Raw genomic sequence first — 115,343 nt, forward strand, 5'->3', positions numbered from 1 at the left:
GGGGTCAGAAAAATAGATTTCTTCTTATTTAGATTATCTAATCTTTTTGCTTAATCCCCAACTTTTGCAACTGATCCGGAAGAATGCTGTAAAAGTTAGGTGTAGGGTAATAAATTGTTGTTTTGTCTGTGATAGTCCGCATGAGGGATGGAAATGACATCCTTTTCTTTTGCTTCTTTAGCAAAAGAAAAGATATAATGTACAGCCCGACCCAGAGGGACATGCCATAATTTGAATCGTAGATTGTTTATTGTAAATTTCGATTGTAGATGCTTCAGAGATCTATCTTAATCTAAAAGGAATGAGCTCGATACAATATCGAGCTCATTATTATCAAATTTAATTATAAATTCGTCTAAACTTTTGGGTGCAGTTTAAGTTAGGATTTTTTTTCTTTTGTTTCCATCTCAATTATATGAGCCATATTTCGAATGAGGTTATCGTGTTTCTTGACAAAAGGATTTTCTTCATCCCAAACATAACCAGCTAATACTGCACAAATTTTTCTTTTTACATCGGCATTTTCAGGTTGATGAAAAAATAAGGTTTGAAGATTTCCAGTGTACCATTCTTTTACATAAGTTGTAAATACAGATATCCCTTTCTTCATATAAGTTGTGAATTCTTCTTCCCAATCAACTTTCGTGCCTTGAGATTCTTTTAGGTATAATTTTGCAGCTAACATTCCTGATTCTGTTGCAAATGCTACTCCTGATGAGAACACAGGATCTAAAAATTCTGAACTGTTGCCAGTAAGTGCAAATCCATCACCATACATTTTTTTCACTGCGCGCGAATAATTTTCTAGTTTAATTGGTTCGAAAAGAAAATCTACACCAGCAAATCTTTTTATGTAATAATCTGAAAGCTGAATGGCATTTTTTAAAGCCTCGGCATTGTCTTTATTTTTGGATAATGAATTGATAAAATCCGTTGGTCCAACTACACCTAAACTTGTGTTGCCATTTGAAAATGGAATAACCCACAGCCAAACTTCTGTTTCTAATATATCAAATGATATTAATGTTCCTTCTTCGCCTTCGGGGCGATTTTTGTCAACGACATGTGTGAAAATTGATGAATGAGGATCTAATTTTGAAGGAGTGTCTAAATCTAATAGTCTAGGTAAAACACGTCCGTAACCACTGGAATCTATTATAAATTTGGCATGAATTTCTTTTAGGTTTCCGTCTTTGTCTTTAACAATAGTTGTTGAATTTTTGCCTTCAAAAGTAACAGATATTACTTCAGATTCGAATTCTAAATCAATTCCTTTGCGTATGACTTCTTGCGCCATGGTATTGTCAAAATCTGCTCTTGGAACTTGCCAGGTCCAATCCCATCCTTTTGAAAATTTGTTGCTAAAATCAAACACACAAATGTCTTGACCTTTAATAAATCGAGCTCCTAATTTTTTTTCAAAGTTCATTGCGTCTAAACTTTCAAATAAATCAGCTTCGGCAAAATGATCCATAACTCTTGGTATAAGACTTTCGCCTACTACTATTCGTGGAAATTTTGTTTTTTCTACGACTTTAATTTTAACCCCATTTTTATGAAGGTAGGAAGCTGAAACGCAACCAGATGGGCCAGCTCCTATGATTAAAACATCTACAAATTCTTGTGTCATTTGGAATACAGATTTGAATTATATTCTTTTTTTACATTTAATTAAGGTATGACTCATTCCTATCATATCATACATTTCATCAACGACAAAACCAACTTTTCCAATAATTTTTAAAATATCATTAGAATGAAACATTTGGCTATTTCCGTTTGCTACAGCTGTAAAATATAAGGATGTTGCATGTAAACTGTATGTTGAAGATTGAAATTGTTGTAAATCCCAAAAAGTTTCCAGAATGTAAAAACTTGCATCTTCGGTCATTGCATCATAGGCTCTTTTAAAAAGGCCGTGTATTTCTTCTAAAGAAAAACAATCAATAAATTGACTCATCCAAATGGCATCATGATTTTTTGGAAAAGGAATACTGTTGTCTAATAAATTAGTATCTATAGCTGAAATCCTATTTTGTAGTCCTGCATCAGCAATGTTTTTGCGCGCTACATTGGCTTGTCCAGGCAAATCTAAAATTGTAACTTTTACATTTGGATCGTGTTTAGCGCATAATAAAGCAAACTTTCCTGTATTTCCACCAACATCTAAAATCGATTTTGGTTCGGATTTGAAAACGATTGGGAGTATATCTGGGAAGGTGAAATCAGAATAAAAATGATCAAAATCGAACCAACTTTTTTTGATTTTTTCAGGCAGTTCAGAAAGACCAATATAAATAGTATCCCAATTTCCTAATTCTTTTAATCCTTCGGGTTTACCATTTTTGATGGATTCTTCAAGGTGATTTATAGCAAGATAGTTGACATCTTGAGTAAAATCCATATTCACATTGGTTGGTTTGTCCCTCAAAATAAAATACCCCGTTTTGGTAAGTATAAATTGATTGTCTCTTAGATATACCATTTCTAAACTTAAACCAGCTTCTAATAAAACTTTTACACCATAAATTGATAAGTTTAATGCAGATGCTATTGTTTCGATACTTCCTTTTTTGTGTTGGAATAAATAGTCTAAAATTCCAAGGTTTCGCAATGATTTTGCAGCTTGAAACATAATTGGGGCAAAAGCAATTTTTTGAGCGTCTAAGTTTGCTTGATGTACACTTTTTTTATCAGAACCAAAATCTTTCATTTTTATTTTGATGGTTTTAGGGGTGTTTAGTATGTTTTTGAAAACGTGATAGTTAAGTTTTTGTTAAAATAATATTGCAAAAAAAAATATTGATTTATTGATTTTAGCTATATTGTATTACATTTGTTTATTCAAATTAACCACATTTAAATTCAAAATAAAAATTAAATTGTAATATATTTAGTTTAAAATAAAACTAATTGAATGAATACTATAAAAGAATATTTAACCCTTAAGGAGTTTGAGTCAGTAATTTTTGATAAAAACAATATAGAAATTAGCCAAGTTGTTATTGATAGAGTAAATACAAGTTTTGATTTTTTAAAAGAATTTTCGGTTAATAAAATTATTTATGGTGTAAATACTGGGTTTGGACCAATGGCTCAATACCGCATCAAAGATGAAGATCGCATACAGTTACAATATAATTTAATCCGTAGTCACGCTTCTGGGACAGGTAAACCATTGAATCCTATTTGTGTAAAGGCAGCAATTTTGGCTAGATTAAACACACTTTCTTTAGGGAATTCGGGTGTGCATCCTTCATTAATTCATTTAATGAAAGAATTGATAAATAGAGATATTACACCTTTAATTTTCGAACACGGAGGAGTCGGAGCTAGTGGAGATTTGGTGCAATTGGCTCATTTGGCATTAGTACTTATCGGGGAAGGCGAAGTTTTTTATAAAGGAGAAAGAAAACCAACAAAAGAGGTATTTGAAATTGAAAAATTAGAACCTATTCAAGTTGAAATTAGAGAAGGTTTGGCTTTGATGAATGGAACTTCTGTAATGACTGGTGTTGGAGTTGTAAATGTTCATTATGCAAATAAATTATTAGATTGGTCTATTAAATTCTCTTGTGCCATTAATGAAATTGTTCAAGCTTATGACGATCATTTTTCGGAAGAGTTAAACAATACTAAGCGTCATAAAGGGCAAAGAGAAGTGGCCTCTAGAATGAGAACTAATCTTAATGATAGTTCATTGATTCGAAAAAGAGAAGATCATTTGTACTCTGGAGACAATAAAGAAGAAGTTTTTAAAGAGAAAGTTCAAGAGTATTACTCACTGCGTTGCGTTCCGCAAATATTAGGGCCCGTTTTAGAAACCATTACTAATGTAGAATCTATATTAGAGGAAGAGTTTAATTCAGCAAACGATAATCCAATTATTGATGTAAAAAATCAGCATGTTTATCATGGAGGAAATTTTCATGGTGATTACATTTCGTTAGAAATGGACAAATTAAAAATTGTAGTGACCAAATTGACTATGCTTGCCGAAAGACAATTGAATTATTTGTTGAATTCGAAAATAAATGAAATTTTACCTCCTTTTGTAAATTTAGGAACTTTAGGTTTTAATTTTGGTATGCAAGGAGTTCAATTTACAGCTACTTCAACTACTGCTGAAAATCAAATGTTATCTAATCCGATGTACGTGCATAGTATTCCGAATAATAATGATAATCAGGATATTGTGAGTATGGGAACCAATGCTGCAGTGATTGCTTCTAAAGTCATCGAAAATGCTTTCGAAGTATTGGCGATCGAATTGATTACTATTGTTCAGGCGATTGATTGTTTAGAACAAAAAGATAAGATTTCATCGGTTACCCGAAAAATTTACGACGATATTCGAGTTATTATACCACGATTTGAAAAAGATCAAGTTATGTATCCTTTTGTACAAAAAGTAAAGGATTATTTGATGAATAACTAAAAGACCAACATATTTCTATTTAATAATTATAAAGTTAAATTTATGAAAAGGATAGTTTTGTTATTGTTATTGTTTATCCAGAATATTAGTGCCCAAGAATTAGCATTGGTGAAAAACGGGAAAAAATTTGGATACATTTCGAAGTCTGGAGATTTTGTTATTCAGCCAAAATATAGTACTGCTAAGAATTTTTCGGATGGATTGGCAGCTTTCGAATTAAATAAAAAATGGGGTTTTATAAATAACAAAGGAGAGGTTGTAATCCCAGCAACATTTGAAGATGCAAAATATTTTCATAACGGGATTTGCCTTGTTCAAAAAGATAAGAAGTGGGTTTATATCAATAAACAAGGCGAAGTTCAAACCCCTCCTGCTAATGATAAACTCTATGATTTTGAGGAAAATATTGCTTTTTTCAAGAAAGATGATAAAATTGGGCTAATTAATACTAAAATGGCAGTAGTTTTAGAGCCAACATACGAAGTTATAAAGCCATTTGAGAACGGTTATGCCAGAGTTAAACAAAATAATCACTGGGGATTAATAGATAAATCTGGTAAAGTTGTTGTAGAAATTATTTATGACGAAATTGGAAATTATTTTAAAAATGTAACTTGGGCAAAAAAAGGAGAAGCATTTGGTCTAATCACTAAAGGTAAATTTGTTGCCATAGAGGGAGTTGACAAAATTTGGGATTTTACTGTACAGGATCTTACATATGCAAGGAAAAATGATAAAATAGGTTTTATTGATTTAAATGGAAAATGGGTCATTGAACCAAAATTTGATAAAGCAAAAGCATTTTATAAAAATTTAGCTCCTGTTTATGATGGTAAAAAATGGGGTTTTATAGATTTAAAAGGAACAATTGTCATCAATCCTGTTTATGAAGATGCCGAAATTTTTAGCGCAGATGGTTTAGCACCAATCAAAGAAAATAAATGGGGATTTATTGATATTACTGGTAAAATAGTTATACCTACTCAATATGAAATAACTTTTGGAGGTATTCTTTCAATTTTTAATGGAGATGAAAAAGGTTTTGTCAAAGGTTTGGCAAGAGTCAAATACGGGAATAAAAGTGGTTTTTTAAAAACAAATGGAGAAGTGTTAGGAAACCAATGGTTTGAAAATGCAGAGCTTTTTCATAATTAATCATAATCTTCATTATTTAATATCAAATTCAAATTATAAATATGAAATGTGCATTAGTAACAGGAGGTTCGAGAGGAATCGGAAGGGCTATTTGTGAAAAATTAGCTATTGACTCGGATTATCATATTTTGATTAATTATCATTATAATAAAAAAGCGGCCGAAGAAACTTTAGAAAAAGTGTTAGCAAACGGCGCTACTGGCGAAATAATACAGTTTGATGTAGCCAATTTTGATGAAGTTAAGTCCGTATTGACAAAATGGCAAGAAGAAAATCCAAAAGCAGTTGTTGAGGCAATTGTGAATAATGCCGGAATAACCAAAGACGGTTTGTTTATGTGGATGAGTCAAGACGATTGGTCTAGTGTTCTAAACACCAGTTTGAACGGTTTTTTTAATGTGACTAATTTTTTAATGCAGAAAATGTTGCGCAATAAATATGGCCGAATTGTAAATATGGTTTCAGTTTCAGGAGTAAAAGGTACTGCGGGGCAAGTAAATTATTCAGCTGCAAAAGGAGCCATTGTTGCAGCAACAAAAGCTTTAGCTCAGGAAATTGCTAAAAGAAATATTACGGTAAATGCCGTTGCACCCGGATTTATCAAAACTGATATGACGAGTGAGCTGGATGAAGCAGAATTGATTAAGATGGTACCCGTAAATCGTTTTGGTGAAGCCGAAGAAGTGGCCGATTTGGTTAGTTTTTTAGTATCTAAAAAAGCGAGTTATATTACCGGTGAAGTGATTAATATAAACGGTGGAATTTATTCATAATTATAAAAGTTGAAAATGAATAATAGAGTTGTCATAACAGGAATGGGAATTTATTCCTGTATAGGAACATCACTTGACGAAGTAAAAGATTCTTTATTTGAAGGCAAATCAGGAATTGTTTTCGATCAAGAAAGGAAAGAATTTGGTTTTAGATCAGCCTTGACAGGTATTGTTCCTAAGCCAGATTTGAAAGATTTATTGACAAGAAGACAACGAATTAGTCTTGGAGAGGAAACGGAATATGCCTATATGGCAACAATAGAAGCATTAAAAAATGCCAATATTGACGAAGCTTTTTTTGATACCAACGAAGTAGGAATTATGTATGGTAACGATAGCGTTTCTAAAGCTGTCATAGATGCTACCGATATAATTCGAGAAAAAAAAGATACAACATTAATAGGTTCAGGGGCTATATTTAAGTCGATGAATTCTACTGTTACGATGAATCTTTCAACAATTTTCAAAATAAGAGGAGTAAATATGACTATTAGTGCGGCTTGTGCTAGTGGTTCACATTCAATAGGAATGGCTTATTTTTTAATTAAAAGTGGTTTTCAAGACATTGTTATCTGTGGTGGAGCTCAGGAAATTAACAAATACGCTATGGGGAGTTTTGATGGTTTAGGTGTTTTTTCGGCAAGAGAAAACGAGCCTACCAAAGCATCTCGACCATTCGATAGTAATCGAGATGGTTTGATACCAAGTGGGGGTGCAGCCACTCTGATATTAGAGTCGTATGAGTCGGCTATAAAGAGAGGAGCTACAATTTTGGCAGAAGTAACAGGTTATGGATTTTCGTCTAATGGAGGTCATATTTCGACTCCGAATGTTGATGGTCCTTCTATTGCAATGAAACGAGCCTTAGACGAAGCGGGGATAAAACCTCAAGATGTTGATTATATAAATGCACACGCTACATCAACTCCAGTAGGGGATGCCAATGAAGCCAAAGCAATATTTGATGTTTTTGGAGAAAGTAATCCTTATGTAAGTTCAACTAAATCAATGACTGGACACGAATGCTGGATGGCTGGGGCAAGTGAAATTATTTATTCTATTTTGATGATGCAAAATGATTTTATTGCACCAAACATCAATTTGGAAACTCCAGATGAAGATGCTGCAAAATTAAATTTGGTTAAAACTACTTTAAATAAAAAAATTGACATATTTTTGTCGAATTCTTTCGGATTTGGAGGTACAAATTCCGCATTAGTTGTTAAAAAGTATAAAGAGAATAATGAATAAAGGAGTAATCATAGAACGAATAAATGGTTTTTTAATTGATGAATTTGAAGTAGATGGAGATGATATTCAATCTGATGCAAATTTAAAAGATACTCTAGGACTTGATAGTTTAGATTATGTTGATCTTGTCGTGTCTATAGAAGCAAATTTTGGAGTGAAATTAGTTGAAAAAGATTTCGTTGGAATCGATACATTTCAAAATTTTTATGATTTGATCGAGAACAAACTAAAAGTAAAAATATAATTTAGTTTCTATATTTAATAGTGTCTCTCGGAAGCATTCGGGGGACTTTTTATATTTATAAAATTATAGTAACATTCACTAATTACTACATTAATGAGCAAATGGGACGGTAAATCCAAAGGCACTGTTCTAGGATACAAAATCTTTGTTTTTTTTATAAAAAACCTTGGAGTTAGAGTTGCTTACTTGATACTTAACTTTGTTGCTTCCTATTATTTTCTTTTTCTAAAAAAAAGCAATACCGCAATATTTTATTATTTTAGACAAAGACTAGGATATTCCTATTTGAAATCTAAACGTATGATCTTTAAGAGTTATTATACTTTTGGTCAAACAATCATCGATAAAATTGCTATAAGCGCTGGTCTAAAAGATAAATTTACGTATGAACATGATGGTAAAGAGTTTATTGTCAATATGCTAAAAGAAAAAAAAGGAGGTGTTCTTATCAGTGCTCATGTTGGTAATTTTGAGATAGCCGAATATTTCTTTAGTGAACTCGATCTTAATTTTCAAATAAATCTTGTAACGACCGATTTAGAACATTCTTCTATCAAGGAATACCTTGAAAGTGTGACTCAAAAACCAAAAATAAAGCTCATTCTAATCAATGATGATATGTCGCATATTTTCGAGATTAATTCAGCTTTAGCCAATAATGAATTAGTTTGTTTTACCGGTGATAGATACTTTGAAGGAGTGAAATCACTCCAAGAAAAACTACTGAGTAAAGACGCACTTTTTCCTGCAGGTCCTTTTCTTATAGCTTCTAGACTTAGAGTTCCCGTTGCATTTGTTTATGTAATGAAAGAGCCAAACTTGCATTATCATCTTTACACAAGACTTGCCAAAGTAAAACATCGAGACGAGAAAGCTTTACTTAAAGAATATACCCAAAGTGTAGAAGGAATGATTAAAAATTACCCTTTGCAATGGTTTAATTATTTTGATTTTTGGAATAATCTAGAAAAAAATTAAGGTAATTAACATAAATAAATACCAATTTTACATTTTACTTTTTTTTCGATTTTTTAAAGTATTGATTTTAAAATATTTGCTGACTAGTTTTTTTTGAAAAGAAAAAATCAGTTATTTTGTTTGGAAACAAGTCGTTGGCGATTAGTTTTAATTAGAATTTTAATTTAATTTCGTTTTGAAAAACTAAAGCCTAAAATGAAAAATGTCTTAGTAATTTATTATTCCCAATCTGGACAATTAGAATCGATTGCTAAGACAATTGCAAAGCCTTTTTTAAATTCAGATAGTGTAAATTTACTGTTTCATGAAATCAAATTAGAGAGGCCTTTCCCTTTTCCTTGGAATAATGATACATTCTTTGGTGCTTTTCCAGAATCATTTCAACAAATACCGACTCAATTAAAACCAGTGTCAAAAGAAATTTTGGAAACCCAATTTGATTTAATTCTTTTGAATTATCAAGTTTGGTATTTAACACCATCGATTCCAGTGAATTCATTTTTGAAAAGTCCAGATGCCCAAAAAATATTTCATAACACAGCAGTCGTAACCATAAACGGTTCAAGAAATATGTGGTTTATGGCTCAAGAAAAAGTAAAGCATTTATTAAAGCAAAATAACGCTTTATTGAAAGGAAATATTGCTTTGGTAGATAGAGTAGGGAATTTAATTAGCGTGATTACCATTGTAAAATGGATGTTTTCGGGTGTGAAACGAAAATATCTTGGGATTTTTCCCTTACCGGGAGTTTCGGATAAAGATATAATAGAATCATCAAAATTTGGTGAAGAAATTTATGATAGTTTACAAAACAATGATTTGGATAATTTACAGCCTAAGTTAATTGCAATTGATGCAGTAAGGGTTAGTTCGTACTTAGTTAGAGTTGATAAAACGGCCAATAAAATTTTTTCAAAGTGGTCTAAGTTTATTCTTGCCAAAGACAACTCTCGAAAATTTTGGACAAAAGTATTTAAAGTGTATTTAATAATTGCAATTTGGTTAATATCACCAATAGTTTATATATTACACATTCTTACGTATCCATTCAAAATAAAAAAAATAAGAAAAGAAATTCAATATTATAAAGGAATAAAATAGATTATATGTTTGATGTTTATATTACAAAAGCAGCCAAATGTTTGCCTAATAGTGCTGTTTCTAATGACGAAATGGAAAATTATTTGGGTTTGATAAACGAAACTGCTTCCAAAGCTAGAAGGCTAATATTAAGAAATAATAAAATTGTAAATAGATATTATGCTCTAGATAAAAACGGAAAACCAACTCACAATAATGCAGATTTGGCTCATGCAGCTATTCAAGGTTTATTTGATGAAAGTTTTACAGCTCAAGATATGGAATTGTTATCTTGTGGGACTACAACTCCAGATGTTATTGTTCCTTCACACGCATCAATGGTACATGGATTGCTAAAAAATAAAAATCTTGAACTTAATTCATCTTCAGGAGTTTGTTGTTCGGGTATGAATGCGTTAAAATTTGGTTTTCTTTCTGTAAAGTCAGGAAATACAAGTAATGCAGTTTGTGTTGGTTCTGAAAAAGCTTCTTCGTGGTTATCTTCAAATAAATATGAAAAGGAAGTAGTTAATTTGCAAAATCTAAAAGAACAACCAATATTAGCCTTTAAAAAGGATTTTTTACGATGGATGTTGTCTGATGGAGCTGGTGCATTTTTATTAGAAAACAAACCCAAAGGCAGAAACTCCCTCAAAATAGAATGGATGGAAGCGTATTCGTATGCATATGAATTAGAAACTTGTATGTATGCCGGTGGTGATAAATTAGAAAACGGTGATATCAAACCTTGGAATGATTATGCTCCAACCGAATGGCTAGATAAATCTTTATTAGCTGTAAAACAGGATGTTAAGCTGTTAGACGAATTTATTTTGAGCAAAGGTGCCGAAAGCATGAACAATGCCTTATCTAAAAATAAAGTTTCGGCAGATCAGATTGATTTCTTTTTACCTCACGTTTCTTCCTATTTTTTTGTCGAAGGTTTAAGAAAATCTCTAGCCGAAAAAGGGATGGATATCCCAATGGAAAAATGGTTTATGAATCTTGCCAACGTTGGAAACGTAGGTTCGGCATCAATCTATTTGGCACTCGAAGAGTTGATGAATTCTGGGCAATTAAAAAAAGGAGATAAAATTTTATTATCAGTTCCCGAAAGTGCTCGTTTTTCGTATGCTTATGCTTATTTAACAGTTTGCTAATGAAAAATGAAACAAATAACTCAATAGGAGACAAAGCATTTGTAGAGTCATTGATTCCACAAAAAAACCCTTTTGTTATGGTAGATACTTTGTATTCTTATTCGGAAACCGAATTGGTTTCGGGATTCAAAGTTCCAGATAATGCTATTTTTTTGGACAACGAATCATTTGTAGAATCTGGGATAATCGAACACATGGCGCAATCTGTAGCTTTGCATACCGGTTATCAATATTTTTTGAGAAACGAACAAGCTCCCACTGGTTATATAGGATCTGTAAACAAATTGGAGATTAAAAAACTTCCAAAACTGCATGACGAAATAACAACAATAGTAACAATTTTGCAAGAATTTGCAGGGATTACAATGGTTGATGTTGTTAGTAGATTGCATAATATAGAAATTGCTAAGGGACAAATGAAAACTGTTTTAGCCAAATAATTTAAAAAACTGTGAATCCTAAAGAAACATCAAATTCCGTAGAAATTATAAACCATTATTTACCTCACCGTGTACCAATGTTGATGGTAGATTCTGTTTTAGAAATTGATGATGAAAAGGTTATAACCGTTTTTGAAATAAAAACTGGTAATATATTTCTTCAAAAAAAATTTTTTATTGAAGCAGGTTTGATAGAAAATATGGCTCAAACTTGTTCTATGATTGTTGCCAAAGATTATTTTATTGATGAAAATAAAGAAGACAAACCTGATGTAGATGTAATAGGTTTTATTAGTGCTATTAAGACTTTAAAAATCCATAGTCTTCCTCAGGTAGATTCTGTAATTAATACCAGAGCCCAATTAGTTTCAAAATTTATATCAGAATCGTATAGTTTGTGTACCATAAAATGCAAGACTTTTAACGCTGATGAATTATTGGTAGAAGGAGAAATGACCTTGTTTATTCAAAATAATAACTCCTAGTTTTAGAAAATGAAAAAAGAAGATGTTCCTCAAGATCAAGGCAATCTTTCAAGAAAAGATTTGAAAGAATTAGTCTATGCTACAGATGAAAATGGTAATTACACTACCGCATTGAGTACTGGCTGGGAACCCAAAAGTATTGCGCTTTCTAATGCTATCGAAGAGATTAGCGAACGAGTTGCTATTGCCAAAGCCAAAGTCGAAAATAACGAACTAAGCCCGATTAATTATTATATGGAATTGTGCAGAATGGATGTAAGCGTGCTTTCTGGTTATGTAGGAATGTGGCAATGGCGTGTAAAAAGGCACTTCAAGCCCAAAGTATTTGCAGGATTAAGTGATCGAATTTTGAGAAAATATGCAGATGCCTTTAATATAACGATAGAAGAATTAAAAAATTTTAAAACAAATTAATGGAAACAAATTTCACACATCATCAATCAGCACATTGTGAGAATGGCGTTGCATCCAATTTGTTAAAACACAATGGACTCAATCTTAGTGAACCCATGATTTTTGGGATTGGTTCTGGATTGTTTTTTGTGTATTTGCCTTTTTTAAAAGTAAATCATGCTCCAGCCATTAGTTATAGACCGATGCCAGGAATGATTTTTAATAAAGCAGCCAAAAGATTAGGACTAAAAATTAAAAGACAAAAATTTTCAAATGAAGCTAACGCCATTAAAGCATTAGACGAAAATTTAAAAAATAACATTCCCTCAGGATTACAAGTTGGAGTTTATAACCTGACTTATTTTCCGGATGAATATCGATTTCATTTTAATGCCCATAATTTGGTTGTTTACGGAAAAACCGATACAGATTATTTAATTAGCGATCCTGTTATGGAAAAAGTGACAACTTTGACTCATGACGAATTAAAAAAAGTACGTTTTGCCAAAGGGGCTTTCGCTCCTAGAGGTCAGATGTATTACCCAATTGAGATTCCCAACAATGTCGATTTAAAAGGAGCTATAATCAAAGGAATCAAAAATACTTGTCGTGATATGCTAGCGCCTATGCCTATTATTGGTGTGCGAGGCATCCGAATGGTAGCTCGTTTAATCAAAAAATGGCCTATAAAGCATGGTACCAAAAAAGCCAATCATTATTTGGCGCAACTGGTTAGAATGCAGGAGGAAATTGGAACTGGCGGAGGAGGTTTTAGATTTATATATGCTGCATTTTTGCAAGAAGCTGCTGTAGAATTACAAAATGATGAATTAAAAACATTATCACAAGAAATGACAACAATTGGGGATTTGTGGAGAGATTTTGCTCTTGAAGCTTCTCGAGTGTATAAAAACAGAAGTACCCAAATAGATGTTTATACAAAACTTTCAGAGGAACTATTGTTAATAGCAGAAAAAGAAGAAGTGTTTTTTAAGAAATTAAAGAAAGCTATTAGCTAATAATGAAGCCAATTATTCAAATATCAAACCTAACAAAATTATACAAAGATGCCGATGCGTTTTCTTTGAATGATTTTTCTATGGAGGTTCAAGAAGGTGATATTTTTGGGTTACTTGGTCCTAATGGAGCAGGAAAAACCACTTTGATTTCCATCCTTTGTGGCTTGATAAAATCTACTTCGGGTTCTTTTATAATTGATGGGTTGAATTATTCGGATAATGCACATTTGATAAAAAAAATTATTGGTGTAGTTCCTCAAGAATATGCTTTGTATCCTACTTTAACAGCCAAAGAAAATCTAATGTATTTTGGAAGTATGTATGGTCTAAAAGGAAATATTCTGAAAGAAAAAGTAATAGATAGTCTTGATTTATTAGGGTTATTGAAGTTTGCTGATAAACGTATCGAAACTTTTTCTGGAGGTATGAAACGTCGTGTCAATTTGATTGCTGGTATTTTGCATGATCCCAAAGTACTTTTTCTGGATGAACCTACTGTTGGAGTAGATGTACATTCTAAAAATGTAATTATCGATTATCTAAAAGAACTTAACCAAAGAGGAACTACCATAATTTACACATCGCATCATTTATCCGAAGCTCAAGATTTTTGTAATAATATAGCAATCGTTGATGGTGGTATAATTCATGCCAAAGGCACTCCAAAAGATTTAATTTTGGCTACTCCCAATGCCCGTAATCTAGAGGATGTGTTTATTTCAGTAACAGGAAAAGAATTGAGAGATGCTATATAAACTCTGGATGTCTGTTTATAAAGAATTCTTGTTGTTAAAGCGAGATATTGGAGGTGTGGTAACGCTTTTTTTGATGCCACTGGTTTTGATTATTACTGTAACCCTTATACAAGATAGTACCTATAAAAAAGGGGAGGAGGTCAAAATTCCGATTCTTTTGGTCGATAATGATAAAGGAAATGTGTCTAAAACACTTTTTGATAATTTAAAAAAGAGTGATGTTTTTAGTGTAGTTACAGCTTTCGATAACAAACCAATAACAGAGACTGAGGCAAAAGAAGCTGTTTTTAAAGGAAAATATCAAATGGCAATTATTATTCCTTCTCATTTAAGTAGCGACTTGCAAGCCAAGATTGACCAAAATGTTCAAAACATAGTTAGCAGTTTAGGATTTTCAGATTCATTGGCAACAAAACCATCTGCAAAAATTGTCGATCAAAAAGAAGTAAAATTGTACTTTGATCCAGCACTACAGTTGAGTTTCAAAAGAGGTGTAATGAGCGGAATCGATAAGATGATTTCCCAAATAGAAACCAAGTCGATTTATACTGCTTTTCAAGATCAATTGGGTGGCGAAAACGCTAATTTTGAACAAAAAAGTTTTATTACTTTCAATGAAATTGTACCCAAGGTCAATAACAAAGAAATATTGCCAAATTCGGTGCAGCATAATGTTCCAGCCTGGACACTCTTTGCCATTTTCTTCATTGTGATTCCGTTGTCTATTAATTTAGTTAAAGAAAAATCACAAGGCACTTTTGTACGATTGCTAACCAATCCAGTTTCGAACAAAATTGTTTTGGCAGGAAAAACGGTGATGTATTTAATCATTTGTCAGATTCAGTTTTACATGATGGTTGCTGTGGCGGTATTTTTATTTCCGCATTTAGGATTGCCACCGTTGAATGTTGAAGGAAATTTAGTTTTGATGAGTGTCGTAGCACTATTTTCAGGATTGGCCGCTATAGGTTTCGGAATATTATTAGGAACCATTGCCAAAACTCAAGAACAATCGGCTCCATTTGGAGCAACAGCTGTAATTATTTTGGCTGCTATTGGAGGTGTTTGGGTTCCTGTTTTTGCGATGCCCAAAATAATGCAACTCATCGCACAATCATCACCTATGAATTGGGGATTAGAGGCCTTTTATGATGTACTTTTGCGTAACGGATCTTTAGTAGATTTGTTACCCGAATTATTGTTGTTATTTTTATTTTTTATAGTTACCACAACTTTAGCTTTACTGTATGATAAGAAGAAAAGAGCTGTATAAAGAAGCAACTGCATTGACCGTTTCCCATGATTTTCGAGTTCGATTTAGCGAAGTAGATTCACTAGGAATTGTCTGGCATGGGCATTATATTACTTATTTTGAAGAAGGGAGAGAAGCTTTTGGACGCAAGCATGGATTGGCCTATTTAGATGTTTTTGCAAATGAATTTACAACTCCAATTGTAAAAACCACTCTAGAACATAAATTATCATTACGCTATGGGGATGTTGCAAGGATAGAGACTACTATTGTAGATACTCCAGCTGCCAAAATGATTTTTAGGTTTACCATTTATAACAAAAAAAATGAGATAGTTTGTACCGGCGAAACGGTTCAAGTTTTTATTGATAAAAAAGGAGAGCTAATGTTGACAAATCCTTCTTTTTATTCAGATTGGAAAAGAAAAGTAGGTTTAGAAAAATAGATGATTAAAGAAGTATATATTACCGAAACAAATTGCATTACACCTCTTGGGTTTGATGTAGATTCTAATGTGGAGAATATTAGTAATGAGGTTTCGGGTATTCAATTGCATAATAACCCAAATTGGCTCAATACATCGTTTTATGGGGCAATTGTTGAGGACGAAATTTTAAATTCGGCTTTCGCCAAAGTTTCTTCGGATACTCACTATTCGAGATTGGAGAAAATGATGATTTTGGCTTTAAATCCTATTTTAAAAACAAACAAAGTCGATTTGAATCCTCGAACAGGTTTTATTCTTTCTACTACCAAAGGGAATGTAACAGCTTTAGAAAATCAACAGCATATAGAATCGGCTTATTTAAATGTTTTGGCTCAAAAAGTTGCTGACTTTTTTGGGTTTAAGACAGCCCCTATTGTGGTATCAAATGCTTGTGTATCTGGAATTCTTGCTGTTTCAGTGGCCAAAAGATTGATTCAAGCAGATCTGTACGATAACGTATTTGTAGTTGCTGGAGACGAGGTTTCGAAGTTTGTGTTGTCTGGGTTCAATTCCTTTCAAGCGATGAGTGATTTGCCTTGCAAACCGTATTCTATAAATAGAAATGGAGTGACATTGGGGGAAGCGGCGGCAGCTGTTTTGGTTTCATCGAGCAATATGAATGCAAAAGCAAAAGTCATTGGCGATGGATCTATCAATGACGCCAATCATATATCGGGACCATCACGAACAGGCGAAGGACTTTTTAGAAGTATTCAAAGCGCATTGACTGAAGCTAAAATTGACAAAAATCAAATAGATTACATTTCGGCTCACGGGACAGCAACACCTTATAATGACGAAATGGAAGCTATTGCCATCAATAGATTAGGATTGGAAAATGTTCCTGTTAATAGTTTCAAAGGATATTACGGACATACTTTAGGAGCATCAGGTTTGTTGGAAACGATTATCGGAATAGAATCTCTAAACAAGAATATGTTGTTTACATCATTGGGTTTTGATGCAATCGGAGTGAGTCAGCCCATTCGTGTTATCGAAAAAAAAGAAACTAAAGAAATGTGTTATTTTCTCAAGACTGCTTCGGGTTTTGGAGGTTGTAATACAGCGGTTATATTTGAAAAAGTAGTATAAATGACAAATAATAAAAGCCATATTCATTCTTTTTGTACCATTCAAAATAATCGAATTTTTTTGAATGGAGATGTTGTTTTTACTGCCGAAAGTGAATCATTTGCTGGATTTTCTAAGAAAGTTTATCAGCATTTTGAAATGAATTATGCAAAGTTTTTTAAAATGGATAATCTAAGCAAATTAGCATTTATTGGAGCTGAACTACTTTTGCATAATGTAATTTCTGATGAAAAAGAAAATAATATTGCATTGGTTTTTGCCAATAAATCATCGAGTTTGGATACCGATGTAAAACATCAAAGTACCATATCTGATTCGGAGAATTATTATCCAAGTCCAGCCGTATTTGTTTATACTTTGCCTAATATTTGTTTAGGCGAAATAAGTATCAAACATCAATTGAAAAGCGAAAATTCTTTCTTTATATTTGCTGAATATGATTCGGTTTTTATGGAAAAGTATTGCAATATTCTTTTGCAAACCCAAAAAGCGGATAAAGTTTTGTGCGCTTGGGTAGAATATTTCAATGAAGAATATAAAGCATTCCTATATCTTGTAGATAAGGAAAGCAAACTAGAACACAATCAAGAACAATTAAATAAACTATATAAGTAATAACTATGGAAGCGTTAAAACAAGAATTGAAAAGTAAAATAATAGAAGTTTTAAACCTTGAAGATATTTCTGTTGAAGATATAAACGATGATGACGCATTATTTGGAGATGGTTTAGGACTAGATTCTATTGATGCACTAGAACTTATAGTAATGCTTGACAAAGATTACGGAATTAAATTAGTTGACCCCAAAGAAGGAAAAACTATTTTTAAATCTATCGAAGTGATGGCAGCTTATATTGATAAAAATAGAGTTAGATAATTTCTATTGTAAACATAGATTTTAATTTAATTGAAGGCTTAAATCCAATTGTTGAAAAATGCATAATAGGAAAACAGTTCTGTGTTTTTTGATATTCGAGAGGTTACAATTTTAAAGTAAATACAATGAATAAAGGAGTTGCTATTACAGGAATGGGAATTATTTCTTCAATCGGAAATACGGTTGAAGAAAATTATAATGCATTGCTAAATAGTCAAGCTGGCATTTCTACAATTGAGAATATCGAAACGGCTCATGTCGATGTAATAAAAGTTGGAGAAATTAAAAAAACCAACCAAGAGTTGTTAATCGAATTGCGGTTAGGCGATGATAATAATTTTTCTAGAACAGCAATTCTAGGAACAATTGCAGCTAAGCAAGCTGTACAAAATGCTGGAATAACTTCTATAAATGAATACAGAACGGGACTAATTTCGGCTACGAGTGTAGGCGGTATGGATATGACGGAGCGGTATTACCATGAGTATTTTGAAAATCCTGATGTCGTAAAATATATTAGCAGCCACAATGCAGGAGACAATACCGATAAAATTGCGAATGAATTGGGATTAAAGGGTCTAGTTACCACAATTAGTACCGCTTGTTCCTCGGCAGCAAACGCTATTATGCTTGGAGCTCGTTTGATAAAATCAGGGAAGCTAGATCGTGTAATTGTTGGTGGAACAGATGCTTTATCCAAGTTTACTATCAACGGATTCAAAACCTTGATGATTTTATCAGATGATTATAATAAACCATTTGATAATAATAGAAAAGGTCTGAATCTTGGCGAAGCAGCCGCTTTCTTAGTTTTAGAATCTGAAGAATTGGTTCAAAAAGAGAACAAAAAAGTCTTGGCAAGGGTTTCGGGATATGCGAATGCAAACGATGCTTTTCATCAAACTGCCTCTTCAGAAAATGGTGATGGAGCTTTTTTGGCAATGGAAAAAGCATTTAAAATTGCTGGATTGCGACCAGAACAAATCGATTATGTAAATGTGCACGGAACAGCAACTCCCAATAATGATTTATCCGAAGGGAGAGCTTTGGTACGATTGTTTAGCGAGGGAAATGTACCTGATTTTAGTTCAACAAAAGCATTCACAGGGCATACTTTAGCGGCGGCGGCGGCTATTGAAGCGGTTTATAGTGTATTGGCTATTCAAAATAATGTGGTTTTCCCAAATTTGAATTTCGAAACTCAAATGGCCGAGTTTGATTTGGTGCCACAAACCACTTTAAAACATAAAAATATAGAACATGTACTTTCAAATTCGTTTGGATTTGGTGGTAATTGTTCGACTTTGATATTTTCTAAAAGCGAATAATACATTCATAATGAGTAAAATTTATATAAATGGTTTAGGTTGTATTTCGACTCAAAAGACCTTTGATACTGTTTTTTTGGAAGAAGCAGTGATTAATGAGGTAGATACAATTATGCCCATTCATCAGCCTGTTTATAAAGATTTTATTTCGCCTATTGCCAGTAGAAGAATGGCAAAAGGAGTCAAAAACGGAATTGTTGCTTCTGCCTTAGCGTTGAAAGAAGCCAATTTAGAAACTGTAGATGCTATTATCACTGGAACTGGAATGGGATGCATCGAAGATTCAGAGAAATTTTTGAAATCTATTTTAGAGAATAACGAAGAGTTTTTAACGCCAACTTCTTTTATTCAATCAACACATAATACTGTTGGTGGTCAAATTGCCTTGGGAATGCAATGCAAAGCGTATAATTTGACTTATGTAAATGGTGCTGTTTCTTTTGAATCGGCTCTTATTGACGCCAAAATGATGATTGAAGAGGAGGAAGCTTCTTCAATTTTAGTGGGAGGGATTGAAGAAACGGCCGATTATACCATGTCACTTTTTCGATTAGCTGGCTTTATCAAAGATGAAAATCAAAACGGGAAATCGTTTTTAGGTTCTACTACCAAAGGCGCTGTTCTTGGCGAAGGAGCTATCTTTTTTGCTGTTGAAAAGGAGGCTTCAAAATCAACTATCGCTTCGGTTTTGGATGTTGAAATTAGCAATATTTTAGAAATCGATGAGGTCGAAAATAAAGTCATTTCGTTTCTAGCTACCAATAATTTTGGGGTAAAAGACTTAGATGCTGTAATTTTGGGGTATAACGGTGATGTTGATTCGGATTTGTATTATAAAAAACTGCATGAAGTTACTTTTGCAAACACCCCTCAGATATATTATAAACATTTAAGTGGGGAATTTGATACCGCTTCGGCGTTTGGGTTATGGGTGGGTACGAAAATCTTTCAAACGCAAGACATTCCTGAAATTGTACAATTAAATAGAATAACTAAAGATTCTTATAAAACGATTTTGTTGTACAATCAGCGCAACGGAAAAGACCATAGTTTTACTTTAATTTCAAGATGTTGAAGCATAAAATAGTCAATATTTTTTTCATTTCTGTACTAATGCTACTTGCTTTGGCAAGTTTTTTTATGCCTATCGGAATCAAATATTTTATTGGAGTGGGTTTGATTTGGTTTTTAATAGTTTTTGTTGGTTCTTCATTCATTGCTTCAAATTATCACGTAAAAGCCTATTGTAGTAAACCATCAATTTCAGAAAAAAAAATTGCAATTACTTTTGATGATGGACCGAATGAAATGACAATTCCTGTTTTGGAAATTCTAAAAAGAAACAACGTAAAAGCAACATTTTTCTGTATTGGAAAAAATGTCGAAACTCTTCCAGAAATTTTTCAAAAAGTAATAAGCGAAGGACATATTATAGGGAATCACACGTATAGTCATTCGTCTTTTTTTGATTTTTACAGTAAAAGGCAAGTTGTCGAAGAAATCGAAAAAACAGATGCAATAATCACTTCTTTTTTAGGAAAGAAAACAACACTTTTCAGACCTCCTTATGGCGTAACAAATCCGTCTATTCGTCGAGCTTTGAAAACGACAAAACATAAAACTATTGGTTGGAATATCCGATCTTTGGATGGGATTTTTAAAAATGAAAAATTTTTAATCAATAGGGTTTTTAAAAGTATAAAACCTGGAGGAATTGTACTTTTGCATGACACTTCTGCGGTTACCGTAAGTGTATTAGAGCAATTGCTCCTTTTTTTAGATCGAAATAATTATACTGTAGTTTCTTTGGAAGAACTTCTGAATATAAAAGCGTATGAAGATTAAAAATTATTTAGCATTGATTTTTATTACCGTTTGTTGTTTTCTGTCTTGGGGACAAGAACAAAAAATGAGTGAAAGTGAAATCTCAACTTTCAAGCAATCTGTTGGGGTAATGGCAAAGAAAATAAAGACTTTGACTACCGATTTTGTGCAATACAAACACCTTGACTTTTTGTCAAAAGATATCGAAACTTCTGGTAAAATGATTTTCAAAGAGCCCAATATGTTGCTTTGGCAATACAAAAAACCGTATAATTATTCTATTGTTTTCAAAAACGGAAAGATAGCAATTAACGACGAAGGGAAGAAAAGCGCTGTAGATATCGGTAACAGTAAGTTATTTGGAAAAATAAACAAACTGATTGTTGGGAGTGTAAGTGGTAATTTATTTGACGACAAAGAATTTTCGATTTCTTATTTTAAAAATAAAGACCAAAATGTTGCTAAGTTTATTCCGAAAGATGCAACATTAAAAAAGTACATCAAGCAAATCGAATTGACTTTTGACAAAGAAGATGCAACAGTGGTTCAGGTTAAATTATTAGAATCTTCTGCCGATTATACTCGAATTGTGCTAAAAAATAAAATAATCAATGCCAAAGTAGATGAAGCTTCTTTTTCGAATTAGTTTTTTTTTATTGCTTTTCCTGTCTTCCTGTGGAACTAATCAGGTGGTAAAGGATTATAATTCTATTCCGATAGATGTAAGTACTTTGGATGTTCCTTATTTTTCAAATTCAGAAACAGATTATGTTTATAAGGCAAATATTTCGGTTTATGGGAATGAGCTTTCGGGAATTTTTATCGCCAAAAAAATAAATGAAACCACACATAGAGTTGTTTTTACTACCGAATTTGGAAATAAACTTCTTGATTTTGAAATTTCAGAAATCGATTATAAAGTCAATTTCATTTTAGAAGAGTTAGATAAGAAAATACTAATTAAGACTTTGGTAAATGATTTTCGATTATTATTGCGACACCATTACAACGTGTACTATAAATTTGAAAATGATGCAGATATAGTTTATCAAGCCCCAGAAGGGGACAAAATGAATTATCTATTTATTTCAAAAGACACAAAAAAATTAAGTAAAATTGTACATAGTTCTAAAAGGAAAGCAATAATTTACGTTCTTTACACTGCTAAAAATGATTTTTTTGCTGAGAATATTGTTATTCAGCATCAAAACATCAAATTGAAAATAGCATTAAACTATTTTAAATCGGAATAAAAAATAACTAACTTAAAATCAAATTTTAATGAAAAAAGCAACCTTAATCGCATTAGTTTTATTCTCAGGAATATTAACATCACAAGCTCAATTAAGAGTAAGTCCAGGTATTCGTGGTGGTTTAAATTTGACTAATCTAACTAATTTTGGTTCTAGCGACTACAAATCGGATTATTATATTGGAGGATTGATTGAATTAAAGTTTAATAAATACTTTACACTTCAGCCGGAATTAAACTATTCAAGACAAGGTGCAAAAACTAGAGAACTCTCTTATGATGAGTTCGGAATTAGAGAAGAAAAGTATAATTTAGATTATGTAACGCTTGGGGCGGTAGCTAAATTTCATTTCGGAGGTCAAGGTTTTCATGTGTTAGCAGGTCCTTCTGTGGATATTAAAACAAATGATAATTTCCCAAATTTTAGTGATTTGGCAGGAGCCGATTTAGCTTTTGTTGGAGGACTTGGATATTCTATGTCTAACGGTTTGACTTTTGAAGCCAGATTCAAAAACGGGTTAATCGATATTTATGGCTATGAAGATTTTGATAACAATGATGATGATTATTACTATTATGATGATGTTATTTTGAATTATGCTTTTCAATTTGGGATTAGTTACACTTTTTAAGATAAATTAATAGCAAAATAAGAATAGTTGTATTCTTTTTTTCAATACAAAAACTAGCTTATGTGTTTTTCAGCCTTAGCTCAAGAAAAGAATTAAGGCTGAAAATCTTTTTTTTAGACTTTAAAAAATAAAAAAGTTGGGTAATAATCTCATTATTTAAGGAGATTATGTGATTAATAAAAATTTCCAATTCATTCGGAAGACCAAAATTATGTTATTAAAAGATTTTTATATCATTAAGGAATTAGAAAAAATATCCGATTCTAAATTCAAAGTTCTAATTTTAGTAAATGAAAAGCATGAAATTTTTCAGGGACATTTCCCAAAAAATCCAATTATGCCTGGAGTTTGCATGATGCAGATTATAAAAGAACTTACAGAACAAATTACCAATACGACTTTGTTTATGGAGTCGTTGAGTAATGTAAAATTTATGGCGCTGATAAACCCTTTTGTAAATCCAGAATTACTTTTGGAGTTAGAAATTTTAACAGCTGAGGATAATGTGATTAAGGTTAAAAATGTTAGTTATTTTGACGAAACTGTTGCCTTGAAATTGAGCTGTGTTTATAGAAAATTGTAATTAAATAGATTGTTATGAAAGCCATTTTTCTATTTATTTGTATATCTTTTTTTTGGAATCCATCGATTACAGAAATCAGGAAAATGTATGTAACAGCTGCCACTTCCGAAAGTGTTGCCAAAGATATGGCTCAAAAATTATCTGGAGTTACCAAAGATGATGATAAAACATTAGTGGCTTACAAAGGAGCTTCTATTATTATTCTTGCTAAGTCAGAAAAGAAGATTTCGGATAAAACTAAAAAATTCAAAGAAGGTGCTGCTTTGCTGGAGTTTGCTATAAAAACCGAACCCAATGTAATAGAAACCCGAATGATACGATTGAGTATTCAGGAAAATTTACCTGCAATTGTCAATTATAGAGGGAACAAAAAAGAAGATAAAAAGTTTATTATAGATCATTATAAAGAACAAACATCGGCGATGAAAACCTATATAGCTGGTTTTATCACACACTCTAAGAGTTTCTCTGAAACCGAAAAGAAAATGATCGAATAGCTTAAGAATTGAATACAATGACTACAAGTTTTTCTGAAACAACACAAACAGAACCATCAAAAGTTTGTATAATTATTCCAACCTATAACAATCATAAGACACTAAAACGGGTAATCGATTCTGTTTTGGAGTACACGACTGATGTTATTATTGTGAATGATGGTTCGACAGATAATACCTTTCAGATTCTTGAAGCATATTCTCATTTGATTCAGATACTACACCCTAAAAATTCAGGAAAGGGCATGGCTCTTCGTAATGGTTTTAAAAAGGCATTAGAATTACAGTATGATTATGCCATTACTATAGATTCGGATGGACAACATTTTGCCTCCGATATTCCGAATTTCATGGCTGAAATGGAAAAAAATCCTGAGACTTTACTGATTGGTAGCCGTAATATGGTTCAGGAAAATGTTCCTAAAAAAAGTAGTTTCGGAAATAAATTCTCCAATTTTTGGTTTTGGTTCGAAACTGGCAATAAACTTCAGGATACTCAATCTGGTTTTAGAATGTATCCTTTACAAAAAATACCAAATCAATATTTTACCAGAAAATTTGAGTTCGAAATTGAGGTAATTGTTCGTTCCGCTTGGAAAGGAATTCCAGTAATCAATATTCCAATTCAGGTTTTGTACGACCCAAAAGAACGTGTTTCGCATTTTAGACCTTTTAGAGATTTTACCAGAATAAGTATTCTAAACACTGTTTTAGTAATCATTGCTTTGGTTTATATAAAGCCAAGAGATTTTTTTTTGAAAATAAAAAAAAAAGGACTTAAGCGTTTTTTTTTAGAAAACATATTAGAGAGCAACGATTCTAATGCCACAAAAGCGTATTCTATTGCTTTAGGTGTTTTTATCGGAATTTGCCCTTTTTGGGGTTTTCAAACGGTTTTGGTATTGTCATTGTCGGTTTTATTGAAGCTAAATAAAGCCATTGCGTTTGCTTTTTCTAATATTAGTTTCCCGCCGTTTATTCCATTTATTATCTACAGTTCGCTGCAAATTGGGAGCTATTTTATAGTAAGTGAGAAACCTTTACTGCTCAATATGAATATGACTTTTGAGGATGTTCAAAAAAACATTACTCAATATCTTGTTGGAAGTTTTATTTTAGCGATTTTTATGGCTGTCCTATTTGGGCTTACAAGTTATTTGCTGTTAAGTATGGCATCTAATTTTAAAAATAAAAAATAATGATATGCAAAAGATACTTTTCTCTTTATACAATTTTCTAACGACGAGAAAATTCCTTTCTATGGGAATATCTTTGGCTTTGATTTTGATTTTAGTTTTTTTGGCATCTCGAATCACTTTTCAGGAAAATATCAATCAATTAATACCTTCTAGTGAACAATCAGGTTTGACGACTCAAACCTTGGAACAACTCAATTTTGCTGACAAAATCACGATCATTATTACTCAAAAAGGAAACGGAACCAAAGATGATTTAACGGAGTATGCAACTGCTTTTCTCGATAGTTTGAATTCCAGTTGTAAACCATTTGTTTCTAAAATTCAAGGGAAGTTTGAAGAAGAGAATCTTCAAGAAACCTTTGATTTTGTTTATGCTAATTTGCCGTTGTTTTTAGATCAAAATGATTATAAACAGATTCAAAGTAAATTACAAAAAGACAGCATTGCCAAAATTATTGAAGCAGATTATAAATCGATAATTTCTCCTGCTGGACTCGTTTCTAAAGATTTTATTTTGAACGATCCGCTCGGAATTTCATTTATAGCATTAAAGAAAATGCAACAATTGAGCGTAGGAGACAATTTTGCCCTCAGTAATGGTTTTGTTGTTACGAATGATCAAAAAAATGTATTGCTTTTTATAACGCCAAAATTAGCCACAAATGAAACCGATAAGAATACTGTTTTCATCACTAATTTGGAGAAAATAAGAACTCATCTGAATACTGTTTTCAAAGGAAAAGCAGAAATGACTTATTTTGGAGCAACACCAGTAGCCGTTGCCAATGCCACACAAATAAAATCGGATGTGCAAATCACTTCAATTTTTGCTGCAGTAACTTTGATTCTAATATTAGCCTATTTTTATAGAAATATTACAACGCCAATAATTATCTTTATTCCGTCTATTCTAGGAGCTTTATTTGCTTTAGCGGTTTTGTATTTATACAAAGGAAGTATTTCGGCAATTTCGTTAGGAATTAGTTCTATTTTATTAGGAGAAACAACAGATTATTCGGTTTATGTTCTGACACATTTAAGAAACAATAGAAGCATAAAATCGCTTTACAAAGACATAACCCGGCCACTTTTATTGTGCGGAATTACCACTTCTATTTCCTTTTTATGTTTGTTTTTTATCCAATCTGAGGCATTAAAAGATTTGGGGATTTTTGCTAGTCTAAGTGTCATTGCCACCACTTTTTTTTCATTGGTATTAATACCAGTTTTGTATCGATATAATGGAAAAATGGTACTCCCAAACCCCAATGTTATTGATAGGTTAGGTGCTTATTCGTATCATAAAAATAAGTTTTTGGTAGGTTTGGTTGTGGTGTTGTTAGGCGTCTCTCTTTTTACTTATTCTAAAGTTACTTTCAATAACGACCTCTCGGATTTAAATTTTATGACGCCAAAGTTAAAAATGGCTGAGAAGCAATTGGAACAACTTTCTAAAACCAATGACTCAAAGTCGATTTATCTGGCTACCTACGGCAATAGTTATGAAGAAGTTATTGCAAATAATAATGATCTTTTTAAAACTTTAGAAAAAAGAAAATCAGATAATGAAATTTTAAATTTCAGTTCGGTAGGCGGTATTGTCTTCTCAATTCAAGGGCAACAGCAAAAAATAAAAGAGTGGGAGGATTTTTGGGATGCTCAGAAAAAAGGAAATCTTAAACAATCTTTAATAAACGAAGGAAATCAGTATGGATTTAAGTCTGATGCTTTTTTAGGTTTTTATGAATTGCTGGAAAAGCGTTTTCAACCAATTGCAATTTCCGAATATTTCCAAGTAAAAGCATTGTATATAGACGAGTTTATCGCTCAAAAGAATGGTTTTTTTACCATATCAACATTGGTCAAAGTTTCAAATGCCAATAGAGATTCTTTTGTAAATCAAATAAAGACTCAAGATCATTTGGTTGTAATTGATAGACAACAAATCAATGAGACTTTTTTAGGAGCTTTAAAAAAGAATTTTAGCGATTTAGTGAATTATTCTTTCATAGCTGTTTTTTTAGTTTTGGTTTTTGCTTTTAGAAAAATAGAATTGGTCATCATAACGATTATTCCAATAATTATCAGTTGGATTTTTACAAGCGGACTAATGGGAATGTTTGGTTTAGAATTCAATGTGGTCAATATCATTGTTTGTACATTGATATTTGGGATTGGTGTAGATTACAGTATTTTTATGACATCTGCTTTACAAAAGGAATTTACTTTTGGGAAAGCTGAATTGCCTAGTTACAGAACCTCAATTATTCTTTCGGTTGCGACAACCATTTTGGGAATTGGAGTTCTTATTTTTGCTAAGCATCCAGCTTTAAAATCGATTTCATTTATAGCTATCATCGGAATCTTTTCGGCACTATTTATTTCATTTGTTATTCAACCTTTGGTTTTTCATTTTTTTGTTACCAATAGGGTCAATAAGAGGAAAGAGCCTTTCGGAATTCTGAATTTAATTTTATCGAGTTTATCTTTTGCTTATTTCGGAGTTGGTTGCATCGTTATTTCGCTAATAGGATCAATTTGTATCAAAATTTTGCCATTTCCAATGAAAATGAAGCTAAAGGCTTTTCATTTTGTGATGTCAAAATTCATGGGATCTGTACTGACCTTTTGCCCGATGATAAAGAAAAAAGTGGTAAATCAATTTAACGAAAACTTTGATAAACCAGCTATAATTATTGCCAATCACAGTTCATTTCTGGACATTTTAGGTTTGGGAATGTTAAGTCCAAAAATCATTTTCTTAGTAAGTGACTGGGTTTACAATTCGCCAATTTTTGGCAGAGGGGTTCGTTTGGCAGGATTTTATCCTGTGTCGAGCGGAGTTGATAACGGAATCGAGCATTTGCGTGCCAAGGTACAGGAAGGATATTCTATAGTGGTTTTTCCTGAAGGAACACGTTCTGAGGATAATGTTCTAAAGCGTTTTCATAAGGGAGCATTTTATTTGGCCGAACAATTTCAATTGGATATTGTTCCGATTGTGATTCACGGTTTTTCAGAATCGTTACCCAAAGGCGATTTTATAATTGATGATAGTTTGACTACAGTGACAATTATGGATAGAATTGCTTATAAAGATCCAAAATTTGGTGAGAACGTAGCCGAAAGAACTAAAAAAATTAGCAGTTTTTACAAGCAACACTATAAAAAGTTGCGTTCGGAATTAGAAGGTGTTGATTATTTTAAGAGCAAATTGCTAAAGAGTTTTGCTTTCAAAGAATCTGAAGTTGTTAATGCTGTGAAGATTGATCTTGAGACGAATTTAGGACTTTATTATGAGCTCAATAAATGGATTGCTCCAAAAGCTAAAATTTTGCATTTTGCTGATGATTTGGGACAATTAGATGTTTTACTGGCATTGCAAGAAGCTCAAAGAAAAATTGATTCGGTAATTATTTCTGAAAACAATAAAGCTGTAGCCGAAAGGAATTATTTGGTTAGCAAAAGGATAATTAGTTACTATTCTCAATACGAAATACTTGAGGCTAAAAAGTACGATGTAGTATTAGTTTCAAGTCAAGACGATTCTTACCCATGGGAAACCGTTTGCAAATTGGCTTCTACGATAATTCTTTTGAAGAATGACAAATTAAAAGAAACCGTTCTTTCATTTGGTTTTGAAATCGAATTCGAAATTGAAAATATGATTATTGCAAAAAAAGAATGCTATGAAAAAACAGTATGATTTTGTAATAATCGGGAGCGGTTTGGGCGGTCTAGTTTCGGCAGTCATTTTGGCCAAAGAAGGATATAGCGTTTGCGTTTTGGAAAAAAACAATCAGTTTGGAGGAAATTTGCAAACATTTGTTCGAGACAAAATCATTTTTGATACCGGAATTCATTACATCGGAGGATTAGCCGAGGGGCAAAATTTATACCGATATTTCAAATATATCGGTATAATGGATGATTTAAATCTGAAAAGATTAGATGTAGATGGACATGACATGATTTCTTTTGGTGATGTTTCAGTAGAATTTCCTCATGCACAAGGATATGATAATTTTGTAAAAAAATTATCGTATTTTTTTCCAGACGAAAAAGAGGCAATTCAAAATTATTGTGATGCAATAGTGACTACTTGTAACTCTTTTCCGCTTTATAATTTGAGAAGCAAAGGCGAATACGACACCGATATTTTATCAATAAATGCAAAGGATTATATTGAAACATTGACCGACAATGAATTGTTGAGAGCAGTATTGGCCGGAAGTAATTTTTTGTATGCTGGAAATGGGGATAAATCTCCGTTTTATGTACATGCATTGACTGTCAATACCTATATGCAAAGCGCTTGGCGTTGTGTAAATGGCGGTAGTCAAATCACAAAACAGTTGCTCAAACAGTTAAAAAGTCATGGAGGGGAATTTTTTAAATACAAAGAAGTTACTCAATTAGTTTCCGAAAACAATTCGATTACAAATGCTATTATGAAAGATGGAACAGAAGTTTCTGCCAAGACTTTTATTTCGAATATTGACCTTAAGGCAACTTTAAAATTGGTGGGAGAAAATAGTTTCAAAAAAGCTTTTGTAAACAGAATTTCGAGTTTAGAGGAAAGTATTTCCGCTTTTAGTTTGTATATTGTCTTTAAACCGCAAACATTTAAGTATTTTAACACAAATTATTATCATTTTAAAAATACTAACGATGTTTGGCAAGCTCAGGATTATACCGAAGAAAATTGGCCAAAAGCATATATGGCCTCTATGAATGTTTCTAAAAAGCAAAGTATTTGGGCTGAAGGAATGACTTTTTTAACTTACATGAAGTTTTCCGAAGTAGAGACTTGGACTGAAACTTTTAATACTGTTACAAATGAAAAGGATAGAGGTGAAAGTTATGAAGCATTTAAAGAACGAAAGACAAATCGTTTTTTAGAGGAAATAGAAATCAAATTTCCTGGAATTCGTGCTTGTATAGCCTCTATTTATACCTCTACACCTTTGTCGTATCGGGACTATATTGGAGGAAAAAATGGTAATATGTATGGCTATAATAAAGACGCAGCCAACCCGTTGAAAACCTTTATACCAACCAAAACAAAGTTGGATAATTTATATGTAACCGGGCAAAGTGTAAATATGCATGGCGTTTTAGGAGTTACTATCGGGGCAGTTTTGACCTGCTCTGAGATTTTAGGAAAGGAGTATTTGATTGAGAAGATTAATACTAGTGTTGGATGATATTATTTTGAACTGTACTATTGAATTAATAATTTATGCAATTAAGCAAATGAAAAAACAGATTTGGTGTATTTTTTTTATTCTTGTATCTCTTTTTATTGCTTCGTGTGGAGTATCTAAATCTATGAATCATAAGCCAGAACTGAGTGCTTATAACAACACTATTCCACAAATTATAAAGAAATCGGATAGTACATTTTACTTTGGAAATAATTCATTACAAAAAAATAACCACCGTTTTTGGGAACTTTATGTAGAGGGAGATCCACTCGAAAGGGGGTTGATTACAGGTAGTTTGACAGATTCCTTATTCAAAAAGCAAGAACATTCTCTTTTTGATAGAGTAGATGTTTTAATTCCTTCCAATTTTAAAAAACAATTAGTATTGAGTTTTTTAAAATGGTATAATCGAAAACTATATCTCAATGTTGATAATGAGTTTCAGAGCGAAATTTATGGTTTTTCTAAATATGCTTCAAAGGAATTAAGCTATATAGCGCCAAATTTTGCAAGAGGTTTGTATTTGCACGGTGCTCATGATATTGGGCACGCTGTTCAAGATTTGGCTATGGTGGGTTGTACCTCATTTGCAGTTTGGAATGAAAAATCAGAAGACGGGAATTTGATTTTAGGCCGAAACTTTGATTTTTATGCTGGAGACGATTTTGCCAAAGAAAAAATAGTTGCTTTTGTAAAACCCGATGATGGATTTCCGTATATGACAGTTGCTTGGCCTGGAATGATAGGTGTTTGTTCCGGGATGAATCTTGAAGGACTAACAGTTACAATCAATGCTAGTAAATCTAAAATTCCTTTGGTGGCCAAAACACCAATTTCGATAGTAACCCGAGAGATTTTGCAATATGCAAGCACTCTTGACGAAGCTATTGCCATTGCAAAAAAAAGAAAAGTATTCGTTTCGGAATCAATTATGGTAGGAAGCGCCAAGGATAACAAAGCCATTCTGATTGAAATTGCACCCGATAATTTGGGCATTTACGAAGCTGAGACTGGGAATGAATTGGTTTGTTCCAACCATTTTCAAAGCGAGGTTTTAAAAAAGAATAGAAGAAATTTGAATCAGATACAAAACAGTCATTCGCAATATCGCTTTGATAGGATGTCTCAACTTTTGGAAGAAAATGATAAAATTACACCTCAAATTGCTGTTGATATTCTAAGAAATAGAAAAGGAATTGATAATAAACCATTGGGTTATGGTAACGAGAAAGCTCTAAATCAACTATTGGCACATCACGCAGTCGTTTTTAAACCGACCCAACGATTGGTTTGGGTTTCGGCTAGTGAATACCAATTGGGAGAGTTTGTTTGTTATGATTTGAATGCTGTTTTTAATGCTGATATGAAGGATGCAAAAGAAGGCTCTTTTGAAGACAAAACAAAAATCATCGGAGCTGACCCTTTTTTGAAATCAAATGAATATCAAAATTATAAATTGTTCCGAGTTGAAGACAAAATTGTCGATTCGGTTTTAGAGAATAAAAAGGAATTGACACAGGAATATATAGAGTATTATCAATCACTAAATCCAGAATTTTGGGTTGTTTATTATAAAGCAGGGTTGTACTTTTATCAAAATAAAAAATACGATTTGGCTCTAGCACAATTCGAAAAAGCATTGTCTAAAGAAATTACAACACTTCCTGAAAAAGAAGAGATTAGTAATTATGTAAAGAAAATAAAAAGAAAACAATAATGATTCCGAAGATTGAAACTGCATCCGTACCTGAAATAAAATTGTTTCAGGAAAATAAATTGACGGAATTATTACAGTATGTAAATTTAAATTCACCTTATTACCGTTCGTTGTTTGCCAAACACGATATTGATATTGCCAAAATCAAAACAATTGAGGATTTAGCCTTATTGCCTGTTACTTCAAAAGAAGATTTGCAAAAATATAATGATGATTTTTTATGCGTTCCCAGAAACGCAATAATAGATTATGCAACTACATCTGGTACACTGGGAGATCCGGTTACTTTCGGATTAACCAATAACGATTTAGACCGATTAGCTTATAATGAAGCCATTTCATTTGATTGCGCAGGGATAAAACAAGGTGATGTTGTTCAGTTGATGACTACAATGGATCGGCGTTTTATGGCTGGATTAGCCTATTTTTTAGGTCTTAGAAAAATGAATGTTGGTGTTATTCGGGTTGGAGCAGGAATTCCGGAATTGCAATGGGATTCAATCCTTAAATACAAACCAACTTATTTGATTACGGTTCCGTCTTTTTTGTTGAAAATGATTGAGTATGCCGAACAACATGGAATTGATATTAATAATACTAGCGTAAAAGGAGCAATTTGTATAGGTGAACCCATACGAGATCAGGATTTTACCCCTAATGCTTTATCTCAAAAAATAAATACTAAATGGAATATCAAGCTGTTTTCTACTTATGCTTCTACCGAAATGAGTACGGCTTTTACCGAATGTAATCAAGGAGTAGGAGGTCACCATCATCCAGAACTGATTATAGTTGAGGTGTTAGATGATAACAATAAGCAGGTGCAAAAGGGAGAATCTGGAGAGTTAACTTTTACTACTTTGGGAATTGAAGCCATGCCTTTGATCCGTTTTAAAACGGGCGATATCGTAAAGTTGCATTCGGATTCTTGTACATGCGGACGAAATACGTTGAGAGTGGGCCCTGTAATTGGACGAAAGCAACACATGATAAAATATAAAGGAACTACACTGTATCCGCCTGCTATGAATGATGTATTGAATAATTTTGGAAGCATTGATAATTATATCATCGAAATTTCTACCAATGATTTAGGGACGGATGAAATTTTGATAAAAATTGCGACTCAAAATGAAACACCTGCTTTTTTGCAAGAGTTGAGGGACCACTTTAGAGCTAAATTAAGAGTTACTCCAAAAATAGAATTTACAACCAATGAGGTTTTGGTTCCACTAATTTTTAATCCCAATAGCAGAAAACCGATTCGTTTTTTTGACCATAGAAAAAACATAGTTTAATCTTGTTGACACTTCGTAATTTTTTTAAATAATACAACAAAACCGACGTAATCGGTTTTGTTGTTTGTGTACTCTTTAAAACCAATATAAAGCTTTAAGAAATCCTGAATTTACGATGCTAAAACAACATTTGAGCTAAAGGCGTTAGCGATTGTGCTGATTTTGGCAATAATGGTGTTAAAGCTTGAAATTGAGATGGAGTAACTAATTTTTTCATTTTAGTTATAAATGTTTCTCGGTTTGTTGTCATTTGTGAAGTGTAACTCGCTTTATTGGTAGTTTTGGTAGGCAGAATACTTTTCTTCTTTTTAAGTATGTCATTTACTAACGAGTTAACTGCTGGTTTTTGTGCATCGGTCAATTTTAATTTTGGAGATAAAACTCCCATAACCTGATTGGCTACACTTGCTACATCAAACTGAGATGATGCTGTGTTTGCAGTTTTACTTACACTATTGGTGGCTTTTGTAATATCTCCAATACTTTGTGCATTGGCTACTGTAAATGTCCCGAAAAGAACAGCGGTAACGATAAATTTCTTTTTCATATAATAATCATTTGTTTGTTTTATAGTTTAAAAATATAAAAAAGCTGGCTAATGTTTTAGTTCTAGTAGAAAGTTTATTTTAAAATTAAAATAGATTTAAAAGAAAAAAGAGTGCCAAATTACTTTGACACTCTTTCGGGGCATTATAAATTAATTGCATTACAGTTACTTTTTTGATTTTGCAGTGCAACAAGACTTTTTAGATTTGTCGCATGCTTTTTTTTCTTTTGCAGTGCATTCTTTTTTTGGAGACTCTTTTGGTTTTGTTTCTTGAGCACTCACATTCATTCCTGCTGAAAATAAGGCTACTGCTAAGATGGTGATTAGGTTTTTCATTATTTTTGATTTTTGATTTAACGAGTTCCAAAATTATCTTTTTTTTTGAATCTCTTTTATAAATTAACTTTTTTATAACTTTAAGAATGTTCTAGAAATTGAACCGAACGAATTGCTTATTCTTTTGTATATTTTTTCATGACCAAATACTTCAATTGTGTGTCTCCAGCGTTGCTAATACCATGTTCTGCGTTTGAAGGACAATAAAAACTGGTATAAGACCCTGCGGTTACGGTTTTTCCGTCTAAGTAAAAAGTGGCTGTTCCTTCTAGAATAAAAAAGAATTCTTCTTCAACGTGTTTGTGTGGGGGATGAGTTGATTTATGAGGATCTACAATACTCATTTTTAAAGTATTTCCGTCGATAAAATTTTTATCAATAAACCAATATTGGTATCCTACGTTTGTTTTTTTTGCTTTTTCTAATTCAAAATGATTGACACAATTTTCGATGGTGTACTTTTGGTTTTCTGATTTTGTTTCCTGCGCTATAAGGGATTGCTGCATTAGCAAAATAAGAATTAGAACCTTAATAATTTGTGATGACTGCATTTGAATAGTTGTTTTACGTTTTGCCAAACTTAAGAAAAATGCGTTATTATTTTAGTTAATTCGGTGGCATTTATTACTCCAGATTGTCTCCATATTTGTTTTCCGTTTTGAAAAAGGATCATTGTAGGTACACCGCGTACTTGGTATTGTGATGCTAGTGTTTGGTTTTTATCAACATCAATTTTTAGGATTGAAATTTTGTCGCCCAAATTGTCTTTGACTTGTTTTAAAATAGGTGCCAATGTTTGACATGGACCGCACCAAGTTGCGAAGAAATCTACCAAAACTGGTTTTTCGGATTGAATGATGGATTGAAAAGTACTCATTTTGGGTTGTATTATTGTTTTAATAAAACTTAAGTTTGATGGTAAACGTGATCTTGCGTGAGTGATAGGAGCAAGCTACCAGAGTAGCGCGGATAGCACGACCGCAATGAGAAATGGGACTGTATAAGCTACTTGCTTGGTAAGGCCCATTTCTCATTGGGGTCACGCCCAAATTATTTTACAATTTGCTTTGGCACACAAAATCGGTTCTTGGGACATCTGTTTTGGCGATAGCACCAAATCCGCCTTCAATTTCTTTGAAATTTCGAAAGCCTCTAGCTTGCAAAATGGATGCCGCAATCATACTGCGATATCCTCCAGCACAATGCATAAAAAAAGGTTCGTTCGGATTGATGTCTTTGATCCAATTGTTGATGTCGGCCAGTGGCTTGTTGTAGGCTTCGGAAACGTGTTCGGCACTGTATTCGGAGGTTTTGCGAATGTCGATTACTTTGCTTTGGCCAATTTTGAATTGATTTTGAAATTCTTGAGCTGTAATTCTATCAATGGTGTCAATTTCTTTGTTCGCTTTTTGCCAAGATTCGAAACCGCCTTCTAGATGTCCGACCAAGTTGTCAAAACCTACACGACTCAATCGAGTTACGGTTTCTTCCTCTCTGCCCAATTCGGTTATTAGGATTATGGGTTGCTTTACATCAGCAATCATAGCGCCTACCCAAGGAGCAAAATCTCCATCGATGCCAATATTGATAGACTGTGGGATGAAGCCTTTTGCAAAATCTCCACTTTTTCGAGTGTCTAAAATGAGTGCTCCAGTTTCCTCGGCCATAGATTCGAATTCGGATACAGATAAAGCGTGCATTCCGTGCTGAAGCACTTCGTGAAAACTGTCATATCCTTTTTTGTTCATGGCCACATTCATTCCGAAATAGGCTGGTGGAGGGAGTAAGCCATCGGTTACTTCGGATATGAATTCGGCTTCGGTCATATTGGCTCTCAATGCATAATTGGTCGCTTTTTGATTTCCGATGGTCGAAACGGTTTCTTTGCTCATGTTTTTTCCGCAAGCACTACCTGCACCATGAGCAGGATATACGATTACATCATCGCGTAGCGTCATTATTTTGTTTCTTAGAGAATGGAAAAGTAATCCCGCTAATTGCTCTTGGGTCATTGAAGCTGCTTTTTGAGCAAGATCGGGTCTACCTACATCTCCAATAAATAAAGTATCGCCTGAGAAAATGGCATGTTCTACATTGTGTTCATCAATCAACAAATAGGTTGAGCTTTCTAGCGTATGGCCAGGAGTGTGTAGTACTTTGATTTTAATGTTTCCAATTTCGAATATTTGGTTATCGGTAGCTACTATGGCTTCGAATTCGGGTTGAGCCGTTGGTCCATAAACGATTTTGGCAGCAGTTTCTTGGCTTAAATCGAGATGACCAGATACAAAATCGGCATGAAAGTGAGTTTCAAAAATATATTTAAGTTTTACCCCATCACGCTCAATTCGATCGAGATAAGGTTGGGTTTCTCTTAGAGGGTCAATTATGGCTGCTTCTCCATTAGAAGTAATGTAGTAAGCACCTTGTGCCAGACATCCGGTATATATTTGTTCTATTTTCATACTTTTTAATTTTAAATAGAGTTACAAAGTTAGTTTTGTTTTAATCGTTTTGAATACGAGTTTCTTTATTTGATAAAAATTTCTTTGATGACGATGTAAATTCCCATTACGAGTACAAAAACTCCAAATATGGGTTTGAGTTTGTTTCCGTCAATTTTTTTGGATAGTTGTGTACCAATAATCATTCCGATAAAAGCTATGCTAGAAATGGTTGCCAAAAAGCTGTAATCTATAGGAGTCTTGATAATCAAATCTCCAACAAAACCAATAGCAGAGTTAATAAAAATAATTAATAGTGAGGTTCCAACGGCTTGTTTCATTGGTAAATTAGCAAAGTATAAAAGAGCTGGAATAATCAAGAATCCGCCACCTGCTCCCAAAAAGCCTGTTATTGTTCCTATAATCGCACCAATAAATGCAAGTTGGCCATAATTGGTATTTGTGGTTTGGTTTTGATTTAGCTGTTTACTAAACATCGAAAAGGATGCTGCGATCATTAGTATTGCAAAAATTATCATAATCAGAAAATTTTTGGTGACTTCAAAACCGTTTACGGTAAAGAGTAAATTTGGAATCTCTAAAAATATGACTTCTCGGATTATTAAAATAGAAATCACTGAGGGGATGGCAAAGTACAATGCCGATTTGATTTTAAGATTTCCCATTTTGTAGTGGCTATAGCATCCTGTTAATGCTGTGATTCCAACAATAAATAGGGAATAGCTAGTGGCAAGTTTTGGATCTATTTTGAATAAATAAACCAATATAGGAATTGTTAGTATAGATCCCCCGCCACCTATAAGTCCTAAAGATAGTCCAATTATAATTGATGCTAAATAGCCTAAGTATTCCATGATTGCTTTTATTTGAAGCAAAGTTGGGAAGACTTTTTCAGGATTACAGTAACTTTTGTCACTTAGATTGTTGGGTGCCCCTAGCAGTTAATGAATTTACAACTTGAAGACCTAAATAAGCACTTTAAAGTTTTAAAATCTCAATCTGATTGCGATTCAATTTGACCAATCCGCGTTGTTCCATTTTTTTGAGTAATCTCGAAATTACTTCTCTAGAGGTATTTAAGTCAGAACCTATTTCTTGATGAGATAATTTTAGTTCTGTGCAACCACAAGCCTCGACTTGGCGTTTTAGGTAAAATTCTAAACGTTCGTCTAAAGCTCTAAAAGCGATATTGTCTATAAGTTCTAAAACTTCTTCGAAGCGATTACGATAACTGCCAATAACAAATTCGTACCAACTTCTATGTTGCATCATCCATTTGTCCATCATTGCCAAAGGTACCATGACTAACTCGGCATCTTCTACAACTTTAGCCATTATTTGACTTTTTTCATTTTTGATAGCACAAACCATAGACAGTGCACAGGCTTGACCTGGTTGTAAGTAGTACATAAAAAATTCGCCACCATCACTATCTTCCCTATAAATTTTGATAGTCCCTTTTATAATGAGAGCTGTATTCTTAATATATTGTCCAGTTCGCATAAGGATTTCACCTGCCTTAAAATCTTTTACAATTTCGTTGGCATTGATATCCTGAATTAATTCGTTAGAAAAAGTAGGGAATATTTTTTTTAATACATCAGACATGTGAAATTTCTTTAGAATGGAATACAAAATTAGTAAATAAAAAAGAGTTTTGTTTTTTATCACGAGCTTGAAGATTTATCACAATTTGTTAGATTTTCAACAGAAAAATAATCGTTGATTTTACTAAATTTGCTTTCTTATAACGGACTTAGATTTTTTTGACTACAGAACTTTAGGTAAAAAAATAGATTTTTAGCAATCGAATTGGAGCCTATTTTAAAATTTAAAGTTATTCGTTTTACGAAAACGTTTTCTTTAAAATATTGATTAATTCGTAAAAACAAGGGGTGTAATTTGAGAAAAATCGTTTATTTTTACATAAAAATATAAATTATGAATTTGACACAAGAAGAATGGGTTTCTCAAATGGAGACCGATCAAAACGCAGTACTGCTGGATGTGAGAACTGAAGACGAATGCGATCAAGGAATAATCGAAGGGGCAATTAACATTGACATTCATAAAGGTCAGGAATTTATCGATGCCATTGCAGCATTGGATAAAAATAAAAATTATTATGTGTATTGCCGTTCTGGAATGAGAAGTGCAAAAGCATGTGAGATCATGAACGAGTTAGGAATTGAGAATGCCTATAACTTACTCGGAGGGATTCTGGAATGGGATGGTGAAATAGTTTAACATCATACATAAAAGGGGCTAGAGCCTCTTTTTTTAAATTTATTAGCAAATAATCAAATAACCAAAATAATGAATACAATACCTGAGGAATTTAAAATTGCATCATTACTTAATCAAGACACTTATTTAGTAAATGGAGAGTTAAGAAAATGGACTGGAAAAACAACACCAGTATATTCTACAATTTCATCTACTGATAAGTATGAGCCTACTTTATTAGGTTCTATCCCTTTTATGGGAGAAGCTGAAGCTTTAGAAGTTGCGGAATCTGCTAGAGCTGCGTTTGATAACGGACAAGGTTTATGGCCTACCATGAAAGTTGTTGACCGTATCAGATGTATGGAAAAGTTTGTTGTTAAAATGAAAGAAACTCGTGCCGAAGTTGTTAAACTTTTGATGTGGGAAATAGGAAAAACTCTTGGGGATTCTGAAAAAGAATTCGATAGAACTGTTGAATATATCAATGATACTATCGAAAGTTATAAAGAGTTACACAGCCGAAGCGCTTATTTTTCTAAAGTGCAAGGAATAAACGCTATGGTTCGTAGAGGACCTATTGGGGTTGTCTTGTGTTTAGGCCCTTATAACTATCCGTTGAACGAAACTTTTACTTTGCTTATTCCAGCTTTGATTATGGGAAATCCTGTAATTTTTAAACCTGCAAAACATGGTGTTCTATTGATTTCACCATTATTGGAAGCTTTTAGAAGTTGTTTCCCAAAAGGCGTAATTAGTATTGTGTATGGTAGAGGTAGAGAAATCGCTTCGCCTATTATGAAATCAGGTAAAGTTGATATTTTATCTTTAATCGGAAACAGTAAATCGGCTATCGCTTTACAAGATCAACACCCAAATAAAAATAGATTGCGTTTGGTTTTAGGATTAGAGGCCAAAAACCCTGCGATTATTTTGCCAGATGCTGATTTGGATTTGGCTATTCAGGAATGTATCGCAGGAACTTTGTCTTTCAACGGGCAACGTTGTACGGCACTTAAAATTATTTACGTACACGAAAATATAGCAGCCGAGTTTAATAAACGTTTTACCGAGAAAGTGGATAGCCTTGTTTTTGGAAATCCTTGGGAAAAAGGTGTTTCGTTAACACCACTACCAGAGGTTGAAAAACCAGCTTACATCAAAGAATTAATTGATGATGCCACTAGCAAAGGGGCTAAAGTTATCAATGCAAAAGGAGGAAAACAAACGGAAAATTTTATTTATCCAGCCGTGTTGTTTCCAATCAATAAAGAAATGCGAGTATATAATGAAGAGCAATTTGGTCCCGTAATTCCAGTTCTTACTTTCAAAGATATTCAAGAACCTTTGAATGACATGGCTGAATCAAATTATGGTCAACAAGTGAGTTTGTTCGGTAAAAATATCAAAACTATTGCACCTCTTATCGATACTTTAGTGAATTTGGTATGTAGAGTTAATCTTAATAGTTCTTGCCAAAGAGGTCCAGACGTTTTTCCTTTTACAGGTAGAAAAGACTCTGCTTTTGGAACATTAAGTATTCACGATGCGCTACGTTCATTCTCAATTAGAACGTTTGTAGCCTCAAAAGATAATGCTTATAATAATGAAATTTTGCAAGAGTTATTGAATAGCAAAGAGTCTAATTTTATTAATACCGATTATATTTTGTAATCATTTTTGCTTTTAAATTTTCAAGAGGTTGTCTAAGTTTAGACAGCCTCTTTTGTTTTAAGAGGTGCTGGTTTCAATATATAAATTGTCATTGGAAATAAACTTTGTAACTTTGTGATGTCGAACTTTTCAAAAAAATAAATGAAATTCCAAGTCGTATCCGAATATAGTCCCAAAGGAGATCAGCCACAAGCCATTGCAAAATTAGCGCAAGGAATCGAAGCGGGTGAACAATTTCAAACACTTTTGGGAGTAACGGGATCGGGAAAAACATTTACGGTGGCCAATGTAATTCAGGAAGTACAAAGACCTACTTTGGTTTTGGCTCACAACAAAACTTTGGCTGCACAGCTTTATTCAGAATTCAAACAATTTTTTCCTAATAATGCCGTAGAATACTTTGTTTCTTACTACGATTATTATCAGCCAGAAGCTTTTATGCCTGTCACAGGAGTTTTTATAGAAAAAGATTTATCTATAAATGACGAATTAGAAAAAATGCGATTGAGTACAACATCCTCTCTGCTTTCGGGCAGAAGAGATATTTTGGTTGTCGCTTCCGTTTCTTGTTTGTATGGTATTGGAAATCCTGTTGAGTTTCAAAAAAATGTAATTGCCTTAGAGCGAGATCAAGTAATTTCAAGAACCAAACTTTTACACAGTCTGGTTCAAAGTTTGTATTCCAGAACCGAAGCCGATTTTAATCCAGGTAATTTTAGAATAAAAGGAGATACAATTGAGGTTTATCCGAGTTATGCCGATGATGGTTTTAGAATTCATTTTTTTGGCGACGAAATCGAAGAAATCGAAAGTTTTGATGTAAAGACTTCTAAAGTAATAGAACGATACGAAAAGTTAACGATTTATCCTGCCAATATGTTCGTTACATCTCCTGATGTTTTGCAAAATGCGATTTGGGAAATCCAACAAGATTTGGTTAAGCAAGTAGATTATTTCAAGGAAATAGGAAAACATTTGGAAGCGAAAAGGCTTGAAGAACGAACTAATTTTGATTTGGAAATGATTCGGGAACTAGGATATTGTTCAGGTATCGAGAATTACTCCCGTTATCTAGACGGTAGAGAAGCTGGAACTAGACCTTTCTGTTTGTTGGATTATTTTCCAAAGGATTATTTGATGGTTGTTGATGAGAGTCACGTTACGGTTTCGCAAGTACATGCTATGTATGGAGGCGATCGTAGCCGAAAAGAAAATCTGGTTGAATACGGTTTTAGGTTACCAGCAGCTATGGATAATCGTCCGCTGAAATTTGAAGAATTTGAAGCAATGCAAAACCAAGTGATTTATGTATCGGCAACTCCAGCTGATTATGAATTACAGAAATCCGAAGGAATTTATGTAGAGCAGATTATTAGACCAACAGGTTTAGTAGATCCTGTAATTGAAATAAGACCCAGTTTGAATCAAATTGACGATCTAATCGAAGAAATTCAACAAAGATGTGAGCTAGATGAACGTGTGTTGGTTACTACATTGACCAAAAGAATGGCGGAAGAACTAGCCAAATATTTGACAAAAGTAAGTGTTCGTTGTCGCTATATTCATTCGGACGTTGATACTTTGGAGCGAATTGAAATCATGCAAGATCTACGAAAAGGCCTATTTGATGTTTTGATTGGGGTTAATTTACTGCGTGAAGGATTGGACTTGCCCGAAGTTTCACTTGTTGCCATTTTGGATGCTGATAAAGAAGGATTCTTACGAAGTCATCGTTCCTTGACCCAAACCATTGGGCGAGCAGCGAGAAACCTTAACGGAAAAGCCATTATGTATGCTGATAAAATTACGGCTAGCATGCAAAAAACGATTGATGAAACAGAATACAGAAGAACGAAACAAATTAATTTCAATACAGAGAATAATATTGTTCCTCAAGCTTTAAATAAAAAAATCGAAAGTGCTTTTACCAATAATAAATTGGTTGAATATGAATTAGGGCACACCTTAGAAACTGCTGCCGAACCAGAAAATGAATATTTGTCTAAGGCTGAAATTGAGAAACGCATTCGTGAAAAGCGAAAAGCAATGGAAAAAGCAGCTAAAGATTTAGATTTTATGCAAGCGGCAAAATTACGAGATGAAATTAAAGTTTTGCAGGAAAAAATTTAATTAAGTTGTTCTTGAAAAAGCCTTAATAAAACTTCTGGGTCAATTATTCCATTTGGGGATTTTTCCATTAATTTCAAAATACGATTTGTTGCACTAGGATTAAGCCCCATATTAATAGCGATTTGACGAATAGCTTCTTTTTCTTTTGGATGTAAAATGCCATCACAATGCATTAATAATGCTAAACGATAAAATTGCTGAATCCTCTCAAATTCTGTTTTTGCAACTCCACTGGGTAATTCTTTGCGAAATAATTCATTAAACTCTTCTCGACTAATTCCTAGTTCTTGCGCCACTATCCAGACAAATTGGTATTCTCTCTCATGTAGTCTCCCATCGACTAAAGAAAAGGCAATCATTTCAGATAATAATTTTATTTTTTCTTCTTGAGTATTCATCAAAATGCTAATTTTAGCTAAAATATTCATTTTTTTTAAAACTTAAATTTATTTGCTTTGAAAATATTTTTTCTATTACCATTGATGTTTTTTTTCAACAAATCAATTGCTCAGGAGAGTACCGCTTCTGGTCAGGTTTCTACTTTTATTATGGATATGCCCCAGTTGAAAACCACTAGAAAAATATGGTTGTATTTGCCAAAAGGTTATGAAACTTCGACTCAAAAATATCCTGTAATTTATATGCATGATGCTCAAAATTTATTTGATGCTAAAACGTCATTTGCTGGAGAGTGGAATGTTGATGAAAAGTTAGATAGTTTAAGAGCTCCAGTGATTGTTGTGGGTATAGAAAATGGTGGTGAAAAACGAATAAACGAGTTAACACCTTATAAAAATGAAAAATACGGAGGAGGTGATACTGATAAATATCTCGAGTTTATTGTAAATACGTTGAAACCCGAAATTGATAAAAAAATTAGAACAAAGTCTAATGCTAAAAACACAACAATCATGGGAAGTTCCCTTGGTGGCTTGACCTCTTATTATGCTGTTGTGAAATATCCTGATGTTTTCGGAAAAGCTGGTGTTTTTTCTCCTGCTTTTTGGATAAATCGGAATGAAATAAATGTTTTGACCAGTAATTCAAAAAAATTAAAAAATAAAATTTATTTCCTTTGCGGTGATTCAGAAGGGGACGATGATAGTATGGTAAATGATCTAAATAAAGTAGAATTTTTACTCAATACAAATCGTTGTTCTTGTTTGCATCTCAACAAAAAAGTAATCGTAAAAGGCGGAAAACATAATGAGAAACTTTGGCGTGATGGTTTTGTCGATGCCATACTTTGGTTGGGTTTTTAAATAGTTTCTGTGAGACTATAAAAAAGCGAATCTTCGCGAAACTGACTATTTTTTAGAATACTCTTTTTCCATTTGAGTAATAATACTTTTTATCGATTCAGAACCTATTCCTTTGGCTTTTATGACTTTGTTTTTATCCAAAATGTAAATAACAGGTGTTGTCACTACATCGTATTTATCTTTTAGATTATTGATGTGAACTCCATCATAAACATTAATCCAATCTAGTTTATTCTCATCAATGTATTTTTTATATTTCTCAAATTCGTTTTGAGTATAAACTCCAAAAACTTTTACATCTTTATTTTCCTTTCGAAAATCATGATACATTTCAAGGATTTTTGGTACTTCTTTTTGGCAATGACCACAATCTACATCCCAAAAAAGCAGAATTAAATAATCTGCTTTTATGTCAGACAATTTTGTGTATGTTTTTTCTATTTCGGCTTTATTGTTGTAATAGATTTGGGTTACTTCTTCACTTGTTTTAGCTGTGTCAAAACCCATTTTTGCAATTTTATTTTGATCGTTTACTTCGATCATGTATAGCTCAGGGGCAGTTTTTCCTAACAGTAGCGGTGATAAAGTATTTCCTCGGTTGATTATGATTTTGATTACACTATCGTCATAAACTCCTTTGGCTTTGCCAGTTTTATAATAATTATCGACTAAATGAACAAATACTTTATCCATCCCCATTAATTTATGAACTTCATAAGTTTTGGTAAAATAAACCAATAAAAGCATATTCATTTTGCTCCCTTGAGTTGTTTTACTCATCATTCGGTCAATTTCGACACAGATAGAATCTGGGTGCTGAACCACAACACTGTTGAAATATTTTTTTATTTTATTAGCAAAAAAAGGATTGTTCAGCATTGAATCATCTCGAAAATCGACACCGTCCCAAAAATGGTTTTTATAATAGTTATAAGCATAAATACTATCGGGTCTTCCATTGGCAGCTTTCGGGATGTCACTTGCCATTTTCTCAGTTTTTAAGTTGAGCATCCTGGATAGGTAAGTTCCTTTATTTTGCTCAATTGTTTTTAAATCGTTTTGAATGATAACTTCATTCAATTTTTTAGACTCGATTTCTATTTGTGTCGTAGAATCTACTTTTTTTTGAGCCCTTATGGATGTTTTATAGTTATTTAATTCTATGTTTTTGCTTGATACAAAACGCATATAGTCGAAGAAATTTTCATTTTGTTTCGAGCTAATAGCTTTTAAATTTTTTAATAAATCTAATTTGTCCGAAGTAATTTGTTGTTTTTGAGATTGCTCATCAATAATAAAATCAAAGTAATTTCCTTTTTCTTGACTCAGCAGAAAATAAACTCCTTTGTCTAGTTTTTTCTTTCCTGTAAAAATAATATTCCCATTGACGATTTTTTTACAAGTATCCGAAATATACATTTTATCGAATTGATAATAGGCTAAATAAGCAATGGTGTCTTTACAGTTTTTTAAATTGATTTTAATTTCATGACCAGTTTGCGCATTCGCAAATTGTAAACAAAAGAAGAGAATAAAACTGAATGTAATTTTTTTCATAAGGGGAATTATCATTAAGAAAGCAAAACTTTTTTGTTTTTCAAAAATAAGAGATTTTGGATGTAGTTGCTATACTCAATTTGAATATTTGGCAATGAAAATTCAAAAATGATAATTGTTAATTCACAATTCATAAAATTGTATCTTTGTCCTCTTAAAATAATAGAAAATGACTAATAACGATATATTCAAGAAACTTCGAGTTGCTTTGATGTTACGCGACGATCAAATTGTAGAAATTTTAGAGTTGGTAGATTTTAGAATTTCAAAATCGGAGTTGGGTGCTTTTTTTCGTGATGAAAAACATGAAAATTACAAAGAATGTGGGGATCAAATCCTGCGTAATTTCCTAAACGGATTGGTGATTCATTTAAGAGGGACAAAAGAGAATCCTAAAAACCCTAACGAAGTTTTGGCCAAACATAAAGCTCAAATTCCAAGAAAAGAAACTTCTAAGCCAAGACAAGAATTCAAAGCTAAACCAAAAGATCAAGAGCAATATAGAGGCGACCAAAGTCCATCTCAATCAGGATCAGGTTCTAAGAAGCCTGCTAAGAAAAAATTTCCAAAGGGAAATGGTAAAATTTCGCCAGTAGAAAAAGTCAAATTCAATTTTGGTAAAAACAAAAAATCCTAAGTAATTAGGATTTTTTGTTTTTAGGAACTACAGCTTAACATAGAACAGCCTACTTTATTTCGAGCCCAGTCAGGTCTTTTAGCAAACCAATCTTGTTTTTCGGGTTGTTCATCATAAGGTTTTTTTAGCAATTCGAATAGCTCATTTATCAAAGTATAATCGCCATTATTAGCTGCATCAATGCTGAGTTGCGCCATATAATTTCGCAAAACATATTTTGGATTGACGTTATTCATTTGTTCTTTTCTTTCAGTATCAGAAAGTGTTTCTTGATTTATTCTTTCGATGTAATGTTGCAGCCAAATATGCCAATTAGTCAAAGTGGTTTCCTTTAAATCGTTTTCATTATAAAAAGCTTCTTGAATTTTATTCAAAGTTATTTCAGCAGAATCTATTTTCTCAACATTGGCTAAGTTTCTAAAGAAAATGGTCATATCCGTTTCAATTAGTTGTAATAGTTCAATCAACCCCTCAATTAAAAATACATCTTCTTCTTTGACTATTTTGAGTCCCAGTTTATTTCTCATCATATCCAAATATCCCTTTTGATAATTGAGATTATACGAATTTAAAATTTCTTCTAGGGGTTTAGCATCATTAATTAGAGGATATAATGCATTAGCCAATTGATACAAATTCCACAACGCAATTTCGGGCTGATTACCAAATCGGTATCTTTTATATTGCCTGTCTGTTGTATTTGGAGTCCAGTTGAGGTTGTAATCATCTTGCCATCCATAAGGTCCATAATCGATGGTTATTCCATGAATTGACATATTATCTGTATTCATAACACCATGAACAAAACCAACTCGCTGCCAATGTATAATCATTTCCAGTGTAGTTTGAGTTACTTCATGAAAAAAATCCAGATACTTCTGTATGCCTTTGGTACGAATCGATGTAAAATGATGTTTGATAGTATAATCGGCTAATAATTGTAAAGTATCGTGATCTCCTCGAGAAGCAAACAATTCGAAATTACCAAAACGGATGAAAGACGGTGCAACTCTACACACAATTGCCCCTTTTTCTTCGGCTATATTTCCGTTGTACAGCATATCTCTTTCTACCAAATCTCCGGATAGCATTAATGAAAGGGATCGAGTGGTTGGAACTCCAAGATAATGCATAGCTTCGGCACAAAGATGTTCTCGTATCGATGATCGCAAAACAGCAAAACCATCAGCAGTACGAGAGTAGGGTGTAGGTCCAGCTCCTTTTAGTTGTAGTGTAAACAATTTGTTGTTGTTGGTCACTTCTGTTAGATTAATGGCTCTACCATCGCCTAGTTGTCCAGCCCAATTCCCAAATTGATGACCTGCATATGGCATTGCATATGGTTTTGTATCAGGATAGATTGTTTTTCCTGAAAAGACATTTAAAAAATCCTTTGAGTAAATATCCTCTGTCTTTAAACCTATTAAACCTGCAACTTCTTCCGAAGCATGAATTAAAGATGGATCCGAAGGTTCTTTAGGAATCACATATGAAAAGCAAGCTTTTTCTACCTGTCTTGGAATATTTCTTTCGTTTGGATCAGCAGGTAATTCGGTTGTGAAATTATTTTGGATATAAAGTTTCATTTCTAAAGTTTATTAGTAGAGTAGAAAACGGAGGAAGTTTAATTTATTACTTTTTTAAAACCTAACAGGTAGGGGATTAGTATTGTTAAAAACGAATCCTTAAATCTCAGTTTCTGGTGCGTCTGATGGATTGTTTTCTGTTGTATTATTATCAGTTTTTTTAGTTTTCTGCATTTGTTTTTTCATCTTTTCTCCAATAATATTCGAAGCCGAGAAACTAGTTACCATATTGTTAAGCATATCATTTGCTGCTTGAGGAGAATTTGGTAGCAATATTAAGTTCGAATTAGCTTCGGCACCAATGGATTGCAAAGTGTCGTAATGTTGCGTAATCACAATCAATGCAGAAGCTTCTTGCGAATTTATTCCCACTTCGTTAAGTACCGCAACACTTTCTACTAATCCGCGTGCAATTTCTCTTCTTTGATCCGCAATACCTTGCCCTTGAAGTTTTTTACTTTCTGCTTCAGCTTTTGCTTTTGCAACGATTCTGATTCTTTGTGCTTCCGATTCGAACATAGCAGCCGTTTTTTCTCTTTCAGCAGCATTAATTCTGTTCATGGCATTTTTTACCTGAATATCAGGGTCAATATCGGTTACTAAAGTATTGATGATGTCATAACCATAGGCCATCATTGCTTCGTTTAATTCTCTTTTTACCGCAATGGCAATATCGTCTTTTCTAGCAAATACATCATCCAAAATAAGTTTAGGAACTTCGGCACGAACCACATCAAAAACATAAGCGGTAATTTGGTCATGAGGATATTCTAATTTGTAAAATGCTTCGTATGCATTCTCGGGAATTACTTTAAATTGTACCGAAATTTTCATTTTCACAAATACATTGTCCTTGGTTTGTGTTTCGATAATTACGTCCAATTGTTGTATTCTAAAGTTTACTCTTCCCGCAATTCTATCTATGATTGGAACTTTTAGTTGTAACCCAGAGTTTCGGATACTTAAAAATTTACCAAAACGCTCAATAACAACTGCTGTTTGTTGTTTTACTGTGAAAAAAGAAGAAAAGAAAATAATTAGCGCTACGGCTAAAAAAATAATCACAAATGGGTCCATGTTTTTTTGATTTAAGTTAAAGTTGTTAGACGTAAATTTAAGACAAAAGTTACATTTTTTACTGCTTCTGTTCGTTTTAAAATACGTTGTCTAAATCTTAAAATCGCAAAACAATATTAGTGGTGTTTATTGAAAAGATTGTTCAAATTTCCATTTTTGTTGTTGCTCTTCGGTCAAAAATGACCAAGCAACAAATCGACTTGTTTTTTGTCCTTGAACCATATCAACGGTTTTGATGGTTGCAGCATGAACTTTAGCTAACGTTTTGTAAATACTCTTTAGGTTATCATTTTTAGAAACCAATGTAGTGAACCATAAAACCTGCATTGGATATTTGGCACTTTCAAAAATCATTTGTTTGATAAAGGCTAATTCGCCACCATTGCACCATAATTCGGTATTTTGTCCTCCGAAATTTAAAATAGGCTTATCTTTTTTGGCAGCATTCGGATTTAAATTACTTACTTTTCGGATACTACTTTTTTGAGCTTCTTCGGCCGAGTTATGAAAAGGAGGATTGCAAATCGTAAAGTCAAATCGATCTTCGGGAGTTATGATATTTTTAAAAATAAACCGAGATTCAGGTTGTTGTTGCAAACTAATAGCGTCTATTAACTTTGGATTTTTTTGAATGATTGCACTGCAATTTTCAATAGCTTTAGGGTCAATGTCAGTTCCTACAAAACTCCAATTATAAGTGGTAGAACCAATGATAGGATAAATACAATTAGATCCCACACCAATATCGAGCCCCATAATGTTTTCGCCTAGCGGAATGTTTCCGTTATTTGAATACGATAATAAGTCGGCTATATAATGAATGTAATCGGCACGGCCAGGAATAGGGGGGCAAAGATAATTTTTTGGGATGTCCCAATTTCGTATACCGTAATGAGTTGCTAATAAGGATTTGTTGAGTGTTTTTACGGCTATTGGGTCACTAAAATCAATTGTCTCAATATTGTATTTGTTTATCGTAACAAACTTTTTTAACTCGGGATTGTCTTGGGTCAAAAGGTCAAAATTATATCCTAATCGATGTAGGTTTCTAGGATGTAAATTGGTCTTTTCTATTTTCTTTTCTGATTTCATTGCCTTAATTTCGATGCAAAGATAAGAATTCCAAATTTGTAAATTTTGTGATTATTTGCAGATGAGATGGAGTGTTCTGTTTAGAAAAATTTAGATACTACAACTTGGAAAATGATAAATCTTAAAGTTACAAGAATTGGCTATGAAGCAAAGTTCATTGGCTTTGGAATGTAAAGTTAGTGCTTCGGATATTTTGTCTTCCTGTTTAATGATAACTTTGGGATGCAAACGGACTTCTATAAATCGTCCTGAACCATTTTCTAGAACTTCAAGAATTGCTTCTGCATCATCCTGATAAGAAACAATTTCGATTCCTTTTTGAGAACAAACATACAAATATGACATCATATGACAGGAAACCAAACTGCTCAATAATAAATCTTCGGGGTTGTATAAATTAGGATCACCTTTGAAAGCTTTGGCAGCAGAAACATTCAAAATTTCTTTTCTGTCAATGACTATTTGGTGGGTTTTGGTGTATTGTTTTGAGCCTAAAACAGCTTCTCTTGGAGTAGAAGTCCAATTTAATTTTGCTTTGAATAAATGTTTTAGACTCATGATTTTTTTAAAATAATAATCTTATAAAAAACGAGCAATTACAATTCCTAATACGATCATCGAAATTTTAGCAACATTAAATTTATGTCCTTCGCTACTTTCAAAAATGATTGTCGATGAAATATGAAATAAAATTCCAATTACCACAGCAGTGATTTGGGTATAATAATCATTCAGTTGCGGAATATAATCGGAAACGACTGTTCCTAGCGGTGTCATCACTGCAAATGTAGTCATGAATATAAAAATGGCCGTTTTGTTGAGCTTTGAATTGATAAAAAACATGGTCAAAATAATAGCAATTGGAAAATGATGAATTGCTATTCCTACTGCTAAATCATGATGATGACTCACAGGGAAACCTTCTAGAAAAGCATGAAGACAAAGACTGATGAATAGTGACCACGGTATATGATGCATCTTTTCGTGACCATGTACATGACCGTGTTCTGCACCTTTTGAGAAAAATTCTAAGATAATTTGAAATAAAATCCCGATCATTATAAAAAGACCTATGCTATGATCGTGACTTTCGTAAACCTCAGGTAACAAATGCATCACTGTAAGCGAAAGTAAAAATGAACCGCTAAAGGCTAATAGTAACTTAAGATTTGTCTTGTTTTTGGGCTTAAAAAATAAAGCCATAAAATAGCCAATTAATACAGAAAATAATGGTAATAGGTAATTCATTTTGATTTTTTTCGTTTATACGTTTAAGCCTTTTTGATTGATTGTTGCGTTTTTGTTATTTGAAAATCATAATCAATCGTTCACTCTCTGTTTTGTGGAATTTTTTTAATTTATAATCGCCAAAAATATCCAATAAATAAATTCCTGCTTCTTCCATCATTGACTCAAAATCTTTTAGTGTTAGCGCTTTTACTTTTTCAGTAAAATGAAATTGACGCCCTTTGTCTTCAAAATCTATTTCTTTGTAGATATGGCCATCACTTACATATCTTTTGATATGAAAATCAATACCTTCGACAGTTTTTACTTCTTCTGGAACCAAATTTGCAATTACGTTATTGACATTCATAAAATCGATAACGGCAAAACCTTGTTCGGTTAAGCTTTCTTTGATGGCTTTTAATGTTGTTAGGTTGTCATCATCATTCTCAAAGTACCCAAAACTGGTAAATAAATTAAAGATAGCATCAAATTTATCATCAAATTTCTCGCGCATATCATGCACTTGAAAATGTAGGTTGGTGTTTTGGTTTTTATTGGCTTCGGCTATACTGTTCTCAGATAAATCAGCCCCAATAACATTAAACCCCAATTGGCTTAAATAAATAGAATGTCTGCCTTTGCCACAACACAAATCCAGTACTTTTGCTTTCTCCGGAAGATTTAGATAATGCGTTAGATTATCCATAAAAATTTGAGCCTCTCTATAGTTTCTTTCTTTGTAAAGAATGTGGTAATAAGGAGTATCGAACCAAGATGCAAACCAATTTTCGGTATTGGTGTTTTCTATTTGTGTTTTATAGTTATTAGAATCGGACATTTATTCTTTTTCAATTAATTTAAGTCCGGCAAATTTAGTGTATTTTTGCCTGAAATATAGCTAATAGCTGATTGTAATTAGTGATTAGTAAATAGGGATTGGTGATTAGCAATACAAAATGAGCTAGTAAGACGAAATCTATTTAACAGAAATAAGAATTTGTAGAGCGATGGAAAATAATTTTAAGATGGTTGCCAAAACCTTTTTTGGTTTTGAAGATATTTTGGTGAACGAATTGAAAGCTTTAGGAGCCCAAGAAGTAGAGAAGGGGGTGAGAATGGTGAGTTTTAAAGGAGACAAAGGGTTTATGTACAAAGCAAATTTGTCTTTGCGTACCGCTTTGAAGATTTTGAAACCCATTTATTCTTTTAGAGCCAGAAATGAACAAGATTTGTATAAAGGAATGCGAGGGGTAAATTGGTCCAAATATATCAATGCCAATCAAACTTTTGTAATCGATACAACAATACATTCAGAGCATTTTAATCATTCGGAATTCGTATCTCAAAAATGTAAAGATGCTGTTGTAGATCAGTTTAGAGAAAGAACAGGACAGCGGCCAAGTATTGATAAAGCGTATCCTGATTTAAGAATCAATATTCATGTTGATAAGGATCAAGTTTCGGTTTCATTAGATACTTCAGGGAATTCATTGCACCACCGTGGATATAGAACGGCTACCAATATTGCTCCTATTAATGAGGTTTTAGCCGCTGGAGTTTTATTGCTTTCGGGTTGGGATGGGCAAAGTGATTTTTTGGATCCGATGTGTGGTTCTGGAACTTTCTTGGTTGAAGCAGCTATGATTGCTTGTAATATTCCAGCCAATATTAATCGTAAGGAATTTGCTTTTGAAAAATGGAACGATTGGGACAATGAATTGTTTGACCAAATTATGAATTCGTTGATGAAAAAAGTACGTGAGTTTCATTACACTATTAAAGGATACGATAAGGCGCCCTCAGCGGTTCAAAAAGCCAAAGACAATGTTAGAAATGCTAATTTGTCCGATTATGTTACGGTTTCAGAAGATAACTTCTTTGATACCGAGAAAACAACACAAGGGAAATTGCATATCACATTCAATCCTCCTTATGATGAACGTTTGGATATAAAAATGGAAACTTTCTACAAAAATATCGGAGATACTTTAAAGAAAAACTATCCAGGTACCAATGCTTGGTTTATTACTGGGAATTTGGACGCTCTTAAATTTGTAGGTCTAAAACCTTCCAGAAAAATAAAACTTTATAATGCTAGTATCGAAGCTAGATTGGTAAAATACGAAATGTACGAAGGAAGTAAAAGAACTAAATTTCAGATTTCAGACAACAGTAATTAGAAATCAGATTTTGTAAATTATCCCCAAAATAATCCCGATAGTTTCTTTGATGAAAGAAACTTCGGGATTATTTATACCTAAAATAAATTCCTATTATCAGTGATGAGAAAATGTTTTTTGAATTTTCCATGATCAAAATCCAAACGGTTTGCTTTTACAGCAATGGGATAGTAATCGCCTGTATCGGCTGTCATTTTGATTGTTTTTTCGGAACTTTTGCTAAAATCAAGTTTGCCTCCTGCTATTTCTGTTAACTTCGCTTTTAAATCTGCTGAAATGGTATAATCAGTATCGATTTCGATATTCAAATTTTTGGCATACAAAATTCCAGTGATAATGATTACATCATTTTGATTGAGATTTTTGAGCAATACGTTATTAGGATGCAAAAAATCGAAATTAGACAAGTAGTGTTCTAATGCACCAATTTCTATTTCTTTGGTGATAGAATTATTATAGCTTACTGTTACACTCTTTCCGCTTTTGATTTCGGCTGAAATATCAAAATTTGATAGTCCAATAGATTTTAGAATGTCATCTAGAATTGTGATTCCGATATTGAAATTGAATTCATTTCTTTCGGAAGAAGTTACTTTTAAAGCTGTATTGGTAAATACCGGTAAATCGACAGTACTGGTAAAGGCATACTGCAACTGATCGTAATACATTTGGATTTTATCAAAATCCTTTTTCAACCACAATTGAGTAAGTTTATGATTTCTTACAGGGCTGTCTATCAGATCGTATCCGGCCTCTTTTAAGCTACTTGTTAGTTCCATAAATATTTTTTTGTTAGATTTTTTTGTTGATTATGGTGTTAGTTAATTGTAGTATTCTGTTGAGGTACTTAAATACTTTGAATAATATTTTCTGAACTTAAATAAAAATAATTTGTGTAAAGATCATGACGTTTTCTGTTAGCTACTCTTCTTTCGTCTTCACCATTGAGTATTTTTATGATGTCTTCAATTTCCTGACTACTGGTTAAATATCCCCAATGATCGATTACGTTTTGCATGACCTTGGTAAAAAAAGGCTCTTTTTTTGTTTTGTCATAAGTAATTCCAGTTACGTCCACGATAAAAGTTGATTGACTTAGCTCTTTTACGTTAGATGGTCCTGCTTTTCCTAATCTTTTTGATAAATTTTTTGTAGTTGTCGAAATGGTTAAAGCATCGTCTCCTTTGTGAATGTAGATGTGGGTACGTTGCCCTAATTTATGAAGTTTTGTAAACGGCTGACTATTTTCAAATGAATCAGCAGATACATCGGCATGTAATAGGATAATTTCGCCAACAAAAGGAATAATGTATTTTTCGTTTAAGCTTCCCATCATTTGTTTTAACACCTGATTCCCCATTGAATGGGACATGATGTGAATTTTTTGTTTGCAATTTTCCTGTTCGTACTTTTTGAACATAGTGTAGAAAAACTTATTCAGTTTTAGGTAAATTCTTGATAAGGCTTGTCCTGTGATAATGGAATCTTCCTTGTCGCTCCAATAGGTCAAAATTTTACTATTGGATGTTGGCCAGCTCAAATAAATTAAATGTTTTACATTAGAATTATCGCCTAAATATAACTCTTGAAGTTTTACAATATGTTGCAACTCCTCTTCGTGAGTGGTTTGATAACCATGAATAAAGAATAAGACATCAGAATAGGGTTTGCCAGTATCTTTCATTGAAATATATAAATCATAAAACATATATTCTGTACCTCCTAATTGCTCTTTTGGTAATCGATTTTCGACCACATCAATAATTTTACTATAATCTGGTTCTGTGAGATCGCTTAAAAGCGAGTAGGTGATTTTTTTGGTTGAAGTATTGACTTTGCACTCTGCAACTCTAAAATTGGGTAAAGCCGCTTTTTTCCCATCATTGCTAAAAGCTTCTTTTCCTTTGTTTGTTATAACTTCTCTATTGCTGATTAAATATGTACTCATCTGTTTTAAATCTTAATTTTTTATACCTACTTGTTTTTTCAATATTTTACAAACTCGCCACTTCCGGCATCGTATCTCATCGAAAATTTACCTAAATCGGTGAGTTTTTTTATTGTACCACGTACTGTATTAATTCTATTTTGATAATTGACATTACCAATGGTGCATAAATTAGAAAAGGCTTTGTCATAATTGCCATTAGTGTTTAAGGCAAGTACAATGCGATCACTTTTGGCTCTTCCTTGATGTCGAATATCACAAATCATCTGACAGACATTTGCTGGAGCATTGTCTAAGCCGTATCGTTTGTGATACGATTTCATATTCTCTTTATACATTTCTATAGCCGTCTCAACTTGTATTTTTCGATGGTTGGAATCGTTTGTAGCCCAGTGTACAAAACGAGCTGCACATATCAACTCTTGGTTTTCAACATCATTGAGCGTAGGATTTAGATAATTCATTAAGGCTTGTGAACTGGAATCATTTTCTAAGGGAGAAAGTATTCCGCTCGAGGATTTATAAAAAATTCGATTGTTGGATAAAACTAATTTAGGGAAATAGTCAGAAGCATTGGGTAATTGCAGTAACTTTCTGAAAAATCTTACAAAATCACCATTAGGGACATGTGCTGCATATTGCATAAAAGTAAAAGTGAATTGTGCTCTGTCATAGGTGTTTAAGCATTTAAATGATCCTGAACTTTCTGCCATTGCTGTTGGATAAATAAAATAAGCCCAAAAACCATATTCGGCTACATAATCTTCGGGTTTGTAAACTTGCCCTGTCGTTACCGAAGTGTTGAATAATCCAAAATTACCATCATACATGGTTTTGTTTCCAATAATGAATTTTGGTTCTGTTGTATTGATGCGTTGTGCATTGAAGGCTTTTCTCCCACTTGGAGTTATAGCGCTTGTAATAGAAAAGTCAATTGCCATGGTAGTTATTTTTAAAATTATTATAAACGTATTTTAAATTTACCGTAGGTTGAATTGTATATTGTGGGACAGTTATTATGGTTTTGGCAGTAGTTTTTTTTATTAGTCTTGGGTAATTTGTTTTACGGTTTCGATTATTTCAAATAATATAGTTGTGCTTAATTTTAGAACGAAAAGGATTTAATTTGGAGAAGTATTTCTAGAATGAAAATCTTAAATTTTAAAATGTATATTACTGGTTTGCAATGGTTTGTGTGTTTGTTTTTATTGAGGGACATAAATTTAGTACATAAATCAATACAAAAAACAAATTGTTCTAATTATTTGATGCAAATACAAAGAGGGTTTAGAAAGTTAGTTTTTACCGATGTGTATAAATATATTTGAATGCTTTTGGTAGAAAGTCTATATTTTCAATTATTTTTGAGAATTAATAAATTTAAATTTCTTTAAAATGTCAAAATTACAAGTAAGAGCTTTTCTTTACAATTTGGGGTGCTTCGCTATATTGTTTATTCTATTTCGTTATTTAGTAGCACAATACACAGGTTTGACAGGATTTTGGATCCCGACTGTAGCTTTTTTGGGAGGAACATTATTAGCCCCAAAATTTCAAGCTGCCAAAACTAAAGATGGAGAAAAATTATTTATGTCTTGGATATTTGTCAAGGGAATTAAGGAAATAGGATAGTCTAAAGTTGTATAAAAAAGGAGTACGATTGCATTATAAATCAATCGTACTCCTTTTTTATGATGTAATTAGAAGTTATTTTTTCTTAGGTTCTGTAGGTGCAGGAACTACTTTTTTCTTGTAAAGTGGTATGAAATAGGAAACTGTATAATTAAAACCGGCTCCAAAATTCCCATCATACGTTCTGTTGAACCCTGGTATGTAAAGGTTTTCAAAGTCACTTGGTTCAGAATTCATTAATAATACTTTTAATTGCAACGAAAAACCAACATAAACATTGTTAAATACTTTTACATTAACCCCAGCGGTAGCTTCCAGCCAACCAGCTGTCAAACCATCATAAGTTATATTGGCAGGAACACTAGTGTTTTGACCAAAATAAGGGTTCGGATTATAGATGGTAAAATCGTTCAATTCTTCGTTAAAGGCACTAAATCCAGCACGAACTCCAACAGTTATCATGTTTTCCATATCTAACCAATTGGTATAAGCATTGTAATTAAATCCTGCTTTTAGGTATGCTCCTTTTGTAGTGGTGTTCAACAAAGGATCTTCAATGGTGATGTCCTCGGTTCCTACTTCGCCATAAATGTAATATTTTCGAGTCAAGCGATAGTCAGCAACAAATGCTATCCCTTTGTAATTCGAATCATAAAAAGAACGGGCGATTTTAAATAAATCGGTACCAATAATCAAACCATAACGCTCGGTTTTGGGTTTGATAGTATCTTTTACTTCTTCGAGTTTTTTATCGGTACCCTTTTCTATAGATACTCCATTCGAACCTTTTACTATTATTTCAGGTGCAGTATCTGTTGTTTTTGGATTATCTTGAGCATGAACAAAAAACAACGACAACAAAAAGAAAAAACTAAAAGAATATTTTAACGATTGTTTCATTTTCGTATGTTATGTTACGTTGTTCAATTATTACATGTTTTATCCACATTTGATCTGCTGTTTCTGCATCTGTAAGAACAAAAGGACTTTTTGCATTTAGTTCAAATGTTGTTTTAAACCCGCAGGCTCTTGATACATATGAATTTTCACGAGTATAGTTAAATTCTAAATTATCTTCGTTTACGAATAACGGATTTTTGTTGCCGTAAAATAGAATGAATTTATATTTTACTTGATCTGTATTTGTATTTAAGGGGAGTAAAATATTATTACCACTGGTTACATACTGAGCATCTCCACTTGCTGAAGGTGACAAGACAACCCCTTCGGTCATTCCTTCTCCAATTATTTTCAAAGTGGTGACATCTTTTAATTTTGAAGGGTTGTTGTAATCATAAAACTGAACCAACATTCGTGGTGTTGTAGGAGTATTGGGATCACAAATATCGTCTGGTTCACAACTAGAAGATGCAAAACCAAGGATCATTAAGAAAGCAAGTATTTTTTTCATGTAATAGGCTCTTATCGTCTCTCTAAAAGTACAACATTTTCTACATGATGTGTTTGCGGAAACATATCTACTGGACGTACTCTTGTAACTTTGTATTTTTCGTCCATCAAAGCTAAATCTCTTGCTTGAGTAGCTGAGTTGCAACTTACATAAACTACTTTTTGTGGGCCTATTTTCAGGATTTGCTCCACAACATCTTTATGCATTCCGTCACGAGGAGGATCGGTAATAATTACATCTGGATGTCCGTGTTGAGCAATGAAAAGATCGTTGAAGACAACTTTCATATCCCCAACAAAAAAATTACAATTTCCAATATTGTTGCGTAAAGCATTAGCCTGAGCATCTTTGATGGCATCTGGAACACTCTCAACACCAATTACTTTTTTTGCTTTTTTAGAAACAAACTGCGCAATTGTTCCCGTTCCTGTATATAAATCATAAACGATTTCATTTCCGGTAAGCCCTGCAAAATCTCTTGTTATTTTGTATAATTCATAAGCCTGATCCGAGTTGGTTTGATAAAAGGATTTAGCATTTATACTAAATTTTAAACCTTCCATTTCTTCCAAGATATAATCTCTTCCTTTGTATAATTGAATATCGGTATCATACAAAGTATCATTTGCTTTGTTGTTTATCACGTATTGTAATGAAGTAATTTGAGGAAATTTTTCGACTAAGTGATCCAGTATCAATTCACGATTGTTTTTATCATCTTCAAAAAACTGAATCAAAACCATGATTTCGCCAGTCGAAGCAGTTCTCAACATCAAAGTTCTTAATAATCCTTCGTGTGTTCTCGGGTTAAAGAATGTCAGACCATTTTCATTGGCAAATGCACGAACTTCATTTCTAATAGCGTTAGAAGGGTCTTCTTGCAAATGACATTTGTGTATATCTAAGATTTTGTCCCACATTTTTGGAATGTGAAAACCAAGAGCATTTTTATTGCCTAAATCTTCCTGACTTCCAATTTCTTCTTCGGTTAACCAACGACTGTTCGAAAATGAAAATTCCATTTTATTTCGATAAAAAAACTTTTTCTCAGAGCCTAAAATGTTTTCAAACTCAGGAAGTTCAATTTTACCAATGCGCTGCAAATGATTCTTTACCTCGTTTTGTTTAAAAAACAATTGTTGGTCATAATTCATATTTTGCCATTTGCATCCCCCACAAACCCCAAAATGGTCACAAATTGGATCTACACGATGTTCGGAATATTCATGGAATTTTACTGCTTTTCCTTCATAATAAGCTTTACGCTTCTTAAAAGTTTGTACATCTACCACATCACCAGGTACTACATTCGGGATAAATATAACTTTACCGTCGGGAGCTTTTGCTACCGATACGCCTTTTGCTCCAGCATCAAGGACTTTTATTTGATGAAAGACAACTTTGTCTGTATTTTTCTTTGCCATGCCGCAAAAATAAGCCTTTAATTTATTTTTAGATTTTAATTTTTAATTTTTTTATCAAAAACGGCTTTCTAATTATCACTATTCAAAATCATCTTTCCAATCTTTGGTAGCGATAGACGAGGCTTTATTTTCGGAGTTCATCGTAACCCGAAGTTCTTTATTGGCTTTGGCATAATCAAAATGTGCCTTGAATCTATAAATATTGGTATTGTCGGTCTTATTCGGTACCATTTCTACAAATTCTAAATCTTTAAAACGACCGTATTTCAAGCTGTATTTGGCACCAATTTCTTTAACTTTTTTTTCAGTCGAGTTCGCAATAAGTTTTTCTGTTGCCTCACTTTTGTTAAAAGGAGTAAATTTTGAGGTGTTACAGGTCATCAAAATCCTTTTGCCCAATTCATAAGCTTTGTTTTTTTGAGCTTCCTGGTCAGCATTCAACTCGGTTGCCGAAATTTCATTGCCAATTTTTTTCCCATTTACATTTTTGGTTTTACAGGCAAAAACAACCAATAGACAGCTAATTAAGATATATTTTTTCATAGCAAATAGATTAAAGGTTATTATAAAGTAACGAAATTATTGACTAATTATTTGTGCCTGTTCCTGCTTTTCGTTTCAAATCCTCGTCCCTATGGCAACATTTCTAATGTAGCTGCAAGAGCTTCCTCTGGTCGCTTTGCCTCTACAAAAAAATATAAGCCATCGCGACTCCGGGTTTTTCACTACAAACGAAGTTCACTGAACTCCAATTAAAATTATAGCTAGTGATGTAATCGGGGGCAAGGGATAATAAGCAACAATGAGCTTTAGTTTTTAATGAATGAGAGAATGGAATCTAAAATTATTTTTTGCTGTTCTTCCCTGTCAATACGAGCTTTGTTATCTCCTAGTTGAAAGCCGTAGTAACCAAATTGGGAGTGATTTCCGCCTTCAATCAAAACATATTTGGTGGATAAAGGTAATTTCGATTTGTTTTGCTGTACGGCATTGGTTTCGGCCACACCATCATTAGAACCGTATATTTTCAGTACAGGAATTATCGAATGAGATAAATCAAAATCACGAGGATGTGTGATCCCCAATAAAATTAATTGGTCTATTAATTTTGGATTCTCATAAACAAATTGAGCAGCCATTTTTCCTCCTTTCGAGTGTCCCGCTAGAATATACTTTGTGGAGCGATCCTTAAACAGACCGATTTCTTTGGGTTTATTGTAACCACATGACGGAAGTCGCCAAGGCATTTTAATGATGATACTTTTGTATCCGTTTTCCGCAATTTTACGACAAAGTGGGGTATAGGCATTAGCTGCAACCATTGCTCCAGGAAATAAAATAAAGTTTTTTTGAAATCCTTTCTTTGGAGTAAAACAAATAAAATCTTTTGTGTTCGTTATCAAAATATCTGAGTTGCTTTACAGTACAGCTTTGTTTACTCCTTTGGTTTGGTATGAAATTACAAATCAAATCAACAAACCAAGCCTCAAAATAATCCATATCGATTGAATTGTTTTTAGTATGCATTGTTTCATTGTTAGCTTTAATTTTAAAGTCTAAAGATAATTTTTTTTACATTCAAATTTTATAGTATTATTTTTAAATAAGAAACATAAACCATTGATTATTAGTAGAGTATTAAAATTTAGTTAAATAAAACAAGTTGAAGGAATTTTTCTATCACAAAAAACTAAATTTGAGTAAATCAACAAAATTCGAACATTATGAAAAGAAACGCAACCGCAGTATGGAATGGTTCACTTATGGATGGATCAGGAACCTTAACGACTCAAAGTACTGTTTTAAATAATACGCAATACTCATTCAAATCCAGATTTGACGAAGGGGTAGGAACAAACCCAGAGGAATTAGTTGCGGCAGCTCATGCAGGTTGTTTTACAATGCAACTTACCGCTTTTATTGGGGAAACAACGGCTGCTATCAAAAGTATTGAAACAAAATGTGTTATCAATTTGTTGGAGGGAACCATCAAAGAATCACAATTAACTGTAACGGCCAAAATTGATGGGATTTCAAATGAACTTTTTCAAGAATTGGTAACCAAAGCCGAAAAAAATTGTCCAATTTCGAAATTATTCAATACCGAAATCTCGACAACGGCTACTTTGGTTTAAAAGTAATAAATACAAACCGCAAAGTTTTAATGCCAAGAGGACTTTGCGGTTAAATTAAGGTTTCATATTTTTTTCTTTTTCATTAATTCATAATTTATTATTGAGAAAAAATAAAAAAAGCAATCTGCTGTTATTTTGCCTAAAAATATTCCAATTAAATGATTACCAGTTATTATTGGGAGCCAATACATACAAAATGGCCGAATCAAAAAGAAATCTAAAGCAGCGGGATAGCCGAATTCCAAGAATAAATTTCGAATCAAAAGCAAAATATCTTTAAGTGTAACTTTTTCGTTTTGCTCTTGGTGTTTTTTATAAGACCTGTAAATCATAACACTATAGAATGCAAAATATTCCGAAAAGGTGATAAGGTATGCAGTTACTATTTGGCTGTAAATCTTACTGAATTGTGAAGCAAGCAAGGCAGCACTAGTCGCTGCCAATTCGGAATATTTGTAGCGGTCAAACCATTCTCTGAATTTTGATTTACTAGACATTTTATGTTGTTTTGTTTTTATTGGGAAAGAAACAAACTTAAAAAAAGAAACCTAACAGTTTTTTAAATCTGCTAGGTTTGTTAGGTTTAATTTGTTACGATATTTACTGAAATTACCAAAGTTGATGTGCTTGAGCTTTAATATATTGCTCGTAAATTGCATTCATTTTTTTGATTTTTTCTGGAGATAATTCAGGTAAATCATAAACAGATAAATTCGATAACACATGACTTTCTTTGGAAGCTCCTGGAATAATGCAGCTCACTTCGTTAAAACTCAAAATCCATTGTAAAGCAATTGGAGCTAAATTTGTAACTTCTGGGAAAAGCGCTTTTAGTGCGTCAACAGCTTGCAATCCTAATTCGTAATCAATCCCAGAAAAGGTTTCACCTTTGTCAAAAGCAGCTCCTTCTCGGTTAAAATTACGATGATCATCTGCTCCGAAAATTGTTTTCGAATCAAATTTTCCAGTTAATAAACCACTTGCAAGTGGTACTCTAGCAATTATTCCTATATCTTTTTTTTGGGCTTCTTTAAAAAATAATTCAGTCGGACGCTGGCGGAAAAGATTAAAAATGATTTGTACGGTAGTTACATTCGAATATTCGATGGCTTTTAAGGCTTCTTCCACTTTTTCAACACTCACGCCTAAATTCAAAATTTTGCCTTGATCTTTAAGTCGATCAAACAATTCGAAAATTTCTGGTCGATAGAAAACTTGAGTAGGGGGACAGTGCAATTGAATAAGATCAATGGTTTCTAATCCCATTCTTTTTAAACTGTCTTCAACATATTTTTGAAGGACTTTAGGTTGATACCCTTCATTAACGTGTGGGTTGATGTGTCTTCCGCATTTTGTAGCAACATATACACGTTCTGATCGAGAACGAACTACTCTACCAACTGCGGTTTCGCTTAATCCGTTTTCATAAACATCGGCAGTATCGATAAAATTAACACCATTGTCTATGGCGGTATTGATTAATTCATCGGCAGTTTTATCATTAAATGGAGACCCCCATTTTCCGCCAACTTGCCAAGTACCAAGAGCTATTTCTGATATATTAAAATTTGTTTTTCCTAATTTACGGTAATTCATTTTTTATTTTTATTTCTAAGTTTTGAGCTCTTGTATATGTTTTTTTTCTATTCAAATAAGTCTGATGATAAGTAACGATCACCACGGTCACAGATAACAGCAACCACAATTCCAGATTCTAGTTGGTTGGCAATTTTTACAGCAACCGCAACAGAGCCACCACTACTCATTCCAGCAAAAATTCCTTCTTCTTTTGCTAGCCTTTTGGTCATTTCACGAGCTTCGGCTTCGCTAACATCTATAGTAACATCTACTTTTGAAGCATCAAAAATTTTAGGTAAATATTCTTGTGGCCATTTTCTAATTCCTGGAATTTGTGAACCATCACTTGGTTGAGCCCCAATGATTTGGATGTTTGGATTTTTTTCTTTCAAATAGGTAGAAGTTCCGATGATAGTTCCTGTTGTTCCCATAGCCGAAACAAAATGCGTAACGGTTCCATCGGTGTCGTTCCAAATCTCAGGTCCAGTCGTTTTGTAGTGTGCTTTCCAGTTATCATCATTTGCAAATTGATTAAGCATTACATAGCCACCTTCGGCTACTTTTTTATCAGCATAATCTCTAGAACCAATTATTCCTTCACTTGCAGGTGTTTGAATTACCGTTGCTCCATAAGCCTGCATGGTTTGCGTGCGTTCTATTGTAGAATCTTCTGGGAGTACCAATTCGATTTCGATGTTGAATAGCTGAGCAATCATGGCCAAGGCAATTCCTGTGTTGCCGCTAGTGGCTTCAATTAGTTTGTCCCCTTTTTTTATGTCCCCTCTTTCTACAGCTGAGGCAATCATGTTGTACGCGGCACGGTCTTTTACACTTCCTCCAGGGTTGTTTCCTTCTAGTTTTAATAGCAATTTTACATTTTTGTTTGCAACTAAATTTACTGTTTCAACAAGTGGAGTATTCCCGATTAATTCGGTTAATTTATAGGTGTTCATGTTATTTTCTTTCTTTTATTTTGACTTCAGTTGTGGTGGTGTTTAGAACTATAGAATCATGAGGAATTGATTTGGTTACCCATGAATTTCCACCTACGATACTGTTTTTGCCTATCACAGTGTTACCCCCCAAAATAGTTGCATTGGCATAAATACATACATTTTTTTCAACAGTAGGGTGTCTTTTGGCATTTTTCATTTCTTTACTAACGCTCAGAGCTCCCAAAGTAACTCCTTGGTATATTTTTACATTTTTTTCGATTATAGTTGTTTCACCAATTACGATACCAGTTGCGTGATCGATAAAGAAAGGTGATGCTATTGTGGCTCCAGCATGAATATCGGTACCAGTAATACGGTGGGCATATTCACTCATTAATCTTGAAAAAAGTAATAAATCTAACAGGTATAATTCATGACTTAACCTATAAATGGCAATGGCATAAAAACCTGGGTAGGCTAGGTAAATTTCTTCAATTCCATTGGATGCGGGATCATTTTCTAAGATATAATTTGCATCCTGATTTAGATTTTCTAAAACACTTGGTAGTTTTTCTAAAAATTTATCCCATGCACTTTCGCATGAATGATGCGTTTTTTTGCAAGCAATAGAAGCAATTTCTTTGAATTGTTTTTCTAATTCATCAATGCTTTGGTCTAAAGGCGCATTCGAGTCGAAAAGAGTGTAAAATAACTTTTCGGTAAATGCTTCAGTTTTGGTTTTTATGCTGTAATTTATTTTGAAATCACTTTTTAGAGCATTGATGTTTTGGACAATCAAATCTTTGGTCATGATTATGAAATTGAATTGTTTTTTATAAAGGCATAAAAGTAAGGTGTTTTTTAGAAAAAACAGCAACGATTTCCGAAAGAATTAGCTAGAGGAAAGGGTTTTGAAGGATATAAGTAGATTGTGGTATGCTACAACTTTAGAGTAGATTGAAGTATTGAAGTCATGATGTGATAGCCATTTTTGTTGGGATGTACTCCATCTTCTGAATAGATTGATTGTAATCCTTTTTGCCGATTAACCATTACTGAATAATAATCTACATATAGAATATCATTAACATTTGCATATTGCAGGATCATCCCATTTAATTTTTCGATTTTTTCTGCAGGATTTAAGCCTTTTTGCCAAGGATAGTCTGAAGCAGGTAGGATAGAGGATAAAATAGGTTTTATGTTGTTTACTTTGGCTAATTCGCACATCGAAATTAGATTACCAAGAATCGTTTCGAGTGTTGTATGTCCTGTATTTCCAGCGATGTCGTTTGTTCCAGCCAAAATAATTACAGCTTCGGGATTCAATTCGATTACATCAGGTCTAAAACGAATTAGCATTTGTGAGGTAGTTTGCCCGTTTATACCTCTGTTTATAAGTTTTTTGTCTTTGAAAAAAAGTAAATTATGGGTTTCCCAGCCTGCTATAATAGAGTCTCCAAAAAACACAATTTTTTTTTCATTCTTGGAACGATTAATGATTTGATTATTTTCATTTTCGTATTTAGCTAAATAAGCCCAATCTAAATTTTTCTTTTTTCCAAACATGCTAGCGTATAATGTCGTTTTGATATAGAGTATCAAAAATAAGACTAATTTGCTTTATAGAATTAAATTGAATTTCTGTTTAAAAAAGAAATTCTTCCTGTTCTTCTAGATTTTCAATACAGTTTTCAATATCATTGATAAATAAATCTATTTGTTTTTTCGTAACATTTGGCATGCAGATAAGATGTGATACATCTCCTTCTGTTGCTAATTGCCATTTAGATTTAATTGAGGAGTGTAATTTTGGGAAGACAACAGTAATGGCATTTGGGTTTCGCCATGCAGGAATTCCAATTTCTTTTAGCCTTTTTTCACAGTATTCTGCTGTTTCAAGACTTTGTAGATATCGTTCTTTTAAGCCTTCAGTACCCATTTTTTTCAAGGCATACCATAAAAATAAAGGGCAATGGCCGTTTCTTGAACCGGTTATTGTGGTATCGAAAGAGCCAATATAGGAGATGCCTTTTGAGATTCTATCTCGGTTGGATCGTTTGGTGATAATGACACCAGATGGAATTGGAGATCCTATAAATTTGTGTCCACTGATAGAAATGCTATCGGCACCATCCTTGAAATCAAATGGCAATTGAGGTTCTATAAAAGCGCCATAACTGCCCGATAATGCTGCGTCACAATGGATATAACTGTCTTGTATGGCTAAATTTTTTATGATCTCTTTTATTTTTGAAACATCATCTTTTGCTTCTTTCATGGTAGTTCCAAAAGTTGTTAGCACTATGGCTGGTTTATGTCGGTTCATTTTTAAGGTATTTTCAAAATCAGCATAATCGATTTCGCCATTTTCTTGTGAACGAATAACGATGCTTGGAATGTTTAGCAGATGAATGTTTTTTCGGACACTATAATGGGTAGATTCTGAATAATAGACCATGGCTTTTGGATATAATTCACGGGCAAGGTAGAGTCCGTATAAATTGCTTTCAGACCCACCATTGGTAACATAACCCCAATAATCTTTTGGATTGGCTCGGAATAATTTCGCAAAAAAACTTACAACTTCTCTTTCTAATTCATGTGTTTGTACTTTATATGTGCAATCTTCAAAAGGATCACCTAAGTTGTTGATTGGGAATTTTAGGAAAGTATCAATTTCAGAATAATCAAAATCTTTGGATACGGGATATCCCAGAAAATTATCCCTAGCATTCTCTAAATATTTTTCTAATTCGATCAGCTTTTGATTGTCGAATTCGGTCAATGATTTTGTAATGGCTCTCATAATATTCATTTTACTGTAAAATTACTTTTAATGATTGTATAATCTTTATCTATGTATAAAATCAAAATATAATTCTAAATTTGTTATACTATTTAGAATTTAAATATCGTTTGATGAATTTAAATTTTTAGAACCATATAATTATTCTGAAGAATGGATGCTATTGATAGAAAAATTTTGATGCTTTTGCAACGTGACGCAAAGCTAAACACCAAAGAGATTGCTGAAAAAGTGGGATTGTCTGTCTCTCCAACTTTCGAAAGAATAAAAAAGCTCGAGCAAAAGAACTACATAAAAGGCTATGTAGCTCTATTGGATGCTACAAAAATTGGGAAATCGATAAGTGTATATTGCCAAGTTACTTTGGCGGTGCATTCGAGAGAATTAATAGACGAATTTAAACAGCAAATTTCGATTTTGCCAGAAGTGAATGGCTGTTTTCATGTTTCTGGTAATTATGATTTTTTATTGAAAGTTATTGTTAATGATATGAATGAATATCAAAAATTTGTAATTGAAAAATTATCGGTTATTAAAGGAATTTCGAACGTACAGAGTTCTTTTGTATTGGAAGAAATTAAAAATGATTTTGCTTATAATTTATAGTAGGATTTTAAAAGAACAAACCGACTTGTATTTACAAATCGGTTTGTTTATTTTTTTATTCAAATAAACCTTCGATACTTAAATAGCGTTCTCCAGTGTCATAACAAAATGTAAGAACTTTGGATCCAGCTGGGATTTCTTTTAGTTTTTTGGCAACTGCTGCTAATGAGGCACCAGATGAAATTCCTAGTAAAATTCCTTCTTCTTTAGCTGCTCTTTGTGCATATTCGAATGCTTCATCTTTGCTAACAGTAATTGCGCCATCTAGAGCGTCTGTATGTAAATTGGTTGGGATAAAACCCGCACCAATCCCTTGAATTGGGTGAGGGGAGTGTGTTCCTCCGCTTATTACAGGTGATAATTCTGGTTCTACAGCAAAGACTTTTATATTAGGAAAATGTTGTTTTAAGACTTCGGCACAACCCGTGATATGACCACCAGTTCCTACTCCAGTTATTAAATAATCTAAACCGTCAGGGAAAGCATTAATAATTTCTTGCGCTGTTGTTTTTTTATGAATATCTATATTAGATTGATTTTCAAATTGAAGTGGAGACCATGAACTTGCTATTTCTGATAGTAATTCTTGAGCTTTTTCTAAAGCACCATTCATCCCTTTTTCGCGAGGAGTTAGTACAAATTCTGCCCCATAAATGCTCATTAGTCTGCGTCTTTCAATTGACATTGATTCTGGCATTACCAAAATTAAACGGTAACCTTTTACAGCCGCTACCATTGCTAATCCTATTCCTGTATTTCCAGATGTAGCTTCTATGATGGTGCTACCTTTTTCTAGAATACCTTTTCTTTCAGCATCTTCTACCATCGAAAGTGCAATTCTGTCTTTGATACTGGCTCCTGGATTGGTTTTCTCTAGTTTAATCCAAACATTAGTATTTGAACCGTATAATTTGTTGATTTTAACGTGGGGAGTGTTTCCAATAGTTTCTAAAATGTTATTATGTGTCATTGTATCGTGTTTTAAGTTGAGTAAATATAGCGTTAAAATTTATGTTTTCAAAGCAAAACTTCTGTTAATCCTATAAAATTTATAGAATTTTATATAAAAGAAAACCCGATTTGAATTTTCAAATCGGGTTTCTTAGTGTATAGTTCTTTGTGATTACAAATGAATTACTTCTCCATAAGCATCAGCTACAGCTTCCATAACTGCTTCACTCATAGTTGGGTGAGGGTGAATGGCTTTTAGGATTTCGTGACCAGTAGTTTCTAGTTTACGAGCTACTACGGCTTCGGCAATCATATCAGTAACACCAGCACCAATCATGTGGCATCCTAGCCATTCTCCGTATTTAGCATCGAAAATTACTTTTACAAATCCGTCAGCATTTCCAGCTGCTTTTGCTTTTCCTGAAGCTGAGAATGGGAATTTACCGATTTTTAATTCGTATCCTTTTTCTTTAGCTGCTTTTTCTGTCAAACCAACAGAAGCGATTTCTGGGGTTGCATATGTACAACCAGGAACGTTTCCGTAGTCAATTGGTTCTACGTGTAAACCTGCAATTTTTTCAACACAATTGATTCCTTCTGCAGAAGCTACGTGTGCCAAAGCTTGTCCTGGCGTCACATCTCCAATTGCATAGTATCCTGGGATATTGGTTGCGTTGTATGCATTTACTAAGATTTTGTCTCGATCTACAGCGATTCCAACTTCTTCTAAACCGATGTTTTCAATATTAGTTTTGATTCCTACAGCAGATAATAAAATATCAGCTTCAAGAACTTCTTCGCCTTTTGCAGTTTTAACGAAGGCTTTTACACCAGCTCCAGCAGTATCGATGCGCTCTACAGAAGAGCTTGTCATAACTTTGATTCCTGATTTTTTTAAAGAACGTTCGAATTGTTTTGAGATATCTTCGTCTTCTACAGGAACAACATTTGGCATGAATTCTACGATGGTTACATCAGTTCCCATTGAGTTGTAGAAGTGAGCAAATTCAACTCCAATAGCTCCAGAACCTACAATAATCATCGATTTTGGTTGTGTTGGTAATGTCATTGCTTGGCGGTATCCAATTACTTTTACACCATCTTGTGGTAAGTTTGGCAACTCACGAGAACGAGCACCAGTAGCAATAATTATGTGATCAGCACTGAATTCAGTAACTTTTCCGTCTTTATCAGTTACATCAAGTTTTTTCCCAGGTTTTAATTTTCCAAAACCTTCGATAACGTCAATTTTATTTTTTTTCATCAAGAATTGAACTCCTTTGCTCATTCCTTCAGCAACACCTCTACTTCTGCCTACAACAGCTGAGAAATCTTTGTCAAATTCTTTTACAGTAAGTCCGTAATCTGAAGCGTGTTTTAAATAGTCAAAAACTTGTGCTGATTTTAGTAATGCTTTGGTTGGAATACATCCCCAATTTAAACATACCCCCCCAAGGTTTTCTTTTTCTACAACAGCTACTTTGAATCCTAATTGAGAGGCTCTAATTGCTGTAACATATCCTCCAGGTCCACTTCCTAAAACTATAACATCGTATTTCATTTTGTGCTTGTTTATTTGTTATTTGTACAAAATACAGTCGGCTAGGCCTCGTGTCATTTCAAATTTTTTATTTGTTTTATTATTGGTGAAATGCAGTCGCTAATGCTCGTGCCATTGTTTTGTGTTTTTTTTATCAGAATTAAAATGTGACATGAAAAACATATTTCATTTTAATGGTTGTTTAATGATAAATAGCGATTGCGAATTTAATGATTTATTTGTTTATTGAGAAATTTAACAGAAACAAAGTTTTTGGCTATTTTGTTATAAAATAGTGTTTGAATTTGAGGTGTTAAATTGCGAATCATACAAATTTTTGTAATATCCTTTTTCTTGATTTAGTAATTCCTGATGACTACCTTGTTCTACAATATGGCCTTTATCCATAACTACAATTTGATCTGCTGTTACGATGGTTGCCAAGCGGTGGGCGATTACAATAGAGGTTCTGCCTTTCGTGATAGTTTCGGTTGCACGTTGTATTAATTCTTCAGAATAGGTATCTATAGATGAGGTAGCTTCGTCTAGAATAAGAATACTTGGGTTACTTACATAGGCTCTCAAAAAAGCAATGAGTTGACGTTGACCTGACGAAAGCATAACTCCTCTTTCTTTTACATCAAAATCATAATTATCGGGCAAACTCATGATAAAATCATGGACTCCAATTTTTTTGGCTGCTTCTATTACTTGTTCTCTTGTGATTTCTGGATTATTGAGTGTGATGTTGTTGTAAATGGTGTCAGCAAAAAGAAAAACATCTTGTAATACAACAGCAATTTGTTTTCGTAAAGAACTTAAAGTGTAATTCTCGATATTGTGATTGTCGATGTATATAGAACCACTATTAATTTCATAAAAGCGATTTAATAGATTGATAATGGTTGATTTTCCTGCACCTGTAGAGCCTACAATAGCGATAGTTTGCCCTGCCTTTACTTCTAGATTTATTCCTTTAATTACTTCTTCATTTGGGATATAGCCAAATCGAATGTCTTCAAAACGTATGGCTCCGTCAAATAAAGGAGCTTCAATTGTTCCAGTGTCTTGTATCTGGTCTTGAGTATCTAAAATGTCAAATACACGATTTGCTGCTATCATTCCTAATTGCATCTCGTTGAATTTATCGGCAATTTGTCGCAAAGGATTAAACAACATTCCGATAAACATTGTGTAAGAAAATAGATCTCCAAAAGTGGTGAATTTGTCTCCATCTAAAATATGAAATCCTCCGTAAAGTACAATAAATCCTAATGTTAAAGAAGAAATGATGTCCGCAATTGGAAAAAAAATGGAGTTGTATAAAATGGTTTTGATCCAAGCTTTTTTGTGTTTATCATTGATGGATTTGAATTTTTCTGCTTCAATATCTTCGCGATGAAATAATTGCACTATTTTCATTCCAGTTACTCTTTCTTGTACAAAGGAATTCATATTGGCAATTTGTGTTCGAACTTCTTCGAAAGCTACTTGCATTTTTTTCTGAAAAATACGTGTGATATAGACCAAAATTGGCATAGCCACAATTACAATCCATGTTAGTTTCCAGTTCATGTAAAACATAAAAATAAGTACTACCAGCATTTTCATCATATCACTGATAATCATAAATAACCCTTGGCTGAAAATACGTGCGATGGCTTCTATATCGGACACGGAACGAGTTACCAATTGACCTACTGGGACAAGGTCGAAATATTTCATTCTAAAACTCATTAGGTGTTTGAATAATTTGACACGAATATCTTTTACAATATCTTGTCCTAGCCAGTTTGCCCAATACACAAAGAAAAATTGTGCTAAAACTTCGAGCAAAAGAACAATTCCCATTAATGTAATGTAGATTAATAAACCATTTTGGTCTTTAGGTTGTATATAACTATCTACTGTTTGTTTTAATAAATAGGGGCGAATTGCAGCGAAAATAGAAAGGGAAATTGCAAAAATAACAACACCATTAAAACGCCATTGATAGGGTTTTGTGTATTTTAAAATTCTTTTAAATAATCGGGTGTCAAATGCTTTTGCTTCCATATATATTTTGGATCAATGTCTTGATTTTTTGTGCAAATTTAAAATTTTAATTTCGTAAAGATTTGGTGTTCTAATGTCGCTATGTTAAATAATTGTATTCGATTTTGGTTAAATACAATCCGTGTGCTGGAACTGAAAATCCTGCTTTTTCTCTGTTTTTACTTTTTATAATCGTTTCAAAATCAGTCAAGGTGATTTTGCGTAAGCCAATGTTAATTAAAGTTCCAACAATAGATCGAACCATATTTCTTAAAAAGCGATTGGCTGAAATGGTGAAGACTAATTTGTTGTTTTGTTTAGATTCGTTTTGGGTCCAGTACGCTTCAAATATAATACAATCAAAAGTGTTTACGTCTGTATTTACTTTAGAAAAACACTGAAAGTTGGTGTGTTGCAAAAGTATTTTGGACGCTTCGTTCATTAAATCGATGTCTAGTTTTTGATGAAAATACCAACTCTGTTCTTGTAGAAATGGATCTTTGAAAGTATTGATGTGATATTCGTAGGTTCTTTTGGTTGCATCAAAACGAGAGTGAGCATCATCGGCTACGGGAATGATACTATAAATGACAATGTCTTTTGGTAAAAAAGAGTTGAGTTTATGAATTAAAACAGGAATATCTAAATCAGATTCGAAATCAAAATGAGCATACATTTCTTTGGCATGAACACCAGTGTCGGTTCTTCCAGCTCCCATTAAATTAATTTCAGAGTTGAGGATGATAGAAAATGCTTTGTTTAATGTTTCTTGAACAGATGGTGCATTAGGCTGGATTTGCCAACCGTTATATGGAGTGCCGTTGTAAGCTAATTTTATAAAATATCTCAATTTTGATTTTGTTTTTTGATTTCAGGTTATTCTGAACGAAATCAGATTTATTTTAAAAGGCAAAGATACTTATTAATTTTTTGGAGAAAGTGCAATCTGTTTTGTTTTAAAAAAAAAACATATTTTTTATTTGAAGCAAGAATCTTTAATTTTACCGAAAAACCCTAGCCCTGATAGAAGCGGTATCCTTTTTATTTTTTCTTTAAAAATAAAAAGATACAAGCGGATAGCAGGATTAGCTCCTGAAAAAAAATGAAAAAAATTCTCCTCCTTTCGGATACGCATAGTCATATTGATGATACAATTTTGAAATATGTAGGTCAGGCTGATGAAGTTTGGCATGCTGGCGACATTGGTGATTTGGTTGTTACGGATACTATAAAAAAGTTGAAACCTTTGCGTGGTGTGTATGGGAATATTGATGATGCTAAAGCTAGAGTAGAATTTCCTTTGCATAACCGTTTTTTTTGTGAAGGAGTTGATGTTTGGATTACTCACATTGGTGGTTATCCTGGGAAATATAATCCGAATATTAAAGCCGAAATTGCGATTAATCCGCCTAAATTATTTATTTGTGGACATTCACATATTTTAAAAGTTGTTTTTGATAAGAAGCATAATTTGCTACATATGAATCCTGGTGCAGCTGGGAAAAGTGGTTTTCATCAAGTGAGAACAATGCTTCGTTTTGTGATAGATGGCGAGGCAATTAAGGATTTAGAAATTATCGAAATGGATAAGAAAAATTAGTTTTCGTGCTGAATAATTGGGACTTTTATATTAATAGAAGTTCCTTTGTTTGGAGCTGATTTTATAGAAAATTCTCCTTTCATTTTGTTGATTCGGGATTTGATTTGATTGATTCCAAAACCTTCGGTTAGTTCTAGTCGATTGCTGTTAAAACCATTTCCGTCATCTTTTACATAGATGATTAGGTATGAGTTTGCTTCTTCGATATTGATGACGGCATTTGAAGCGTTGCTGTGTTTTATGATATTGTTGATTAATTCGGTAATTATGAAATATAATTTCATTTCGAAATCTTCATTGTATCTTTTTCTAATTTTGATAGAAGTGCTTAAAACAATTTTGATTCTTGAGTTCGAGGTTTTTTCGCATAAGTCTTCTAAGGCAAATAAAAGTCCAAATCGCACTAGTAACGAAGGCATTAATTCGTGCGATAAATTTCGAATTTGTTTGTGTGCTTCTTCTAGGATTTGTTTGGTTTTGCTAATTTCTTCGGGTTGTTGTTTTTGTTGTGCTGTAAAAACGTTTAGGTGCAAACCAGCCGATGAGAGTAATGAACTAATATTATCGTGTAAAAAAGTTGAGATTTTTTTGCGCTCTAATTCTTGACCGTCTATGGTTGCATTGATAATATTTTCTTGAATTTTACTTTGTATGTCTTTGAGTTTGTTTTTTTGTTTAAGATGTATATTTTGAAAGAAATAATAACCAAAAAGAATGATTGATACCAATACAAAAAGAACAACTGTAACAATTTTTCTGTTTTTGGATTGTTCTTCTTTTAGTTTGTTTTGGTTGCTTTTGTAGTTAGTTTCGATTTTGTCGATTTCTCTTTTATAATGATCGATTTCTAGATTTGTACCAATTGCATTGGCTTTGCTTAATTTTTCTTGGAGATTGAGTTCTTCGTTAATTTTGATATACAAACTAAGGTTTTCATATGCTTTTTGAGGTTGGTTAATTTTGTTTAGAAAGAGTGAATATTCAAGGTATGAAAAGGCTAAATCTGATTTTTCATCACCTATAGAGCCTAATTCTATTGCTTTTTTAAAAAAGGTATCAGCTTTTTCTATTTTATTTTTATTACTATAATACATACCATTAAGCATGTTTAAAGCTACAATTGTAGATTTATTACCAAAAATAGGTTGGTATTTGTTGATGTATTCTAGATAAGGTAAGCCTTCTTGGAATTTTTTTATATCAAAATAGGCCCAGGTAATGTTTAATTTAGTTAGAAATACCTGTTTTTTATTTAGAATTTTTTGATTTTGATGCAATGATTTTTTGTAAAAAAAGATTCCGAGATCATAATTTTTTTTGTCAAAACAATAGATATTTCCTAAGTTGTTGTAGAATTGGTTTTTTAGTTTAAAGTCGTTTGTTTTATTGGCGTAATGTAAGCCGAGATTGTAGTAATGTAAAGCCTTAGTGGGCTCCGAAAGTTCATCAAAATTGGATGCAATTATTAAATAAGTTTGTGCAATTAAATTATTGTTTTTGTTTTTTATAGCATATTCAAGTGCTACTCTACATTTTAATAAAGAGTTTTCGTAATCGCTATTGGATCTGTTGGTTCGAGCATCAGCTAGAATCTCTGTTATCTCGGAATTGGTAAGTGTTTTGTTTTGTGCAAAGAGATTAAGACCAAAAAGGCTTAGAAATAAAAAAATAAAAATTATTCGAAACCTTATTTTAAACATAATTTTTGTTGAAACGATAAATAAATTGAGAGGTAGTTGTATTTACTAAAATGTTGCGTTAAGAGATGATTAAGTGATTGTTCATTGCGTACTTAACGATGCCAATAGTGTTTTTGGCTTTTAGCTTTTTCATGATATTTTTTCGATGCGTTTCTACAGTATTGGTACTGATAAAGAGTTGCTCGCTTATTTCTTTGCCACTGTATTCGAGAGCTATTAAAATGATGATTTCTATTTCTCTTTCAGTTAAAAGTGGATTAACATTTGGTTTGTAAATATTGAGTTTTGGATTGTTTTTGGTAACATTACTAAATATTTTTTCTCTAATGGTTTCGCAAAAATATTCTTCGCCATTGGCTACCGCTTGAACGGCTTCTATGATACTGTCACCAGCACATTGCTTGGTTAGATATCCTGTTACCCCTAAGTCCATGATTTCTTTTATCAATTTCAAATCATCATAACTTGAAAGAATAATTACTTTGCAAGGAAACCCCTTCTCGGCAAATTCTTTTACAACCTCGATCCCATCTTTTTCGGGCATACTGATATCTAAAACAAGCACATCAGCCTTGTTGTTGATTATGTCTTGATAAACTGTTGTTCCGTTAAGAGAAAAACCAACAACTTGAAAATTTGGGACAGTATTGAGAAGAGTTTGAATTCCGTGAATAATAATTTGATGATCATCTGCAAGATGAATTCTAATATTCTTTGTCATATTTATTGATAACTTGATTCAAATTTATAAAAAAAAAGATATCTAACTAGTTAATTTTTAGATATAAATTTGAGTCTGAAAAAAATATAAAAAAAACCCGAATTGTTACATTCGGGGTTTCTTCGCACATTTAATAAATTAAATTTTATAAGTTTATCTCAATCGATCCACAGATTTTACAAGATCTTCATCCTTCTTAATTGCTTTGTTAGCTAAAACTAAAAAAACAATGGCTAAGATTGGTAAGAACATCCCAATACCTTTCTCAGAAACAGTTGCTGTTCCTCCAGATAAATTTAGTGAATGATAAACAAATAATCCTATTAAAATCAAATTTAATATGATATTCAATCTGTTAGCAACAAATTGAGTTTGTCTTTTTTTGAATGAAATTATGCTGTAAATACTTATTGCAGTACTTAAACCAAACAATATAGCATACAATTGGTTTTGCATGAAAAAATAACTCTTACCGTCTGCTAATGTCCAAAGTGGGAAAACAAATGGCAAAATACCTACTAACAAGAAGGTAAGTAATAAATATATAGTTTGAATTCTTTGTATCATGTCTTAGTATTGTTGTACAAAAATATATTTTCTTTTTAATAAATACTATTGTATGATAAAATTTATTTGTATTATTGCATAACATTTACCGTAAGCACTTCATACTGCGGCTCATTAAAAAAAAGATACTACCTAAGAATTCTTTCAAATTATTCCCAAATTAATTAAACAATAAAACATTACATGTTTGATATTTCTGTATTAAAAGAATTGAAGCTGGCTGAGCTTCAAGAAATAGCTAAAAAAGCTAAGACTATTAAATTTAATGGTGTAAAAAAAGATACTCTCATTAATCTCATTTTGGAACATCAAGCCGCTAGTGAATCGCAAGAATCAGTTGATAAAGTAGTCGAAGAAAAGCCAAAAAGAACTCGTATTGTTGCAGAAAAGAAAGTTGCAAGTTCTACAAATGAAGCTCCTGTTGTAATCGAAAAGGAGGATAATAATGACAATGTCGAAGCGGTAGTTTTAGAAAAAAAAGGCACGAAAAATCAGTCAACTACTAAAGTTGTAAAAGGGAATGGAAATACTGCAGAGAAGGAAGAAAAAGTTGTAAAGTTTAATAAATCGGCCTATGAAAAAAAGGTTGCCTTACAACGAGAAAAAGAAGCTTTGAAAGAAGCAGCTTCTAATGAAGTGGTAACTACAGAAGTTATTTCAGAACCCTCAACCGAGAAAATAGAAAATACTGTTCCTGAGCCAAAAACAAATCAACAAGAACGTAAGCGAACTGACGAAGCAAATCACACTAATAAAAAGGGACAAAACCAAAATAAGAACAACCCGAATCAAAACGGGAATTCGAATCAAAACGGTAATCAAAATCAGAATACCAATCAAAATGGGAATCAAAATCAAAATTTTAAAAACAAGAAAAACAATTTTAAAGATGCCGATTTTGAATTTGATGGTATTATAGAAAGTGAAGGTGTTCTTGAAATGATGCCAGACGGATATGGTTTTTTACGTTCATCTGATTATAATTATTTAGCATCACCAGATGACATTTATTTGTCAACTTCACAAGTTCGATTATTTGGATTAAAAACGGGTGATACTGTAAAAGGTGTAGTGCGCCCGCCAAAAGAAGGGGAGAAGTTTTTTCCACTTGTTCGAGTTTTAAAAATTAACGGACACGACCCACAAGTTGTTCGCGATAGAGTTTCTTTTGAACATTTAACTCCAGTTTTTCCCTCAGAAAAATTTAAATTAGACGAAAAACAAAATACAATTTCTACACGCATTATCGATTTGTTTTCTCCTATTGGAAAAGGACAACGTGGTATGATTGTAGCACAGCCAAAAACAGGTAAAACCATGCTGTTGAAAGAGATTGCAAATGCAATCGCAGCCAATCATCCCGAAATATATCTAATTGTTTTATTGATAGACGAACGTCCTGAGGAGGTTACCGATATGCAACGTAGTGTTCGTGGTGAAGTTATTGCTTCAACTTTTGATAGAGAACCTCAAGAGCATGTTAAAATTGCAAATATTGTTCTTGAAAAGGCAAAGCGTTTGGTAGAGTGTGGTCATGATGTAGTGATTTTGTTAGATTCCATCACACGTTTGGCCAGAGCTTATAACACGGTACAACCTGCTTCAGGAAAAGTATTGAGTGGAGGTGTTGATGCTAATGCTTTGCAAAAACCAAAACGTTTCTTTGGTGCTGCCCGTAATGTTGAGAATGGAGGATCGTTGAGTATTATTGCAACAGCATTGACTGAAACTGGTTCTAAAATGGATGAAGTTATCTTCGAAGAATTTAAAGGAACTGGTAATATGGAATTGCAATTGGATCGTAAGATTGCTAATAAACGTATTTTCCCAGCTATTGATTTGACTTCATCAAGTACAAGACGAGATGATTTATTATTAGATCAAAAAACATTGCAACGAATGTGGATTATGAGAAAAATGCTTTCAGATATGAATCCAGTTGAAGCGATGACTTTGATAAATGATCGTTTTAAACAAACCAAAACAAATGAAGAGTTTTTAATATCTATGAATGATTAAAGACTAATTTCATTAAATGATGTTTTATATAAAAAAACTCCAGTTTAATTAAAACTGGAGTTTTTTGTTTGAATTTTTGAAGATTAGGCTTTGCGTTCTAACAAAGCCATATAGAATCCGTCAAAACCTGATTCGGATGCTAAAATTTTTTGATCTTTAATAAAATTAAATTGTTTTCCTATGTCTGTTTTAAGAAAACGGTCAATTTGTTCTTGATTTTCGGAAGGTAATACAGAACAAGTAGCATATACTAATTTCCCTCCTGGTTTTACAATTTTCGAATAGCTTTCTAATACTTCAGATTGTACTTTTCGGATGTTGTCAATGAATTCGGGTTTTAATTTCCATTTAGAATCTGGGTTTCTTTTTAGAACTCCCAAACCACTACAAGGGGCGTCAATTAAAACACGATCTGCTTTTTCATGAAGTTTTTTGATAACCTTGGTCGAATCGATAATGCGGTATTCTATATTGAAAGCACTATTTCTTTTTGCTCTAAGCTTTAATTGTTTTAGCTTACTTTCGTATAGGTCCATTGCTATTAATTGTCCTTTGTTTTCCATCAAAGAAGCAATGTGTAACGTTTTTCCACCCGCACCCGCACAAGTATCAACCACTCTCATTCCGGGTTTTACATCAAGAAAATGTGCCACTAGTTGGGAACTTGCGTCTTGAACTTCGAAAAGTCCTTGTTTGAATGCGTCTGTCAAGAAAACATTTGCTCTTTCTTTTAAAACCAAAGCTTCTGGTTGGTCTTTTAAGAATTCAGTTTCAATGTTTAAATCCATCAAAATAGCTCTCAAATTTTCTTTAGTTGTTTTAAGAGTGTTGACTCTTAAAATTACTTTAGCTTGTTGGTTTTGAGCTGCAATTTCTTTGGTCCAAACTTTTTCTCCTAGTTCTTTTGTGCCTAAATCGTCCATCCAATCAGGGATAGATTCTCTTAGCGCTCTAGTTTTGGAAAGTTCATCAAAACGACCTTTTATTTTTCTTTCTGGCGTACCTTCTAGTTGTCTCCAGTCTGGAATAGGATAGCCTCTTAGTACAGCCCACACTGCAAACATTCTCCAAAGATTGTCTCTGTCATAGGGTTCTTTTACTTCGGCAATTTCAGAATATAATCTTTTCCATCGTACTATTTCGTAGATGGTTTCTGCAACAAATTTTCTATCAGAACTTCCCCAGCGTTTGTCTTTTTTTAAAGATCTTGCTACAACTTTATCAGCATATTCACCTTCGTTAAAAATTGCATTAAGGGCATCAATAGTAGTATAAACTAAATTTCTATGTAATCTCATTTTGAATAATTGAATTGCAAAGGTACTATTTATTGGTTAAAATTTATGAGTTATATTAATATCAAAAAAAAACACTGTGTGAAAACAGTGTTTTTTGAAATTATTTTTCGTTTTTAACAAAGACTCTTGTCAGTTCAATATTTTCTGGTGGATGAAGAACCATCGGAAATTTTTCAATTTTTACAGAGCTACTGTCTAAACCAAAAGCACTTTCTTCGGATAAACTTAATTTCTTGATGAAGAAATAGGAATTCATAATTAATTTCTCATGCCACAACAAGTCACTATCATTAGATAAGAATTTTTCGGATAAAACGAATTTGAAATCTCCGATAATGTTGTTCTTGTTTAAGGATTCGTATCTACTAGTGATATCTACTTCACCATTTTTTACCATGTCTTTGATAACTTCTCTAAACATTAGGTTGATTTTGGTTGGTTCTCTAAAACCTAAATTGAAATCAACTCGATATAAATCGTCTTTGAGTATTTCTTTTACTTTATATTCTGTTTTATATGGCTCAGATAAAATATTTACATGGACAAACCAATAAATATCGGCTCTTTTTGGTCTTTTCTGTAAAATAGAAAACATTACTTTTTCTTCGATCTCGTCAGATCGGTTAGCATTTGTCATATACACTAAATGGGTAGCGTATTTTGGGATTGATAAATCTGCACTTAATTCGCTTAATACCTTTTTGTAATCGTCAATTTTTACAACGTTGGTATAGCTTTTGTTAATTTGTTTGGCTCTATACCAAATTGTCATTACACCAATAAGAAGTATTGCTATAAAAAGAGTAACATAACCTCCATCGGTAAATTTTGTAACATTTGCAGCTAGAAAACTAAATTCGATTGAAAGATAAATAGTAATCAATGGTACAAAAAAATACCATTTTACACGTTTCATTATCAAATAATAGTTTAGCAATATTGTAGTCATTATCATACATAAAATTATCGCTAAACCATAGGCGTGTTCCATATTACTAGATTCCTCGAAATGCAATACGATTCCGATACAACCTAAAAGTAGTAGCCAATTGATAGAAGGAATGTATAATTGCCCTTTTAATTCGGTTGGGTATTTTATTCTTACTTTAGGCCAAAAACTTAATCTCATTGCCTCATTGATTAGTGTAAATGAACCTGAAATAAGTGCTTGGGATGCAATTACAGCAGCCATTGTTGCAATAACAATTCCAAAAGGTTTGAACCATAACGGCATTATTAAATAGAATGGATTGGCAAAATTACCTCCTAAAGATTGTAATGTAACTCCTTCGTGATGTATTAAATACGCTGCTTGACCAAAATAATTTAATACCAATGCTGATTTTACAAAAATCCAACTAATTCTAATGTTTTTTCTTCCACAATGCCCCATGTCTGAATAAAGGGCTTCTGCTCCAGTGGTACACAGAAACACAAAACCTAATGCAAAAAAGCCTTCTGGATGTATGCTTAATAAGTGGAAAGCATAATATGGATTAATAGCTTTGAAAACTTCTGGATGTAAGGAAATTTGATTAACCCCCACAATGGCAAGCATTAAAAACCATATCAGCATCATTGGAGCAAAAAATTTACCGACTAGTTTGGTTCCAAATTGTTGGATGGTAAATAAAACTACTAAAATACCAATAACAATTGGTACAGTATTGATGTGAGGAAAATAACCTCTCATTCCTTCTACAGCAGAAGATACTGAGATTGGAGGGGTTATAATTCCGTCTGCAAGCAAGGCGCTTCCTCCAATAATGGCGGGAACTATGAGCCATTTTATTTTTGTTTTTTTGACTAATGCATATAAAGCAAAAATACCACCTTCGCCGTGATTATCAGCGCTCAATGTGATTAAAACATATTTGAGTGTGGTTTGCAAGGTAAGTGTCCAAAATACACAAGACACTCCTCCTAAAACAATATCAGCATTAATGATATATTCGCCAAGTATGGCTTTCATTACGTATAATGGGGAAGTGCCAATGTCACCATAAATAATTCCCAAAGAAATTAATAAACCGCCTAAAGTTAATTTACTATGGAGGTCTTTGTGCGTTGCGCTCATTTATTTTTTTTTATATAAACTCGTCAAATTTACTGTTTTTAGATAAAAAAAATGGACATATTTTGTAAAATAATAAAAGAGACTTAATCTGTTAGGTTTAAGTCTCTTTGTCTTATGAGTCTAATTAAATTCTACGGTTGTTATTGTTTTGGCGTTCAGAACTTTGTGAGTTGTTTTCTCTTGAACTTTGATTTCTGTTTTGTGAATAATCTCTTTGATTTTGAGTTCGTTGAAAACTGTTTTCTCTGGAATTGTAAGAGGTATTTGGTGAATATTCTTTCTGACGTTGTGCTTTTTGAGTATTGTTTTCTCTAGTATTATTGTTCGTGTTTTGAGAATATTCTCTTTGATAATTTCTGTTTCTTGAGTTGTTTTCTCTGGTTTGATTGTACTCTCTATTTGATTCTGTTTTTGGAGAATTAAATCCTTTAGAATCGCTTACTCTGTTTTGATTATTGTTTTGATAAGCTATAATTCTTGAATTGTTTTCTCTTGATGTATTAACGCTATTTTGGTTGTAATTTCTTGAACTATTAGTGTTGTTATTGTAATCTCTTCTTGTGTTGTTGTAGTTAATAATATCTCTACTGTTGTTGTTAGAACGTGCTATTTTACCTTTGTAGTTGTTGCTATGGCTGTATCTTTTTTGGTTTAAATCATAACGATTGGTATAATTACTGTTTCTTCTAGTAAATGCATTTTGAGGATATCTTCTTTCGTAACTATTGCAGCTGTATGATGTGTAAATTGCTGGTGCACGGTAGCATCTTCTGTAATTTACATAATTGTAGGTATTACGATAATTTATACATCCATACACATTTTGTCTGTATCTGTAAACAGGATAAGGATTCCATGCTACATAAAATGAAGGATAGTAGTTCCATGTCCAAGTTGAGTAATATGGTCGATAATAACTAGTCCAGAAATTAGCATACACTCTTGGAGTATAACTATAAACTGGTTCGTAGATATAATTTAACCCAAACAAAAATGTGTTTCCAACAATTTGAACCGTAACATTGTTTTGCCTGTCTTTTTCGATTTCTATTGTGGCTACATCCTGATACAAATCTCGTCCAAGAATAGATTGGATTAAAATTACATGTGTGTTGTTTTCTACTGATTCAATTACTCTTAAATAATCTACTTGATTGTCATTATTTAAATCTAAATTTGAGATTTGAATTTTAGGATCGTTTAATCTTCTTTCGAAGTCGTTTAAGTCTTGAGATTCACCAAATATTGATGAAACTGCTGTTAAATCGAGATTATCACTAATATCAGCATTTATTGCGCTTACAGTTGTTCTGTTTTGAGCATTCATTTGAAAAGCGAAAAAGCTTGTGATTATTACGGCTAATTGTATTGTAGTTTTCATGATTTTTTAAATTATTTGTTCGTATTGTTGAGTAAACAACAACTATGCCACAAATAGGAGTTATCTGCAGTGAATTTTCGATTAAATTGAATTTTTAACAATTAATGTATAGAGTAATTATGAATAAATTGTTTTGTATGCTATTGATGTTTAATGGATTGGTTTTTTTGAGTGCTCAAAATTTAAACAGTAAAAAAAGTGAATTTATTGAGTTTAATTCTGTTCAAATCGACACTCTTTTTCAAGATAAAATCAGTATTAGAGCAATTGTAGTTGATGATGATAAGGTTTGGTATGCAGCTGATAAAAATAGATTTGGTTTTTTTGATTTAAAGAGAAATAAAAAGTTTGAGGATGTAATTGTAGAAGATACGCTCAAACTTGAATTTAGAAGCATAGCTAAAACAAAAGATTTTGTTTATGTATTGTCTGTTGGCAATCCAGCAATTTTGTATCAAATTAGTAAAGATGGGAAAACCAAAAAACGTGTTTATAAAGAAGTAAACAAAAAGGTCTTTTACGATAGTATGCAATTCTGGAATGATAAGGAAGGGATTGCAGTTGGCGATCCATTGGTTGATAGACTTTGTGTCTTGAAAACCATTGATGGCGGATTCACCTGGTATAAATTGCCTGAAAATAGCTTGCCTAATGTTTTTGATGGTGAAGCACATTTTGCAGCAAGTAACTCAAATATTGTTATAAAAGGAAATAATACTTGGATTGTTTCAGGAGGAAAAAATGCACGAGTTTTTTATTCTGCAAACAAAGGAAACACATGGGATGTTTATGATACTTCAATTGTTCAAGGAAAACAAATGACTGGAATTTTTACAGCAGATTTTTATGATGCTAAAAATGGTTTTATTGCTGGTGGTGATTATGAAATTCAAAATCAAAAAAACGGCAACAAAGCAATAACCGATAGCGGCGGGAAAAGTTGGAAACCTGTGTCAGAAAATGAAGGTTTCGGATTTGCTTCATGTGTTCAGTATATTCCTAAAAGTAATGGAAATGGAATTGTTGTTGTAGGTGCTTCAGGGCTAAATTATTCTGCAGACAAGGGTAAAACTTGGAAAATATTTAGTTTAGATTCTACTTTGTACACCATTCGTTTTGTTGATGAGAAAACAGCAATTGCTGCAGGCAAAAATAAAGTGATTCGTGTTAGGTTTAACTAAAATAATAATCCCGTTTTATAGTGCTTACAAAACGGGATCATTGAATTAATACCAAATTTTTATTTGGAACCTTTCTCTTTATATTGTTGAAGGAGTTTTCGGTTAAAATCTTCTTCGGCTTTTTTTAATTTGATAATTTTAAGATCAGGCAGAATTTCTTGAAGGTTTTTAATGAATTTTTGCCTTAATTCGAATTGTTCTTCTTCGTTATCTTGAATTTGTTTTAATAATACAGTGGCATCTTTTTCAGTTAGTTTATCGAAATTTTCGCCTTTCATTTTCTTAAAATAACTTTTCATCTTTATGTGCCTCAACTCGAATTGTTTGTCGTCATAGGCATTGTAAATCGGCCAAAATTTTTCAGCTTCATTCGAACTAAGATTTAATTCGGTAGTTAAAAAAGCAACTTTCATAGCTCTAATTTGCTCTTTTTTATCTTTTGACTTTTCGTTTTGGGCATAAAAATTAAAGCCTATAAACAAGAAAAGAAAAGGGAATAGTTTTTTTAATATCATGACTGTTGAATTTTAATTTATTTTTGATTTTCTATGACTAGGTTTTCAATATTTGGATTTGAAACGAGCATATCTTCTAATGTTTGAGTTTCTATTTCTTTTATTTCCAAAATTTGTATTCCTTTTTCAGGTTCAATTTCACCGTATAATTCATACTGATTTAATTGGCCTTCGGCAGATAAATAGTTTTCTATACTTGTAGTATCAAGCTCATTGTTTTTTGTGATTGATCTGTAGGTTATCGGAATCATTAATGCAATTGTAAAAACTGCTGCAATGGCCATTAATACTTTTTTTCTTTTTCTAAAAAGGGATACTATTTTTATTTCTGTTGGAGCTTGCGGTTTTGATGTTTTTTCAATCAATGTTGCTTGGAAATTTTCAAAATAATTCTCAGGGATTTTAAATCCAGATTCTATTTTTGTGGTATCATCTAATTTAAAAGGTTTCATTGTTTTTGTTTTGTTCTTTTAATAAAAAAAAAGTGGTTGGCTTTCTTTGTATTAAAAATTGTTTTTTAAATTGTAAATCTTTGACTCTGTTGTTTATAAAAGGTTTAATTGGAGGTTATAAAAGTCTCAATTTTTTTTACCGCATGGTGGTAAGATGCTTTTAAAGCTCCTACAGTTGTACCTAATATCTCTGAAATCTCTTCGTATTTTAATTCTTCAAAATATTTCATTTTAAAGACTAATTGTTGTTTTTCGGGTAATTGTGCAATAGCTTTTTGTAATTTAATTTGAATTTCATCTCCTTCAAAATAAACATCAGCTTTTAAATTGTCTATGGTTTTGTTTTGTAATTCTGTTGATGAAATTCCGCTTTTTTTTGCTTTTTGACTCAAAAAAGTTAAGGCTTCATTTGTTGCAATGCGATATATCCAAGTAAATAATTTACTTTCTCCTTTAAAGTTTTTTAAATTTTGAAACACTTTTATAAATGTATTCTGTAAAACATCATCAGCATCATCATGGCTTAAAACAATGTTACGAACATGTATATATAAGGGTTTCTGATAATCTTGCACAAGTTTTTGAAACGCTTGATTTTGCGTTTCTGGATTCAATAAACTAAAAATGAATTCCTTTTCGTCTTGCAATTTGCTTTGTTTAAGGATTTGATACAAATAAAAAGAAAAGGTTTAATTTGAATTTTAAATAAATTAAAAGTCAAATTCACTTTCGTTAGGTTTGGGGCTCGGAGCTGGAGCTACAGTATCTTTTACTACTTTTTTATAAACCTTTGGGATAATAACTTTTGGTTTGATAGGGAAATAGATTTCTGTTAACCATTTTGATGGGCTATGAGTTTCATTTTTACCAATTGTAAATATTTCCAAATGCGAAAACGTACTGCCAGTTTGAATATGATTCGCACTAGTGTATTTAGTGGTTTCGGCCAAAGCTTTATTTCGATAAGAAGTGTTTCCTTTTAAACTTGTTTTTAATGCTTCAAATGAAACTAGTTTCCCTGATAAGATATCGCTTCCAGCACTAGTAAAGATTTGTTCCTTAATTGGGATACAAAATGACACTCTAGTTAAGTCCTTAATTGTATCATATGTTTGATAAATAATGAATGGTCTTCCGTTTTGTGCAATATTATTGGTTTTGCAAAAGGATATGATTTTAGGGAAAACGGCATTAGCATTCTTGGTGATATCCGAAATCTTGCTTGTAAAGGATTGTCTTAAGTAATAAGTTTCTGTTTTTTTTACAATTCCATTTATAATGATTGAAAATGTAGTGTTTTCATAATCAAGTGTTTTGTCGAGATTAACCAAGGACTTGTCATAGTTTTTAATCAAAGTGTTTTTGGTGCCCAAATTAAAAAATGAGATAACTTTTAAAACGAAATCCATTTTTCCTTCAGATTTCCAAGTGACTTTAGTGCCGCCAATAGTATCCTTGAAACTCAAATAAACATCCGAAGAGGTATCTTTGAATTCCATTTTTTGAATAATACTGTCATTTGCTACGGTTCGCAAAGTTTTTATTGATCCTTTGTCATTAACACCTTCCCATGTAAATGTACTTCCAGCTCCGATACTTGATGGAGAGAAAGAAGTGTTTAAAGAACTGTCAGATAAGATCCAAGAACTGAATTTTGGCCAATTTTTATAATCATTGACGTAGTTAAAAACAGTTGCTTTCGGAGAATTAATTACTTTACTGCTTTCTATAGTGAAATTTCCTTTTTGAGTTGCTATGTAAATGGTAAGTGCCACAAGGCTCAATAGAAATAAAAGAAAAAGATATTTAATAATTCTCATAATGGGGTCAATGATTTTTTCTGTTGTAAAGTTAGAAATTTAATTAATTATACTCACTAGTATATTATAAATATGTAAAAATGTTTGAATAAAATTTGTAAGTATTATTATGTTTTATTTTGAGTATTGTTTTTTGAAGCTTTGTTAAAAATGCAAATAAGTAATTATTGGCAGCTTTGTTTTTATAATATATTTAAAGAATACGTATATTTGTTAGGTATTTATTTGTTTAATAATTTTAAAGAAGATATGAAAATGAAGTTAATAAAGACATTAGGTCTTTTTGTTTTTTGTACTTTTTCACTAGAAGGTAATGCTCAAAATGAAAAAAAGGAATTAGGTAAAACAGTTAGCAATGAGTCTTTTGATTTTTTTGTAGAACAATTTTCGGATATTAAAGTTTTGCGATATCAAATTACAGGTTGGGATGATCTTACCTTAAAAGAGAAAGAATTAGTGTATTACTTGACTCAGGCAGGCACTTCTGGTCGTGACATCATGTGGGATCAGAATTATGTTCATAATTTAAAAATCCGAAAGGCATTAGAGCATATTTATCAAAATTATAAAGGAGATAAAAATACTGTAGATTGGAAAAATTTCGAGATTTATTTGAAAAGAGTATGGTTTTCTAACGGTATTCACCATCATTATTCATCTGAAAAAATTAAACCAGATTTTTCAATTTCTTATTTTAAAACGTTATTAAACGAAACCAAAACGAATTTGGCTTCTGAAATTGTATCGATATTATTTAATGATGTTGATGCTAAAAAAGTAAATCTTGATGAGTCTAAAGGTTTGTTAGAAGGATCTGCAATTAACTTCTACGAAAAAGGGATTACTCAAAAAGAGGTGGAAGCTTTTTATGCTCAAAAAACAAGCCCTGATACAAAGAAACCGTATTCTTTTGGTTTAAATTCAAAACTAGTTCGGAATGCAAATGGTCAATTAGAAGAAAAAACTTGGAAAAGTGGTGGAATGTATGGATCTGCAATTGATAAAATAATTTTTTGGTTAGAAAAAGCTCAAAAAGTAGCCGAAAACAAAAAACAAGCTGATGCTATTGGACTGTTGATTCAATATTATAAAACAGGAAATTTAAAAACTTGGGATGATTATAATATTGCTTGGTTAGATGCTACCGAAGGTAATATTGATTACATAAATAGTTTTATCGAAGTGTATAATGATCCACTGGGATATAGAGGTTCTTATGAAGCCATTGTTCAGATTAAGGATTTTGATATGTCTAAAAAAATGGAGGTTGTTTCAAAAAACGCACAATGGTTTGAGGATAATTCTCCTTTAGCTCCAGAACATAAAAAGAAAAATGTAGTAGGGGTTTCGTATAAAACAGTGATTGTTGCTGGTGAATCTGGTGATGCTTCACCAAGTACTCCAATAGGTGTAAATTTACCTAATGCCGATTGGATTCGTGCTGCACATGGGTCAAAATCGGTTTCGCTAAGTAATATTATAGATTCTTACAATAAGGCAGGAGGGAAAGGACGTTTGCAAGAATTTGCTAATGACCCAGAAGAAATAAAATTGGCTATCAAGTATGGAGAGTTGGGTAGTAAGTTACACACTTCATTGCACGAAGTGGTAGGGCATGCTTCTGGCCAAATAAATCCAGGTGTTGGTACACCAAAAGAGACCTTGAAAAATTATGCTTCAACTCTAGAAGAGGGTAGAGCTGATTTGGTTGGATTGTATTATTTGTACAGCCCAAAGATTCAGGAAATTGGTTTGGTTGATAATTGGAAAGAATTAGGAATGCAATGTTATGATAGTTACATCAGAAACGGATTAATGATGCAATTAATTCGTTTGGAATTGGGGGCAAATATTGAAGAGGCACATATGAGAAACCGCCAATGGGTAAGTGCTTGGGTTTTTGAAAAAGGTAAACAGGATAATGTGATTGAAAAGATTACTCGTGATGGAAAAACGTATTTCAATATCACAGATTACGATAAATTGCATACTTTATTTGGTCAACTTTTGAAAGAAGTACAACGTATTAAATCAGAGGGAGATTTTGAAGCTGGAAAAGCATTAGTTGAAAACTATGGTGTAAAAGTAGATCAAAAATTACATGCAGAAGTTTTGGAAAGAAACAAACAATTTCCGGATGCTCCTTATAGTGGATTCGTAAATCCTGTCTTGGTTCCGAAATTGAATGCTAAAGGCGAAATAATCGCAATTGATGTGCAACAACCTAAGTCATTTGCAGAACAAATGTTAGAGTATTCTAAAAAATATAATTTCTTGCCTCTAGAAAATTAATGATATTTTTTTAGTTTAAAAGGGTTAAGGTTGTTTGTAGCAATTTTAACCCTTTTTTTTGTTTAAAATGTTCCGTCCTGAAATAATGATACAAAAAAAAAGAATCTAGCGATTTGAAGATCAACTAGTTTTTTAATGTTTAACATAGAATTTGATAACAAAAAGTAGCCCGATAAATATTAAAAAGCCAATTAATATTTTATAATTTCCTTTGTAAAAAGCTTTATGAAGATTTGTGTCTTTTCGATAAGCATATATCATTATGATAACAAATGCTATAAAAAAACACAATGCGAATACTAATTGACCTTGACTAAACATGTTGGTATATTTTTTTTGGCAAATTTAGGGAATAGTTTAGAAATTGTTGTTAAATTTCCAATTCAAATCAATAATCATTTATCATGCAAAAACAACTCAACGCTGTTAAGGAATTTCATACAGCATTTAGAATAGGACATAGCGAAACTCCAATAGCAGACTTGGGAGAAAGTAAAAAGGAACTTCGTTATAATTTGATGAAAGAAGAAAATGAAGAATATTTTGAAGCAGTCAAAAACAATGATTTAGTTGAGATTGCCGATGCCTTAGGCGATATGATGTACATACTTTGTGGGACTATTATTGAGCATGGTTTACAACATAAAATTGAAGAAGTTTTTGATGAAATTCAACGTAGTAATATGAGTAAATTAGGCGAAGATGGCAACCCAATTTATAGAGAAGATGGTAAAGTTATGAAAGGGCCAAATTATTTTAAGCCTGATTTTTCTAAAATATTAGTGTAGTTTAAATTTTATAAAAGAAAAAGGTTTAAAGTTGTTATTAACAACAACTTTAAACCTTAAATAAATTGAAATTTTTAAATAAACCTACACTTTAACTGTCCAGCCAAAAGTGTCTTCTAATTTTTTGTTTTGCAAACTTGTTAGTTTTTCCTTTAGCAATGATGCAAATGAGTTTTCTGTTTTTGGAATTTCATAATACACATCTTTGTATGAATACCCTGAAATAGGACTTACTACAGCTGCTGTACCTGCTCCGAAAATTTCTTTCAAACTTCCTTTTTGAGAAGCTTCCACCAATTCAGAAACCAAAACAGGACGAACCTCTACATTAATTCCTTCTTTTTTAGCCATATCAATTAAACTTTTTCTAGTAATACCATCCAAAATTCGTTCACTTACAGGCGCAGTCAATAATGTGTCATTTATTCTAAAGAATACATTCATTGTTCCTGCTTCCTCAAGTTTGGTATGAGTTGCATCATCTGTCCAGATTACCTGTTGAAATCCATCTTTGTTGGCTAATGATGTTGGGTAAAATTGTCCAGCGTAGTTACCAGCTGCTTTTGCGGCACCAATACCTCCATTTGCAGCTCTACTATAATGTTCGGCTATTATTACTTTTACATCTCCCGAATAATATGCTCTTGCAGGAGATAGTAGAATCATGAATTTGTAATCTTCGGATGGATTAGCTATAACACCAGTCCCTGTAGCAATCATAAATGGTCTGATGTACATTGAACTACCATTTTCATTTTTTACCCAAGCCTGATCAAGTTTTAATAATTGCTTTAATCCTTCTATAAAAATAAATTCAGGAACTTCTGGCATAGCCATTCTGACAGCCGAAGCATTAAAACGCTTATAGTTTTCTTCTGGTCTAAAAAGCCAAACATCATTATTATCATCTTTGTAAGCTTTCATGCCTTCAAAAATTGCTTGACCATAATGAAATACTCTTGACGAAGGGTCAAGTAATAAAGGGGCGTATGGTTTAATGACTGGTTGTTGCCATTCTCCATTGACAAAATCACATTCTAAAAAATGATCTGTAAAAACGGATCCAAAAGTTAAATTATTAAAATCAACTTCATTTATTTTTGAAGTTACAGCTTTTATAGTCTCTATTTTGTTTGTTTGAGTAGTACTCATAATAATGTTTTGTTATTTTAAAAAAAAGAGTTGTTTAACTTGAGTGAATGTAAAATATGATTTTCGTATATCTATTATTACTGTTTGCAAAATTAAATAAAAATCAGATAAAAAGTTGTCAAAATATCATTAAAAATAGTGTTTAAATGTGATTTAATTATTGTATAATTTTAATTGTAAAATGATGTTAAATTCTGTGGATTATATAAAAAATACTGATTTTAAATAGCGATAAGAAATTCTTTTATTTATTTTTGAAAGCAATATCGTTAACAAGAAAGCGGTTTTGTCAATAAATTAATATTTTGGAAAGAGAAATTATACAAACTTCTGATGGTTCAACCACTATTCATATAAAAGATTGGGATGAATGTTATCATTCTAAACATGGTGCTATTCAGGAAGCTAAACATGTTTTTGTAAAAAATGGTTTAGCACTATTACCCAATCAAAAAGTTTCAATTTTAGAGATTGGTTTTGGTACAGGCTTGAATGCTTTTATCACTTTTCTGGAAGCTCAACATTTCAATCAAATTATCGATTATGTAGGTGTCGAAGCATATCCAATTTCACAACAAGAATTGGATTCGATGAATTATGTAGAAGAATTAAAGGTTGCTGATTCTATTGAAGTTTTCAAAAAGATGCATGCTGTTGCCTGGGATGTAAAAAATGATATTTCTAATCATTTTGCTTTAACTAAAAGGAAACAGTTTTTTGAAGAAATTGATGATGTAGCACAATTTGATTTGATTTATTTTGATGCTTTTGGATATAGAGTTCAACCCGAATTGTGGAGTGTATCTGTTTTTGAGAAAATGTATAAAGCGTTGAAACCCAATTCGTTTTTGGTTACTTATGCCGCAAGAGGTGTGATTAAAAGGAATATGGTCGAAGTTGGTTTTACGGTCGAAAAGTTGGCTGGCCCTCCAGGTAAGAGAGAGATGTTTAGGGCAAGAAAATAAATTTTTTATAAGAGGCTTTCTTTGTTGGGGTTGTTTACGAAAACGTTATAATTTTCATTTAAATGTGTTAAAATTAATTTTTGTATTTAAAAAAAAATGTATTTTTACTTCAATGTTAAAATCAAGATATAACCCCAAAATCTTAATTTATTATGTCTAAAATAATGTTTGATTATACAAAGTCTGTGTTAGAAAGAGTTAGTTTTGACCCAGTATTATTTTGTAAAGAATTAGAAAAAGCAGTTAAAACTCTACTGCCTTTTGAAATGGATGAATTGAGAAAATGGTTGTTTGACTTCACTATCGAGAAACCAGAACTGAAACAATGTCTAGTAATTGTTAATTCATAATAAAAGAGGAATCATTTAATTGATTCCTCTTTTTTTTTTTTACTTTAATTTTTTTTTGCTGTTTTTTGTTGAATCAGATAAAAAACTTACAGAATATTTGTTAAATATGCTGTTTATCGATTTATTATGTATTTAATGGATGTTTTTTGTTTGAAAAAATGAATTATTTCAATACTTTTGCCACTGTTTACTAATTCAATTTTTTTAAACCTTTTACTTTTTTAAATCAGAATAGTAAGTATCACGTAAGAGAAAGCTTTTATTCATGAATTATAATTGAGAGGAGATAAAAAGCAACCTGATTTTAGATTACGATTATGTTAGTTTTGTGTAACTAAGCTATTAGAAGTCATTTCGAGATTAGGTGAAAGAAAAAAAAGGAACTAATCAGGTTCCTTTTTTTTATGCTATTTTTTTTGAAGAGGACTTATAATTTGTACATTTTGAAAAACTATTGCGCCTTTTACAACTCCAGAAATAGTACTTCTTAAAGCATCAATAATTTGAATTTTTAATTCACTTTTAGGATAAATCAAACTGACTTCACGTGCAGGTTTTGGTTCTTTAAATTGTCTTAGTTTTAATTTGTCAGTTTCTTTTAAATCCAAGGTATGTAAATAGGGTAGAAGAGTTGTTCCTAATCCTTCATCTGCTAATTTTATTAAGGTTTCAAAACTACCACTTTCAATCTGAAAAGGTTTTATTCCGTCTGCATTTCGATTTTTACACAAATTCAATATACCATCTCTAAAACAATGACCGTCCTGGAGTAGTAAAATTTCATTAATATTCAAGTCGTCAATTTCTATTTCTTTCTTTTGAAAAATAGTGTTGTTTTCAGGAACGTATGCTACAAATGGTTCGAAGTAAAGGACAATTTCTTTAATTTTCTCATCTTCTAGTGGTGTTGCGGCGATTGCTGCATCAAGATTACCATTTTTTAGTTTAACAAGAATTTCATCAGTATTAAGTTCTTCAATAATTAATTTTACTTTCGGATATTTCTTGATGAAATTGTTTAAAAACATAGGTAATAAAGTAGGCATAATAGTTGGGATAATACCCAGTCTAAATTCACCACCAATAAATCCTTTTTGTTGCTCTACAATATCCTGAATTCTATCGGCTTCATTAACAATATTTTTGGCTTGGGTAACAATTTTTAGTCCAATATCTGTAAGTTGGATTGGCTTTTTGGTTCGGTCAAAAATCTGAATATTAAGTTCTTCTTCAATTTTTTGTATTTGCATACTCAATGTAGGTTGTGTAACAAAGCATTTTTCGGCCGCAAGCGTGAAGTTTTTGTGTTCGGCTACAGCCAAAACATATTTAAGTTGTGTGATTGTCATAAAATAGTAAATTTTGATGTAAATATAAAAACAATCAATTTAATTTATAGCTCTTTTGAGGCGTTTTCTGTAATTTTGAGTGAAATAAAAATAAAAATAGATATGAAAGTAAATGTTTTAGGATTACCTGTAGAAGAGTCAGAAGTTATTATTGTTGAATTGAATGTTTTATTAGCTAATTATCAGATTTATTATCAAAGTTTGAGAGGAATGCATTGGAATATCAGAGGAAGACGTTTCTTTGATTTGCATTTAAAATTTGAAGAGTTGTATAATGATTCTCAATTAAAAATAGATTTGATTGCCGAAAGAGTTCTTACCCTAGGAGGAAGGCCATTACATACTTTTGAAGATTATTTAAAATACAATCAATTACCAATAGGGAAAAATATTTCGAATGATGAGGCAAGTATTCAACTAATAGTGGCTTCTTTATCAGAATTGTTAAAAATTGAAAGGCAAATATTAAGTAAGGCTTCGGATATTAATGATGAGGGAACAAATTCTATGATGAGTGATTTTATTGTAGAACAAGAAAAAACGATCTGGATGATGAAAGCTTGGCTTGAAGAAAGTTTATAAATTTCAAACCAAATTACACAAAAAATTAACTGATGTTTTGAGAAAGATACGGTTGATTTTTTGTGTTAAATATAAAATAATTTTGTTGAAATAATTTTTTTCTTCACAATCTATCTTATATTTTTGCTCGTATGAAAGTCTTTGCAAATATAGTTTTATTGTGTTTTGTCATGTTTCTAGTGGCTCCAACAATTGTGGTGTACATGGAAAAAGACAAGAGCAATACAAACATATGCGAAAATTGTAATCCCCCTTCTTCATCTTTTGAAGAAATTAAAAATGACATAAAATATTATACTTGTAATTCCTTTTTAGAAGTATCATTCATAGACTTTGGGAAAGATTCTGGAATTATTATTTTTGAGAATCTTTCGAAACATGATTTAATTGCTGCCTCTATATTTATACCGCCTCCCAATATTTTATAATTTCTTATTTCACTATCATTTAGGATTAAGCACAATACGATAAATTACAATTGTAATGTATTAGTTTTTACTATTTTGATATTTGTATTGTTTTAAAATAATGATTTTAAAGCAATATAGATGTGGTGGATAGTTTAGCTATTGTTTTTTTTCGATTATTTAGCTGTAAGTATCATTATACATCGAAGTGCTAGATGAAATAAATAAGTAAATTTTATGACACTACTTAAGTTTAAAGTTAGTGTTTCTTGAGACAACATCTCGTGATGTTGTGTAATTATTTCAATTCTATTAATTTAATTTTATGTCAAATAAAACAAATCTTTTTGCGCATTTTAAATCAGATTTTGCATCTGGTTTGGTAGTTTTTTTAGTAGCATTGCCACTGTGTTTGGGAATAGCTATGGCATCTGGTGCGCCTCTTTTTTCAGGAATTATAACAGGTATTGTTGGGGGTATTGTAGTAGGATACTTGAGCCAATCACAAATAAGTGTTTCGGGACCAGCAGCTGGTTTAACAGCTATTGTTTTAACAGCAATTACCGATCTGGGAGGATTTAATATCTTCCTGACGGCTGTTTTTATTGCGGGTATTATACAATTATCTTTAGGTTTACTAAAGGCTGGTAGTATTTCTAATTATTTTCCGACAAATGTAATCGAGGGAATGTTAGCCGGTATTGGTGTTATAATTATTATGAAACAATTGCCACATGCTTTTGGTTATGATGCTGATTTTGAAGGAGATCAGTCATTTAATCAGTCAACTGGAGAGAATACTTTTTCTGCGTTGTTTGATGTGTTCAATCATTTGCATTTAGGAGCTATTTTGGTTACGGCAGTTTCAATAACAATTTTGATCTTGTGGGACAAAGTTCCAGCATTAAAAAAATTAAAGTTGATTCCAGGTGCATTGGTGGCTGTAATTATTGGAATTTTGATGAATGAATTTTTTGTTTCTTCAGGAAGTTCATTAGCTATCGATAAGGAGCATTTAGTAACATTACCAGTTCCGTCTTCTTTTGAAGATTTTAAATCAATTATTGTAATGCCAGATTTAGCAGGATTTTTAAATCCTAAAGTTTGGGTTGTTGGTTTAACTATCGCTATTGTCGCTTCGATTGAAACGCTATTATGTATAGAAGCTGCTGATAGAATGGACGTTCATAAACGTTTTACTAATACAAATGTTGAGTTGAGAGCACAAGGAATAGGAAATATTGTTTGTTCTTTAATTGGAGGGTTGCCAATGACTTCTGTAGTAGTTAGAACTTCTGCTAATAATGCTGCTGGTGCAAAATCAAAATTATCGGCAATAATTCACGGTGTTTTATTGTTGGTATGTGCATTGAGTATTCCTTTGATTTTGAATAAAATTCCATTGGCTACTCTTGCAGCAGTTTTGATTTTGGTGGGTTACAAATTGGCTAAACCAGCCACATTCAAACATTTTTGGAGTTATGGGAAGTACCAATTTTTACCTTTTATAGCTACATTTTTAGGAGTTGTGTTTACAGATTTACTTAAAGGTGTTGTTTTAGGTATTGTAATTTGTGTAGTGTTTATATTAAGAGGAAATCTTAAAAGAGCTTATAGTTTTAGAAAAAATGAATATGTTGATGGAGATGTAATTCATATAGATTTAGCTCAAGAAGTTTCATTTTTAAATAAAGCAGCTATCAAAATGACTTTGGCTAAAATTCCAAGAAACAGCAAAGTAGTTATTGATGCTCAGGATACAGTGTATATTGCCCATGATATTTTGGATTTAATAAACGAATTCAAAACAACTAGAGCTATAGATGATAATATTGTTGTTGATCTTAAGGGATTCAAAAAAGAATACAACCTAGAGAATAGCCATGAAATTCAAAACCATGTAAGCATTAAGCATCATTATGATTTTGTAAAAAGGGAAATGGTTACAACAGAAGAATACAACGGAAAACTTTAAAATAGTAATTAAAATATAGAAAAATACAATGAGTGATTTTTATAAAAAAATATTAGATAATAACAAGAAATGGGTTGAAGATCAATTAAAATTAGATCCTGATTTTTTTAACGATTTAGCCAAAGGACAACAACCCCCTTTGTTATGGATTGGTTGTTCTGATAGTCGTGTTCCAGCTAATGAAATTATTGGAGCTAAGGCAGGGGAAGTTTTTGTACATCGAAATATTGCCAATATGGTAATTCATTCCGATATGAATATGCTTAGCGTATTGGACTATTCTGTGAATGTTTTGAAAGTAAAACATGTCATTGTTTGCGGTCATTATGGTTGTGGTGGTGTAAAAGCCGCTATGGGTAATGACTCAATTGGAATTATTGATAACTGGATTCGTCATATAAAAGATGTTTATAGGTTGCATGATAAGTATCTAAATTCGATTACTGACGAAACTGAGCGTTTCAATGCTTTTGTCGAAATCAATGTTAAAGAACAAGTTTTTGATTTAGCCAAGACTTCGATTGTGCAAGCTGCTTGGAAAAATGGTCAAGATTTAACGCTTCACGGTTGGGTTTACGGATTGAATTCTGGATATGTAACTGATTTAGGAGTGAATTTTAGCTCTAATAATGATTTAGACGAAGTGTATCAACTTAATATCAAAAAGTAATTATCTATATCATTTAGAAAAAAAGAACCGACTTTATGTCGGTTTTTTTTATTCATCGTCTAAATCTAAATTCTCATTGAATGCCGATGGTAAAAGTTTTGGAATAAATTTTATCAAGAGTGGCAATAATAAACTTCCACCAGGAAGTAAAAAAATAGTTAGTGACGGAATTGTTTTGCAAATATCCAGCAATTGTTTTTTTACTTTTTTCTTTTCTTTTTCATTCAAATCTCTGTGAGTAGAATGCGCTAAAAGCAACATCAACTCTTTGCTTTGTAGGATTTCTTTAACCAATCTTGTTTTGTTACGCGATATTAATGTGATAACGCTCTTTGTTGTTTGATCGTAAAAATGTTTTACAGGATTTGAATAATTAAAATAAGGAATTTCTTTTTTGTGCTTGTTGATAAAACTATCGGTGTTAATGATACTTAGCACAACAAATTCATCTGTAACCAATAAAGTTTGAGCCAATGTGTGTAAAAAATAAGACTCATTATTTTCTATTTTACCATCACTCCACAATGCCATTCCGGCCATATCAACCAAATATTTTTTTTCTAATTCATCAGTAAAATATTCTAAATCTAATGTTTCTAATGTGATATTTTCTTTTTTTGAAAATTTACTAAAACGCAATGAAGCTTCAAACAATTTAATTAATAAATCATCGTATTGCGATTTATTGTTTTTTATTTTTAAAGCAAGAATCACAATGTTTACAATAGTTTCTTCTATTTTCTTGAAATACTTTTCAGGAATTTGCCCCTGTATCAAAAATTGTCGAAAAGCCAAAACGTCAATAAATAAAAGAGCATTTGTTACTAGATGAGAAAAGTTTTTATTAATTACATTATCATTGGTTTGGACTCTCTCATCAATGATTTTTTCTAATGTTAATGCGGATGAGTTTTTAGGCACAATTTTTTTAAACAAGCTAAATCCTTCGGGATGCATTTGTTTGTAAAAATGATTGGCATTATCAATAAAATTTGAAGAATCGTTTTCTTTTGTTGTGAGTAAAAAAACACGGTACAAAGCATTAAGGAGTGCCGTTTTTGAAATTTCTTCTTTGAACCAATTTTTGGTTTGAATTTCAAAAGGAGCTTCTATTGTAATGATATGACCGTAGATAAAGCCTGTATCTCTTAGGTTTTGATAAAACTCAGCTTCAGTTTCAGGAACGATTTGTTCTGAAAGTTTTAGTTTTGTGAAAAATTTTTCAATCCAACCTGTTGCTGAGGGGTTTATCATAGTGTTATTTTGATACTACAAAACTATAGTATTTTATCAATCAATCTCTAATTATAGGGTGATAAAATTGTTATTATTGATTGTTTTGTGGAATTGTTTTTTTTTTTTTTTTTTTGAAATATTGAAAAATGAGAATTGATTCATTTTGAAGCACTATTTCAAAAAAATTATCGTCTTAAATTTAAGAAAATTAATCCCTAGTTTTTTTATTTTGAAAACAAAGATCAATTATTGTAGTAATTCGCGTGTTTCTAGTTTCAGTTCTTTTGGCTTGATTGAGCCAATATAGATAGCTTTTTTTATAGGAAGGACTAAAGTTTTGAAAGTTTTCGAAAGCGATTTTATTTTGTTCGAAAGCGATTGTTAAATCTTCGGGTATCGTTAAGTTTTCGACGTCGTTCAACGAGACCCAAGATCCATTTTGCTTGGCAATTTCAATTTTGGCTAGTCCGCTCTCATGCATTAAATTTGATGCTATGAGTTTTTCAATATAATCTTTGTTGATTTTACTCCAAACGCTTTTGCTTTTTCTAGGGGTGAATAATTGTTTTCTACTGTGTTCGTCTATTTTTTTTACAGTCGAATCTATCCAGCCATAACACAGGGCAACTTGTACCGCTTCTTCCCAACGCATACTTTCAAATGGGCTGCTTACTTTGTAAAAAATTAAAAACACACCAGTAGAAGAATTATGATTATCGTGTAACCATTCCCGCCAAGCTGATGTGTTTTTAAAATAATGAAGTTCCTTTTCTTTCAAAGTAGGGTTTTGTTACTTGATAATTGCAGTGCATGCAATTCTTCCTCCAGCATTACCAGTAGGTTGCGTTACAAAATCATCGGCACCTTGATGTACAATAAGTCCTTTTCCTAAAATGTTTTTAGTTTCATCCTCACCACCAATGCTCCATTCGTCAGTAGTAAATGTAATGGTTCCGTTACCATTTGCATCTGCTGTAAAATTCCCAATGTCGCCTTTATGGTGTTCTGCATCTCCCCATTTCCCGTGTTTTTTAAAAGTAGGGTTCCAGTGTCCTCCTGCTGAGCTACCATCTGCTGCTGAACAATCGGATTTTTCGTGAATATGTATAGCGTGAACTCCAGGTTGTAAGCCTGTAATTTTTGCAACAAATGTTACTTTACCATTTTTTTCTGTAAATGTGGCTGTACCAGCAACTGTGCTATTGCTTTTTGGTTCCAATGTTAAACTTAAAGTTTTGCTGTCGGCCGAATTTCCTTTAGATTTACAACCAATAGCAATTGCAATAACGATTACACTAGATAAAAATATTTTTTTCATAACTTGAATTTTGTTAGTTTATAAAATTACGGATAAAAATGTTTTTGTTCAAAAACTATTTTGATTTTTCACCAACAAAATGATTGGTTTGAGATTTGAACAGGACATTGAAAGAAGTCAGACTGCCATATATTCTAGTGATATATTGTTGTAATTCGATTTTTTCTATTTCTTCAATTTTACTACTGTTAATTTTTTGTTCCATAACTCGTAATCGATCTCTAACCATAACGATTTTATGAAAAAAAGTATCAATTGGCATTTCTTTAGAGGCTAAACCGGCTTGTCCAGGTTCTAAAATTAGTTTTCCACCTTTCCATTTGTCTCCAATTGGTACAATTTCAGACACATCCGACCATTTTTTGAGAAGATTTCTCAAAGTTTGTTCAACTTCTGAGAAACTGATGGTATCTACCTCATCTGTAGCAGCCTCAATGATGTTGAATTCATCATTTAAGGGAATCGTTTCAAGGCCATTTTCTATAAACGTAACCCAATATTCTTTTGAAGAAACATTGGTAATAACTCCTTTCCCAAATTCGGGATGTTCAATTCTAGAACCTATTCCTAATAGTGTCATATTGCTTTCTTTTTTACGAAAATAAATATAGCTTTTTAAAATAGCAAATTCGGGAGTGTACTCATTTTTACTGATTAATTTTTTTATATTTACAGTAAATAGTTTTAAATTTTAATTTGTTAATTATGAGAGGTGTAGCTTTAATGGTTTTGTTTTTAAGCTTGAATTTTATTTCCTGTACCTGTAAAAAAGAAGCTTCAGCAAAAGTTTCGTTAGAAGGAACATGGCAATTAGAATATATTACAGGGCCAAAGATTGCATTTGATGCATTGTATCCAAGTGCAAAACCGACAATTGTATTTGATGTTGCTAATAATAAATTTGCGGGCAATAACAGTTGTAATCAGTATTTTGGAGGGTTAATTTTAGACGGAAACAAAATTGATTTCAAAGAAGCCAAAATGGGAATGACGATGAAGGCATGTCCAGGAAACGGAGAGTCAACTTACATGGATATTCTTCAAAAAATAGAAACCTATTCTATTACTGACAAAGGGAAAATCTTGAAATTATTTGTAGGTAACATTGAAATGATGCGTTTTGTACATCAATAAAAATAGCAGTTACATTTAAAATTTTCAACAATAATTATTTGATTGGTCATCTAAAATTGCAGTTTATGAAAACAGTACTGACAACTTTTTGTGTAGCATTTTTTGTTATGATAGGCTTTTCTCAGGAGAAATCTAAAAAGGAGCTTAAACAAGAACGTGAATTAGCAAAGCAGGCTGAAATTGAGGCTCTGGTTAATGCAAAAGAATATGAATTTGTTGGCGATAGGGCAATTCCTCAGGGTGTAAGAAGTATAGATTTGACAACAAATCCTAATTTTTTTCGTTTTGAAAAAGATACTATTCATAGCGCTATGCCTTTCTTTGGAAGAGGTTTTGCTGGAGTTGGTTATGGAAACGGAGATGGAGGAATGGATTTTAAAGGCTTTGTAAACGATTATTCTTTAAAAAAAGGAAAAAAAAGTTGGATTGTAAAGGCCAATGTTAAAGACAATACAGATACTTACACTGTTTTTTTAGAGATTTATTTTGATGGAAATGCCTACTTGAGTATCAATTCTAATAAGCGTAGTCCTATAAGTTATAACGGAGCAATCCATAAGCTTCCAGTAAAAACGAACTGAGGCATTTTAAAGAAAAGAAGGTTTCAATAAATTTGTTTCTGAAAAAAGTTTATTGTGTTTTCTTAAATGAAAAAAATATATGTTTAAATCTTTAGTTCTTTTTGTAGTTTGTTTTTTTTTGTGTCAGAGTATTGCAAATGCACAGGTAGTTACTTTAGGAGATTCATTATGTCCTCCTAAAACTGTTTTTGACTTATTCAAAAAGAAGGATTCTACAATGGTCGTAAAACCTATTAAGAATAGCTTTTTTTTAATTATACCTATTGTGGGAGTACAACCAGCAACTGGGTTTAGTTATGGTGCTACAGCTCAATATACTTTCAAAGGAAAAGATCTTCTCGATAAATATTCTTCAGCCAATATCGGAGTGGTTTTTACAACCAAAAATCAAGCTATGATTAATTTGAAAAATACCATTTTATTAAAGAAAAATAAAATTTATTTAAGTGGTGATTCTAGGTTATATGTCTTTACACAACCTAATTACGGCTTGGGAACGAATATTATTCCAAAAAGAAGAGACAATCCTGATTTTGATTTAGAATCAATTGAGGAGCCAATGGATTATAACTATTTAAAAGTTCATCAAACGGCATCTTGGAAAGTAACGAAGAATTTTTATATAGGAGGAGGTATTAATCTTGATTGGTATTCTTCGATTGTTGATAAAAATCTTGATGTAGAGAATGAAAAATTCACACATCATTATAACTACAGTATTCAAAATGGGTTTAATGATAAGGAATACTTTGTAAATGGTTTTAGTCTTAATTTTATCCATGACTCAAGAGATAATCAAATTAATACTCGAAAAGGATGGTTTGCAAACTTAAATTACAGATTCAATTCGGCCTTATTCAATGAGCAAAAAGGAAGTAATGTCTTGTATTCTGAATTTCGATATTTTGTGCCGTTAGATCCCGAAAGAGAACGTTTTGTATTGGGTTTTTGGGCTTTTGGACAATTTGTAACAAAAGGAGTTGTTCCTTATTTGAATTTGCCTGCCATAGGATGGGATCAACGAAATCGAAGTGGAGAAGGTTATACACAAGGATTGTTTAGAGGAAATAATTTAGCGTATTTACAAGCAGAATTGCGTTTCCCGATTACTTGTAACCAATTATTGAGCGGAACAGTTTTTACCAATTATACCACGGCAAGTAATAAATATGACGATATTAAACTCTTCAAATATGTTCAACCTGCATTTGGAATTGGGTTACGACTTTTGATTGATAAAGCTACTCGTACCAATCTTGTTTTTGATTATGCAGTCGGGAATCGTTATAAAGGATTTTATTTGAATGCAGGAGAAACCTTTTAGTTTGTGTAATTTATTTAAAATCAGTTGTATTGGTTGTTTTTTTTTAAAATCAGTTGTATTGGTTGTTTTTTTTTTAAAATCAGTTGTATTGGTTGTTTTTTTTTAAAATGTATAGGTATAAATCTTATATTTGTTAGAACTATTTTAACTATAAAAAACAGACAAAATGAGAAAAGTACTATTATTATTAGCAGTTGTGTTTACTACAACTTCCTTCGCTCAATCTTCTTTTCAAGATGATGTAGATGTGGTTCAATCACTCTACGGAAAATCGAAAACCGAATTAGTAAGCCAATATATGGCACTGTCAGGTACACAAGCTACCGATTTTGCTAAAATTTATGAGTCTTACGAAATTGAAAGAAAAAAATTAGGGCAAGAAAAAATAGAACTAATTAATCAATATGCAACCAATTATGGTAATTTGACGGATGAAAATGCCGATGTAATTACAAAAGGAGTTTTGAAAAACAATGGTGCATTTGATAAGTTATATTATACCTATTACAATAAAGTAAAAAAAGCTATTGGAGCGGTTAATGCTACAAAGTTTATACAGCTTGAAGTTTATTTGCAAACTGAAATCAGAAGTAGTTTGCAAAATGCAATACCGTTTGTAGGTGAACTGGATACTGCAAAAATTAAATAATTTTTACAATTTTAAAATTTCAAAAGCGCATTCACTAAAATGCGCTTTTTTTTCGGATGAATTAATTTTTAAACAGCAATATAGTTTATGGTTTTTTAAATGGAATTTGCTTTATAGTAGTTAGTGAGGTCTTTTTTTAAGAAAAAAATGTTAAATTTGAATGAGTTTAGTTAAATTTTAGTTAACAAATAAATGTGCCATGAAAATTCTATCCTTCTCCTCTAAAATTGTTTTGGTTTGTGTTTTTATACTATTGTTGACAACAAATGTTTTTTGTCAAAGTGAACCAAGGGATTTAAAAAACTCTATTAAGTTCAATGTCTCCAATATGTTGTTATATGACAACTCCTATCAATTTTCGTATGAACGAATCTTAAAAGAAAACCAAAGTTTGAATTTCTTTGCAGGTTATCAAGAGTTTCCCTTAATCACAATAGATCTGACTTATGTTGATTTTTCCAAAAGCAGTAGCAGAAAAGGATTTTCAGTAGGAGCTGATTATCGGTTTTATTTAGGGAGTATCAATAAATTCAAAGGCCCAAGAGGCGTTTATCTAGCACCTTTTGTGAGTTTTTTTCAATTTAATACGGATAGAAATTTGATTTATACTAATCCAGAGACCGATGTGGTTAGTAGATCAAATCTTTCATCAAAATTTAATTTAACCAATATAGGTGGTGAGTTAGGCTATCAATTTGTTCTTTGGAATAGAGTTGTAATAGATTGTGTTTTGTTTGGCCCATCAATAACTAAGTATAAGTTTAATACCAAATTGGATAATAGCATTGAGGGGCTTGACGAAAACGAAGTGTACCAAAAAGTTATTGAAACCATAAAAGAAAGGTATCCTGGTATTAAGGGAATAACTGATGATGAAGGTGTCGAAAAAAAAGGAGTTCAGTCTATTACAGCTGTAGGATTCAGATACAACATCAGTATCGGTTATAGATTTTAGAGTAAATTTAAAATTTGAAGTAAAAAGCTCATTAATTTTTGAATTTAAAGTAAAATAAATAGCTATTTAATTTTTTATATATGGTTTTATTCAGCCTCAATGTTGTAAGGGAAATAAGATTTTCGATTTTCTTTTTTTTTATGATTTTTAATTCGGCTTTTTCACAAGATTTAGATCCAAGAGCTTATGCAAATATGCCAAAAGATGGAAATGTAATTGTTGCAAGTTATGGTTTTATGAAAGGTGATGTTGTGTCTGAAGCTAATGTACCCATTGAAGATTTCATTATTTCCAGCAATAATTTTGGTGTAGGTTATATGCATACATTTGGTCTTGCTGATAGATTGGCTAGAGTACAAGTAGTTTTGCCTTATGTATTTATGGATGGACATGCTACGATAGGAGAAGAAAGGATAACTGGAAATAGAAATGGCTTTGGTGATATGAGAGTTCGATTGGGAATAAATTTATTTGGTTCGAAAGCATTGAGCATCAAAGAATTTAGTCAGTATAAGCAAAAAACAATTTTTGGTGCAAGTTTGGTTACTTTAATTCCTACAGGTGTTTATTATTCTGATAAGAGAGTAAATATTGGAGCCAATAGATGGGGTTTCAAACCAGAAGTAGGTGTCTCAAAACGGTTTAAGTATTTTTATGCAGAATTGTATTCTGGAGTTTGGTTTTATACACCAAATCATAATTATTTGGGAGATGATACATTGAAGCAAAATCCGGTGTTTAATTTTCAAGGTCATGTTAGTTATTATTTTAAAAATCAAATGTGGATTAGCGTGAATGGTACGTGGTTTAGCGGAGGAAAAACCGAAGTTGATGATTTACCAGCAGGAAGTCTTATTAATAATTCTAGAATAGGATTTACTTGGGCAGTACCTTTTACCAAATCGCAATCTGTTAAATTACAGCTCAATACTGGTGTTTTTAAGGATATTGGTTTAAATTATGATGCAATTACGCTATCCTACCAATTTGTTTTCTTTTGAAAAAGTAGCAACTATATCAATTTTATTTAATTAAAACTTGTGTTTTTTTATTTCTTCGATAATTTTAAAAATGAATAATAATGAATCTTGTTTATATTTTGTAATTTAACGTATCGTAAGATAAAAATTGAGTAAAAAATATAAACTGTTTGTATTCGAACTATAAATAAATATACCATGAAAAAAAAGATATTCGTTATAGCCATTCTTATTTTAAGTTTTATTAATGTAAATGCTCAAGAAGACGCTTCAGAATTAGCCAAAAAATTAGCCAATCCGATTGCTTCATTAATTAGTGTTCCTTTACAAAACAATACTGATTATGGAATTGGTGCGAACAATGGAACCCGAAACACGTTGAATATTCAACCCGTAATTCCTATTAATATTTCTGAAAATCTGAATTTAATAACCCGTATGGTATTACCAGTAATAACTCAATACGATATTACAGGAGAAGGAAATAAAGAAAACGGACTAAGTGACGCAGTTGTAAGTGGTTTTTTTAGTCCAAAAAATTCTAAAAATGGGTTTACTTGGGGAGTTGGACCAGCATTACTAATACCAACTGCAACAGATGATTTTTTAGGGACAGAGAAGTTTGGTGTTGGACCTACAGCAGTTGCGTTAAAACAAATGAATGGTTGGACGATAGGGGCATTAATGAATTAAATTTGGAGCGTAGCAGGAAATAGTGATAGAGCTGATGTTAGCCAAATGTTTGTACAACCCTTTTTGGTTTACAATTGGAAGTCTGGTGCTGGATTAGGTGTCAATATGGAGTGGACACAAAATTGGCAAGCTGAAACATCTACAGTTTGGTTGAATCCAGTGTTAAGTGGTGTAACTAGTTTGGGGACTCAAAAAGTGCAGCTGGCAGTTGGTCCTCGTTTTAATTTAGCTGCACCAACGGGACAAAAAGCGGATTGGGGTTGGCGAGCTGTACTTATATTTTTATTCCCAAAATAATAAAATCACAACAACTTACTTCACTATAACGTATTTATCTTTTAGAATACTCTGTTTTTGTTTCTTTTTTAGATATTGAATTGAAGGTTTTGGTGTTTAAATCAAAATCTGCAGTAGCTTTTTGATTCTATCCTAGTGTATTGTTTGAAACCAGCAAAATAACTTATTATGAATTTATCTATAAAGCGTCTATCGTCTTATTTATTGCTTTTAGTGCTGATATTCTTAAAACCAGTCAGTGTTGAAGCCCAATTATTAGGTGCTGCAAAAACAACAACCGAAGAACCCGAAAAAACACCTGAAGATTCACTCGGCCGAAGAACACCACAAGGCACCGTTAGTGGTTTTATCAAAGCTATTGGAGATCAAAATTATGAGCGAGCCAGTCGTTATTTTGTGTTAAGTCGCCGTTCTTACCGCAAGAATTTAGAAAGAGTCCGCATTGCCAAGGCTTTTCAGCAATTGTTGGACCAAGGAGGTAATCTTTCACCCACCTCAATTATAAGTAATAAGGCTACTGGTCGAATAGACGATGATGAAGCTATAGGAGTTGATCTTGTTGGAAACATAACAACTAGTAAGACAGTAATTCAGATTTATGTAGAAAATCAATCAGACGATAACGAACCTGCATTATGGCTTTTTTCTGCCGAAACGGTTGAGGCTATAGCTAATGCCGATCTTACTTCAGAGAAAACTTTTTTAGATAAAGTTTTGCCAGATGTTTTAAAAGAAAAAAAGCTAGGGAGTGTCCCAATAGGTCACTGGGGAGTCATAGTTATTATGGCTGTAATTTCTTTTTTGCTTTCAAAGTTGTTGATTTCTGTAATTGTTTTTATTGTACAAAAAATATCCAGAAGAGCTACAGGTGAAAAAGGAATCGATATTATTGAGGCATTTAGTTTGCCAATTCAATTATATTTGGCTGTTATTTTATTTGTGTCGTTTACACAACGAATGGGGATTTCGATAGTGGTACGTCAACGTTTTAGTGTCATTACATTGACAATTGGGATAGTTGCTTTTTTGATGTTGCTTTGGAAGTTAATTGAATCGGTGAGTTTGTATTCCCGCCAAAGAATGGTTCAAAGTGGTCGTGTTTCAGCAGTGTCTGTTATATTGTTTTTGAGTCGCACAACCAAAGCCGCAATTGTAGTGATTGGGATTATTGCATTGCTAGGAATAGTTGGTGTTGATGTAACTGCTGGACTTGCTGCTCTAGGAATTGGAGGTATCGCTTTGGCTTTAGGGGCACAAAAAACGATAGAAAACTTTGTGGGTAGTGTAAGTATTATTGCCGATCAGCCTTTGAGAGTCGGAGATTTATGTCGTATTGATGATATTAAAGGAACAGTAGAGTCTATCGGGATGCGTTCTACTAGACTTAGAACAATTTCACGAACCATTGTGACCATACCCAATGGACAGCTCTCTGCAAATAAAATTGAAAATTTTGCACATCGTGACCAATTTCTTTTCAATCCAAGTTTTACTTTTCGGATGGAAACTACTCCAGATCAAATTCGCTATCTACTAGTAGAACTCCGTTCTTTACTTTTTTCGCATCCAGCTGTTATTAATACCCCTCCAACTGTACGATTTACCGGTATTACATCAGATGCCTTAAAAATTGATGTCATATCCTATATTGAAGCCATAACTTTTGAGATTTTTCAAGAGATACAGGAAGATCTTTTGTTGAGAATGATGGATATAATTGAAAAGAGCGGAACTTCATTAGCATATCCTTCTCAAACACTTTATATGACTCGTGATGTTGCTCCATCGGCTGAGAAATCGACTGAAGTTTCAGAGATTGTTAAAAAATGGAAGGAAACTAACGAACTTCAAATCCCTAAATTTGATCCTAAACGAGTGGCAGACCTTAAAAATAGTATCGAATATCCAGATAAAGGAAGCTATAAACCTTAAGGAAATTTATATGCATAATGAAAAGTTAGAAAAAGTGTATCGCGATTTATACCAACATGCTTTTTCAAAAATTGTAAATGAAGAATATTCTATTGATATAAATATTGAAAATGAATTAGATAATAGGTTTGGTATGACTTTGTTACTTCGCCCTTCTGATGCTGTGAAAACAAATATTCAAAGTTTTATTGACGAATTGAAAAGTATTGAACCCGCACAGTATTTTTATCCAAATTCGGATATGCACATTACTTTATTGTCAATCATTTCCTGTTATGAAGGATTTAATTTAGATACTATAGATGTTGAGGAATATTCGAAAGTGATTCGTAAAAGTCTTGAAGCTATTGAAGAATTTGAAATTGATTTTAAAGGAGTTACAGCTTCCGAATCAGCTATTATGATAAAAGGTTATCCAAAAAATGAAACTTTGCAAGCTATTCGTGAAAATTTAAGAGCATATTTTGCCAAATCTAATTTACAAAAGAGTTTAGATAAAAGGTACTTATTGATTACAGCTCACGTGACGGTAGTGCGTTTCAAGAAAAAATTAGATGATACTATGTATTTTATGAATTGTATCGAAAAATACAGAGAACATGACTTTGGTGTTTCTAGAATTGATACTATACATTTGGTTTACAATGATTGGTACCAAAGAAAAGAGAAGGTTAGAGAATTGATGGAATTTAAAATCTAATTCTCAAGAGTTATTTTAGTGTGATTATAGAATTGCCAAATGTTTCTCTTTAGCCCTGATCGAACTGGAAATCTCCCGATTTAGAAAAACAAGGCTTTTTTTGCCGTTGTTTTTCTAAATCGGGAATTGTAAGGTAGAGCAGGAATCCCTGTTTATAGGAATGCCAATTGTTTGCGCTTCTAAAAACAGAATTATACATATATGCTAAAAAGCCACCATGTCATTCAGGGACATAAGTGGCTTTTAAACAAATAAAAACTAAAAAGTTATATTAGAAGCAGTATTTGTTTTCTGCAACTAATTTGGTAGTAATAAGCTCTCTTAAAGCAATTACGTTTGGATTGTTTGTGTATTTTGTGAAGCGTTTTAATCCCATTAACATCATGCGTTGTTCATCGCCTTCTGAAAAGGATATAATGCCTTCTTTTCCGTTAAGGTTTACAATATCTACTGCTTTGTAAAGGTATAATTTAGCCATTGCAATTTGTTCCTGTACTTTGTCTTCTCCTTCTTTTTTGGCTAATTTTTCGGTTCTCAAAATGGTACTTTCGGCCATATAAATCTCAATCAAGATATTAGAAGCAGCCATTAGCAATTGCTGATGCGAGTCTAATTCGGTTCCGTATTTTTGAACTGCACTACCAGCAACCATTAAGAAAACTTTTTTCAAGTTTTCTATAATTACTTTTTCTTCGGCAAATAATTCAGAATAATCAGGGGTGTCAAAAGATGGAATTCCCATTAATTCTTCTTGAACTTTCATGGCAGGTCCTATTAAATCTACGTGTCCTTTCATGGCTTTTTTGATCAACATTCCTACAGAAAGCATTCTGTTGATTTCATTAGTTCCTTCGTAAATTCGTGCAATACGGGCATCACGCCAAGCACTTTCCATTGGGGTATCTTCAGAGAATCCCATTCCACCAAAAATCTGGATTCCTTCATCGGTACAGTTTTGTACATCTTCGGAAACAGCAACTTTTAGGATAGAACATTCGATAGCATATTCTTCAACACCTTTTAATTCGGCTTCTTGGTGTGTGGCACCTGTAGCTTCGCGACTGGCAATTCTATCTTCAATATCTTTTGCAGCACGATACGTAGCACTTTCACCAGCATAAGCGTTAGTCGCCATTTCGGCTAATTTAGAACGAATGGCACCAAATGATGAAATAGGAGTGTTGAACTGAATTCTTTCGTTTGAATAGTGAACTGCGCCTTCGATAACTCTACGTTGTGCATCTAGACAAGCAGCAGCTAGTTTGATACGTCCAACATTGAGTGCGTTCATTGCGATTTTGAAACCGTTTCCTCTTTCAGATAACATGTTTTCAACTGGAACTTTTGTTTCGTTAAAGAAAACCTGACGGGTAGAGGAGGCACGAATTCCTAATTTATGTTCTTCTTCATTCATGGTGATTCCATTTGCAGGATCGTTTTCGACAATAAAACCAGTTATGTTTTTATCATCTTCAATTCTAGCAAAAACGATAAATACAGAACAAAAACCAGCATTTGAAATCCACATTTTTTGTCCAGTGATCGAATAGTATTTTCCATCTTCAGACAAAACAGCTTTTGTTTTTCCTGAGTTGGCATCAGATCCAGCACCTGGTTCTGTTAAGCAATATGCTCCAAACCATTCGCCAGAGGCTAATTTTGGAACGTATTTTTGTTTTTGCTCTTCTGTACCATAGAGTGTAATTGGCATTGTTCCAATCCCAGTGTGAGCTCCAAATGCAGTTGAGAACGAGCCAGTTGCTCCAGAGATGTAATCGCACACCAAAACAGTATTTACAAATCCCATTCCCATACCACCATAGGATTCTGGGACTGCTACACTCAAGAAACCAAGATCACCAGCTTTTTTCATACACTCTTGTGTGTAGGCATAATCTTTTTTCTCAAAACGGTCTTTGTGTGCCCATAATTCTTTGTCAACGAACTCTTTTACGGAGTCGCGCATCATTAATTGTTCTTCGTTGAAATCCTCTGGAGTGAAGATGTCTTCGCATTTTGTTTCTTTTACGATGAATTGACCACCTCTTGTTATGTTTTCCATGGTTTTATAGTTTTTTAGATGAAATAAAATAGAATATAGAGAATAGAAAATAGACTATTACTGTAGTCCATTTTGAAAACTCATTGTCATTCGTTGAAATTCTTCTATTTTAATTTCTAATTCTTTAAATTGATTTTCGCTTATATATTTTCTGTGTTTTGCAACGATTAATTGGGTGATTAATTCAAAAGAAGAACCAAGAGAGATATCTAAAAAATGACTGAAAGACTTATCAGATCTTGAAGATCCTTCGGCAATATTACTAGGTATAGAAACAGAACATCTGCTTATTTGAGAACTCAAATCGTATCGTTCGTGTTTAGGAAAATCTAATAATAAATCAGAAACTTCATTAGCAATGGTAATTCCAAGTTGCCAAATTTTCAAGTTCTTATAATTATGTCTCATTCAACTGTCTATATTCTATTCTCTATATTCTATTCTCTATATTCTATTCTCTATATTCTATTCTCTATATTCTATTCTCTATATTCTATTTTCTTTTTAAAGAACCTCAAAAACCCCCGCACTTCCTTGCCCAGTTCCTACACACATAGAGACAATTCCGTATTTGTTGCCTCGGCGTTTCATTTCGTCAAATAGTTGAACTGAAAGTTTCGCTCCTGTGCAACCCAAAGGATGTCCTAATGCGATTGCTCCACCGTTTACGTTTACAATTTCAGGATTTAATCCTAATTCGCGAGTTACCGCCAAAGCTTGTGAAGCAAAAGCTTCGTTCAATTCAATTAGCTCAATATCGTTTAATGTTAATCCGGCTTGTTTTAGTGCTTTCGGAATCGCTTTTACAGGTCCGATTCCCATAATTCTTGGTTCTACCCCAGCAGAAGCAAAATTGACCAATCTAGCGATAGGCTGAATGTTTAATTCTTTTACCATTTCTTCGCTCATAATAAGAACGAAAGCTGCTCCATCACTCATTTGAGAAGAGTTTCCAGCCGTTACACTTCCATCGGCAGCAAAAACTGGTCTTAATCCTGCCAAAGCTTCTTTGGAAGTTCCCGCTCTTGGTCCTTCATCTTTGTTTACAACATAGGATTTAGTTTCTTTCTTACCATTTTCATTAATGAAAGTCTGCTCAACAGTTATGGGAACGATTTGTTTATCGAATTTTCCTTCTGCTTGTGCTTTTAAGGCTTTCATGTGTGAATTATATGCAAACTCATCTTGATCTTCTCTAGAGATTTTGTATTGGTTCGCAACTGCTTCAGCAGTTAAACCCATTCCCCAGTAGTAATCTTCGTGACCCTCTTTAGCAATAGTATAATCTGGAGTTGGTTTGTAACCTCCCATTGGGATATAACTCATACTTTCGGCACCGCCAGCGATGATACAATCTGCCATTCCGGACTGGATTTTAGCAGTCGCCATTCCGATAGTTTCTAATCCAGAAGCACAATAACGATTTACAGTTACGCCAGGAACATCTTCAACTTTTAATCCCATTAAAGAGATCAAACGACCAACGTTAAGACCTTGTTCTGCTTCTGGCATAGCATTTCCTACCATAACGTCATCGATGCGTTTTTTGTCAAAATCAGGCAGTTCGTCCATCATAAACTGAATGGTTTCAGCGGCTAATTCATCAGGTCTTTTAAATCTAAAAACACCTTTTGGAGCTTTTCCAACTGCTGTTCTATATGCTTTTACTATATATGCTGTTTTCATAAATTGTTGTATTAAGATTGGAGAATTAAGTATTAAGATTTTCCAATTGTTTTGTTGATTTTATCATTGAGTGATCGTTGAAAAGAAAAATTCATATTTGATACTTCTACTAATTGATTAATAGTGGGTTGAATTAAATCTTCACTAACAAGTTTAAGTCTTTTAGCAAGTATTAATTGAGTTATTAATTCAAATGTTGAACCATTTGCTATTCCTAGAAAGTGCATAAATTCTTTGTCTGAATTTCTTCCTGAACCTTCGGCAATATTAGAAGGAATTGAAACTGCGCACTTTTTTATTTGATGAATTAAATTAAATTTTTCATCATTTGGCAGGATTGATGAAATCTCATAAACATGAACTGCAATGTCTATTGCTTTCTGCCAAATCTTTAATTTTTCAAATTGGTGCATCTCTTAATACTTAATTCTTATTACTTGATACTAGTTTCTCAAAGGTTTTCCTTTAGTTAACATATATTGAATACGCTCCAGAGTTTTTCTTTCTGTACATAAACTCAAGAAAGCTTCACGTTCGATATCTAATAAATATTGTTCAGATACTAAAGTTGCTTCAGATAAATCTCCACCAGCCATAACATAAGCTAGTTTGTTGGCAATCTTCTTATCGTGCTCAGAAATGTATTTTCCAGCTTCCATTTGATCTGTTCCAACTAAGAACATCCCTAAAGCTTGTTTTCCTAAAACTTTAATATCGTTTCTTCTGATTGGTTGTGTATAACCCGCTTCTGCCATTAACAATGCATGTTTTTTAGCTTCAGCGATCTGACGGTCTTTATTTACTACGATAATATCTTTTCCGTGTTGTAAAAGTCCAGTATCAAAAGCTTCGTAACCAGAAGTCGAAACTTTAGCCATAGCGATTGTTAAGAAATACTCTTGAAGAACGTTTAATTCCACATCGTTTTTACGGAATAAATCAGAAGCTCTTAAAGTCATTTCTTTAGAACCACCACCACCAGGGATAACTCCAACACCAAATTCAACTAATCCCATGTACGTTTCTGCAGCAGCAACCACTTTATCAGCATGTAAACTCATTTCGCATCCGCCACCAAAAGTCATTCCGTGAGGCGCAACTACTACTGGAATTGAAGAATAACGAACGCGCATCATGGTATCTTGGAACAATTTGATCGCCATGTTCAATTCATCGTATTCCTGCTCAACGGCCATCATGAAGATCATTCCGATATTGGCCCCAACTGAGAAATTTGCTGCTTGGTTTCCTATAACTAAACCCTGATATTCTTTTTCAGATAAGTCGATTGCTTTATTGATAGCTTGTAGAACATCGCCACCAATTGTATTCATTTTAGACTGAAATTCTAAGTTTAAGATTCCGTCTCCTAAATCCTGAATGATTGCCCCACTGTTGCTCCAAACTTTTTTGCTTTCGCGAATGTTATTCAGGATGATGAATGAATCTTGTCCAGGGACTTTTACTTGAGATTTTGTTGGTATATCATAGAAATAAGTTGCGCCTTCTTTTACAGTAT

Annotated in this window: 118 protein-coding genes (1 of these 118 running past the window's edge); 61 read left to right on the plus strand and 57 right to left on the minus strand. The window is 32.5% G+C overall.

The genetic code is table 11. The features are described 5' to 3' along the window. Positions 1-379: 379 nt before the first annotated feature. Both ABEB18_RS11915 and ABEB18_RS11920 read right to left on the minus strand, forming a co-directional pair. Positions 380-1,630 (minus strand): NAD(P)/FAD-dependent oxidoreductase, encoded by a 1,251-nt coding sequence (locus ABEB18_RS11915; RefSeq protein ID WP_348799527.1) that lies wholly within the window; start codon positions 1,628-1,630, stop codon positions 380-382. Positions 1,631-1,648: 18 nt separating this feature from the next. Then, on the minus strand, positions 1,649-2,713 hold the full coding sequence (locus ABEB18_RS11920; protein WP_348799528.1) for a class I SAM-dependent methyltransferase: 1,065 nt from the start codon (positions 2,711-2,713) through the stop codon (positions 1,649-1,651). A 204-nt stretch (positions 2,714-2,917) separates the two neighbouring features. Between ABEB18_RS11920 and flxA the strand changes: the two genes are divergently transcribed. The 31 genes from flxA to flxY all read left to right on the plus strand — a co-directional run bounded on the left by flxA (position 2,918) and on the right by flxY (position 33,417). Beyond that, entirely contained in the window at positions 2,918-4,438 is a 1,521-nt protein-coding gene (gene flxA, locus ABEB18_RS11925) for a flexirubin biosynthesis tyrosine ammonia-lyase FlxA (RefSeq protein ID WP_348799529.1), read from the plus strand. A 42-nt stretch (positions 4,439-4,480) separates the two neighbouring features. Next, a complete protein-coding gene (locus ABEB18_RS11930; RefSeq protein ID WP_348799530.1) occupies positions 4,481-5,593 on the plus strand; it encodes a WG repeat-containing protein in 1,113 nt (370 codons plus the stop codon). A 41-nt stretch (positions 5,594-5,634) separates the two neighbouring features. Beyond that, the gene (gene flxB / locus ABEB18_RS11935; protein ID WP_348799531.1) at positions 5,635-6,366 is read left to right on the plus strand and encodes a flexirubin biosynthesis SDR family reductase FlxB; all 732 of its coding nucleotides are present in this window, start codon (positions 5,635-5,637) and stop codon (positions 6,364-6,366) included. 15 nt (positions 6,367-6,381) lie between these two features. After that, positions 6,382-7,617, plus strand: a complete 1,236-nt coding sequence (locus ABEB18_RS11940) for a beta-ketoacyl-[acyl-carrier-protein] synthase family protein (protein ID WP_348799532.1) — start codon at positions 6,382-6,384, stop codon at positions 7,615-7,617. Further along, on the plus strand, positions 7,610-7,861 hold the full coding sequence (locus ABEB18_RS11945) for an acyl carrier protein (protein WP_348799533.1): 252 nt from the start codon (positions 7,610-7,612) through the stop codon (positions 7,859-7,861). The genes ABEB18_RS11940 and ABEB18_RS11945 overlap by 8 nt, the downstream gene beginning before the upstream one ends. A gap of 93 nt (positions 7,862-7,954) precedes the next feature. Beyond that, entirely contained in the window at positions 7,955-8,839 is an 885-nt protein-coding gene (locus ABEB18_RS11950; RefSeq protein ID WP_348799534.1) for a lysophospholipid acyltransferase family protein, read from the plus strand. Positions 8,840-9,034: 195 nt separating this feature from the next. Further along, complete coding sequence (locus ABEB18_RS11955; protein WP_348799535.1) at positions 9,035-9,940, plus strand: NADPH-dependent FMN reductase family protein; 906 nt, start codon at positions 9,035-9,037, stop codon at positions 9,938-9,940. A gap of 5 nt (positions 9,941-9,945) precedes the next feature. Then, positions 9,946-11,079, plus strand: coding sequence for a dialkylresorcinol biosynthesis protein DarB (gene darB, locus ABEB18_RS11960; RefSeq protein ID WP_348799536.1), 1,134 nt, complete (start codon positions 9,946-9,948; stop codon positions 11,077-11,079). After that, positions 11,079-11,519: a hotdog family protein gene (locus tag ABEB18_RS11965; RefSeq protein ID WP_348799537.1), complete on the plus strand. Its 441-nt coding sequence runs from the start codon at positions 11,079-11,081 to the stop codon at positions 11,517-11,519. The genes darB and ABEB18_RS11965 overlap by 1 nt, the downstream gene beginning before the upstream one ends. An 11-nt stretch (positions 11,520-11,530) precedes the next feature. Further along, on the plus strand, positions 11,531-12,004 hold the full coding sequence (locus ABEB18_RS11970; RefSeq protein ID WP_348799538.1) for a hotdog family protein: 474 nt from the start codon (positions 11,531-11,533) through the stop codon (positions 12,002-12,004). A 9-nt stretch (positions 12,005-12,013) separates the two neighbouring features. Beyond that, positions 12,014-12,418: a flexirubin biosynthesis protein DarG gene (gene DarG / locus ABEB18_RS11975; RefSeq protein WP_348799539.1), complete on the plus strand. Its 405-nt coding sequence runs from the start codon at positions 12,014-12,016 to the stop codon at positions 12,416-12,418. Beyond that, entirely contained in the window at positions 12,418-13,416 is a 999-nt protein-coding gene (darH, locus tag ABEB18_RS11980; RefSeq protein WP_348799540.1) for a BtrH-related acyltransferase DarH, read from the plus strand. The genes DarG and darH overlap by 1 nt, the downstream gene beginning before the upstream one ends. Positions 13,417-13,418: 2 nt before the next feature. Next, positions 13,419-14,171 (plus strand): ABC transporter ATP-binding protein, encoded by a 753-nt coding sequence (locus ABEB18_RS11985; RefSeq protein ID WP_348799541.1) that lies wholly within the window; start codon positions 13,419-13,421, stop codon positions 14,169-14,171. Further along, entirely contained in the window at positions 14,161-15,444 is a 1,284-nt protein-coding gene (locus ABEB18_RS11990; protein ID WP_348799542.1) for an ABC transporter permease, read from the plus strand. The genes ABEB18_RS11985 and ABEB18_RS11990 overlap by 11 nt, the downstream gene beginning before the upstream one ends. Further along, positions 15,419-15,868, plus strand: coding sequence for an acyl-CoA thioesterase (locus ABEB18_RS11995; RefSeq protein WP_348799543.1), 450 nt, complete (start codon positions 15,419-15,421; stop codon positions 15,866-15,868). Before ABEB18_RS11990 ends, ABEB18_RS11995 begins: the two co-directional genes overlap by 26 nt. Next, a complete protein-coding gene (locus ABEB18_RS12000; RefSeq protein ID WP_348799544.1) occupies positions 15,869-17,002 on the plus strand; it encodes a beta-ketoacyl synthase N-terminal-like domain-containing protein in 1,134 nt (377 codons plus the stop codon). Then, positions 17,003-17,617: a 3-oxoacyl-ACP synthase gene (locus ABEB18_RS12005; RefSeq protein WP_348799545.1), complete on the plus strand. Its 615-nt coding sequence runs from the start codon at positions 17,003-17,005 to the stop codon at positions 17,615-17,617. Positions 17,618-17,622: 5 nt separating this feature from the next. Next, positions 17,623-17,880 carry a phosphopantetheine-binding protein gene (locus ABEB18_RS12010; protein ID WP_348799546.1) on the plus strand — a complete coding sequence of 86 codons (258 nt, stop codon included), beginning with the start codon at positions 17,623-17,625 and terminating at the stop codon, positions 17,878-17,880. A gap of 125 nt (positions 17,881-18,005) precedes the next feature. Next, on the plus strand, positions 18,006-19,208 hold the full coding sequence (locus ABEB18_RS12015) for a beta-ketoacyl-[acyl-carrier-protein] synthase family protein (RefSeq protein WP_348799547.1): 1,203 nt from the start codon (positions 18,006-18,008) through the stop codon (positions 19,206-19,208). A gap of 10 nt (positions 19,209-19,218) precedes the next feature. Beyond that, positions 19,219-20,283, plus strand: a complete 1,065-nt coding sequence (locus ABEB18_RS12020; RefSeq protein ID WP_348799548.1) for a beta-ketoacyl synthase chain length factor — start codon at positions 19,219-19,221, stop codon at positions 20,281-20,283. Then, a complete protein-coding gene (locus ABEB18_RS12025; protein ID WP_348799549.1) occupies positions 20,277-21,053 on the plus strand; it encodes a polysaccharide deacetylase family protein in 777 nt (258 codons plus the stop codon). Before ABEB18_RS12020 ends, ABEB18_RS12025 begins: the two co-directional genes overlap by 7 nt. Further along, positions 21,043-21,678 (plus strand): flexirubin biosynthesis/transport protein LolA2, encoded by a 636-nt coding sequence (gene lolA2 / locus ABEB18_RS12030; RefSeq protein WP_348799550.1) that lies wholly within the window; start codon positions 21,043-21,045, stop codon positions 21,676-21,678. Before ABEB18_RS12025 ends, lolA2 begins: the two co-directional genes overlap by 11 nt. Further along, entirely contained in the window at positions 21,656-22,285 is a 630-nt protein-coding gene (gene lolB2, locus ABEB18_RS12035) for a flexirubin biosynthesis protein LolB2 (protein WP_348799551.1), read from the plus strand. Before lolA2 ends, lolB2 begins: the two co-directional genes overlap by 23 nt. Positions 22,286-22,313: 28 nt before the next feature. Beyond that, entirely contained in the window at positions 22,314-22,916 is a 603-nt protein-coding gene (locus tag ABEB18_RS12040; RefSeq protein ID WP_348799552.1) for a porin family protein, read from the plus strand. A 211-nt stretch (positions 22,917-23,127) separates the two neighbouring features. Continuing rightward, on the plus strand, positions 23,128-23,499 hold the full coding sequence (locus ABEB18_RS12045; protein ID WP_348799553.1) for an ApeI family dehydratase: 372 nt from the start codon (positions 23,128-23,130) through the stop codon (positions 23,497-23,499). Positions 23,500-23,513: 14 nt separating this feature from the next. Further along, positions 23,514-23,996, plus strand: coding sequence for a hypothetical protein (locus ABEB18_RS12050; protein ID WP_348799554.1), 483 nt, complete (start codon positions 23,514-23,516; stop codon positions 23,994-23,996). Positions 23,997-24,013: 17 nt separating this feature from the next. Then, on the plus strand, positions 24,014-25,195 hold the full coding sequence (locus tag ABEB18_RS12055) for a DUF2062 domain-containing protein (protein WP_348799555.1): 1,182 nt from the start codon (positions 24,014-24,016) through the stop codon (positions 25,193-25,195). Positions 25,196-25,199: 4 nt separating this feature from the next. Next, a complete protein-coding gene (locus ABEB18_RS12060; RefSeq protein ID WP_348799556.1) occupies positions 25,200-28,901 on the plus strand; it encodes an MMPL family transporter in 3,702 nt (1,233 codons plus the stop codon). After that, positions 28,885-30,402: a phytoene desaturase family protein gene (locus tag ABEB18_RS12065; RefSeq protein WP_348799557.1), complete on the plus strand. Its 1,518-nt coding sequence runs from the start codon at positions 28,885-28,887 to the stop codon at positions 30,400-30,402. The genes ABEB18_RS12060 and ABEB18_RS12065 overlap by 17 nt, the downstream gene beginning before the upstream one ends. 124 nt (positions 30,403-30,526) lie before the next feature. After that, a complete protein-coding gene (locus ABEB18_RS12070; RefSeq protein ID WP_348799558.1) occupies positions 30,527-32,119 on the plus strand; it encodes a C45 family autoproteolytic acyltransferase/hydrolase in 1,593 nt (530 codons plus the stop codon). Next, positions 32,119-33,417 carry a flexirubin biosynthesis putative acyl-CoA ligase FlxY gene (gene flxY, locus ABEB18_RS12075; protein ID WP_348799559.1) on the plus strand — a complete coding sequence of 433 codons (1,299 nt, stop codon included), beginning with the start codon at positions 32,119-32,121 and terminating at the stop codon, positions 33,415-33,417. Before ABEB18_RS12070 ends, flxY begins: the two co-directional genes overlap by 1 nt. Before the next feature lie 118 nt (positions 33,418-33,535). On the opposite strand, the gene ABEB18_RS12080 is transcribed toward flxY, so the two are convergent. The 7 genes from ABEB18_RS12080 to ABEB18_RS12110 form a co-directional block, all read right to left on the minus strand. Further along, positions 33,536-33,964, minus strand: coding sequence for a hypothetical protein (locus ABEB18_RS12080; protein WP_348799560.1), 429 nt, complete (start codon positions 33,962-33,964; stop codon positions 33,536-33,538). 165 nt (positions 33,965-34,129) lie between these two features. Then, positions 34,130-34,300: a hypothetical protein gene (locus ABEB18_RS12085; protein ID WP_348799561.1), complete on the minus strand. Its 171-nt coding sequence runs from the start codon at positions 34,298-34,300 to the stop codon at positions 34,130-34,132. 116 nt (positions 34,301-34,416) lie between these two features. Further along, a complete protein-coding gene (locus ABEB18_RS12090) occupies positions 34,417-34,851 on the minus strand; it encodes a cupin domain-containing protein (protein WP_348799562.1) in 435 nt (144 codons plus the stop codon). Between the two features lie 29 nt (positions 34,852-34,880). Then, entirely contained in the window at positions 34,881-35,177 is a 297-nt protein-coding gene (trxA, locus tag ABEB18_RS12095) for a thioredoxin (protein WP_348799563.1), read from the minus strand. A gap of 178 nt (positions 35,178-35,355) precedes the next feature. After that, the gene (locus ABEB18_RS12100; protein ID WP_348799564.1) at positions 35,356-36,765 is read right to left on the minus strand and encodes an MBL fold metallo-hydrolase; all 1,410 of its coding nucleotides are present in this window, start codon (positions 36,763-36,765) and stop codon (positions 35,356-35,358) included. A 65-nt stretch (positions 36,766-36,830) separates the two neighbouring features. Continuing rightward, the gene (locus ABEB18_RS12105; RefSeq protein WP_348799565.1) at positions 36,831-37,619 is read right to left on the minus strand and encodes a sulfite exporter TauE/SafE family protein; all 789 of its coding nucleotides are present in this window, start codon (positions 37,617-37,619) and stop codon (positions 36,831-36,833) included. A 124-nt stretch (positions 37,620-37,743) separates the two neighbouring features. Next, entirely contained in the window at positions 37,744-38,373 is a 630-nt protein-coding gene (locus ABEB18_RS12110) for a Crp/Fnr family transcriptional regulator (RefSeq protein WP_348799566.1), read from the minus strand. 333 nt (positions 38,374-38,706) lie between these two features. On the opposite strand from ABEB18_RS12110, the gene ABEB18_RS12115 reads away from it, so the two are divergent. From ABEB18_RS12115 to uvrB, 3 genes are all read left to right on the plus strand, one after another. Then, positions 38,707-39,012, plus strand: a complete 306-nt coding sequence (locus ABEB18_RS12115; protein WP_348799567.1) for a rhodanese-like domain-containing protein — start codon at positions 38,707-38,709, stop codon at positions 39,010-39,012. A 69-nt stretch (positions 39,013-39,081) separates the two neighbouring features. Further along, the gene (locus ABEB18_RS12120) at positions 39,082-40,662 is read left to right on the plus strand and encodes an NADP-dependent glyceraldehyde-3-phosphate dehydrogenase (protein ID WP_348799568.1); all 1,581 of its coding nucleotides are present in this window, start codon (positions 39,082-39,084) and stop codon (positions 40,660-40,662) included. A gap of 141 nt (positions 40,663-40,803) precedes the next feature. After that, the gene (gene uvrB, locus ABEB18_RS12125; RefSeq protein WP_348799569.1) at positions 40,804-42,792 is read left to right on the plus strand and encodes an excinuclease ABC subunit UvrB; all 1,989 of its coding nucleotides are present in this window, start codon (positions 40,804-40,806) and stop codon (positions 42,790-42,792) included. Here the strand turns inward: uvrB and ABEB18_RS12130 are convergent. Continuing rightward, entirely contained in the window at positions 42,789-43,220 is a 432-nt protein-coding gene (locus tag ABEB18_RS12130; RefSeq protein ID WP_348799570.1) for a TerB family tellurite resistance protein, read from the minus strand. The genes uvrB and ABEB18_RS12130 overlap by 4 nt on opposite strands. 27 nt (positions 43,221-43,247) lie before the next feature. On the opposite strand from ABEB18_RS12130, the gene ABEB18_RS12135 reads away from it, so the two are divergent. Then, positions 43,248-44,054 (plus strand): alpha/beta hydrolase, encoded by an 807-nt coding sequence (locus ABEB18_RS12135; RefSeq protein WP_438861446.1) that lies wholly within the window; start codon positions 43,248-43,250, stop codon positions 44,052-44,054. Between the two features lie 45 nt (positions 44,055-44,099). On the opposite strand, the gene ABEB18_RS12140 is transcribed toward ABEB18_RS12135, so the two are convergent. Then, a complete protein-coding gene (locus ABEB18_RS12140) occupies positions 44,100-45,611 on the minus strand; it encodes a redoxin domain-containing protein (RefSeq protein ID WP_348799571.1) in 1,512 nt (503 codons plus the stop codon). A 169-nt stretch (positions 45,612-45,780) separates the two neighbouring features. Between ABEB18_RS12140 and ABEB18_RS12145 the strand changes: the two genes are divergently transcribed. Further along, positions 45,781-46,248, plus strand: a complete 468-nt coding sequence (locus tag ABEB18_RS12145) for a DUF1456 family protein (RefSeq protein WP_348799572.1) — start codon at positions 45,781-45,783, stop codon at positions 46,246-46,248. Between the two features lie 20 nt (positions 46,249-46,268). On the opposite strand, the gene ABEB18_RS12150 is transcribed toward ABEB18_RS12145, so the two are convergent. From ABEB18_RS12150 to ABEB18_RS12175, 6 genes are all read right to left on the minus strand, one after another. After that, positions 46,269-47,834: a protein adenylyltransferase SelO gene (locus tag ABEB18_RS12150; protein WP_348799573.1), complete on the minus strand. Its 1,566-nt coding sequence runs from the start codon at positions 47,832-47,834 to the stop codon at positions 46,269-46,271. Between the two features lie 99 nt (positions 47,835-47,933). After that, entirely contained in the window at positions 47,934-48,911 is a 978-nt protein-coding gene (locus ABEB18_RS12155; protein WP_348799574.1) for an SPFH domain-containing protein, read from the minus strand. A 126-nt stretch (positions 48,912-49,037) separates the two neighbouring features. Beyond that, positions 49,038-50,003, minus strand: a complete 966-nt coding sequence (gene rlmF / locus ABEB18_RS12160; RefSeq protein WP_348799575.1) for a 23S rRNA (adenine(1618)-N(6))-methyltransferase RlmF — start codon at positions 50,001-50,003, stop codon at positions 49,038-49,040. 90 nt (positions 50,004-50,093) lie between these two features. Next, entirely contained in the window at positions 50,094-50,561 is a 468-nt protein-coding gene (locus ABEB18_RS12165; protein WP_348799576.1) for an OsmC family protein, read from the minus strand. 21 nt (positions 50,562-50,582) lie between these two features. Continuing rightward, positions 50,583-51,251 carry a ZIP family metal transporter gene (locus tag ABEB18_RS12170; RefSeq protein WP_348799577.1) on the minus strand — a complete coding sequence of 223 codons (669 nt, stop codon included), beginning with the start codon at positions 51,249-51,251 and terminating at the stop codon, positions 50,583-50,585. A gap of 55 nt (positions 51,252-51,306) precedes the next feature. Next, complete coding sequence (locus tag ABEB18_RS12175; RefSeq protein WP_348799578.1) at positions 51,307-52,071, minus strand: class I SAM-dependent DNA methyltransferase; 765 nt, start codon at positions 52,069-52,071, stop codon at positions 51,307-51,309. Between the two features lie 169 nt (positions 52,072-52,240). Here ABEB18_RS12175 and ABEB18_RS12180 point away from each other — a divergent pair, with 169 nt between their 5' ends. Continuing rightward, entirely contained in the window at positions 52,241-53,413 is a 1,173-nt protein-coding gene (locus tag ABEB18_RS12180) for a THUMP domain-containing class I SAM-dependent RNA methyltransferase (protein ID WP_348799579.1), read from the plus strand. A gap of 77 nt (positions 53,414-53,490) precedes the next feature. On the opposite strand, the gene ABEB18_RS12185 is transcribed toward ABEB18_RS12180, so the two are convergent. From ABEB18_RS12185 to ABEB18_RS12195, 3 genes are all read right to left on the minus strand, one after another. Next, complete coding sequence (locus ABEB18_RS12185) at positions 53,491-54,192, minus strand: gasdermin (RefSeq protein WP_348799580.1); 702 nt, start codon at positions 54,190-54,192, stop codon at positions 53,491-53,493. Between the two features lie 68 nt (positions 54,193-54,260). Then, positions 54,261-55,361, minus strand: coding sequence for an alpha/beta hydrolase (locus tag ABEB18_RS12190; RefSeq protein WP_348799581.1), 1,101 nt, complete (start codon positions 55,359-55,361; stop codon positions 54,261-54,263). A gap of 38 nt (positions 55,362-55,399) precedes the next feature. Further along, positions 55,400-56,302 (minus strand): hypothetical protein, encoded by a 903-nt coding sequence (locus tag ABEB18_RS12195; protein ID WP_348799582.1) that lies wholly within the window; start codon positions 56,300-56,302, stop codon positions 55,400-55,402. A gap of 454 nt (positions 56,303-56,756) precedes the next feature. Between ABEB18_RS12195 and ABEB18_RS12200 the strand changes: the two genes are divergently transcribed. Next, a complete protein-coding gene (locus ABEB18_RS12200; RefSeq protein ID WP_348799583.1) occupies positions 56,757-56,993 on the plus strand; it encodes a hypothetical protein in 237 nt (78 codons plus the stop codon). A 75-nt stretch (positions 56,994-57,068) separates the two neighbouring features. Here the strand turns inward: ABEB18_RS12200 and ABEB18_RS12205 are convergent, their stop codons facing one another. From ABEB18_RS12205 to ABEB18_RS12225, 5 genes are all read right to left on the minus strand, one after another. Then, on the minus strand, positions 57,069-57,893 hold the full coding sequence (locus ABEB18_RS12205; RefSeq protein WP_348799584.1) for a DUF6048 family protein: 825 nt from the start codon (positions 57,891-57,893) through the stop codon (positions 57,069-57,071). Next, complete coding sequence (locus tag ABEB18_RS12210; RefSeq protein ID WP_348799585.1) at positions 57,865-58,404, minus strand: DUF6452 family protein; 540 nt, start codon at positions 58,402-58,404, stop codon at positions 57,865-57,867. The genes ABEB18_RS12205 and ABEB18_RS12210 overlap by 29 nt, the downstream gene beginning before the upstream one ends. 11 nt (positions 58,405-58,415) lie before the next feature. Further along, positions 58,416-59,828 carry a 23S rRNA (uracil(1939)-C(5))-methyltransferase RlmD gene (gene rlmD / locus ABEB18_RS12215; protein ID WP_348799586.1) on the minus strand — a complete coding sequence of 471 codons (1,413 nt, stop codon included), beginning with the start codon at positions 59,826-59,828 and terminating at the stop codon, positions 58,416-58,418. Between the two features lie 78 nt (positions 59,829-59,906). Continuing rightward, positions 59,907-60,371, minus strand: a complete 465-nt coding sequence (locus ABEB18_RS12220; RefSeq protein ID WP_348799587.1) for a hypothetical protein — start codon at positions 60,369-60,371, stop codon at positions 59,907-59,909. 266 nt (positions 60,372-60,637) lie between these two features. Further along, positions 60,638-61,231 carry an alpha/beta hydrolase gene (locus ABEB18_RS12225; protein WP_348799588.1) on the minus strand — a complete coding sequence of 198 codons (594 nt, stop codon included), beginning with the start codon at positions 61,229-61,231 and terminating at the stop codon, positions 60,638-60,640. A gap of 321 nt (positions 61,232-61,552) precedes the next feature. On the opposite strand from ABEB18_RS12225, the gene ABEB18_RS12230 reads away from it, so the two are divergent. Continuing rightward, positions 61,553-61,963: an OsmC family peroxiredoxin gene (locus ABEB18_RS12230; protein ID WP_348799589.1), complete on the plus strand. Its 411-nt coding sequence runs from the start codon at positions 61,553-61,555 to the stop codon at positions 61,961-61,963. A 62-nt stretch (positions 61,964-62,025) separates the two neighbouring features. Here the strand turns inward: ABEB18_RS12230 and ABEB18_RS12235 are convergent, their stop codons facing one another. The 6 genes from ABEB18_RS12235 to ABEB18_RS12260 form a co-directional block, all read right to left on the minus strand. Further along, positions 62,026-62,460, minus strand: coding sequence for a hypothetical protein (locus tag ABEB18_RS12235; protein WP_348799590.1), 435 nt, complete (start codon positions 62,458-62,460; stop codon positions 62,026-62,028). A 112-nt stretch (positions 62,461-62,572) separates the two neighbouring features. After that, positions 62,573-63,559, minus strand: a complete 987-nt coding sequence (locus ABEB18_RS12240; RefSeq protein ID WP_348799591.1) for an aldo/keto reductase — start codon at positions 63,557-63,559, stop codon at positions 62,573-62,575. 47 nt (positions 63,560-63,606) lie between these two features. After that, positions 63,607-64,494, minus strand: coding sequence for a cysteine synthase CysM (cysM, locus tag ABEB18_RS12245; protein WP_348799592.1), 888 nt, complete (start codon positions 64,492-64,494; stop codon positions 63,607-63,609). 1 nt (position 64,495) lies between these two features. Next, on the minus strand, positions 64,496-65,287 hold the full coding sequence (gene epsC / locus ABEB18_RS12250) for a serine O-acetyltransferase EpsC (RefSeq protein ID WP_348799593.1): 792 nt from the start codon (positions 65,285-65,287) through the stop codon (positions 64,496-64,498). Positions 65,288-65,415: 128 nt separating this feature from the next. After that, complete coding sequence (locus ABEB18_RS12255) at positions 65,416-66,081, minus strand: GDSL-type esterase/lipase family protein (RefSeq protein WP_348799594.1); 666 nt, start codon at positions 66,079-66,081, stop codon at positions 65,416-65,418. A gap of 43 nt (positions 66,082-66,124) precedes the next feature. After that, the gene (locus tag ABEB18_RS12260) at positions 66,125-67,285 is read right to left on the minus strand and encodes a histidine decarboxylase (RefSeq protein ID WP_348799595.1); all 1,161 of its coding nucleotides are present in this window, start codon (positions 67,283-67,285) and stop codon (positions 66,125-66,127) included. 153 nt (positions 67,286-67,438) lie between these two features. Between ABEB18_RS12260 and ABEB18_RS12265 the strand changes: the two genes are divergently transcribed. Continuing rightward, positions 67,439-67,891, plus strand: a complete 453-nt coding sequence (locus ABEB18_RS12265; RefSeq protein ID WP_348799596.1) for an Lrp/AsnC family transcriptional regulator — start codon at positions 67,439-67,441, stop codon at positions 67,889-67,891. Between the two features lie 55 nt (positions 67,892-67,946). Here ABEB18_RS12265 and cysK read toward each other — a convergent pair whose 3' ends face one another. The 4 genes from cysK to truA all read right to left on the minus strand — a co-directional run bounded on the left by cysK (position 67,947) and on the right by truA (position 73,266). Then, positions 67,947-68,861: a cysteine synthase A gene (gene cysK / locus ABEB18_RS12270; RefSeq protein WP_348799597.1), complete on the minus strand. Its 915-nt coding sequence runs from the start codon at positions 68,859-68,861 to the stop codon at positions 67,947-67,949. 153 nt (positions 68,862-69,014) lie between these two features. After that, positions 69,015-70,403 carry a dihydrolipoyl dehydrogenase gene (gene lpdA, locus ABEB18_RS12275; protein WP_348799598.1) on the minus strand — a complete coding sequence of 463 codons (1,389 nt, stop codon included), beginning with the start codon at positions 70,401-70,403 and terminating at the stop codon, positions 69,015-69,017. A 264-nt stretch (positions 70,404-70,667) separates the two neighbouring features. Next, positions 70,668-72,437, minus strand: coding sequence for an ABC transporter ATP-binding protein (locus ABEB18_RS12280; RefSeq protein ID WP_348799599.1), 1,770 nt, complete (start codon positions 72,435-72,437; stop codon positions 70,668-70,670). A 79-nt stretch (positions 72,438-72,516) separates the two neighbouring features. After that, entirely contained in the window at positions 72,517-73,266 is a 750-nt protein-coding gene (gene truA / locus ABEB18_RS12285; protein WP_348799600.1) for a tRNA pseudouridine(38-40) synthase TruA, read from the minus strand. A gap of 252 nt (positions 73,267-73,518) precedes the next feature. On the opposite strand from truA, the gene ABEB18_RS12290 reads away from it, so the two are divergent. Beyond that, positions 73,519-74,016, plus strand: coding sequence for a metallophosphoesterase family protein (locus ABEB18_RS12290; RefSeq protein ID WP_348799601.1), 498 nt, complete (start codon positions 73,519-73,521; stop codon positions 74,014-74,016). On the opposite strand, the gene ABEB18_RS12295 is transcribed toward ABEB18_RS12290, so the two are convergent. The 3 genes from ABEB18_RS12295 to ABEB18_RS12305 all read right to left on the minus strand — a co-directional run bounded on the left by ABEB18_RS12295 (position 74,013) and on the right by ABEB18_RS12305 (position 77,004). Continuing rightward, positions 74,013-75,716, minus strand: a complete 1,704-nt coding sequence (locus ABEB18_RS12295) for a tetratricopeptide repeat-containing sensor histidine kinase (protein WP_348799602.1) — start codon at positions 75,714-75,716, stop codon at positions 74,013-74,015. The genes ABEB18_RS12290 and ABEB18_RS12295 overlap by 4 nt on opposite strands. Before the next feature lie 58 nt (positions 75,717-75,774). Next, positions 75,775-76,437, minus strand: a complete 663-nt coding sequence (locus ABEB18_RS12300; RefSeq protein WP_348799603.1) for a response regulator transcription factor — start codon at positions 76,435-76,437, stop codon at positions 75,775-75,777. A gap of 153 nt (positions 76,438-76,590) precedes the next feature. Next, a complete protein-coding gene (locus ABEB18_RS12305; protein ID WP_348799604.1) occupies positions 76,591-77,004 on the minus strand; it encodes a DUF4293 domain-containing protein in 414 nt (137 codons plus the stop codon). A 183-nt stretch (positions 77,005-77,187) separates the two neighbouring features. Here ABEB18_RS12305 and rho point away from each other — a divergent pair, with 183 nt between their 5' ends. Further along, entirely contained in the window at positions 77,188-79,023 is a 1,836-nt protein-coding gene (gene rho / locus ABEB18_RS12310) for a transcription termination factor Rho (RefSeq protein WP_348799605.1), read from the plus strand. 83 nt (positions 79,024-79,106) lie between these two features. Here the strand turns inward: rho and ABEB18_RS12315 are convergent, their stop codons facing one another. The 3 genes from ABEB18_RS12315 to ABEB18_RS12325 form a co-directional block, all read right to left on the minus strand. Further along, positions 79,107-80,321: an RsmB/NOP family class I SAM-dependent RNA methyltransferase gene (locus ABEB18_RS12315; RefSeq protein ID WP_348799606.1), complete on the minus strand. Its 1,215-nt coding sequence runs from the start codon at positions 80,319-80,321 to the stop codon at positions 79,107-79,109. Positions 80,322-80,421: 100 nt separating this feature from the next. Beyond that, positions 80,422-82,398 carry a KUP/HAK/KT family potassium transporter gene (locus ABEB18_RS12320; RefSeq protein ID WP_348799607.1) on the minus strand — a complete coding sequence of 659 codons (1,977 nt, stop codon included), beginning with the start codon at positions 82,396-82,398 and terminating at the stop codon, positions 80,422-80,424. A 124-nt stretch (positions 82,399-82,522) separates the two neighbouring features. Next, complete coding sequence (locus ABEB18_RS12325; RefSeq protein ID WP_348799608.1) at positions 82,523-83,779, minus strand: hypothetical protein; 1,257 nt, start codon at positions 83,777-83,779, stop codon at positions 82,523-82,525. Positions 83,780-83,898: 119 nt separating this feature from the next. On the opposite strand from ABEB18_RS12325, the gene ABEB18_RS12330 reads away from it, so the two are divergent. Next, on the plus strand, positions 83,899-84,960 hold the full coding sequence (locus ABEB18_RS12330) for a WD40/YVTN/BNR-like repeat-containing protein (RefSeq protein WP_348799609.1): 1,062 nt from the start codon (positions 83,899-83,901) through the stop codon (positions 84,958-84,960). 59 nt (positions 84,961-85,019) lie between these two features. Here ABEB18_RS12330 and ABEB18_RS12335 read toward each other — a convergent pair whose 3' ends face one another. From ABEB18_RS12335 to ABEB18_RS12350, 4 genes are all read right to left on the minus strand, one after another. After that, a complete protein-coding gene (locus ABEB18_RS12335; protein WP_348799610.1) occupies positions 85,020-85,475 on the minus strand; it encodes a sensor of ECF-type sigma factor in 456 nt (151 codons plus the stop codon). 17 nt (positions 85,476-85,492) lie between these two features. Beyond that, positions 85,493-85,927, minus strand: a complete 435-nt coding sequence (locus tag ABEB18_RS12340) for a hypothetical protein (RefSeq protein WP_348799611.1) — start codon at positions 85,925-85,927, stop codon at positions 85,493-85,495. A 104-nt stretch (positions 85,928-86,031) separates the two neighbouring features. After that, positions 86,032-86,574, minus strand: a complete 543-nt coding sequence (locus ABEB18_RS12345; protein WP_348799612.1) for an RNA polymerase sigma factor — start codon at positions 86,572-86,574, stop codon at positions 86,032-86,034. A gap of 63 nt (positions 86,575-86,637) precedes the next feature. After that, positions 86,638-87,747: an SRPBCC family protein gene (locus tag ABEB18_RS12350; RefSeq protein ID WP_348799613.1), complete on the minus strand. Its 1,110-nt coding sequence runs from the start codon at positions 87,745-87,747 to the stop codon at positions 86,638-86,640. Positions 87,748-88,002: 255 nt separating this feature from the next. Here ABEB18_RS12350 and ABEB18_RS12355 point away from each other — a divergent pair, with 255 nt between their 5' ends. Next, complete coding sequence (locus tag ABEB18_RS12355; RefSeq protein WP_348799614.1) at positions 88,003-90,039, plus strand: dipeptidyl-peptidase 3 family protein; 2,037 nt, start codon at positions 88,003-88,005, stop codon at positions 90,037-90,039. Positions 90,040-90,171: 132 nt separating this feature from the next. On the opposite strand, the gene ABEB18_RS12360 is transcribed toward ABEB18_RS12355, so the two are convergent. After that, entirely contained in the window at positions 90,172-90,360 is a 189-nt protein-coding gene (locus ABEB18_RS12360) for a hypothetical protein (RefSeq protein WP_348799615.1), read from the minus strand. Between the two features lie 83 nt (positions 90,361-90,443). Between ABEB18_RS12360 and ABEB18_RS12365 the strand changes: the two genes are divergently transcribed. Continuing rightward, a complete protein-coding gene (locus ABEB18_RS12365; RefSeq protein WP_348799616.1) occupies positions 90,444-90,827 on the plus strand; it encodes a pyrophosphohydrolase domain-containing protein in 384 nt (127 codons plus the stop codon). A gap of 84 nt (positions 90,828-90,911) precedes the next feature. On the opposite strand, the gene ABEB18_RS12370 is transcribed toward ABEB18_RS12365, so the two are convergent. After that, complete coding sequence (locus ABEB18_RS12370) at positions 90,912-91,979, minus strand: branched-chain amino acid aminotransferase (protein WP_348799617.1); 1,068 nt, start codon at positions 91,977-91,979, stop codon at positions 90,912-90,914. 305 nt (positions 91,980-92,284) lie between these two features. Here ABEB18_RS12370 and mnmC2 point away from each other — a divergent pair, with 305 nt between their 5' ends. Both mnmC2 and ABEB18_RS12380 read left to right on the plus strand, forming a co-directional pair. Continuing rightward, the gene (gene mnmC2 / locus ABEB18_RS12375; protein WP_348799618.1) at positions 92,285-92,944 is read left to right on the plus strand and encodes a tRNA (5-methylaminomethyl-2-thiouridine)(34)-methyltransferase MnmC2; all 660 of its coding nucleotides are present in this window, start codon (positions 92,285-92,287) and stop codon (positions 92,942-92,944) included. 152 nt (positions 92,945-93,096) lie between these two features. Then, positions 93,097-93,294, plus strand: coding sequence for a hypothetical protein (locus ABEB18_RS12380; RefSeq protein WP_348799619.1), 198 nt, complete (start codon positions 93,097-93,099; stop codon positions 93,292-93,294). Between the two features lie 407 nt (positions 93,295-93,701). Here ABEB18_RS12380 and ABEB18_RS12385 read toward each other — a convergent pair whose 3' ends face one another. After that, complete coding sequence (locus tag ABEB18_RS12385) at positions 93,702-94,643, minus strand: LysR substrate-binding domain-containing protein (protein ID WP_348799620.1); 942 nt, start codon at positions 94,641-94,643, stop codon at positions 93,702-93,704. A 102-nt stretch (positions 94,644-94,745) separates the two neighbouring features. On the opposite strand from ABEB18_RS12385, the gene ABEB18_RS12390 reads away from it, so the two are divergent. From ABEB18_RS12390 to can, 4 genes are all read left to right on the plus strand, one after another. Then, positions 94,746-95,225: a Dps family protein gene (locus tag ABEB18_RS12390; RefSeq protein ID WP_348799621.1), complete on the plus strand. Its 480-nt coding sequence runs from the start codon at positions 94,746-94,748 to the stop codon at positions 95,223-95,225. A 131-nt stretch (positions 95,226-95,356) separates the two neighbouring features. Next, positions 95,357-95,653: a hypothetical protein gene (locus tag ABEB18_RS12395; protein ID WP_348799622.1), complete on the plus strand. Its 297-nt coding sequence runs from the start codon at positions 95,357-95,359 to the stop codon at positions 95,651-95,653. A gap of 304 nt (positions 95,654-95,957) precedes the next feature. Next, positions 95,958-97,607, plus strand: a complete 1,650-nt coding sequence (locus ABEB18_RS12400; RefSeq protein ID WP_348799623.1) for a SulP family inorganic anion transporter — start codon at positions 95,958-95,960, stop codon at positions 97,605-97,607. 28 nt (positions 97,608-97,635) lie between these two features. Further along, positions 97,636-98,277 carry a carbonate dehydratase gene (can, locus tag ABEB18_RS12405; protein WP_348799624.1) on the plus strand — a complete coding sequence of 214 codons (642 nt, stop codon included), beginning with the start codon at positions 97,636-97,638 and terminating at the stop codon, positions 98,275-98,277. 48 nt (positions 98,278-98,325) lie between these two features. On the opposite strand, the gene ABEB18_RS12410 is transcribed toward can, so the two are convergent. From ABEB18_RS12410 to ABEB18_RS12425, 4 genes are all read right to left on the minus strand, one after another. Then, on the minus strand, positions 98,326-99,531 hold the full coding sequence (locus ABEB18_RS12410; RefSeq protein ID WP_348799625.1) for an LETM1-related biofilm-associated protein: 1,206 nt from the start codon (positions 99,529-99,531) through the stop codon (positions 98,326-98,328). 190 nt (positions 99,532-99,721) lie between these two features. Further along, positions 99,722-100,291: a YdeI/OmpD-associated family protein gene (locus ABEB18_RS12415; RefSeq protein ID WP_348799626.1), complete on the minus strand. Its 570-nt coding sequence runs from the start codon at positions 100,289-100,291 to the stop codon at positions 99,722-99,724. Between the two features lie 12 nt (positions 100,292-100,303). Next, on the minus strand, positions 100,304-100,831 hold the full coding sequence (locus ABEB18_RS12420) for a superoxide dismutase family protein (RefSeq protein WP_348799627.1): 528 nt from the start codon (positions 100,829-100,831) through the stop codon (positions 100,304-100,306). Between the two features lie 55 nt (positions 100,832-100,886). Further along, complete coding sequence (locus ABEB18_RS12425; protein ID WP_348799628.1) at positions 100,887-101,411, minus strand: DUF8685 domain-containing protein; 525 nt, start codon at positions 101,409-101,411, stop codon at positions 100,887-100,889. A gap of 125 nt (positions 101,412-101,536) precedes the next feature. On the opposite strand from ABEB18_RS12425, the gene ABEB18_RS12430 reads away from it, so the two are divergent. From ABEB18_RS12430 to ABEB18_RS12475, 10 genes are all read left to right on the plus strand, one after another. After that, positions 101,537-101,965 carry an META domain-containing protein gene (locus tag ABEB18_RS12430; RefSeq protein WP_348799629.1) on the plus strand — a complete coding sequence of 143 codons (429 nt, stop codon included), beginning with the start codon at positions 101,537-101,539 and terminating at the stop codon, positions 101,963-101,965. Between the two features lie 65 nt (positions 101,966-102,030). Then, entirely contained in the window at positions 102,031-102,546 is a 516-nt protein-coding gene (locus tag ABEB18_RS12435) for a DUF4251 domain-containing protein (protein WP_348799630.1), read from the plus strand. Between the two features lie 79 nt (positions 102,547-102,625). Beyond that, positions 102,626-103,870, plus strand: a complete 1,245-nt coding sequence (locus ABEB18_RS12440) for a BamA/TamA family outer membrane protein (RefSeq protein WP_348799631.1) — start codon at positions 102,626-102,628, stop codon at positions 103,868-103,870. Between the two features lie 166 nt (positions 103,871-104,036). After that, on the plus strand, positions 104,037-104,519 hold the full coding sequence (locus ABEB18_RS12445) for a hypothetical protein (RefSeq protein ID WP_348799632.1): 483 nt from the start codon (positions 104,037-104,039) through the stop codon (positions 104,517-104,519). Positions 104,520-104,718: 199 nt separating this feature from the next. Further along, complete coding sequence (locus tag ABEB18_RS12450; protein ID WP_348799633.1) at positions 104,719-105,474, plus strand: hypothetical protein; 756 nt, start codon at positions 104,719-104,721, stop codon at positions 105,472-105,474. A gap of 140 nt (positions 105,475-105,614) precedes the next feature. Then, positions 105,615-106,475, plus strand: a complete 861-nt coding sequence (locus ABEB18_RS12455) for a transporter (RefSeq protein ID WP_348799634.1) — start codon at positions 105,615-105,617, stop codon at positions 106,473-106,475. A 177-nt stretch (positions 106,476-106,652) separates the two neighbouring features. Next, positions 106,653-107,147: a hypothetical protein gene (locus ABEB18_RS12460; protein WP_348799635.1), complete on the plus strand. Its 495-nt coding sequence runs from the start codon at positions 106,653-106,655 to the stop codon at positions 107,145-107,147. A 45-nt stretch (positions 107,148-107,192) separates the two neighbouring features. Continuing rightward, positions 107,193-107,444 carry a hypothetical protein gene (locus tag ABEB18_RS12465; protein WP_348799636.1) on the plus strand — a complete coding sequence of 84 codons (252 nt, stop codon included), beginning with the start codon at positions 107,193-107,195 and terminating at the stop codon, positions 107,442-107,444. Between the two features lie 168 nt (positions 107,445-107,612). After that, positions 107,613-109,376, plus strand: a complete 1,764-nt coding sequence (locus tag ABEB18_RS12470) for a mechanosensitive ion channel family protein (RefSeq protein ID WP_348799637.1) — start codon at positions 107,613-107,615, stop codon at positions 109,374-109,376. Between the two features lie 10 nt (positions 109,377-109,386). Then, positions 109,387-110,076, plus strand: a complete 690-nt coding sequence (locus tag ABEB18_RS12475; protein WP_348799638.1) for a 2'-5' RNA ligase family protein — start codon at positions 109,387-109,389, stop codon at positions 110,074-110,076. A gap of 271 nt (positions 110,077-110,347) precedes the next feature. On the opposite strand, the gene ABEB18_RS12480 is transcribed toward ABEB18_RS12475, so the two are convergent. The 5 genes from ABEB18_RS12480 to ABEB18_RS12500 form a co-directional block, all read right to left on the minus strand. Further along, entirely contained in the window at positions 110,348-112,138 is a 1,791-nt protein-coding gene (locus ABEB18_RS12480) for an acyl-CoA dehydrogenase FadE (protein WP_348799639.1), read from the minus strand. 57 nt (positions 112,139-112,195) lie between these two features. Beyond that, positions 112,196-112,546 carry a four helix bundle protein gene (locus ABEB18_RS12485; protein ID WP_348799640.1) on the minus strand — a complete coding sequence of 117 codons (351 nt, stop codon included), beginning with the start codon at positions 112,544-112,546 and terminating at the stop codon, positions 112,196-112,198. 96 nt (positions 112,547-112,642) lie between these two features. Continuing rightward, positions 112,643-113,824 carry an acetyl-CoA C-acyltransferase gene (locus tag ABEB18_RS12490; protein WP_348799641.1) on the minus strand — a complete coding sequence of 394 codons (1,182 nt, stop codon included), beginning with the start codon at positions 113,822-113,824 and terminating at the stop codon, positions 112,643-112,645. Positions 113,825-113,856: 32 nt separating this feature from the next. Beyond that, on the minus strand, positions 113,857-114,237 hold the full coding sequence (locus ABEB18_RS12495) for a four helix bundle protein (protein WP_348799642.1): 381 nt from the start codon (positions 114,235-114,237) through the stop codon (positions 113,857-113,859). A 30-nt stretch (positions 114,238-114,267) separates the two neighbouring features. Further along, positions 114,268-115,343: the 3' portion of a 3-hydroxyacyl-CoA dehydrogenase/enoyl-CoA hydratase family protein gene (locus ABEB18_RS12500; RefSeq protein ID WP_348799643.1), read on the minus strand. Its footprint extends 1,315 nt past the window's final position; the window shows 1,076 of its 2,391 coding nt (coding positions 1,316-2,391); the start codon falls outside the window, past its right edge; it ends in the stop codon at positions 114,268-114,270.

It is taken from the genome of Flavobacterium adhaerens (genome assembly GCF_040045115.1).
GTDB classification, from domain to species: domain Bacteria; phylum Bacteroidota; class Bacteroidia; order Flavobacteriales; family Flavobacteriaceae; genus Flavobacterium; species Flavobacterium adhaerens.

Coding starts and splice junctions, on each gene's coding strand:
- ABEB18_RS12115 (WP_348799567.1), top strand. CDS start 38,707: ATGAATTTGACACAAGAAGAATGGGTTTCTCAAATGGAGACCGATCAA.
- ABEB18_RS12230 (WP_348799589.1), top strand. CDS start 61,553: ATGAAAAGAAACGCAACCGCAGTATGGAATGGTTCACTTATGGATGGA.
- ABEB18_RS11915 (WP_348799527.1), bottom strand. CDS start 1,630: ATGACACAAGAATTTGTAGATGTTTTAATCATAGGAGCTGGCCCATCT.
- can (WP_348799624.1), top strand. CDS start 97,636: ATGAGTGATTTTTATAAAAAAATATTAGATAATAACAAGAAATGGGTT.
- flxB (WP_348799531.1), top strand. CDS start 5,635: ATGAAATGTGCATTAGTAACAGGAGGTTCGAGAGGAATCGGAAGGGCT.
- ABEB18_RS12435 (WP_348799630.1), top strand. CDS start 102,031: ATGAAAACAGTACTGACAACTTTTTGTGTAGCATTTTTTGTTATGATA.
- ABEB18_RS12195 (WP_348799582.1), bottom strand. CDS start 56,302: ATGGCAATTGACTTTTCTATTACAAGCGCTATAACTCCAAGTGGGAGA.
- ABEB18_RS12315 (WP_348799606.1), bottom strand. CDS start 80,321: ATGAGATTACATAGAAATTTAGTTTATACTACTATTGATGCCCTTAAT.
- ABEB18_RS11945 (WP_348799533.1), top strand. CDS start 7,610: ATGAATAAAGGAGTAATCATAGAACGAATAAATGGTTTTTTAATTGAT.
- ABEB18_RS12460 (WP_348799635.1), top strand. CDS start 106,653: ATGAAAAAAAAGATATTCGTTATAGCCATTCTTATTTTAAGTTTTATT.
- ABEB18_RS12260 (WP_348799595.1), bottom strand. CDS start 67,285: ATGAGAGCCATTACAAAATCATTGACCGAATTCGACAATCAAAAGCTG.
- ABEB18_RS12290 (WP_348799601.1), top strand. CDS start 73,519: ATGAAAAAAATTCTCCTCCTTTCGGATACGCATAGTCATATTGATGAT.
- ABEB18_RS12015 (WP_348799547.1), top strand. CDS start 18,006: ATGAATAAAGGAGTTGCTATTACAGGAATGGGAATTATTTCTTCAATC.
- darB (WP_348799536.1), top strand. CDS start 9,946: ATGTTTGATGTTTATATTACAAAAGCAGCCAAATGTTTGCCTAATAGT.
- ABEB18_RS12385 (WP_348799620.1), bottom strand. CDS start 94,643: ATGACAATCACACAACTTAAATATGTTTTGGCTGTAGCCGAACACAAA.
- cysK (WP_348799597.1), bottom strand. CDS start 68,861: ATGACACATAATAACATTTTAGAAACTATTGGAAACACTCCCCACGTT.
- ABEB18_RS12005 (WP_348799545.1), top strand. CDS start 17,003: ATGACAAATAATAAAAGCCATATTCATTCTTTTTGTACCATTCAAAAT.
- ABEB18_RS12430 (WP_348799629.1), top strand. CDS start 101,537: ATGAGAGGTGTAGCTTTAATGGTTTTGTTTTTAAGCTTGAATTTTATT.
- ABEB18_RS12350 (WP_348799613.1), bottom strand. CDS start 87,747: ATGAGAATTATTAAATATCTTTTTCTTTTATTTCTATTGAGCCTTGTG.
- ABEB18_RS11985 (WP_348799541.1), top strand. CDS start 13,419: ATGAAGCCAATTATTCAAATATCAAACCTAACAAAATTATACAAAGAT.
- ABEB18_RS12130 (WP_348799570.1), bottom strand. CDS start 43,220: ATGAATATTTTAGCTAAAATTAGCATTTTGATGAATACTCAAGAAGAA.
- ABEB18_RS11965 (WP_348799537.1), top strand. CDS start 11,079: ATGAAAAATGAAACAAATAACTCAATAGGAGACAAAGCATTTGTAGAG.
- flxA (WP_348799529.1), top strand. CDS start 2,918: ATGAATACTATAAAAGAATATTTAACCCTTAAGGAGTTTGAGTCAGTA.
- uvrB (WP_348799569.1), top strand. CDS start 40,804: ATGAAATTCCAAGTCGTATCCGAATATAGTCCCAAAGGAGATCAGCCA.
- ABEB18_RS12175 (WP_348799578.1), bottom strand. CDS start 52,071: ATGTCCGATTCTAATAACTATAAAACACAAATAGAAAACACCAATACC.
- lolB2 (WP_348799551.1), top strand. CDS start 21,656: ATGAAGCTTCTTTTTCGAATTAGTTTTTTTTTATTGCTTTTCCTGTCT.
- ABEB18_RS11930 (WP_348799530.1), top strand. CDS start 4,481: ATGAAAAGGATAGTTTTGTTATTGTTATTGTTTATCCAGAATATTAGT.
- ABEB18_RS12370 (WP_348799617.1), bottom strand. CDS start 91,979: ATGAGTACTACTCAAACAAACAAAATAGAGACTATAAAAGCTGTAACT.
- ABEB18_RS12450 (WP_348799633.1), top strand. CDS start 104,719: ATGAAAATTCTATCCTTCTCCTCTAAAATTGTTTTGGTTTGTGTTTTT.
- ABEB18_RS12470 (WP_348799637.1), top strand. CDS start 107,613: ATGAATTTATCTATAAAGCGTCTATCGTCTTATTTATTGCTTTTAGTG.
- ABEB18_RS12045 (WP_348799553.1), top strand. CDS start 23,128: ATGTTATTAAAAGATTTTTATATCATTAAGGAATTAGAAAAAATATCC.
- ABEB18_RS12305 (WP_348799604.1), bottom strand. CDS start 77,004: ATGATACAAAGAATTCAAACTATATATTTATTACTTACCTTCTTGTTA.
- ABEB18_RS12220 (WP_348799587.1), bottom strand. CDS start 60,371: ATGAAAAAATATATCTTAATTAGCTGTCTATTGGTTGTTTTTGCCTGT.
- ABEB18_RS12355 (WP_348799614.1), top strand. CDS start 88,003: ATGAAGTTAATAAAGACATTAGGTCTTTTTGTTTTTTGTACTTTTTCA.
- ABEB18_RS11920 (WP_348799528.1), bottom strand. CDS start 2,713: ATGAAAGATTTTGGTTCTGATAAAAAAAGTGTACATCAAGCAAACTTA.
- epsC (WP_348799593.1), bottom strand. CDS start 65,287: ATGACCAAAGATTTGATTGTCCAAAACATCAATGCTCTAAAAAGTGAT.
- ABEB18_RS12485 (WP_348799640.1), bottom strand. CDS start 112,546: ATGAGACATAATTATAAGAACTTGAAAATTTGGCAACTTGGAATTACC.
- ABEB18_RS12060 (WP_348799556.1), top strand. CDS start 25,200: ATGCAAAAGATACTTTTCTCTTTATACAATTTTCTAACGACGAGAAAA.
- ABEB18_RS12380 (WP_348799619.1), top strand. CDS start 93,097: ATGTCTAAAATAATGTTTGATTATACAAAGTCTGTGTTAGAAAGAGTT.
- ABEB18_RS12495 (WP_348799642.1), bottom strand. CDS start 114,237: ATGCACCAATTTGAAAAATTAAAGATTTGGCAGAAAGCAATAGACATT.
- ABEB18_RS12200 (WP_348799583.1), top strand. CDS start 56,757: ATGTCAAAATTACAAGTAAGAGCTTTTCTTTACAATTTGGGGTGCTTC.
- rlmF (WP_348799575.1), bottom strand. CDS start 50,003: ATGAAATCAGAAAAGAAAATAGAAAAGACCAATTTACATCCTAGAAAC.
- ABEB18_RS12420 (WP_348799627.1), bottom strand. CDS start 100,831: ATGAAAAAAATATTTTTATCTAGTGTAATCGTTATTGCAATTGCTATT.
- ABEB18_RS12140 (WP_348799571.1), bottom strand. CDS start 45,611: ATGAAAAAAATTACATTCAGTTTTATTCTCTTCTTTTGTTTACAATTT.
- DarG (WP_348799539.1), top strand. CDS start 12,014: ATGAAAAAAGAAGATGTTCCTCAAGATCAAGGCAATCTTTCAAGAAAA.
- ABEB18_RS11950 (WP_348799534.1), top strand. CDS start 7,955: ATGAGCAAATGGGACGGTAAATCCAAAGGCACTGTTCTAGGATACAAA.
- ABEB18_RS12120 (WP_348799568.1), top strand. CDS start 39,082: ATGAATACAATACCTGAGGAATTTAAAATTGCATCATTACTTAATCAA.
- ABEB18_RS12100 (WP_348799564.1), bottom strand. CDS start 36,765: ATGAAAATAGAACAAATATATACCGGATGTCTGGCACAAGGTGCTTAC.
- ABEB18_RS12085 (WP_348799561.1), bottom strand. CDS start 34,300: ATGAAAAACCTAATCACCATCTTAGCAGTAGCCTTATTTTCAGCAGGA.
- ABEB18_RS12425 (WP_348799628.1), bottom strand. CDS start 101,411: ATGACACTATTAGGAATAGGTTCTAGAATTGAACATCCCGAATTTGGG.
- ABEB18_RS11995 (WP_348799543.1), top strand. CDS start 15,419: ATGATAAGAAGAAAAGAGCTGTATAAAGAAGCAACTGCATTGACCGTT.
- ABEB18_RS12445 (WP_348799632.1), top strand. CDS start 104,037: ATGAGAAAAGTACTATTATTATTAGCAGTTGTGTTTACTACAACTTCC.
- ABEB18_RS12165 (WP_348799576.1), bottom strand. CDS start 50,561: ATGAGTCTAAAACATTTATTCAAAGCAAAATTAAATTGGACTTCTACT.
- ABEB18_RS12065 (WP_348799557.1), top strand. CDS start 28,885: ATGAAAAAACAGTATGATTTTGTAATAATCGGGAGCGGTTTGGGCGGT.
- ABEB18_RS12150 (WP_348799573.1), bottom strand. CDS start 47,834: ATGAAACTTTATATCCAAAATAATTTCACAACCGAATTACCTGCTGAT.
- darH (WP_348799540.1), top strand. CDS start 12,418: ATGGAAACAAATTTCACACATCATCAATCAGCACATTGTGAGAATGGC.
- ABEB18_RS12295 (WP_348799602.1), bottom strand. CDS start 75,716: ATGTTTAAAATAAGGTTTCGAATAATTTTTATTTTTTTATTTCTAAGC.
- ABEB18_RS11955 (WP_348799535.1), top strand. CDS start 9,035: ATGAAAAATGTCTTAGTAATTTATTATTCCCAATCTGGACAATTAGAA.
- ABEB18_RS12330 (WP_348799609.1), top strand. CDS start 83,899: ATGAATAAATTGTTTTGTATGCTATTGATGTTTAATGGATTGGTTTTT.
- ABEB18_RS12105 (WP_348799565.1), bottom strand. CDS start 37,619: ATGGAATACTTAGGCTATTTAGCATCAATTATAATTGGACTATCTTTA.
- ABEB18_RS12490 (WP_348799641.1), bottom strand. CDS start 113,824: ATGAAAACAGCATATATAGTAAAAGCATATAGAACAGCAGTTGGAAAA.
- trxA (WP_348799563.1), bottom strand. CDS start 35,177: ATGAGTACTTTTCAATCCATCATTCAATCCGAAAAACCAGTTTTGGTA.
- ABEB18_RS12320 (WP_348799607.1), bottom strand. CDS start 82,398: ATGAGCGCAACGCACAAAGACCTCCATAGTAAATTAACTTTAGGCGGT.
- ABEB18_RS12155 (WP_348799574.1), bottom strand. CDS start 48,911: ATGGACCCATTTGTGATTATTTTTTTAGCCGTAGCGCTAATTATTTTC.
- ABEB18_RS12000 (WP_348799544.1), top strand. CDS start 15,869: ATGATTAAAGAAGTATATATTACCGAAACAAATTGCATTACACCTCTT.
- ABEB18_RS12025 (WP_348799549.1), top strand. CDS start 20,277: ATGTTGAAGCATAAAATAGTCAATATTTTTTTCATTTCTGTACTAATG.
- ABEB18_RS12475 (WP_348799638.1), top strand. CDS start 109,387: ATGCATAATGAAAAGTTAGAAAAAGTGTATCGCGATTTATACCAACAT.
- ABEB18_RS12480 (WP_348799639.1), bottom strand. CDS start 112,138: ATGGAAAACATAACAAGAGGTGGTCAATTCATCGTAAAAGAAACAAAA.
- ABEB18_RS12050 (WP_348799554.1), top strand. CDS start 23,514: ATGAAAGCCATTTTTCTATTTATTTGTATATCTTTTTTTTGGAATCCA.
- ABEB18_RS12395 (WP_348799622.1), top strand. CDS start 95,357: ATGAAAGTCTTTGCAAATATAGTTTTATTGTGTTTTGTCATGTTTCTA.
- ABEB18_RS12440 (WP_348799631.1), top strand. CDS start 102,626: ATGTTTAAATCTTTAGTTCTTTTTGTAGTTTGTTTTTTTTTGTGTCAG.
- ABEB18_RS12340 (WP_348799611.1), bottom strand. CDS start 85,927: ATGAAACCTTTTAAATTAGATGATACCACAAAAATAGAATCTGGATTT.
- ABEB18_RS12410 (WP_348799625.1), bottom strand. CDS start 99,531: ATGATAAACCCCTCAGCAACAGGTTGGATTGAAAAATTTTTCACAAAA.
- lpdA (WP_348799598.1), bottom strand. CDS start 70,403: ATGAAATACGATGTTATAGTTTTAGGAAGTGGACCTGGAGGATATGTT.
- ABEB18_RS12020 (WP_348799548.1), top strand. CDS start 19,219: ATGAGTAAAATTTATATAAATGGTTTAGGTTGTATTTCGACTCAAAAG.
- ABEB18_RS12180 (WP_348799579.1), top strand. CDS start 52,241: ATGGAAAATAATTTTAAGATGGTTGCCAAAACCTTTTTTGGTTTTGAA.
- ABEB18_RS12300 (WP_348799603.1), bottom strand. CDS start 76,437: ATGACAAAGAATATTAGAATTCATCTTGCAGATGATCATCAAATTATT.
- ABEB18_RS12110 (WP_348799566.1), bottom strand. CDS start 38,373: ATGTCTGATGTATTAAAAAAAATATTCCCTACTTTTTCTAACGAATTA.
- ABEB18_RS12010 (WP_348799546.1), top strand. CDS start 17,623: ATGGAAGCGTTAAAACAAGAATTGAAAAGTAAAATAATAGAAGTTTTA.
- rlmD (WP_348799586.1), bottom strand. CDS start 59,828: ATGGCAAAGAAAAATACAGACAAAGTTGTCTTTCATCAAATAAAAGTC.
- ABEB18_RS12040 (WP_348799552.1), top strand. CDS start 22,314: ATGAAAAAAGCAACCTTAATCGCATTAGTTTTATTCTCAGGAATATTA.
- ABEB18_RS12335 (WP_348799610.1), bottom strand. CDS start 85,475: ATGATATTAAAAAAACTATTCCCTTTTCTTTTCTTGTTTATAGGCTTT.
- ABEB18_RS12325 (WP_348799608.1), bottom strand. CDS start 83,779: ATGAAAACTACAATACAATTAGCCGTAATAATCACAAGCTTTTTCGCT.
- ABEB18_RS12280 (WP_348799599.1), bottom strand. CDS start 72,437: ATGGAAGCAAAAGCATTTGACACCCGATTATTTAAAAGAATTTTAAAA.
- ABEB18_RS12090 (WP_348799562.1), bottom strand. CDS start 34,851: ATGCAGTCATCACAAATTATTAAGGTTCTAATTCTTATTTTGCTAATG.
- ABEB18_RS12465 (WP_348799636.1), top strand. CDS start 107,193: ATGTTTGTACAACCCTTTTTGGTTTACAATTGGAAGTCTGGTGCTGGA.
- lolA2 (WP_348799550.1), top strand. CDS start 21,043: ATGAAGATTAAAAATTATTTAGCATTGATTTTTATTACCGTTTGTTGT.
- ABEB18_RS12265 (WP_348799596.1), top strand. CDS start 67,439: ATGGATGCTATTGATAGAAAAATTTTGATGCTTTTGCAACGTGACGCA.
- cysM (WP_348799592.1), bottom strand. CDS start 64,494: ATGAACACCTATAAATTAACCGAATTAATCGGGAATACTCCACTTGTT.
- ABEB18_RS12205 (WP_348799584.1), bottom strand. CDS start 57,893: ATGAAACAATCGTTAAAATATTCTTTTAGTTTTTTCTTTTTGTTGTCG.
- ABEB18_RS11990 (WP_348799542.1), top strand. CDS start 14,161: ATGCTATATAAACTCTGGATGTCTGTTTATAAAGAATTCTTGTTGTTA.
- ABEB18_RS12170 (WP_348799577.1), bottom strand. CDS start 51,251: ATGAATTACCTATTACCATTATTTTCTGTATTAATTGGCTATTTTATG.
- ABEB18_RS11940 (WP_348799532.1), top strand. CDS start 6,382: ATGAATAATAGAGTTGTCATAACAGGAATGGGAATTTATTCCTGTATA.
- ABEB18_RS12455 (WP_348799634.1), top strand. CDS start 105,615: ATGATTTTTAATTCGGCTTTTTCACAAGATTTAGATCCAAGAGCTTAT.
- rho (WP_348799605.1), top strand. CDS start 77,188: ATGTTTGATATTTCTGTATTAAAAGAATTGAAGCTGGCTGAGCTTCAA.
- ABEB18_RS12185 (WP_348799580.1), bottom strand. CDS start 54,192: ATGGAACTAACAAGTAGCTTAAAAGAGGCCGGATACGATCTGATAGAC.
- ABEB18_RS12400 (WP_348799623.1), top strand. CDS start 95,958: ATGTCAAATAAAACAAATCTTTTTGCGCATTTTAAATCAGATTTTGCA.
- ABEB18_RS12055 (WP_348799555.1), top strand. CDS start 24,014: ATGACTACAAGTTTTTCTGAAACAACACAAACAGAACCATCAAAAGTT.
- ABEB18_RS12190 (WP_348799581.1), bottom strand. CDS start 55,361: ATGAGTACATATTTAATCAGCAATAGAGAAGTTATAACAAACAAAGGA.
- flxY (WP_348799559.1), top strand. CDS start 32,119: ATGATTCCGAAGATTGAAACTGCATCCGTACCTGAAATAAAATTGTTT.
- ABEB18_RS12145 (WP_348799572.1), top strand. CDS start 45,781: ATGACTAATAACGATATATTCAAGAAACTTCGAGTTGCTTTGATGTTA.
- ABEB18_RS12240 (WP_348799591.1), bottom strand. CDS start 63,559: ATGAATTACCGTAAATTAGGAAAAACAAATTTTAATATATCAGAAATA.
- ABEB18_RS12235 (WP_348799590.1), bottom strand. CDS start 62,460: ATGTCTAGTAAATCAAAATTCAGAGAATGGTTTGACCGCTACAAATAT.
- ABEB18_RS12360 (WP_348799615.1), bottom strand. CDS start 90,360: ATGTTTAGTCAAGGTCAATTAGTATTCGCATTGTGTTTTTTTATAGCA.
- ABEB18_RS12080 (WP_348799560.1), bottom strand. CDS start 33,964: ATGAAAAAGAAATTTATCGTTACCGCTGTTCTTTTCGGGACATTTACA.
- ABEB18_RS12210 (WP_348799585.1), bottom strand. CDS start 58,404: ATGAAAAAAATACTTGCTTTCTTAATGATCCTTGGTTTTGCATCTTCT.
- ABEB18_RS12070 (WP_348799558.1), top strand. CDS start 30,527: ATGAATCATAAGCCAGAACTGAGTGCTTATAACAACACTATTCCACAA.
- ABEB18_RS12365 (WP_348799616.1), top strand. CDS start 90,444: ATGCAAAAACAACTCAACGCTGTTAAGGAATTTCATACAGCATTTAGA.
- ABEB18_RS12390 (WP_348799621.1), top strand. CDS start 94,746: ATGAAAGTAAATGTTTTAGGATTACCTGTAGAAGAGTCAGAAGTTATT.